Annotated in this window: 99 protein-coding genes, 3 pseudogenes and 1 riboswitch (2 of these 103 cut by a window edge); of the genes and pseudogenes, 57 read left to right on the forward strand and 45 right to left on the reverse strand. The window is 71.4% G+C overall.

Annotated features, from left to right (window positions below; translation table 11 throughout):
* The 3 genes from ACH4SP_RS18240 to ACH4SP_RS18250 form a co-directional block, all read right to left on the reverse strand.
* Positions 1–700, reverse strand: partial view of a carcinine hydrolase/isopenicillin-N N-acyltransferase family protein gene (locus ACH4SP_RS18240; RefSeq protein ID WP_398415962.1) — the 5' portion only. It extends 347 nt beyond the left edge of the window; the window shows 700 of its 1047 coding nt (coding positions 1–700); it begins with the start codon at positions 698–700; the stop codon falls past the left edge of the window.
* Between the two features lie 79 nt (positions 701–779).
* On the reverse strand, positions 780–1436 hold the full coding sequence (locus tag ACH4SP_RS18245; RefSeq protein WP_398415964.1) for an MBL fold metallo-hydrolase: 657 nt from the start codon (positions 1434–1436) through the stop codon (positions 780–782).
* Between the two features lie 22 nt (positions 1437–1458).
* A complete protein-coding gene (locus tag ACH4SP_RS18250; RefSeq protein ID WP_398415966.1) occupies positions 1459–2145 on the reverse strand; it encodes a maleylpyruvate isomerase family mycothiol-dependent enzyme in 687 nt (228 codons plus the stop codon).
* A 252-nt stretch (positions 2146–2397) separates the two neighbouring features.
* Between ACH4SP_RS18250 and uvrA the strand changes: the two genes are divergently transcribed.
* The 3 genes from uvrA to ACH4SP_RS18265 all read left to right on the forward strand — a co-directional run bounded on the left by uvrA (position 2398) and on the right by ACH4SP_RS18265 (position 7914).
* A complete protein-coding gene (gene uvrA / locus ACH4SP_RS18255) occupies positions 2398–5427 on the forward strand; it encodes an excinuclease ABC subunit UvrA (RefSeq protein WP_398415968.1) in 3030 nt (1009 codons plus the stop codon).
* Positions 5428–5676: 249 nt separating this feature from the next.
* Entirely contained in the window at positions 5677–7269 is a 1593-nt protein-coding gene (locus tag ACH4SP_RS18260) for an alpha/beta hydrolase (protein ID WP_398415971.1), read from the forward strand.
* A 213-nt stretch (positions 7270–7482) separates the two neighbouring features.
* Positions 7483–7914 carry a Rieske (2Fe-2S) protein gene (locus tag ACH4SP_RS18265; protein ID WP_398415973.1) on the forward strand — a complete coding sequence of 144 codons (432 nt, stop codon included), beginning with the start codon at positions 7483–7485 and terminating at the stop codon, positions 7912–7914.
* A gap of 93 nt (positions 7915–8007) precedes the next feature.
* On the opposite strand, the gene ACH4SP_RS18270 is transcribed toward ACH4SP_RS18265, so the two are convergent.
* Positions 8008–8964 (reverse strand): hypothetical protein, encoded by a 957-nt coding sequence (locus ACH4SP_RS18270; RefSeq protein WP_398415975.1) that lies wholly within the window; start codon positions 8962–8964, stop codon positions 8008–8010.
* Between the two features lie 234 nt (positions 8965–9198).
* Here ACH4SP_RS18270 and ACH4SP_RS18275 point away from each other — a divergent pair, with 234 nt between their 5' ends.
* The 16 genes from ACH4SP_RS18275 (at position 9199) to ACH4SP_RS18350 (ending at position 28582) form a co-directional block, all read left to right on the forward strand.
* Positions 9199–9852, forward strand: a complete 654-nt coding sequence (locus ACH4SP_RS18275) for a papain-like cysteine protease family protein (protein ID WP_398415978.1) — start codon at positions 9199–9201, stop codon at positions 9850–9852.
* Between the two features lie 19 nt (positions 9853–9871).
* Positions 9872–10705, forward strand: coding sequence for a hypothetical protein (locus tag ACH4SP_RS18280; protein ID WP_398415980.1), 834 nt, complete (start codon positions 9872–9874; stop codon positions 10703–10705).
* Between the two features lie 158 nt (positions 10706–10863).
* Complete coding sequence (gene uvrC, locus ACH4SP_RS18285) at positions 10864–12954, forward strand: excinuclease ABC subunit UvrC (protein ID WP_398415983.1); 2091 nt, start codon at positions 10864–10866, stop codon at positions 12952–12954.
* Positions 12917–13930 (forward strand): RNase adapter RapZ, encoded by a 1014-nt coding sequence (gene rapZ, locus ACH4SP_RS18290; protein ID WP_398415985.1) that lies wholly within the window; start codon positions 12917–12919, stop codon positions 13928–13930. The genes uvrC and rapZ overlap by 38 nt, the downstream gene beginning before the upstream one ends.
* Entirely contained in the window at positions 13927–14988 is a 1062-nt protein-coding gene (gene yvcK, locus ACH4SP_RS18295; protein ID WP_398415988.1) for a uridine diphosphate-N-acetylglucosamine-binding protein YvcK, read from the forward strand. Before rapZ ends, yvcK begins: the two co-directional genes overlap by 4 nt.
* Positions 14979–16046, forward strand: coding sequence for a DNA-binding protein WhiA (whiA, locus tag ACH4SP_RS18300; RefSeq protein ID WP_398415990.1), 1068 nt, complete (start codon positions 14979–14981; stop codon positions 16044–16046). The genes yvcK and whiA overlap by 10 nt, the downstream gene beginning before the upstream one ends.
* 176 nt (positions 16047–16222) lie before the next feature.
* Positions 16223–19174, forward strand: a complete 2952-nt coding sequence (locus ACH4SP_RS18305; RefSeq protein ID WP_398415991.1) for a M14 family zinc carboxypeptidase — start codon at positions 16223–16225, stop codon at positions 19172–19174.
* 256 nt (positions 19175–19430) lie between these two features.
* Positions 19431–20441: a type I glyceraldehyde-3-phosphate dehydrogenase gene (gene gap, locus ACH4SP_RS18310; RefSeq protein WP_398415993.1), complete on the forward strand. Its 1011-nt coding sequence runs from the start codon at positions 19431–19433 to the stop codon at positions 20439–20441.
* Positions 20442–20559: 118 nt separating this feature from the next.
* On the forward strand, positions 20560–21771 hold the full coding sequence (locus tag ACH4SP_RS18315) for a phosphoglycerate kinase (protein WP_398415995.1): 1212 nt from the start codon (positions 20560–20562) through the stop codon (positions 21769–21771).
* A 7-nt stretch (positions 21772–21778) separates the two neighbouring features.
* Complete coding sequence (tpiA, locus tag ACH4SP_RS18320) at positions 21779–22558, forward strand: triose-phosphate isomerase (protein WP_398415997.1); 780 nt, start codon at positions 21779–21781, stop codon at positions 22556–22558.
* Positions 22559–22664: 106 nt separating this feature from the next.
* Positions 22665–22901, forward strand: a complete 237-nt coding sequence (secG, locus tag ACH4SP_RS18325; RefSeq protein WP_398415999.1) for a preprotein translocase subunit SecG — start codon at positions 22665–22667, stop codon at positions 22899–22901.
* 172 nt (positions 22902–23073) lie between these two features.
* Complete coding sequence (locus ACH4SP_RS18330; RefSeq protein ID WP_073790820.1) at positions 23074–23409, forward strand: RNA polymerase-binding protein RbpA; 336 nt, start codon at positions 23074–23076, stop codon at positions 23407–23409.
* Between the two features lie 158 nt (positions 23410–23567).
* Positions 23568–24785, forward strand: coding sequence for an MFS transporter (locus ACH4SP_RS18335; protein ID WP_398416001.1), 1218 nt, complete (start codon positions 23568–23570; stop codon positions 24783–24785).
* A gap of 50 nt (positions 24786–24835) precedes the next feature.
* Positions 24836–26527: a glucose-6-phosphate isomerase gene (gene pgi, locus ACH4SP_RS18340; protein WP_398416003.1), complete on the forward strand. Its 1692-nt coding sequence runs from the start codon at positions 24836–24838 to the stop codon at positions 26525–26527.
* A 112-nt stretch (positions 26528–26639) separates the two neighbouring features.
* The gene (locus ACH4SP_RS18345; RefSeq protein WP_398416326.1) at positions 26640–27065 is read left to right on the forward strand and encodes a PH domain-containing protein; all 426 of its coding nucleotides are present in this window, start codon (positions 26640–26642) and stop codon (positions 27063–27065) included.
* Positions 27062–28582, forward strand: a complete 1521-nt coding sequence (locus ACH4SP_RS18350) for a PH domain-containing protein (protein WP_398416005.1) — start codon at positions 27062–27064, stop codon at positions 28580–28582. Before ACH4SP_RS18345 ends, ACH4SP_RS18350 begins: the two co-directional genes overlap by 4 nt.
* A gap of 459 nt (positions 28583–29041) precedes the next feature.
* Here the strand turns inward: ACH4SP_RS18350 and pgl are convergent, their stop codons facing one another.
* The 5 genes from pgl to tkt are packed head-to-tail and all read right to left on the reverse strand — an operon-like array spanning position 29042 to position 35649.
* On the reverse strand, positions 29042–29824 hold the full coding sequence (gene pgl, locus ACH4SP_RS18355) for a 6-phosphogluconolactonase (protein WP_398416007.1): 783 nt from the start codon (positions 29822–29824) through the stop codon (positions 29042–29044).
* The gene (gene opcA / locus ACH4SP_RS18360) at positions 29824–30879 is read right to left on the reverse strand and encodes a glucose-6-phosphate dehydrogenase assembly protein OpcA (protein WP_398416009.1); all 1056 of its coding nucleotides are present in this window, start codon (positions 30877–30879) and stop codon (positions 29824–29826) included. The genes pgl and opcA overlap by 1 nt, the downstream gene beginning before the upstream one ends.
* Positions 30876–32399, reverse strand: a complete 1524-nt coding sequence (gene zwf / locus ACH4SP_RS18365) for a glucose-6-phosphate dehydrogenase (protein ID WP_398416011.1) — start codon at positions 32397–32399, stop codon at positions 30876–30878. Before zwf ends, opcA begins: the two co-directional genes overlap by 4 nt.
* A gap of 4 nt (positions 32400–32403) precedes the next feature.
* Positions 32404–33522 carry a transaldolase gene (tal, locus tag ACH4SP_RS18370; protein WP_398416013.1) on the reverse strand — a complete coding sequence of 373 codons (1119 nt, stop codon included), beginning with the start codon at positions 33520–33522 and terminating at the stop codon, positions 32404–32406.
* Between the two features lie 39 nt (positions 33523–33561).
* Positions 33562–35649: a transketolase gene (gene tkt / locus ACH4SP_RS18375; protein ID WP_398416015.1), complete on the reverse strand. Its 2088-nt coding sequence runs from the start codon at positions 35647–35649 to the stop codon at positions 33562–33564.
* 358 nt (positions 35650–36007) lie between these two features.
* Between tkt and ACH4SP_RS18380 the strand changes: the two genes are divergently transcribed.
* The 3 genes from ACH4SP_RS18380 (at position 36008) to ACH4SP_RS18390 (ending at position 38593) form a co-directional block, all read left to right on the forward strand.
* Positions 36008–36964 (forward strand): heme o synthase, encoded by a 957-nt coding sequence (locus tag ACH4SP_RS18380; protein ID WP_398416017.1) that lies wholly within the window; start codon positions 36008–36010, stop codon positions 36962–36964.
* 92 nt (positions 36965–37056) lie between these two features.
* Positions 37057–37428: a hypothetical protein gene (locus ACH4SP_RS18385; protein WP_398416019.1), complete on the forward strand. Its 372-nt coding sequence runs from the start codon at positions 37057–37059 to the stop codon at positions 37426–37428.
* Between the two features lie 70 nt (positions 37429–37498).
* On the forward strand, positions 37499–38593 hold the full coding sequence (locus ACH4SP_RS18390) for an amidohydrolase (protein WP_398416021.1): 1095 nt from the start codon (positions 37499–37501) through the stop codon (positions 38591–38593).
* Here the strand turns inward: ACH4SP_RS18390 and ACH4SP_RS18395 are convergent.
* The 4 genes and pseudogenes from ACH4SP_RS18395 to ACH4SP_RS18410 form a co-directional block, all read right to left on the reverse strand.
* Positions 38573–39562 (reverse strand): heme A synthase, encoded by a 990-nt coding sequence (locus tag ACH4SP_RS18395; protein WP_398416023.1) that lies wholly within the window; start codon positions 39560–39562, stop codon positions 38573–38575. The two genes, ACH4SP_RS18390 and ACH4SP_RS18395, sit on opposite strands and share 21 nt — an antisense overlap.
* Before the next feature lie 99 nt (positions 39563–39661).
* On the reverse strand, positions 39662–40444 hold the full coding sequence (locus ACH4SP_RS18400) for an ABC transporter permease (protein ID WP_398416025.1): 783 nt from the start codon (positions 40442–40444) through the stop codon (positions 39662–39664).
* A complete protein-coding gene (locus ACH4SP_RS18405; RefSeq protein ID WP_398416027.1) occupies positions 40441–41367 on the reverse strand; it encodes an ABC transporter ATP-binding protein in 927 nt (308 codons plus the stop codon). Before ACH4SP_RS18405 ends, ACH4SP_RS18400 begins: the two co-directional genes overlap by 4 nt.
* A gap of 160 nt (positions 41368–41527) precedes the next feature.
* Positions 41528–42130: pseudogene (locus ACH4SP_RS18410) on the reverse strand (aminoglycoside N(3)-acetyltransferase).
* A 159-nt stretch (positions 42131–42289) separates the two neighbouring features.
* On the opposite strand from ACH4SP_RS18410, the gene ACH4SP_RS18415 reads away from it, so the two are divergent.
* The 8 genes from ACH4SP_RS18415 (at position 42290) to ACH4SP_RS18450 (ending at position 48834) form a co-directional block, all read left to right on the forward strand.
* Positions 42290–43015, forward strand: a complete 726-nt coding sequence (locus ACH4SP_RS18415; protein ID WP_398416029.1) for a helix-turn-helix transcriptional regulator — start codon at positions 42290–42292, stop codon at positions 43013–43015.
* A complete protein-coding gene (gene sufB / locus ACH4SP_RS18420; protein WP_266655241.1) occupies positions 43012–44436 on the forward strand; it encodes a Fe-S cluster assembly protein SufB in 1425 nt (474 codons plus the stop codon). The genes ACH4SP_RS18415 and sufB overlap by 4 nt, the downstream gene beginning before the upstream one ends.
* 63 nt (positions 44437–44499) lie before the next feature.
* The gene (gene sufD / locus ACH4SP_RS18425; RefSeq protein ID WP_398416032.1) at positions 44500–45678 is read left to right on the forward strand and encodes a Fe-S cluster assembly protein SufD; all 1179 of its coding nucleotides are present in this window, start codon (positions 44500–44502) and stop codon (positions 45676–45678) included.
* Positions 45678–45995, forward strand: coding sequence for a non-heme iron oxygenase ferredoxin subunit (locus ACH4SP_RS18430; protein ID WP_398416034.1), 318 nt, complete (start codon positions 45678–45680; stop codon positions 45993–45995). Before sufD ends, ACH4SP_RS18430 begins: the two co-directional genes overlap by 1 nt.
* 7 nt (positions 45996–46002) lie before the next feature.
* On the forward strand, positions 46003–46767 hold the full coding sequence (gene sufC, locus ACH4SP_RS18435; RefSeq protein WP_398416035.1) for a Fe-S cluster assembly ATPase SufC: 765 nt from the start codon (positions 46003–46005) through the stop codon (positions 46765–46767).
* Positions 46764–48020 carry a cysteine desulfurase gene (locus tag ACH4SP_RS18440; protein WP_398416038.1) on the forward strand — a complete coding sequence of 419 codons (1257 nt, stop codon included), beginning with the start codon at positions 46764–46766 and terminating at the stop codon, positions 48018–48020. Before sufC ends, ACH4SP_RS18440 begins: the two co-directional genes overlap by 4 nt.
* 14 nt (positions 48021–48034) lie before the next feature.
* A complete protein-coding gene (sufU, locus tag ACH4SP_RS18445; RefSeq protein ID WP_398416040.1) occupies positions 48035–48499 on the forward strand; it encodes a Fe-S cluster assembly sulfur transfer protein SufU in 465 nt (154 codons plus the stop codon).
* The gene (locus ACH4SP_RS18450; protein WP_398416042.1) at positions 48496–48834 is read left to right on the forward strand and encodes a metal-sulfur cluster assembly factor; all 339 of its coding nucleotides are present in this window, start codon (positions 48496–48498) and stop codon (positions 48832–48834) included. The genes sufU and ACH4SP_RS18450 overlap by 4 nt, the downstream gene beginning before the upstream one ends.
* A gap of 67 nt (positions 48835–48901) precedes the next feature.
* On the opposite strand, the gene ACH4SP_RS18455 is transcribed toward ACH4SP_RS18450, so the two are convergent.
* Entirely contained in the window at positions 48902–50023 is a 1122-nt protein-coding gene (locus tag ACH4SP_RS18455; RefSeq protein ID WP_398416043.1) for a hypothetical protein, read from the reverse strand.
* Between the two features lie 249 nt (positions 50024–50272).
* On the opposite strand from ACH4SP_RS18455, the gene ACH4SP_RS18460 reads away from it, so the two are divergent.
* The 4 genes from ACH4SP_RS18460 (at position 50273) to ACH4SP_RS18475 (ending at position 53460) form a co-directional block, all read left to right on the forward strand.
* Positions 50273–51604 (forward strand): DUF3616 domain-containing protein, encoded by a 1332-nt coding sequence (locus tag ACH4SP_RS18460; protein ID WP_398416045.1) that lies wholly within the window; start codon positions 50273–50275, stop codon positions 51602–51604.
* 105 nt (positions 51605–51709) lie between these two features.
* Entirely contained in the window at positions 51710–52030 is a 321-nt protein-coding gene (locus ACH4SP_RS18465; RefSeq protein ID WP_398416048.1) for a DMT family transporter, read from the forward strand.
* A gap of 82 nt (positions 52031–52112) precedes the next feature.
* Positions 52113–53117: a 2,3,4,5-tetrahydropyridine-2,6-dicarboxylate N-succinyltransferase gene (gene dapD / locus ACH4SP_RS18470; RefSeq protein WP_398416050.1), complete on the forward strand. Its 1005-nt coding sequence runs from the start codon at positions 52113–52115 to the stop codon at positions 53115–53117.
* A gap of 103 nt (positions 53118–53220) precedes the next feature.
* Positions 53221–53460: a hypothetical protein gene (locus ACH4SP_RS18475; protein WP_398416052.1), complete on the forward strand. Its 240-nt coding sequence runs from the start codon at positions 53221–53223 to the stop codon at positions 53458–53460.
* On the opposite strand, the gene dapA is transcribed toward ACH4SP_RS18475, so the two are convergent.
* Entirely contained in the window at positions 53451–54350 is a 900-nt protein-coding gene (dapA, locus tag ACH4SP_RS18480; protein WP_398416054.1) for a 4-hydroxy-tetrahydrodipicolinate synthase, read from the reverse strand. The two genes, ACH4SP_RS18475 and dapA, sit on opposite strands and share 10 nt — an antisense overlap.
* A 168-nt stretch (positions 54351–54518) precedes the next feature.
* Here dapA and ACH4SP_RS18485 point away from each other — a divergent pair, with 168 nt between their 5' ends.
* The gene (locus tag ACH4SP_RS18485) at positions 54519–55118 is read left to right on the forward strand and encodes a DUF4232 domain-containing protein (protein ID WP_398416328.1); all 600 of its coding nucleotides are present in this window, start codon (positions 54519–54521) and stop codon (positions 55116–55118) included.
* Between the two features lie 174 nt (positions 55119–55292).
* The gene (locus ACH4SP_RS18490) at positions 55293–56000 is read left to right on the forward strand and encodes an antibiotic biosynthesis monooxygenase (RefSeq protein ID WP_398416056.1); all 708 of its coding nucleotides are present in this window, start codon (positions 55293–55295) and stop codon (positions 55998–56000) included.
* 12 nt (positions 56001–56012) lie between these two features.
* On the opposite strand, the gene ACH4SP_RS18495 is transcribed toward ACH4SP_RS18490, so the two are convergent.
* Positions 56013–57878 (reverse strand): endonuclease/exonuclease/phosphatase family protein, encoded by a 1866-nt coding sequence (locus tag ACH4SP_RS18495; RefSeq protein WP_398416058.1) that lies wholly within the window; start codon positions 57876–57878, stop codon positions 56013–56015.
* 219 nt (positions 57879–58097) lie between these two features.
* Here ACH4SP_RS18495 and ACH4SP_RS18500 point away from each other — a divergent pair, with 219 nt between their 5' ends.
* The 3 genes from ACH4SP_RS18500 (at position 58098) to ACH4SP_RS18510 (ending at position 62425) form a co-directional block, all read left to right on the forward strand.
* Entirely contained in the window at positions 58098–59600 is a 1503-nt protein-coding gene (locus ACH4SP_RS18500; protein WP_398416060.1) for a hypothetical protein, read from the forward strand.
* Between the two features lie 798 nt (positions 59601–60398).
* Positions 60399–61307, forward strand: coding sequence for an SAM-dependent methyltransferase (locus tag ACH4SP_RS18505; protein ID WP_398416062.1), 909 nt, complete (start codon positions 60399–60401; stop codon positions 61305–61307).
* Complete coding sequence (locus ACH4SP_RS18510; RefSeq protein ID WP_398416065.1) at positions 61304–62425, forward strand: terpene synthase family protein; 1122 nt, start codon at positions 61304–61306, stop codon at positions 62423–62425. The genes ACH4SP_RS18505 and ACH4SP_RS18510 overlap by 4 nt, the downstream gene beginning before the upstream one ends.
* An 84-nt stretch (positions 62426–62509) precedes the next feature.
* On the opposite strand, the gene ACH4SP_RS18515 is transcribed toward ACH4SP_RS18510, so the two are convergent.
* The 6 genes and pseudogenes from ACH4SP_RS18515 to ACH4SP_RS18540 all read right to left on the reverse strand — a co-directional run bounded on the left by ACH4SP_RS18515 (position 62510) and on the right by ACH4SP_RS18540 (position 70584).
* The gene (locus tag ACH4SP_RS18515) at positions 62510–62962 is read right to left on the reverse strand and encodes a hypothetical protein (RefSeq protein WP_398416067.1); all 453 of its coding nucleotides are present in this window, start codon (positions 62960–62962) and stop codon (positions 62510–62512) included.
* A 31-nt stretch (positions 62963–62993) separates the two neighbouring features.
* Positions 62994–64154, reverse strand: a complete 1161-nt coding sequence (locus ACH4SP_RS18520; protein WP_398416069.1) for a hypothetical protein — start codon at positions 64152–64154, stop codon at positions 62994–62996.
* 81 nt (positions 64155–64235) lie between these two features.
* The gene (locus tag ACH4SP_RS18525; protein ID WP_398416070.1) at positions 64236–64475 is read right to left on the reverse strand and encodes a hypothetical protein; all 240 of its coding nucleotides are present in this window, start codon (positions 64473–64475) and stop codon (positions 64236–64238) included.
* 172 nt (positions 64476–64647) lie between these two features.
* Positions 64648–65497: pseudogene (locus tag ACH4SP_RS18530) on the reverse strand (SDR family NAD(P)-dependent oxidoreductase).
* A 124-nt stretch (positions 65498–65621) separates the two neighbouring features.
* Positions 65622–68111 carry a protein kinase gene (locus ACH4SP_RS18535; RefSeq protein WP_398416072.1) on the reverse strand — a complete coding sequence of 830 codons (2490 nt, stop codon included), beginning with the start codon at positions 68109–68111 and terminating at the stop codon, positions 65622–65624.
* An 88-nt stretch (positions 68112–68199) separates the two neighbouring features.
* Positions 68200–70584, reverse strand: coding sequence for a serine/threonine-protein kinase (locus ACH4SP_RS18540; RefSeq protein ID WP_398416074.1), 2385 nt, complete (start codon positions 70582–70584; stop codon positions 68200–68202).
* Between the two features lie 1084 nt (positions 70585–71668).
* Between ACH4SP_RS18540 and ACH4SP_RS18545 the strand changes: the two are divergent.
* The 3 genes and pseudogenes from ACH4SP_RS18545 to ACH4SP_RS18555 form a co-directional block, all read left to right on the forward strand.
* Positions 71669–71887 (forward strand): annotated as a pseudogene (locus tag ACH4SP_RS18545) (TROVE domain-containing protein); the annotation flags it as partial.
* Positions 71888–72215: 328 nt separating this feature from the next.
* On the forward strand, positions 72216–72584 hold the full coding sequence (locus ACH4SP_RS18550) for an HNH endonuclease (protein WP_398416075.1): 369 nt from the start codon (positions 72216–72218) through the stop codon (positions 72582–72584).
* 137 nt (positions 72585–72721) lie between these two features.
* The gene (locus ACH4SP_RS18555; protein WP_185025425.1) at positions 72722–72949 is read left to right on the forward strand and encodes a hypothetical protein; all 228 of its coding nucleotides are present in this window, start codon (positions 72722–72724) and stop codon (positions 72947–72949) included.
* 146 nt (positions 72950–73095) lie between these two features.
* On the opposite strand, the gene ACH4SP_RS18560 is transcribed toward ACH4SP_RS18555, so the two are convergent.
* The 3 genes from ACH4SP_RS18560 to ACH4SP_RS18570 form a co-directional block, all read right to left on the reverse strand.
* Positions 73096–73296, reverse strand: a complete 201-nt coding sequence (locus tag ACH4SP_RS18560) for a hypothetical protein (protein ID WP_398416077.1) — start codon at positions 73294–73296, stop codon at positions 73096–73098.
* A gap of 99 nt (positions 73297–73395) precedes the next feature.
* Positions 73396–74634: a TerD family protein gene (locus ACH4SP_RS18565; RefSeq protein WP_398416079.1), complete on the reverse strand. Its 1239-nt coding sequence runs from the start codon at positions 74632–74634 to the stop codon at positions 73396–73398.
* Positions 74635–74735: 101 nt separating this feature from the next.
* Entirely contained in the window at positions 74736–74954 is a 219-nt protein-coding gene (locus ACH4SP_RS18570) for a hypothetical protein (protein ID WP_398416081.1), read from the reverse strand.
* A 94-nt stretch (positions 74955–75048) separates the two neighbouring features.
* On the opposite strand from ACH4SP_RS18570, the gene ACH4SP_RS18575 reads away from it, so the two are divergent.
* Positions 75049–76110 (forward strand): AraC family transcriptional regulator, encoded by a 1062-nt coding sequence (locus ACH4SP_RS18575; RefSeq protein WP_398416082.1) that lies wholly within the window; start codon positions 75049–75051, stop codon positions 76108–76110.
* A gap of 168 nt (positions 76111–76278) precedes the next feature.
* On the opposite strand, the gene ACH4SP_RS18580 is transcribed toward ACH4SP_RS18575, so the two are convergent.
* Positions 76279–77091, reverse strand: coding sequence for an NAD-dependent epimerase/dehydratase family protein (locus ACH4SP_RS18580; protein ID WP_398416084.1), 813 nt, complete (start codon positions 77089–77091; stop codon positions 76279–76281).
* Between the two features lie 499 nt (positions 77092–77590).
* On the opposite strand from ACH4SP_RS18580, the gene ACH4SP_RS18585 reads away from it, so the two are divergent.
* The gene (locus ACH4SP_RS18585) at positions 77591–78211 is read left to right on the forward strand and encodes a TIGR03086 family metal-binding protein (protein WP_398416087.1); all 621 of its coding nucleotides are present in this window, start codon (positions 77591–77593) and stop codon (positions 78209–78211) included.
* Positions 78212–78299: 88 nt separating this feature from the next.
* Positions 78300–79640, forward strand: coding sequence for a S28 family serine protease (locus ACH4SP_RS18590; RefSeq protein ID WP_398416088.1), 1341 nt, complete (start codon positions 78300–78302; stop codon positions 79638–79640).
* Between the two features lie 112 nt (positions 79641–79752).
* On the opposite strand, the gene ACH4SP_RS18595 is transcribed toward ACH4SP_RS18590, so the two are convergent.
* The 4 genes from ACH4SP_RS18595 to ACH4SP_RS18610 form a co-directional block, all read right to left on the reverse strand.
* Entirely contained in the window at positions 79753–81210 is a 1458-nt protein-coding gene (locus ACH4SP_RS18595; RefSeq protein ID WP_398416090.1) for a peptidoglycan D,D-transpeptidase FtsI family protein, read from the reverse strand.
* Positions 81211–81292: 82 nt separating this feature from the next.
* Positions 81293–81967, reverse strand: coding sequence for a response regulator (locus ACH4SP_RS18600; RefSeq protein WP_398416092.1), 675 nt, complete (start codon positions 81965–81967; stop codon positions 81293–81295).
* The gene (locus ACH4SP_RS18605) at positions 81964–83304 is read right to left on the reverse strand and encodes a histidine kinase (RefSeq protein WP_398416093.1); all 1341 of its coding nucleotides are present in this window, start codon (positions 83302–83304) and stop codon (positions 81964–81966) included. Before ACH4SP_RS18605 ends, ACH4SP_RS18600 begins: the two co-directional genes overlap by 4 nt.
* Positions 83301–84284: a hypothetical protein gene (locus ACH4SP_RS18610; RefSeq protein ID WP_398416095.1), complete on the reverse strand. Its 984-nt coding sequence runs from the start codon at positions 84282–84284 to the stop codon at positions 83301–83303. Before ACH4SP_RS18610 ends, ACH4SP_RS18605 begins: the two co-directional genes overlap by 4 nt.
* 204 nt (positions 84285–84488) lie before the next feature.
* On the opposite strand from ACH4SP_RS18610, the gene ACH4SP_RS18615 reads away from it, so the two are divergent.
* Both ACH4SP_RS18615 and ACH4SP_RS18620 read left to right on the forward strand, forming a co-directional pair.
* On the forward strand, positions 84489–85199 hold the full coding sequence (locus ACH4SP_RS18615) for a DsbA family oxidoreductase (RefSeq protein ID WP_398416330.1): 711 nt from the start codon (positions 84489–84491) through the stop codon (positions 85197–85199).
* 55 nt (positions 85200–85254) lie between these two features.
* Complete coding sequence (locus ACH4SP_RS18620; protein WP_398416097.1) at positions 85255–86319, forward strand: aminotransferase class V-fold PLP-dependent enzyme; 1065 nt, start codon at positions 85255–85257, stop codon at positions 86317–86319.
* Positions 86320–86521: 202 nt separating this feature from the next.
* Here ACH4SP_RS18620 and ACH4SP_RS18625 read toward each other — a convergent pair whose 3' ends face one another.
* The gene (locus ACH4SP_RS18625) at positions 86522–87451 is read right to left on the reverse strand and encodes an SCO1860 family LAETG-anchored protein (RefSeq protein ID WP_398416099.1); all 930 of its coding nucleotides are present in this window, start codon (positions 87449–87451) and stop codon (positions 86522–86524) included.
* 288 nt (positions 87452–87739) lie between these two features.
* A complete protein-coding gene (locus ACH4SP_RS18630) occupies positions 87740–88837 on the reverse strand; it encodes an amidohydrolase family protein (protein WP_398416100.1) in 1098 nt (365 codons plus the stop codon).
* A 188-nt stretch (positions 88838–89025) separates the two neighbouring features.
* Here ACH4SP_RS18630 and ACH4SP_RS18635 point away from each other — a divergent pair, with 188 nt between their 5' ends.
* The 5 genes from ACH4SP_RS18635 (at position 89026) to thpD (ending at position 93875) form a co-directional block, all read left to right on the forward strand.
* On the forward strand, positions 89026–90132 hold the full coding sequence (locus ACH4SP_RS18635) for a pyridoxal-phosphate-dependent aminotransferase family protein (protein WP_398416102.1): 1107 nt from the start codon (positions 89026–89028) through the stop codon (positions 90130–90132).
* Positions 90133–90467: 335 nt separating this feature from the next.
* A complete protein-coding gene (gene ectA, locus ACH4SP_RS18640) occupies positions 90468–91019 on the forward strand; it encodes a diaminobutyrate acetyltransferase (protein WP_398416104.1) in 552 nt (183 codons plus the stop codon).
* A gap of 215 nt (positions 91020–91234) precedes the next feature.
* Positions 91235–92503: a diaminobutyrate--2-oxoglutarate transaminase gene (gene ectB / locus ACH4SP_RS18645; RefSeq protein ID WP_398416106.1), complete on the forward strand. Its 1269-nt coding sequence runs from the start codon at positions 91235–91237 to the stop codon at positions 92501–92503.
* A 49-nt stretch (positions 92504–92552) separates the two neighbouring features.
* Positions 92553–92951 (forward strand): ectoine synthase, encoded by a 399-nt coding sequence (locus ACH4SP_RS18650; RefSeq protein WP_362415251.1) that lies wholly within the window; start codon positions 92553–92555, stop codon positions 92949–92951.
* A 3-nt stretch (positions 92952–92954) separates the two neighbouring features.
* A complete protein-coding gene (gene thpD, locus ACH4SP_RS18655; protein ID WP_398416109.1) occupies positions 92955–93875 on the forward strand; it encodes an ectoine hydroxylase in 921 nt (306 codons plus the stop codon).
* 98 nt (positions 93876–93973) lie between these two features.
* Here thpD and ACH4SP_RS18660 read toward each other — a convergent pair whose 3' ends face one another.
* Positions 93974–95053, reverse strand: a complete 1080-nt coding sequence (locus tag ACH4SP_RS18660; protein ID WP_398416111.1) for an alkene reductase — start codon at positions 95051–95053, stop codon at positions 93974–93976.
* Positions 95054–95196: 143 nt separating this feature from the next.
* Here ACH4SP_RS18660 and ACH4SP_RS18665 point away from each other — a divergent pair, with 143 nt between their 5' ends.
* Positions 95197–95691: a MarR family winged helix-turn-helix transcriptional regulator gene (locus ACH4SP_RS18665; RefSeq protein WP_398416113.1), complete on the forward strand. Its 495-nt coding sequence runs from the start codon at positions 95197–95199 to the stop codon at positions 95689–95691.
* A gap of 305 nt (positions 95692–95996) precedes the next feature.
* Here ACH4SP_RS18665 and cobC read toward each other — a convergent pair whose 3' ends face one another.
* Together cobC and ACH4SP_RS18675 are read right to left on the reverse strand one after the other, a co-directional pair.
* On the reverse strand, positions 95997–97070 hold the full coding sequence (cobC, locus tag ACH4SP_RS18670; protein WP_398416115.1) for an Rv2231c family pyridoxal phosphate-dependent protein CobC: 1074 nt from the start codon (positions 97068–97070) through the stop codon (positions 95997–95999).
* 7 nt (positions 97071–97077) lie between these two features.
* On the reverse strand, positions 97078–97497 hold the full coding sequence (locus ACH4SP_RS18675) for a cobalamin biosynthesis protein (protein WP_398416117.1): 420 nt from the start codon (positions 97495–97497) through the stop codon (positions 97078–97080).
* 74 nt (positions 97498–97571) lie between these two features.
* Here ACH4SP_RS18675 and ACH4SP_RS18680 point away from each other — a divergent pair, with 74 nt between their 5' ends.
* On the forward strand, positions 97572–98315 hold the full coding sequence (locus tag ACH4SP_RS18680; RefSeq protein ID WP_398416120.1) for a ZIP family metal transporter: 744 nt from the start codon (positions 97572–97574) through the stop codon (positions 98313–98315).
* A gap of 38 nt (positions 98316–98353) precedes the next feature.
* On the opposite strand, the gene ACH4SP_RS18685 is transcribed toward ACH4SP_RS18680, so the two are convergent.
* The 8 genes from ACH4SP_RS18685 to ACH4SP_RS18720 all read right to left on the reverse strand — a co-directional run bounded on the left by ACH4SP_RS18685 (position 98354) and on the right by ACH4SP_RS18720 (position 107812).
* Entirely contained in the window at positions 98354–99733 is a 1380-nt protein-coding gene (locus ACH4SP_RS18685; RefSeq protein ID WP_398416122.1) for a cobyrinate a,c-diamide synthase, read from the reverse strand.
* Entirely contained in the window at positions 99727–100326 is a 600-nt protein-coding gene (cobO, locus tag ACH4SP_RS18690; protein WP_398416124.1) for a cob(I)yrinic acid a,c-diamide adenosyltransferase, read from the reverse strand. Before cobO ends, ACH4SP_RS18685 begins: the two co-directional genes overlap by 7 nt.
* Positions 100326–102413, reverse strand: coding sequence for a putative cobaltochelatase (locus ACH4SP_RS18695; RefSeq protein WP_398416126.1), 2088 nt, complete (start codon positions 102411–102413; stop codon positions 100326–100328). Before ACH4SP_RS18695 ends, cobO begins: the two co-directional genes overlap by 1 nt.
* Positions 102414–102505: 92 nt before the next feature.
* Positions 102506–104077, reverse strand: a complete 1572-nt coding sequence (locus tag ACH4SP_RS18700; RefSeq protein WP_398416128.1) for a cobyric acid synthase — start codon at positions 104075–104077, stop codon at positions 102506–102508.
* Complete coding sequence (locus ACH4SP_RS18705) at positions 104074–105066, reverse strand: cobalamin biosynthesis protein (protein ID WP_398416130.1); 993 nt, start codon at positions 105064–105066, stop codon at positions 104074–104076. Before ACH4SP_RS18705 ends, ACH4SP_RS18700 begins: the two co-directional genes overlap by 4 nt.
* A 36-nt stretch (positions 105067–105102) precedes the next feature.
* Positions 105103–105241, reverse strand: a riboswitch (cobalamin riboswitch).
* Between the two features lie 113 nt (positions 105242–105354).
* Complete coding sequence (locus ACH4SP_RS18710) at positions 105355–105576, reverse strand: hypothetical protein (RefSeq protein ID WP_398416132.1); 222 nt, start codon at positions 105574–105576, stop codon at positions 105355–105357.
* A gap of 13 nt (positions 105577–105589) precedes the next feature.
* Positions 105590–106876 (reverse strand): anion permease, encoded by a 1287-nt coding sequence (locus ACH4SP_RS18715; RefSeq protein ID WP_398416134.1) that lies wholly within the window; start codon positions 106874–106876, stop codon positions 105590–105592.
* Positions 106877–107032: 156 nt separating this feature from the next.
* Positions 107033–107812 (reverse strand): lysozyme, encoded by a 780-nt coding sequence (locus tag ACH4SP_RS18720; protein ID WP_398416137.1) that lies wholly within the window; start codon positions 107810–107812, stop codon positions 107033–107035.
* Between the two features lie 375 nt (positions 107813–108187).
* Between ACH4SP_RS18720 and ACH4SP_RS18725 the strand changes: the two genes are divergently transcribed.
* From ACH4SP_RS18725 to ACH4SP_RS18735, 3 genes are all read left to right on the forward strand, one after another.
* The gene (locus ACH4SP_RS18725; protein ID WP_398416332.1) at positions 108188–108862 is read left to right on the forward strand and encodes a class II aldolase/adducin family protein; all 675 of its coding nucleotides are present in this window, start codon (positions 108188–108190) and stop codon (positions 108860–108862) included.
* A gap of 79 nt (positions 108863–108941) precedes the next feature.
* Positions 108942–110084, forward strand: a complete 1143-nt coding sequence (locus ACH4SP_RS18730; RefSeq protein ID WP_398416139.1) for an alpha/beta hydrolase — start codon at positions 108942–108944, stop codon at positions 110082–110084.
* A gap of 193 nt (positions 110085–110277) precedes the next feature.
* Complete coding sequence (locus ACH4SP_RS18735; protein WP_398416141.1) at positions 110278–111681, forward strand: hypothetical protein; 1404 nt, start codon at positions 110278–110280, stop codon at positions 111679–111681.
* A gap of 136 nt (positions 111682–111817) precedes the next feature.
* Here the strand turns inward: ACH4SP_RS18735 and ACH4SP_RS18740 are convergent, their stop codons facing one another.
* Both ACH4SP_RS18740 and ACH4SP_RS18745 read right to left on the reverse strand, forming a co-directional pair.
* Positions 111818–112243, reverse strand: a complete 426-nt coding sequence (locus ACH4SP_RS18740; protein WP_398416143.1) for a VOC family protein — start codon at positions 112241–112243, stop codon at positions 111818–111820.
* A gap of 132 nt (positions 112244–112375) precedes the next feature.
* Positions 112376–113179, reverse strand: partial view of a neutral zinc metallopeptidase gene (locus ACH4SP_RS18745; RefSeq protein WP_398416145.1) — the 3' portion only. 87 nt of this gene lie beyond the right edge of the window; only the last 804 of its 891 coding nucleotides appear in the window; the start codon falls outside the window, past its right edge — the gene reads right to left on this strand; its stop codon occupies positions 112376–112378.

The raw sequence follows: 113179 nt of genomic DNA on the forward strand, positions 1-113179 counted from the left end.
AGTGCAGTGGGGGACTGTCGGTGAAGTCGATCTCGTACGTCTCGAAGAGCTTCAGGGCCTCGGTGACGGTGGCCGCCTTGTCGAGGGCGATCCGCTGGATGCGCGTACTGCCCACCTTCGTACGGGCCTTGGGCCCTTCGGCGCGGTCCACGGAGGCGAAGCCGACGGCCAGCCCTTTGCTGTTCATGCCGTCGAAGGGCAGCAACGGGGCCTGCAGCAGGCCGCGTCTGCCGCGCGCGGTGGTGAAGTCGGCGGCGGAGGTGAGCCCGAGGTAGGTGGTGTCGACGACGGACACCGAGGCGTAGCCGTCCGGCGGGTCGGTGAACAGCAGCAGCGCCGGGCCGTGCCGCCAGTCGAAGTTCCGCGCGAACCGCGGATCCGTCCGGTCGCCCGCCGCGAGGAACAGCGAGCAGCCGAAGCCCGCGTCGGGCGGCACCGGGGGCGGCGAGACCTCCCGCAGCCGGTCGTACGTGCCCTCGAACCGCAGCTGCCACAGCGGATGGTCGTCCACCTTGCGGAGCGACCTGAGCTTCGCGGCGTCCTGCGCGGACAGTGCGCCGGGCGTCCCGTCCGACGGCGGGCCGGCGGGCGGCCGTGTGCTGGGCGGCTGCGTGCAGCCGCCCAGCAGGAGGACCAGGGTGAGCAGGAGGACAAGCGCGAGGAGCGGTGCGGCGGTTGCGACGGCACGGGACGTCTTCACAGGTCGGCCCTCCCTGGTGTCCACCATGCTGCGGAAGACGGGCCACCGGGAGGGCCGTGCCGAAAGTCGTGCGGCGGTTCTACCAGCCGCGCCCGCGCCATTCGGCGAGGTGCGGGCGCTCGGCGCCGAGCGTGGTGTCGTCGCCGTGGCCCGGGTAGACCCACGACTCGTCCGGCAGCCCGCCGAAGATCTTCTGCTCGACGTCGTCGATCAGCGAGACGAACGCGGCCGCGTCGCCGAAGGTGTTGCCCACCCCGCCGGGGAAGAGGCAGTCGCCGGTGAAGACGTGCGGGTGGCCGTGCGGGTCGTCGTAGACGAGGACGATGCTGCCCGGGGTGTGCCCGACGATGTGCCGCGCGGTCAGCTCCACGCGTCCCACCCGCACGGTGTCGCCGTCCTCAAGAGGCACGTCCGTCGCGACGGGGATGCCCTCCGCGTCGTACCGCCCGGCGAAGGTGCGGGCACCGGTGGCCGCCACGACCTCTTCGAGGGCCTGCCAGTGGTCGCCGTGCCGGTGGGTGGTGACGACGGACGCGACGGAGTCGTCGCCGATCAGCGACAGCAGCGTGTGCGGCTCCGCCGCGGCGTCGATCAGCAGCTGCTCGCCGGTGTCCCGGCAGCGCAACAGATACGCGTTGTTGTTCATCGCCCCGACCGCGACCTTCGAGATCATCAGGTCCCTGAGCTCGTGCACATCCGCCGGTCCGCCGACCTTCACCGCTCCGCTGTACGTCATACCGCGCACCCTATAGCGGCCGCTACAGCGACGGGAGTACGGGGAGCGGGCCCCCGACGGCGGTCAGCGCGGCGCCGTCGCGGCGGCCCGCGAGCCACCCCAGGAGGTCGGCGGCCCCGCCCGTCACGGTCACGGCGGGGCCGTCGCCGCGCCCGGTGGTCCACTGCCGTCCGTCGGCGGCGGTGAGCGTCGTGGCGGCCACGCTCCCGTTCCCCGAGAAGCGGTCCGTGAGGAAGGCGATCTCGCGCCCGGTGAACTCGTCGGCGAGGTCCTCCAGCTCGTACCCGATCCCCAGGTCGACGTGGTGCAGCTCGATCTCGATCAGCCGCCGGAAGGGCACCCGCGATGCCGAGTCGGTCACGCCGTTGCGCAGCTCCACGGTGCGGTCCCAGTCGGCGCTCTCGTCGGTGGTCTGCCGGAAGCGATCGGCCGTCGCCCGCACGTCGGCCAGCTGTACGTCGAGGGGGCGCGGGGCGTCGCGGTCGATGTCGCCGTCGCGCGCCTCGGCGCTCTCGTACATGGGGCGGCCCGCGAGGACGTTCCGCAGGGCGTCGGCGTTGCGGGCCAGGTGGGCCAGTACGTGGCCGCGGCTCCAGCCGGGCAGCCGTGACGGTTCGGCGACGGAGGCGTTGTCCAGCTTGGCGGCGGAGGCGAGCAGCCGGTCGGTCGCGGCGTCCAGCAGGGCCAGATCGTGCACGTGATCACTCATGGGGCCGACGATATGCGGCGGCCTCCGGCTCCGACCACTCGTTCGGGTGAAGACGGCGGGCGAAGTCCGGGAATCGAATGTACGTGCTATAAGCTCGACGGGAACAACGGAGCCTCAGGCATCCTTGAAACAACGCAGGCATCCTCAGGACAACGCTGCACGGACCCCCCTAGGCTGAGATGCCGAATCCGGCCGGACCGCCGGGTCGGGGCCCCAGCACCCTGCTTCTTCTCCAGAAAGGTGCGAACCGGCGTGGCCGACCGTCTCATCGTTCGTGGCGCTCGCGAGCACAACCTCAAGAACGTCTCGCTCGACCTTCCCCGTGACTCCCTGATCGTCTTCACGGGGCTCTCCGGCTCGGGCAAGTCCTCCCTCGCGTTCGACACGATCTTCGCCGAGGGGCAGCGCCGGTACGTCGAGTCGCTCTCCTCGTACGCACGGCAGTTCCTCGGCCAGATGGACAAGCCGGACGTGGACTTCATCGAAGGCCTCTCGCCCGCCGTCTCCATCGACCAGAAGTCGACCTCGCGCAACCCGCGCTCGACGGTCGGCACCATCACGGAGGTCTACGACTACCTCCGCCTGCTCTTCGCCCGCATCGGCAAGCCGCACTGCCCCGAGTGCGGCCGGCCGATCTCCCGGCAGTCGCCGCAGGCCATCGTCGACAAGGTCCTGGAGCTGCCCGAGGGCAGCCGTTTCCAGGTGCTGTCGCCGCTGGTGCGCGAGCGCAAGGGAGAGTTCGTCGACCTGTTCGCCGAGCTCCAGACCAAGGGCTACAGCCGGGCCCGGGTCGACGGCGAGACGATCCAGCTGACCGAGCCGCCGACGCTCAAGAAGCAGGAGAAGCACACCATCGAGGTGGTCATCGACCGCCTCACCGTCAAGGAGAGCGCCAAGCGGCGGCTCACCGACTCCGTGGAGACCGCCCTCGGGCTCTCCGGCGGCATGGTCATCCTCGACTTCGTCGACCTCGACGCGGACGACCCGGACCGCGAGCGGATGTACTCCGAGCACCTCTACTGCACCTACGACGACCTGTCGTTCGAGGAGCTGGAGCCCCGCTCGTTCTCCTTCAACTCGCCCTTCGGCGCCTGCCCCGACTGCTCCGGCATCGGCACGCGCATGGAGGTCGACCCCGAGCTGATCGTCCCCGACCCGGACAAGTCCCTCGACGAGGGCGCCATCCACCCCTGGTCGCACGGCCACACCAAGGACTACTTCGCCCGCCTGGTCAACGCCCTGGCGAGCGAGCTCGGCTTCAGCACGGACATGGCCTGGGCGGGACTGCCGCAGCGCGCCAAGAAGGCACTGCTGTACGGCCACAAGACGCAGATCGAGGTCCGCTACCGCAACCGGTACGGCCGCGAGCGCGCCTACACCACCTCCTTCGAGGGCGCGGTGCCGTTCGTGAAGCGGCGGCACGCGGAGTCCGACAGCGACTCCAGCCGGGAGCGCTTCGAGGGCTACATGCGCGAGGTCCCCTGCCCCACCTGCGAGGGCACGCGTCTCAAGCCGCTCATCCTCGCGGTGACGGTGATGGGGAAGTCCATCGCCGAGGTCTCCTCGATGTCGATCAGCGAGTGCGCCGAGTTCCTCGTGCAGCTCACCCTGAACGACCGTGACAAGACGATCGCCGAGCGCGTCCTCAAAGAGGTCAACGAGCGGCTGCGCTTCCTCGTGGACGTCGGCCTCGACTACCTGTCGCTCAACCGCCCCGCGGGCTCCCTCTCCGGCGGCGAGGCCCAGCGCATCCGGCTCGCCACCCAGATCGGCTCCGGCCTGGTCGGCGTGCTGTACGTCCTGGACGAGCCGTCGATCGGCCTGCACCAGCGCGACAACCACCGCCTCATCGAGACGCTGGTGCGGCTGCGCGACATGGGCAACACCTTGATCGTCGTCGAGCACGACGAGGACACCATGAAGGTCGCCGACTGGATCGTCGACATCGGTCCCGGCGCGGGCGAGCACGGCGGCAAGGTGGTGCACAGCGGCTCCATGAAGGGCCTGCTGGCCAACAAGGAGTCGATCACCGGCCAGTACCTCTCGGGCAAGCGGGTCATCCCGACCCCGGACGTCCGCCGTCCCGTCGACCCGTCGCGGCACCTGACGGTGCACGGCGCCCGTGAGAACAACCTGCGGGACATCGACGTCACCTTCCCGCTGGGCGTCCTCACCGCCGTCACCGGAGTCTCCGGCTCCGGCAAGTCGACGCTGGTCAACGACATCCTCTACACCCACCTGGCACGCGAGCTGAACGGTGCGCGCAGCGTCCCGGGACGGCACACGCGGGTCGAGGGCGACGACCTCCTCGACAAGGTCGTGCATGTCGACCAGTCGCCCATCGGCCGTACGCCGCGCTCCAACCCGGCGACGTACACCGGAGTCTTCGACAAGATCCGCAAGCTGTTCGCGGAGACGACGGAGGCGAAGGTCCGGGGCTACCAGCAGGGCCGGTTCTCCTTCAACGTCAAGGGCGGCCGCTGCGAGAACTGCTCCGGCGACGGCACCATCAAGATCGAGATGAACTTCCTGCCGGACGTCTACGTCCCGTGCGAGGTGTGCCACGGCGCCCGCTACAACCGCGAGACGCTCGAAGTCCACTACAAGGGCAAGAACATCGCCGAGGTGCTCAACATGCCGATCGAGGAGGCCCTCGCCTTCTTCGAGCCGGTCACCTCCATCGCCCGCTACCTCCAGACCCTCAACGAGGTCGGCCTCGGGTACGTACGCCTGGGCCAGGCCGCGACGACGCTCTCCGGCGGTGAGGCGCAGCGCGTCAAGCTGGCCGCGGAGCTGCAGAAGCGGTCCTCCGGGCGGAGCGTCTACATCCTCGACGAGCCGACCACCGGTCTGCACTTCGAGGACATCAGCAAGCTCATCAAGATCCTGGACGGTCTGGTCGACAAGGGGAACTCGGTGATCGTCATCGAGCACAACCTCGACGTCATCAAGACCGCGGACTGGGTCGTCGACATGGGCCCCGAGGGCGGCAAGGGCGGCGGTCTGGTCGTCGCCGAGGGCACCCCGGAGCAGGTGGCGGGGATCCCCGCCAGCCACACCGGCAAGTTCCTGCGGGACATCCTCGACCCGAGCCGGATCAGCGACGCGACCCCGGCCGCGCCGAAGAAGAAGGCTCCGGCCCGGAAGACGGCGACCAAGACGGTGGCGGCCGCGAAGTCGGCAGCCGGGAAGACGGTCGCCAAGAAGACGGTCGCGAAGAAGGCCGTGGCGAAGAAGGCCGCCCCGGCCAAGAAGACCGCGACACGGGCCCGCAAGGCCTGAGACCGGTCGGTCGTACGAGAGCGGTACGCAGCCGCATCCGTACGCAGCGGGAGACGCGGCGGGAGACGCGGGCCGGACCCCTGGTGGGTTCCGGCCCGCACTGCGTTTGCCAGCCCGCGCCATGCCTCCCGGCCCGCACTGTCCGCTTCCCGCCCGCACTGCGTGTCCCGTTTCCGGCCCGCACTGCGTTTCCCGGCCGCCGCTCATAGGCTGACCCGGGGGGTCCGCCTCGTGAAAGGCACACCCGGGATGCACATACGCAGCGCTGCGACCGCCTTCGCCGGTACGGCGTTCCTGCTCGCAGGAACCGTGACCGCCACCGGCCCCGCGACCGCGGCCGACCCGGCACCCACCCCCGACCTCACCCGCTTCTACCAGCAGAAACTCTCCTGGGGCGACTGCAAGGGCGAGGAGCAGAAGAAGGGCGGCGACGCCCTCAAAGGCATGGAGTGCACCCGCCTCACCGTGCCCGTCGACTACGCGAACACCGCCCTCGGCACCCTCGATCTCGCGGTGGGCCGCTACCGCGCCACCGCCCCCGGCGACGACGGACTCGGCTCCCTCGTGTTCAACTTCGGCGGCCCCGGCGCGTCCGGACTGACCACCCTGGCCGAGGCCAAGGACTCGTACAAGAGCCTCGGCAAGCGCTACGACCTGGTCACCTTCGACCCGCGCGGCGTCGGCCGCAGCGCCCCCGTGAAGTGCGGCAAGGAGGCCGACGAGGAGCTGAAGGAGGGCGACGGCGCACCCCAGACGCCGCCCGACGGCTCCCTCGACCACGGTGAGCTGGTCAAGGGGCTCAAGGACATCGCGACGGCCTGCGCCAAGCACACCGGCAAGCTGCTGCCGTACGTCGGCACCATCAACGTCTCGCGCGACCTGGACGTGCTGCGCCAGGCGCTCGGCGACGAGAAGCTCGCCTACCTGGGCATCTCGTACGGGACCCGGCTCGGTGCGGTGTACGCGGCGCAGTTCCCGGACCGCTCCGGGCGGCTGGTGCTCGACGCCGTGGACACGCTCACCGAGGGCGCCCGCGCCTCCGCACTCGACCAGGCCCGCGGTTTCCAGAAGGCGTTCGACGCCTTCCTCGCGGCCTGCGCGAAGAACGGCGACAAGTGCCCGCTCGGCAGCACCGCCGCGGACGCCACGCGCACCGTGGACCGGGTGGTCGGCAGGCTCACCCGCACTCCCGCGAAGGAGGAGGACGGCACGGCCTTCGGCGTCGAGGACCTGCGCGGCGCGATGACCACCGCGCTGTACTCGGCCGAGGCGTGGCCCGCGCTCGCCGAGGGCATCGCGATGATCGACCAGGACGACGACCCCTCCCTGCTGGCCGACCTGAACCGGCTCATGGAGGACGACGGCAACGGCGACGAAGCCCTGATCGCCGTCAACTGCGCCGACGACCCGGACCGCACCCCCGTCTCCGACGACGAACTGGCGAAGATCGAGAAGGAGTTCACCGAGGCGTCCCCGGTCTTCGGCCGCGACATGGTCGGCAGCGCGCTCTCCTGCACCGGCTGGCCCGCCGGTACCGACTACATCCGCAAGCTGGAGAAGATCACAGGACCCGAGGTGCTGCTGATCGGCACCAAGGGCGACCCGGCCACCCCGTACCGGTGGACGGAGGAGACCGCGAAGCGGCTCGGCAGGGCCGTGGTGCTGCGGTACGACGGCGAGGGCCACGGCGGGTACTCCGCGTCCCCGTGCATCCGCGAGAAGACCGACGCGTACCTCCTCGACGGCACGCTCCCGGCCGCGGGCACGGCATGCCCGGCGGTGGATCCCGGCACTCCGGACCCGGACGGGACGGAGCTGCCGGAAACGGTGCCGGGGGTGTAGGGCACCCCCGTGCTGTGGCTGCGCGGAGCCGCACCCTCCGCCCCCGCACGCGCCCGCCCCCGACGGGCGGCGGCGGCCGGACTCCCCGAACCCCCGCCCGCTGCCCGGCCCGCTCACCCCCCACAGGTATCGTCGGACCCGCACCGCGCACCCGCCGCACCACGTGCAGCAGCGCGCCGCCGCACCGCCCGCACCGCACCCGTGGAGACCGCCATGTCCGGCAGCCCGTCCGCCGCCCGCCGTACCGTCCTCAAGGGCGCCGCACTCGCCGGGGCCGCCGGGCTCGGCGCCGCCGCCTGCTCCACCGAGTCCAAGCTCGGCCACGCCCAGAACCCGACCCCCACCGCACCGGTCGCCCTCGGCGACGCGGCGGCCGTGCCGGTCGGCGGGTCCAAGCTGTACCGCGAGCAGCGCCTCGTCGTGAGCTGCCCGGCCAAGGGGGAGTACAAGGCGTTCAGCGCCCAGTGCACCCACGCCGGCTGCGTACTGGACAAGGTCGAGGCGAACGAGGGCAACTGCCCCTGCCACGGCAGCCGCTTCGACACCACCACCGGCAAGGCCCTCAAGGGCCCGGCCACCGCGCCGCTGCCCGCCGTCCCGGTCAAGGTCGAGGGCGGCAAGCTGATCGCGGGCCCGAACGCCTGAGATACCCCCGCGGCGCCGGGGCGGGCCACTGGCGAGGCCCCGGGGCCGCTCCCGCTGTTCCCACTGTGCCGGGGGTACTCCCGCTGCGACGGGCTACTCCCAGTCCCAGTCCACCCCGAGGATCCCCGGCCGCACCCCCTGCTGCACGAAGTGCACCGTGCCGTGCCGCCCGCTCAGCGTCAGGTCCTGCCGCGCCGCCCTCGGCGCACCGGCCGTCGCCTGGGCGAAGCGGCGGCACCGCACCGGCAGCGCCGCCTCGTCGAAGTGCACCTGCAGTACGTACTGCCCGGCCGCGAAGCTGAATCCGCGCACGTACTCGCCGCTCGGCCCGCCGGTGCCGTCCTCGAAGCCGTACTCGAAGAAGTACGTGTCCCCGTCCCGCAGCCGTGCGTCGAAGAGCATCTCCGCGACCACGAGCCCGGTCTCCCGGTGCCACCGCACCCGCCCGGTACGGCAGTTCTCCCCGGCCCGCACCCTCACCCGGGACGGGTCGCAGCCCGGGTCGCCGTGGTGCACGGCCAGATAGCGGTCGACGCCGTCCCGGTGCGCCCGCACCACGTGCTGCGAGTCGCGCCCCACCAGCTCCCGGTCGGGCCCGATGCGCACCCGCTCGTGATGGCCGACGGTGTGCAGCCCGCCGTCGACCGGGGACTCCAGCTCGGACAGCAGCAGTTCCACCGAGCCCGACGCCTCCACCAGCGCCCGGTACGCACGCGCCGTCGGCCGCTCCGGCTCGTTCCCCGCGTCCACCAGCAGCAGCCGGATCAGTGACTCGGGGGGAAGCCTCAGCACGCCCTCCAACTCCCGTACGGCGCGCAGCGACTCGGCCCGCTGCGGGCGCCGCGCTCCCTGCTGCCAGTAACTCAGGCTGGTCACCCCGACCTTGACGCCCCGGTCCGCCAGATGGCGCTGCACCCGCTGGAGCGGCAGCCCGCGCACCGCGAGCGCGGCCCGCAGCGCCAGATGGAACGGTCCCGTCCGCAGCAACTGCGCCAGATCGGCGTGCACCGGCGAGAGGGCGTCGGCTTCCGGTGTCGGGTGCTGCCGCATCACGGCTCCTCCGGTGGCAGTGAACATTCACGGTGGCCGACCGCACCGGCGTGCCACCTTCGGCGAAGCGGGCTGGTGGGCGGGGACCGGGCCGTTCACATCCCGGCCACTCCGTTCACAGCACCGCGTCACCCCGCATTGAAGCGTGTTGACCTGCACTCGACAACACCCGATGCTCCACAGCAGCGTCCGGACGCGCTCCTCCAACTAACCCCCCGCCTCGGGAGGACCGCGATGCGCGATCGAATCACCACCCGTCCCCGCAGGAACCTCAGACGGCTCTCCCCGGCCGTCCTCACCGCGGCACTGCTGCTCGCCGTCCCCACGGCGACGGCCACCGCCGCACCCGCCCCCGACGACCCGTCGGCCAGGTCCCAGCAGGCCGCGGCCGCCCAGGCGCCGCTCCTCGCCGCCAAGCGCCTCAACATCACCATGCAGGCCCAGGAGAAGACCAACTGGTGCTGGGCCGCGGCCGGAAACACCATCGCCACCTGGTTCGGCAAGAACTACAGCCAGAACCAGTTCTGCAACGCCGCGTTCGGCCGCAACCAGAGCACCGTCTGCCCCAACAACCAGGCCACCCTCGGCAATGTCCAGGACGGCCTCGACTGGGCGGGCATCAACCCCGGCTCGTACGTGACCGGGTGGCTCCGCTACCCGACGGTCCAGGCCGAGATATCCGCCGACCGCCCGATCGAAACCCGCATCCAGTGGTCCAGCGGCGGCGGCCACATGCACGTCATCTACGGCTACGACACGGCCAACAGCTGGGTCTACTGGGGCGACCCGTGGAAGACCAACAGCCGCTACAACTGGGCCTCGCACGACTGGTACGTGAACAACAACGAGTTCTCCTGGACCCACTCGCTCTACAAGATCGGGGCGTGACGCGATGACCCTCCACGGCATGACCAGCCACGTCAGATCCGCAGCCGTCGCGGCCGCCGCCGTCACCCTCGTCCTCGGCCTCGCCGGCCAGGCGGGCGCCGACGAGAACCCCGTCGCCCCCGCCCAGAAGGCCGCCGCCCACAAGGCGGCGACGGCCCCCGCCACCCTCGACACCCTGTCCCGCTTCTTCGCCAGGGACGGTGCCGTCGCCCGCAGCGCGGCCGCCCCGCGGGTGCAGGAGGCGACGGTCCCCGTCCGCACGCTGTCCGCCGAGTTCGTCGCGGGCAAGAAGGACGCCCCGGTCTCCCGGCTCGACTTCCTGGCCGCCACCGCCCTCTCGTCGGACGGCCAGAAGGCGTCCCTGTGGATGGCACCGGCACCTCAAGAGGGCGCCGGGAAGACCGCCTGGAAGGTCGTCAACATCGCCACCGGCGACGACGAGACCCGCTACGCCGCGGACGGCGCCCGCAAGCTCCCCGGCGGCACCGTCTTCCGCGAACCCCAGACCGACGCCTGGTACGTCCACGACGACGCGCGGGTGCTGCCCCTCGACGACGACGCGACCCGCGCCGTCGGGGCCAAGGGAGCCACCCTCGCCGCGTACCAGAACCGCGTCCAGCGGGCGTACGGCGACAAGCTCCCCGGCAGCCCGTACGCCAAGCAGGGCAAGGCGGGCGGTTACGGCGCCCCCGCTGCCGACGCCCCTGCCGCCGCTCCCGCCGCCGTGTCCGTCGCCGCCACGGACGACAGCATGCCGGCGGCCCCGCTGGCCGCCGGAGGGGCGGCCGCGCTCCTCGCCGCCGCGGGCCTCACCGTCGTACGGCTGCGCCGCCGCCCGGAGACGCGCGGATAGCCGTCGCCGCGCGCACGTGACCGCGCGCACGCGACCACACCCCACGTCACCGCGCGCACGTCACGTCACCGCACGTCACCGCACCGCACGGTGCGCAGGTCGGGGTGCCCCACCCGGGGGCACCCCGACTGTCGGTGCCCGCAAGTAGGCTGTTCGACATGGCAGATCCCTCCAGCTACCGGCCCAGGCCGGGCCAGATCCCCGACTCGCCGGGGGTCTACAAGTTCCGCGACGAGCACCGCCGGGTGATCTACGTCGGGAAGGCGAAGAGCCTGCGCCCGCGCCTGTCCTCGTACTTCCAGGACCTGGCCAACCTCCACCCCCGGACGCGCACGATGGTCACCACCGCCGCGTCCGTCGAGTGGACGGTGGTGTCCACGGAGGTCGAGGCGCTCCAGCTGGAGTACTCCTGGATCAAGGAGTTCGACCCCCGTTTCAACGTCAAGTACCGCGACGACAAGAGCTATCCGTCCCTCGCGGTGACCATGAACGAGGAATTCCCCCGCGTCCAGGTGATGCGCGGCCCCAAGAAGAAGGGCGTGCGCTACTTCGGCCCGTACGGCCACGCCTGGGCGATCCGCGAGACCGTCGACCTGATGCTCCGCGTCTTTCCCGTACGCACCTGCTCCGCCGGGGTGTTCAAGCGCTCCGCCCAGATCGGCCGCCCCTGCCTGCTCGGCTACATCGGCAAGTGCGCCGCCCCCTGCGTCGGCCGCGTCACCCCCGAGGAGCACCGCGAACTGGCCGAGGACTTCTGCGACTTCATGGCCGGCCGCACCGGCACGTACCTCAAGCGCATCGAGCAGCAGATGATGATCGCCGCCGAGGACATGGAGTACGAGAAGGCCGCCCGCCTCCGCGACGACATAGAGGCCCTCAAGAGGGCCCTCGAAAAGAACGCGATCGTCTTCACCGACGCCACCGACGCCGACCTCATCGCCCTCGCCGAGGACGAGCTCGAAGCCGCCGTGCAGATCTTCCACGTCCGCGGCGGACGCGTGCGCGGCCAGCGCGGCTGGGTCACCGACAAGGTGGAGAACGTCGACACGGCAGGCCTGGTCGAGCACGCCCTCCAGCAGCTGTACGGCGAGGAGAAGGGCGACGCGGTCCCCAAGGAGGTCCTCGTCCCCGCGCTCCCCGACGACACCGCCGCCGTCAACCAGTGGCTGACCGACAAGCGCGGGGCGAACGTCTCGCTGCGCATCCCGCAGCGCGGCGACAAGAAGGACCTCATGGCGACGGTCCAGCGCAACGCACAGCAGGCCCTCGTCCTGCACAAGACCAAGCGCGCCTCCGACCTGACCACCCGCTCCCGTGCCCTGGAGGAGATCGCCGGGGCCCTCGGCCTGGACGGCGCACCGCTGCGCATCGAATGCTTCGACATCTCGCACCTCCAGGGCGACGATGTGGTGGCGTCCATGGTCGTCTTCGAGGACGGCCTCGCCCGCAAGAGCGAGTACCGGCGCTTCGAGATCAAGAGCTTCGAGGGCCAGGACGACGTCCGGTCCATGCACGAGGTGATCACCCGCCGCTTCAAGCGCTACCTGGCGGCCAAGGAGAAGACGGGGGATGGGGTCTCCCCTGATCGAGCGGAGCCGAGAGATTGGGGAAGGGTGGGGGGCGAGGTGCCTGAGACCGAGGCCGAGGCGGACGACGGCAGGCCCAAGCGCTTCGCCTACCCGCCCCAGCTCGTGGTGGTCGACGGCGGCCAGCCGCAGGTCGCCGCGGCCAAGCGGGCCCTCGACGAGCTCGACATCGACGACGTCGCCGTCTGCGGTCTCGCCAAGCGCCTCGAAGAGGTCTGGCTGCCCGACGACGACGATCCGGTGGTGCTGCCCCGCAGCAGCGAGGGCCTCTACCTCCTCCAGCGCGTACGTGACGAGGCCCACCGCTTCGCGATCACCTACCAGCGCAGCAAACGGGCCAAGCGGTTCCGCGCCGGGCCCCTCGACGAGGTCGCGGGCCTCGGCGAGACCCGCAAGCAGGCCCTGCTCAAACACTTCGGTTCGGTGAAGAAGCTCCGGTCCGCCACAATTGACCAGATCTGCGAGGTTCCGGGGATAGGCCGCAAGACGGCCGAGACCGTCGCCGCGGCCCTCGCTGCAGCGGCCCCGGCCGCACCCGCCGTGAACACGGCGACAGGAGAGATCATTGAGGACGACGAGGACACCGCACCCGCGGTGACCCCGTCGCAGAACGGGGGAACGACGCATGACCGAACAGAGCACCCAGCAGAGCCCAGAACCTGAGCAGGGCCACGACCAGGCCGCTGACCAGAATCTGGACACCACCCACGACCGAGAGCGAGACGGAGCACACGTGAGTACGGGCACCACGCGGGAGGCCCCCGAGGCGGCCGAGACGCCCATCCCCGAGCTGGTCATCATCTCCGGCATGTCCGGAGCGGGCCGCAGCACCGCCGCGAAGTGCCTGGAGGACCTCGGCTGGTTCGTCGTCGACAACCTGCCGCCCGCGCTGATCCCCACCATGGTGGAGCTCGGCGCCCGCTCCCAGGGCAACGTGGCGCGCATCGCCGTCGTCGTCGACGTCCGCGGCCGCCGCTTCTTCGACAACCTCCGCGAGTCCCTCGCCGACCTCGACGCCAAGGGCGTCACCCGGCGCGTCGTCTTCCTGGAGTCCTCCGACGACGCCCTGGTCCGCCGCTTCGAGTCGGTCCGCCGCCCGCACCCCCTCCAGGGCGACGGCCGCATCACCGACGGCATCGCGGCCGAGCGCGACCTGCTGCGCGAGCTGCGCGGCGACGCCGACCTGGTGATCGACACCTCCAGCCTCAACGTCCACGAGCTGCGCGCCAAGATGGACGCCCAGTTCGCCGGCGACGAGGAGCCGGAGCTGCGCGCCACCGTCATGTCGTTCGGCTACAAGTACGGCCTGCCGGTCGACGCGGACCTCGTCGTCGACTGCCGCTTCCTGCCCAACCCGCACTGGGTCCCGGAGCTGCGCCCCTTCACCGGTCTCAACGAGGAGGTGTCGGGCTACGTCTTCAACCAGCCGGGCGCCAAGGAGTTCCTCGACCGCTACACCGAGCTGCTCCAGCTGATCGCGGCCGGCTACCGCCGCGAGGGCAAGCGCTACGTCACCATCGCAGTGGGCTGTACCGGCGGCAAGCACCGCTCCGTCGCCGTGTCGGAGAAGCTGGCCGCCCGCCTGTCCACCGAGGGCGTCGAGACCGTCGTCGTACACCGGGACATGGGGCGCGAGTGACCAACCGCACCGTCCGGCTCCGCCGCCTGCGCCGGGTCGCCCCCGGGCTCGGCGGCGAGCCGGCCCCGCGCGCCGCACGCGGCGGCAGGCGCGGCGCCACGCCCAAGGTCGTCGCCCTCGGCGGCGGCATGGGCCTGTCCGCATCGCTCGCCGCACTGCGGCGCATCACCGGCGACCTCACCGCGGTCGTCACCGTCGCCGACGACGGAGGATCCAGCGGCCGGCTCCGGGAGGAGCTGGGCGTCCTGCCGCCCGGTGACCTGCGCAAGGCCCTCGCCGCCCTGTGCGGCGACGACGACTGGGGCCAGACCTGGTCCCGCGTCATCCAGCACCGCTTCCAGTCCAAGGGCGACCTGCACGAGCACGCGGTCGGCAATCTGCTGATCGTCGCCCTGTGGGAGCAGCTCGGCGACCACGTCCAGGCCCTGGACCTGGTCGGCAAGCTCCTCGGGGCGCACGGCAGGGTGCTGCCCATGTCGGCGGTCCCGCTGGAGCTCCAGGCGCTCGTACGCGGCCACGACCCGGCTCGCCCGGACGCCGTGGACACCGTCCGGGGGCAGGCGACGGTGGCGCTGACCCCCGGCGAGGTCCAGTCGGTGCACCTCGTACCGCACGATCCGCCCGCGGTTCCGGAGGCGGTGGCGGCGGTTCTTGACGCCGACTGGGTGGTTCTTGGACCCGGTTCCTGGTTCTCCTCGGTGATCCCCCACCTGCTGGTGCCGGAACTGCTCGATGCCCTGGTGGAGACCAAGGCGAGGCGGATCCTGTCCCTCAATCTGGCCCCCCAACCGGGCGAAACCGAGGGCTTTTCACCGCAACGTCATTTGGAGGTTTTGGCCCGACACGCCCCTAAACTCGCCCTCGACGTGGTGCTGGCCGACCAGGCCGCCGTGCCCGACCTTCCCTCACTCGCCGATGCCGCGAAACGGTTCGGTGCGACGGTCGAGCTGGCGCCGGTGGCCCGGCCCGACGGAGCCCCCAAGCACGACCCGGAGCTCCTGGCAGCCGCGTACGACCGTATTTTTCGGATGCATGGAAGGATCGGCCCATGGCGATGACGGCAGCGGTGAAGGACGAAATCTCCCGGCTCCCCGTCACCCGGACCTGCTGCAGAAAGGCAGAGGTCTCGGCGATCCTCCGGTTCGCGGGCGGGCTGCATCTGGTCAGCGGCCGCATCGTGATCGAGGCGGAGCTGGACACCAGCTATGCGGCACGCAGGCTCAAGAAGGACATCCTGGAGATCTTCGGGCACAGCTCGGAGCTCGTGGTGATGGCCCCCAGCGGTCTGCGCAGGGGCTCGCGCTATCTCGTACGGGTGGTGGCGGGCGGCGATCAGCTCGCACGCCAGACCGGGCTCGTGGACGGCCGCGGCCGCCCCATCCGGGGACTTCCCCCTCAGGTGGTCTCGGGGGCCACCTGCGACGCCGAGGCGGCCTGGCGCGGGGCCTTCCTCGCGCACGGCTCCCTCACCGAACCCGGCAGGTCCTCCTCGCTGGAGGTCACCTGCCCGGGCCCCGAGGCGGCGCTCGCCCTGGTCGGCGCGGCCCGCCGGCTCTCCATCGGCGCCAAGGCGCGCGAGGTGCGCGGCGTGGACCGGGTCGTCGTACGGGACGGCGACGCCATCGGCGCCCTGCTGACCCGGCTCGGCGCGCACGAGTCCGTACTGGCCTGGGAGGAGCGGCGGATGCGCCGCGAGGTCCGCGCCACCGCCAACCGGCTCGCCAACTTCGACGACGCCAACCTCCGCCGCAGCGCCCGCGCCGCCGTCGCCGCCGGCGCCCGGGTGCAGCGCGCGCTGGAGATCCTCGGCGAGGAGGTGCCCGAGCACCTCGCCGCGGCAGGACGGCTGCGCATGGAGCACAAGCAGGCGTCTCTTGAGGAGCTGGGCGCGCTCGCCGACCCGCCGCTCACCAAGGACGCGGTCGCGGGCCGTATCCGCCGCCTCCTCGCGATGGCGGACAAGCGGGCCCAGGACCTGGGCATTCCCGGTACGGAGTGCAATCTGACCGAGGACATGTCCGAGGAGATCGAAGAGGAGATGGCCAAGGGACTCGCCAACGGAATGGCGGGCGGCATCCCGGGCGGGATGGCGAGCGGTATGGCCGGAAGTCTCTGATCCGTACGCACCCCGTTCCTCGGAATTTCTGACTCCGAATCAACTCGCTGTCCCTGGTGCCCAGTTGGGTGCCAGGGGCAGCTTTTTGTGTGCCTGATGTGCTCTTGACGTGAGCATGAATGCTCACGATTCTGACGTCTGTTCACTCACGTGACAGACAACAGCAAGGGGGGCACATGAGACTCCGAGCGAGATCGATCCTCGCCGCTTCTTCACTGCTGATAGCCGGGGTCGCCGCGGTACCCGTGGCGCAGGCGCAGCCCGCCGGGAACGCCGCAGGGGGCGGCGACAGCATCTCGGTGTGGAACGCCAAGGTCACCCAGGCCCAGGTGCCGCTGCTGCTCAGGGCCGGCACCGACGCCCACGAACTGAGCGAGCGCGTCCCGGCCAGGGGCACCGCCACCGTCGAGCTGATCCTCACCGCGAAGCAGGCCGCCGAACTCCGCGGCCAGGGCGTCGACATCAGCGAGCACAAGGTCGCCGCCAAGGCGCGGGCCGCGGTCCCCGGCGACGGCGTGTTCCGTCCGTACAGCGGAAAGGGCGGTCTCCAGGAGGAGCTGCTGGCCACCGCGCAGAAGTACCCGGACCTCACCAAGCTCGTCAGCATCGGCAAGACCGTGCAGGGCAAGGACATCCTGGCGCTCAAGCTCACCAAGAACGCCAAGAGGACCGGTGACGGCGCCAAGCCCTCGACGCTCTACATGTCCAACCAGCACGCACGTGAGTGGATCACCCCGGAGACGACCCGGCGGCTGATGCACCACTACCTCGACAACTACGGCAAGAACAAACAGATCACCAGGCTGGTCGACAGCAGCGAGATCTGGTTCCTGCTCTCCGCCAACCCGGACGGTTACGACTACACGCACAGCAGCACAGCGGACAGCGTCCGGCTGTGGCGCAAGAACCTCCGCGACACCAACGGCAACGGCACCGTCGAGTCCGGCGACGGCATCGACCTCAACCGCAACTTCGCCTTCAAGTGGGGTTACGACAACGAGGGTTCGTCCCCCGACCCGGCCGACGAGACCTTCCGCGGCCCGGCCCCGAGCTCCGAGCCGGAGACCAAGGCGCTCGACGCGTTCCAGAAGCGCATCGGCTTCAAGTACGCCATCAACTACCACTCGGCGGCCGAGCTGATCCTCTACGGCGTCGGCTGGCAGGTCGCCACCCACACCCCCGACGACGTGGCGCTCAAGGCCCTCGCCGGCACCCCGGAGAACCCGGCGGTCCCCGGCTACCACCCGCAGGTCTCCTCGGAGCTGTACATCACCAACGGCGAGGCCGACGGTCACGCGGGCAACGTCAACGGCATCAAGATGTTCACGCCGGAGATGTCCACCTGCGAGACCGCCTCCAGGATCGACCCGAACGACCGCTGGAAGCCCGAGGACTGCGTCTCCGGCTTCAACTTCCCCGACGACGAGAAGCTGATCCAGCAGGAGTTCGCCAAGAACATCCCGTTCGCGCTCTCGATCGCGGAGACGAGCCTCACCCCCGACCGGCCGAAGTCCTCCGTCGGCATCGAGGCCCCGGACTTCACCCTGGACCCGTTCACCTCCTCGTACGCCCGTGACAAGGACCAGGAGGTCAACGTCACGGCCCGCAGGTCGGTGCGCGACAAGGAGCTCAAGTACCGCGTCAACGGCGGCAAGGTGCACGACCAGGCGCTGAAGGCCTGGGACGGCGGCGAGCGCTACGGCGACGAGGACAACACGTACTTCGACGACTACCGCGCCAAGGTCCAGGACGGGAAGCCGGGCGACAAGGTCGAGGTCTGGTTCACCGGCGTCACCAAGGCCGGAAGGCCCACCTCCAGCGAGCACTTCACCTACACGCTCGCCGAGCGCCCCAAGGCCGCGCACCTGGTGGTCGCTGAGGAGGGCGCACCCGCGACGCAGGTCCAGAAGTACGTGGACGCGCTGAAGGCCAACGGCCGCTCGGCCACCGTCTGGGACGTCGCCACCCAGGGCGCCCCGCACGCGCTCGGCGTGCTGGGCCACTTCGACTCGGTCGTGCACTACACCGGCGCCTCGGTGCCCGGCGGCCCGACCCAGCTCCAGCTCCGTGCGTACCTCAACGAGGGCGGCAAGCTGGTCGAGGCGGGCGAGAGGGCGGGCGGTGCGGCCAGGCTCGGCCCGGCCAACACCAACGACTTCAGCCAGTACTACCTCGGCGCGTACGGCCGCGTGGACTCTCCCGGCGCCACCGGTCTTGCCGGCGCCGGAGGCCTCTCCGGGATCACCACCCCGCTGACCGGCGCCCCGGGCAACCCGCTGGACACCCCGGGCTCCTACCAGGTCACGTCGGACGAGCTCCCGGCCGCGCAGTTCCCGCAGTTCACCAGCGCCCAGGCGGGCCGCTACACCGGCATCGCCAACCCGTACGCCCCGTACGAGGGCCAGGGCATGGCCTCCGCGAAGAGCAACAGCAACAACTACAAGCGCCTCACCCGCACCGTGGACCTCACCGGCGTGAGCGCGGCCGACAGGCCCGCGCTGCGCATGGCCCTCAACTGGGACACCGAGGGCGGCTACGACCACGCCCTCCTGGAGGCGCACACCACGGGCGCGGAGGACTGGACGACGCTGCCCGAGGCGGGCGGCCTGACCTCGAACGCGGTGCCCGCCGAGTGCTCGGCCGGCTTCTTCCTGCGGGCCCACCCGTTCCTGACGCACTACCTCACGCAGGGGGCGAGCGGCTGCACCGCGACCGGCTCCAGCGGCGCCTGGAACAGCTTCACCGGCAGCTCCAACGGCTGGAAGCAGGTCTCCTTCGACCTGAGCGCCTACGCGGGCAAGAAAGTCGACCTGTCCCTCGCCTACGTCACCGACCCGAGCAGCCTGGAGCGCGGTGTCTTCGCCGACAACGCACGGCTGAACATCGGCGGCACGGACCGGGAGACCGAGGGCTTCGAGACCTCCCTCGGCGTCTGGGCGGCCGCTCCGGCACCGGCCGGCAGCCCGGCGGTCGTCGAGCCGTGGGCCCGCACCGGAGAGCTGTTCCAGACGTACGCGGGCGTCACCACGCGTGACACCGCACTCCTCGGCTTCGGCCTGGAGCACGTACCGGACGCCAAGCAGCGCGCCGGACTCCTGGAGAAGGCACTGAAGAGCATCAAGGGCTGATTCCGGAGCATCGGGCCGATGTCAAGACCCCACTTCGACAATCACCGAGAGTAGTCAGGGCTTTGGTCCCGACGGCCGGTACTCCCCGCTTCACTACTGGGGAGTACGGGCCGTCGGGCCACGTCCGGCCCTGTCCGGGGCCCACTCGATGCGACTTCAAGGTCTACGGAGAGGTAGGGTCGGACTCGGTCGGGGACATCCCATTCAAGCTCGCCGTGGCGTCGAAACCTCGGCGTACCAACGAGGAGATCGGTTCGTGACGATCCGCGTAGGAATCAACGGCTTCGGCCGCATCGGGCGCAACTACTTCAGGGCGCTCCTGGAACAGGGTGCGGACATTGAGATTGTTGCTGTCAACGACCTGGGTGACACCGCGACCACCGCGCACCTTCTGAAGTACGACACCATCCTGGGCCGCCTCAAGGCCGAGGTGTCGCACACCGAGGACACCATCACCGTCGACGGTCACACCATCAAGGTGCTGTCCGAGCGCAACCCCGCCGACATCCCGTGGGGCACGCTGGGCGTCGACATCGTGATCGAGTCCACCGGCATCTTCACCAAGAAGGCCGACGCCGAGAAGCACATCGCCGGCGGCGCGAAGAAGGTCCTCATCTCGGCTCCGGCCAAGGACGAGGACATCACCATCGTGATGGGCGTCAACCAGGACAAGTACGACGCGGCCAACCACCACGTCATCTCCAACGCCTCCTGCACCACCAACTGCGTGGCGCCGATGGCCAAGGTCCTCGACGAGAACTTCGGCCTGGTCAAGGGCCTGATGACGACGGTCCACGCGTACACCAACGACCAGCGCATCCTGGACTTCCCGCACTCGGACCTGCGTCGTGCCCGCGCCGCCGCCGAGAACATCATTCCGACCACGACGGGTGCCGCCAAGGCCACCGCCCTGGTCCTCCCGCAGCTCAAGGGCAAGCTCGACGGCATCGCCATGCGCGTGCCGGTCCCGACCGGTTCGGCCACCGACCTGGTCGTCGAGCTCGGCCGCGAGGTCACCAAGGACGAGGTCAACGCCGCGTTCAAGAAGGCCGCCGACGACGGCGACCTGCACGGCTTCCTCACGTACACCGAGGACCCGATCGTCTCCTCCGACATCGTGGGCGACCCGTCGTCCTGCACCTTCGACTCCTCCCTGACGATGGTCCAGGAGGGCAAGACGGTGAAGATCCTCGGCTGGTACGACAACGAGTGGGGCTACTCGAACCGCCTGGTCGACCTGACCGTCTTCGTCGGCGGACAGCTCTGATCACGCTCTGACCAGCAGTACTGAGAGCATGAAGATGTGAGCTACAGGGCTCGGGCAGCGCAATGCGGCGCTGTGCGAGCCCTGTGGCCTGTCCAGCCCTCCTGAGGAGCCGTAACTCATGAAGACGATTGACGAACTCATCGCCGATGGCGTAGCGGGCAAGCGGGTCTTCGTCCGCGCCGATCTCAACGTGCCGCTCGACGGCACCAGGATTACCGACGACGGCCGCATCCGCGCCGTCCTGCCGACGGTCGCCAAGCTCGCTGCCGCGGGCGCGCGCGTGATCGTCGCCTCGCACCTGGGCCGCCCCAAGGGCGCCCCGGACCCGGCCTTCTCGCTCGGCCCGGCCGCCGCCCGGCTCGGCGAACTGCTCGGCGCGGACGTGGCGTTCGCGACCGACACGGTCGGCGAGTCCGCCCGCGCCGCCGTCGCCGCACTGGCCGACGGCCAGGTCGCGGTGATCGAGAACCTGCGCTTCAACGCCGGTGAGACCGCCAAGGACGACGCCGAGCGCGGCGCCTTCGCCGACGAACTCGCGTCACTGGCCGACCTGTACGTGGGCGACGGCTTCGGCGCCGTGCACCGCAAGCACGCCTCGGTCTTCGACCTCCCGGCCCGCCTGCCGCACGCCGCCGGCGACCTCATCGCCACCGAGGTCGGCGTCCTCAAGAAGCTCACCGAGGACGTTGCCCGCCCCTACGTCGTCGTCCTCGGCGGTGCCAAGGTCTCCGACAAGCTCGGCGTGATCGACCACCTCCTGGAGAAGGCCGACAAGATCCTGGTCGGCGGCGGCATGGCGTACACCTTCCTCAAGGCCCAGGGCCACGAGGTCGGCATCTCGCTGCTGCAGGAGGACCAGATCCCGACGGTGCTGGAGTACCTGTCGCGCGCCGAGAAGAAGGGCGTCGAGTTCGTCCTTCCCGTCGACGTCCTGGTCTCGGCCGAATTCCCCGACCTCAAGGGGAAGACCCCGGCCAACCCGACCACGGTCGCGGCCGACGCCATCCCGGCGGACCAGGAGGGCCTCGACATCGGCCCGAAGACCCGCGAGCTGTACGCGGCGAAGCTCGCCGACGCGGCCACCGTCTTCTGGAACGGCCCCATGGGCGTCTTCGAGCACCCCGACTACGAGGGCGGCACCAAGGCCGTCGCCCAGGGCCTGCTGGACTCCGACGCCTTCACGGTCGTCGGCGGTGGCGACTCGGCCGCCGCGGTCCGCATCCTGGGCTTCGACGAGAACAAGTTCGGCCACATCTCGACCGGCGGCGGCGCAAGCCTCGAATACCTGGAAGGCAAGACCCTTCCCGGCCTTGCCGCACTGGAGGACTGATCCAAGAATGAGCACCACCCGCACCCCGCTGATGGCGGGCAACTGGAAGATGAACCTCAACCACCTTGAGGCCATCACCCACGTACAGAAGCTCGCCTTCGCGCTGGCCGACAAGGACTTCGACGCGGTCGAGGTCGCGGTCCTGCCGCCCTTCACCGACCTGCGCTCGGTGCAGACCCTGGTCGACGGCGACAAGCTGAAGATCAAGTTCGGCGCCCAGGACATCTCGGCGCACGACTCCGGCGCGTACACCGGTGAGATCTCCGGCGCCATGCTCGCCAAGTTCAAGTGTGCGTACGTCGCGATCGGCCACTCCGAGCGCCGCCAGTACCACAACGAGACCGACGAGATCGTCAACGCCAAGGTGAAGGCCGCGTACAAGCACGGCCTGACCCCGATCATGTGCGTCGGCGAGGGCCTGGACATCCGCAAGGCCGGCAACCAGGTCGAGTACACCCTCGCCCAGGTCGACGGCGGCCTCAAGGACATCCCGGCCGAGCAGGCCGAGTCCATCGTCATCGCGTACGAGCCGGTGTGGGCCATCGGCACCGGCGAGGTCGCGACCCCCGAGGACGCGCAGGAAGTCTGCGGTGCGATCCGCGGCCGTCTCGCCGAGCTGTACTCGCAGGAACTGGCCGACAAGGTCCGCATCCAGTACGGCGGTTCGGTCAAGTCCGGCAACGTCGCCGCGATCATGGAGAAGCCGGACGTGGACGGCGCCCTGATCGGCGGCGCGGCGCTGGACGCCGACGAGTTCGTCAAGATCGTGCGCTTCCGCGACCAGTAGTACCGGCAGTGAGTAGGCCCTCGGGCCGATCCGTCGTACTCTGACGGGGCCGGTGGCCAGCCACCGGCCCCGTCGTTTGTCTAGATCCGAGGAAAGTGGTCCAGCCGTGGTTATGGGGTTCTCGATCGCCCTGATCGTATTCAGCCTGCTGCTGATGCTGCTGGTTCTGATGCACAAGGGGAAGGGCGGCGGTCTCTCCGACATGTTCGGCGGAGGCATGCAGTCGTCCGTCGGAGGTTCCTCGGTCGCCGAGCGCAACCTCGACCGGATCACGGTCGTCGTCGGTCTGATCTGGTTCGGGCTGATTGTGGCACTCGCGCTGCTGATGAAGCTCAAGGGCTGACTCGTACGACTGACGGTGCGACGCGCGGGACGCGGCCTATCATGGGCGGGCGTCCCGGCGTCGGGGTGTAACTCCCGTCACTGGACGCGCGTTGGGCCTTATCGAGAGTGGGCGCCCGCCGCGAAGCCGCTCGACGAAGCTTCGCAGCACCATCACGCAGGGAGTTACGACCGTGGCAAGTGGCAACGCGATCCGGGGAAGCCGGGTCGGAGCGGGGCCGATGGGTGAGGCCGAGCGCGGCGAGTCCGCGCCCCGCCTGCGCATCTCCTTCTGGTGCTCCAACGGGCACGAGACACAGCCGAGCTTCGCAAGCGACGCGCAGGTCCCGGACAACTGGGACTGCCCGCGCTGCGGATTCCCGGCCGGACAGGACCGGGACAACCCGCCGGCGCCGCCGCGCACCGAACCGTACAAGACGCATCTCGCGTACGTACGGGAGCGGCGCAGCGACGCGGACGGCGAGGCGATCCTCGCCGAGGCACTCGCGAAACTGCGCGGCGAGATCTAGGAACTGAGCGAGGGCCGGACACCGAACGGTGTCCGGCCCTCGTCGTTTCCGGCCGATCTTGCGTCCGGCCTTTGTTGTTTCCGCTGGTCAGCGTGATTGTCAGTGCCGTCCCTTACTGTTCTTGCACGATCCGAACAACGGTACGGGCGGGGGCAGTTGTGGCAGCGGTGCAAGCGGTGGAGGCGGAGGGGCAGGCGCCCGCCTGGCGCGGGGGATTCGGCCGACTGTGGTCGGCCGCCGTCGTCTCCCGGTTCGGCGACTCGCTGCGCGGGGCCGCGATGCCGCTGCTCGCCGCCTCGCTGACCGCGGACCCGATGCTGGTGTCCCTCGTGACCGCGTGCGGCTTCCTGCCCTGGCTGCTGTTCGGACTGCTCGGCGGTGCGGTCGCGGACCGGGTCGACCAGCGGCGGGCGATGTGGGCCGTCGACCTCCTGCGCGGGGTGCTGATGGCGGGCTTCGCGGTGGCCGTCGCGCTGGGGCACGCGTCGATCGCGCTGCTGATCGTGGTGGCCTTCGCCCTCACCACCCTCCAGACGCTCTTCGACAACGCGGCCACGGCCCTGCTGCCCTCGCTCGTCCCGGCCGGGACACTGGGCGCCGCCAACGCCCGGCTGATGGTCGGGCAGCAGATCGCGAGCACCTTCCTGGCCGCCCCACTGGTGCCGGTGCTGCTGATCTGGGGCCCCTCCGTGCCGTACGCGGCGGACGCCACGACCTACGTACTGGCGGCCGTACTGATCGCCTCGCTGCGGACCACGCTGCCGCAGCGGGAGCCCCGGGCGGCGGGCAGCACCCTGCGCGGGGAGATCGCGGAGGGGCTCAAGGCGCTCTGGTCGGACCGGCCGATGCGCGGCCTCTGCGTCGCGACCACCCTGTGCAACATCGGAGTGGGCGCCCTCATCGCCGTGCTGGTGCTGCACGTCACCGGCTGGCTGGACGCGGGCCAGGCCGGATACGCGGCGGTCCTCATGGCCTACGGGGTGGGCAGCGTGGTCGGCGGGCTGGGCGCGGGGCGGCTCGCCCGCAGGCTCGGGCGAATACGCAGCGTGTTCCTCGCCGGGGTCGTCGAGACCGGCTGCCTCGTCGCCCTGGGGACGGTGCGCGAGCTGTGGGCGGCGGTCGCGGCGATGGCGGTGTTCGGACTGATGGGCACCGTGTGGAACGCGAACCAGGTGACCCTGATGCAGGAGCGCAGCCCGGCCGCCATGCTGGGCAGGATCAGCGCGGCCTTCCGGACGCTCGCCATCGCGGGGACCCCGCTCGGGGCGCTGCTCGGCGGGCTGGTGGCGGCCGGCTGGGGGCTGAACACCCCCGCCCTGCTGGCGGCCGTCCTGTTCGGGCTGGCCGTGGCCTCACTCGCACCCCTGATCAATTAAGTTGGACCAGGCAGCGGGGGATGCATGCAGATACGAGTAGAAGAGGGCTGATGTCCGAGATGAACGCAATGGACTCGAAGAGCGGCTCGCAGGGCACGGGCGGCCGCACCAGGCTGAACCAGCTGCCCGAGTGGACCGCCCTGGGCAAGCACCGGGAGCAGCTGGGCGACACTCACCTGCGCGACCTGTTCGACGCCGATCCGGCGCGCGGCACCGGCTACACCCTCCAGGCCGGCGACCTGTACCTCGACTACTCCAAGCACCTGGTCACCGACGAGACGCTGGGGCTGCTGCGCGAGCTGGCCGCTGCCACCGGGGTCGCCGAGCTGCGCGACGCCATGTTCCGCGGCGAGAAGATCAACACCACCGAGGACCGGGCCGTCCTGCACACCGCGCTGCGCGCCCCGCGGGGAGCGGTGATCGAGGTCGACGGCGAGAACGTCGTCCCGGCCGTGCACGCCGTCCTCGACAAGATGGCCGCTTTCTCCGACAAGGTCCGCTCCGGCGAGTGGACCGGGCACACCGGCAGGCGCATCAAGACGGTCGTGAACATCGGCATCGGCGGCTCCGACCTCGGCCCCGCCATGGCGTACGAGGTGCTGCGCTCCTTCACCGCCCGGGAGCTGGACTTCCGCTTCGTCTCCAACGTGGACGGCGCGGACCTGCACGAGGCCGTCCGCGACCTGGACGCCGAGGAGACGCTGTTCATCGTCGCGTCGAAGACCTTCACGACGATCGAGACCATCACCAACGCCACCTCCGCCCGCAACTGGCTGCTGAGCAGGCTGGGCGGTGACGAGTCCGCCGTCGCCAAGCACTTCGTGGCCCTGTCGACCAACGCCGAGAAGGTCGCCGACTTCGGCATCGACACGGCCAACATGTTCGAGTTCTGGGACTGGGTCGGCGGCCGCTACTCGTTCGACTCGGCCATCGGCCTGTCCCTGATGATCGCCATCGGACCGGACCGCTTCCGCGAGATGCTCGACGGCTTCCACCAGGTCGACGAGCACTTCCGCACCGCGCCCGCCGAGGAGAACGTGCCGCTGCTGCTCGGTCTGCTGGGCGTCTGGTACGGGGCGTTCTTCGACGCGCAGGCGCACGCGGTCCTGCCGTACAGCCACTACCTGTCGAAGTTCACCGCGTACCTCCAGCAGCTCGACATGGAGTCCAACGGCAAGTCCGTGGACCGCGAGGGCAACCCGGTCGACTGGCAGACCGGAGCGGTCGTCTGGGGCACCCCGGGCACCAACGGACAGCACGCGTACTACCAGTTGCTGCACCAGGGCACCAAGGTCGTCCCGGCCGACTTCATCGGCTTCGCGCGTCCGGTCGCCGATCTGACGCCGGGTCTGGAGGCCCAGCACGACCTGCTGATGGCGAACTTCTTCGCCCAGACGCAGGCGCTGGCCTTCGGCAAGACTCCCGACGAGGTCCGTGCCGAGGGCGTGGCCGAGGAGCTGGTGCCGCACAAGACCTTCCGCGGCAACCACCCGACGACCACGATCCTCAGCGACGAGCTGACGCCGTCCGTGCTGGGGCAGCTGATCGCGCTGTACGAGCACAAGGTGTTCGTCCAGGGTGCGATCTGGAACATCGACTCCTTCGACCAGTGGGGGGTCGAACTCGGCAAGGTCCTCGCCAAGAAGATCGAGCCGGTGCTCACCAAGGGCGAGGGCGGCGGGCAGCTCGACGGTTCGACCGCCGCGCTGGTCGACAAGTACCGTACGCTGCGCGGGCGTTGAGCCCTCGCATGCTTACTGACAAGGGGTGAAGGTGACGGGGACAGGCACGGGGGCCGCAAGGCTCAGGCCGCCGAACAACGAGCTCGACCCGCGGTCCGTCCGCTGGTGGCAGATGCAGTGGCTGGCGCTGATCGTGCCGCCCGTCCTCGTCCTCGTACTCCTGGGAATCCTGATCGCCCCGGCCAGGTTCTGGCTGCTGCTGCCCGCGGCCGTCATCGCGGTGCCGGGGCTGCTCGTCTCGGTGTTCCTGCCGCTGTGGTGGTACCGGGTGCACCGGTGGGAGGTGACGGACAGCGCGGTCTACGTCCGTACCGGGTTCTTCTGGCAGGAGTGGCGGATCGCGCCGATGTCGCGGATCCAGACGGTGGACACCGTGCGCGGCCCGCTCCAGCAGCTCTTCGGGCTGGCCACGGTCGTCGTCACCACCGCCTCCTCCAAGGGGGCGGTCAAGATCGAGGGCCTGGACCACGAGGTGGCGGCCGAACTCGCCGAGCGGCTGACGGAGATCACCGGGGCCACGCCGGGGGACGCGACATGAGCGACGACAAGTCTGCTTATGACGACCCCGAGTGGCGTCGGCTCGACCGGCACGCGGTCCTCGTCGCCGCGCTGATCATGGGCGGCATCGCCTTCAGCGGCGGCGTGCCCACCGTCATCGGCCTCACCGTGCCCTTCGGGTTCTGGACCGCGCTCGGCTGGGTGCTGGGCGGGGCCGTGGTCTTCATCGGGGGAAGCGCGGGCGCGGAGTACATACGCTGGCGGCACACCCGGTACCGGATCGGGCCCGAGCGGGCCGAACTGCACACCGGGCTGCTGCTGGTGAAGCGGCGCTCGCTCGCCCGTGAGCGGATCCGCAACGTCGACCTGACCGCCCATCCGCTGCTGCGCGTCTTCGGCCTGGTCAAGGTGCGGATCGGGACGGGCGAGCACCACGGCGGCGCCGAGTCCACCCTCGTGCTGCAGCCGGTCACCCGGCAGGAGGCCGACCGGCTGCGCCGCGAACTCCTCGGCAGAGCTGCCGTCTCCGCCGAGGGGGAGCAGTCCGAGGGGCGGCTCGCGACCCTCGACCCCGGCTGGATCCGGTACGCGCCGGTGTCCGTCGCCGCCCCCGTGCTCGGCCTGGCGGCCGGCGGCGCGGTGATGCAGGGCAGCGAATGGTTCGGTATGCAGAGGGGCGTCATCGAGTGGGTCGGCGACCTGTTCAGCGGGGTCGCGGTGGCCTGGATGGTCATCACGCTCGCGTTGGCGCTGCTGGTCGCGGGCGTGGTCGGTGCGCTCGGACTGTTCGTCGAGATGTGGTGGGGCTACCGGCTCGACCGCGAGCCGGGCGGCACGCTGCGGGTCCAGCGCGGGCTGTTCACCTCACGGTCGATCTCCATCGAGGAGCGGCGGCTGCGGGGCGTCGAGGTCGTGGAACCGCTGGGCGTACGGCTGGCCGGGGCCGCTCGGGTGGACGCGGTGGCGACGGGCCTCGCGGAGGGCGACTCCGACAAGCACGCGGACCACAAGACGCTGATACCGGCCGTGCCGAAGGAGCTGGCGGACTCGGTGGCCGCACGGGTGCTGCGCGAGCCGGTCGCGCCGACTTCGGCGGCCCGGCTGGTGCCGCATCCCGTCGCGGCGCGGGGGCGGCGGCTGCGGTGGTCGGTCTCGGCGGTGCTGGGGGTGGTGTTGTTGTTGGTGGTGCTGGGGGTGCTGCTGACGGACGTACTGCTGTACGTCGCCGGGGGCCTGGCCGTGGTGCTGCTGCCGGTGGCGGTGCTGTTGGCGGTCGACGCGTATCGGGCGCTGGGGCACGGTCTGACCGGGGAGTACCTGGTGATGAGGTCCGGGACGGTGCGGCGGGCGACGGTGGCGCTGCGCAGGGACGGGGTGATCGGCTTCACCGTGAAGCAGTCGGTCTTCCAGCGGAGGGCGGGGCTGATCACGGTCATGGCCACGACCGCGGCCGGGGCCGGGGCGTACTCGGTCTACGACGCGGGGGAGTCGGAGGGGCTGACCTTCGCGGACGAGGCGGTGGAGGGGCTGCTGGGGCCGTTCCTGGAGCGGGGATAGGGGCCGGGGGTTTGACCCGTGCGCCCGGTCCTGGGCGCGCCTGCGGCGGGCTGGGGGCGTACCTGCGGGGCTGCACCGGTGCGGGTGGCGGGCCGCTTCGCGGATGTGGGCGATGTGCGGGCTGCTGGGCGCGGGGCGGTGGGTGGGCGTTGTGCGGGTGCGTCGTGGCTGGTCGCGCAGTTCCCCGCGCCCCTAAATGCCTGCCCCCGAGCCCCTGAGCCCCCGAACCCCCTTGGGCAGCGAGCCCGCCCTAGCCTCCTTGGGCAGCGGGGCCGCCCCCCGGGGGCAGTGGGGTCTCCCCTGCTCCTTAAGAGCTTGGGGAAGGGTGGGCAAGGGGGCGGCCCCCACCGCGGCACGCCCCCTCCGTGACTGCCCATCCCCCGACACCGCCCCACGCACCGCGGCCCGGTACGCCCCAAGCGAGGGGCGTACCGGGCCGCAGTACAGCATCTGCCGATGTCAGGCCGAAGCCGGCGGGTAAAGCGCCCGAGGCAGTTCGGACGCCGCCGCCGCGTCCAGCAGCCACAGCGTGCGGGCGCGTCCGTACGCGCCCGAGGCCGGGGCCTGGACCTCGCCCGGGCCCGAGAGGGCGATCGCCGCCGCCCTCGCCTTGTCCTCGCCCGCCGCCAGGAGCCACACCTCGCGTGCCGCCCGGATCGCCGGGAGGGTGAGCGAGATGCGGGTGGGCGGGGGCTTGGGGGCGCCGTGGACGCCCACCACCGTCCGCTGCGTCTCGCGCACCGCCGGGTGCTCCGGGAAGAGCGACGCGACGTGCGTGTCCGGGCCGACGCCCAGCATGAGGACGTCGAAGGTGGGCACCGGGCCGTGGTCCTCGGGACCGGCGGCCGCGGCGAGTTCCGCCGCGTACGCCGCCGCCGCCGAGTCCGCGTCGTCGAACTCCGCGTCGGACGCCGGCATCGCGTGCACCCTGGCCGGGTCCAGCGGGACCGAGTCCAGCAGAGCCTCCCTGGCCTGGGTGTAGTTGCGCTCCGGGTCGTCGGCGGGGACGTAGCGCTCGTCGCCCCACCACAGGTCCAGGCGCGACCAGTCGATCGCGTCCCGGGCCGGTGAGGCGGCGAGCGCCGCCAGCAGGCCGTTGCCGTTGCGGCCACCGGTGAGGACCACCGAGGCCGAACCGCGGGCCGCCTGTGCGTCGACCACCTTGGTGATCAGCCGGGCGGCCACGGCCTGCGCCATCAGCTCCTTGTCCCGGTGCACCACCAACTGCGGTGCGCTGCTCATCACTTGGCGGCCGCCTTCTTCGCAGTGGAGGCCGCCTTCTTGGCCGCGGGAGCGGGCTTCTTCTCCGCGTCGGCGGGGGCGTCCTTGCCCTCGCCCGTCGCGGAAGCCTCCGCCGCGGCCTTGTCCACGACCGCACCCAGCCGGTCCACGCCGAACCGCAGCGCGGAGGCGTAGGTGTCGTCGGGGTCGAGGCGGCGCAGTTCCTCCGCGATGAGCTCGGCGGTCTCGCGCCGCTTCAGCGCCACCGCTCGGTCCGGCTGGCCGCTCATGCACAGGGTGGCCAGCGAACCGTCGGCGCGGTCCAGGACGATCGGGCCGTCCTTGGTGTCCATCCGTACGGCCGTCAGACCGGGACCGGCGGAGAGGGTGCGCTTCACGGGGACGCCGAGGCGGTCCGCCAGCCACATGGCGAGCAGCTCGCAGCTCGGGTTGAACTCCTCGCCCTCCACCTCGACCGAGGTGACCTCGGTCGGGAGCTGGTCGAGCGCGGCGGCGAGCATCGAACGCCACGGGGTGATGCGGGCCCAGGACAGGTCCGTGTCGCCCGGCGTGTAGTTCTCGCTGCGCGCGGTCAGCTCGTGGATCGGCTGCTCGGCGGCGTACGTGTCGGTCACACGGCGCTGGCCGAGGGCGCCCAGGGGATCCTTCGCCGGGTCCACGGGACCGTTCACCGGCCACCAGACGACCGTGGGGGCGTCCGGGAGCAGGAGGGGGAGCACGACCGACTGGGCGTGGTTGATGACCTCGCCGTAGAGACGCAGGACAACCGTTTCACCGGTGCCCGCGTCGGCGCCGAGCCGTACCTCCGCGTCCAGGCGCGCCTTCGAGCGGTCGCGCGGCGAGCGCGAGAACCGCTTGACGACGACCAGGGTGCGGGAGGGGTGCTCGCGGGACGCCTCGTTCGCCGCCTTGAGGGCGTCGTAGGCGTTCTCCTCGTCCGTCACGATGACGAGGGTCAGCACCATGCCGACGGCCGGGGTCCCTATGGCCCGCCGTCCCTTCACGAGTGCCTTGTTGATCTTGCTGGACGTGGTGTCCGTCAGGTCGATCCTCATGGCCGGCGCCAGCTCCGTCCGTCTCGTGCGAGCATTTCGTTCGCCTCGTCGGGGCCCCAGGTACCGGACGGGTACTGCGCGGGCTTGCCGTGCGTGTCCCAGTACTCCTCGATGGGGTCGAGGATCCGCCAGGACTGCTCGACCTCCTCCAGACGCGGGAAGAGGTTGGCGTCGCCCAGCAGGACGTCCAGGATGAGGCGTTCGTACGCCTCCGGGCTCGACTCCGTGAAGGACTCGCCGTACGCGAAGTCCATCGAGACGTCCCGGATCTCCATCGAGGTGCCGGGCACCTTGGAGCCGAACCGCACCGTCACGCCCTCGTCCGGCTGCACGCGGATGACGATCGCGTTCTGGCCGAGCTCCTCGGTGGCGGTGTGGTCGAAGGGCGAGTGCGGGGCGCGCTGGAAGACGACCGCGATCTCCGTGACCCTGCGGCCCAGGCGCTTGCCCGTACGTAGGTAGAACGGGACGCCCGCCCAGCGGCGGTTGTCGATCTCCAGCTTGATCGCGGCGTAGGTGTCGGTCTTCGACTTGGGGTCGATGCCGTCCTCCTGGAGGTAGCCGACGGCCTTCTCGCCGCCCTGCCACCCCGCCGCGTACTGCCCGCGCACGGTGTCCCGGCCCAGATCCTTGGGGATCTTGACCGCGCCCAGCGCCTTGGACTTCTCCGCGACCAGCGCGTCCGCGTCGAAGGAGGCGGGCTCCTCCATCGCGGTCAGCGCGAGCAGCTGGAGGAGGTGGTTCTGGATGACGTCGCGGGCGGCACCGATGCCGTCGTAGTACCCGGCCCGGCCGCCGATGCCGATGTCCTCGGCCATGGTGATCTGCACGTGGTCCACGTACGACCGGTTCCAGATCGGCTCGAACATCTGGTTGGCGAAACGCAGCGCCAGGATGTTCTGAACCGTCTCCTTCCCCAGGTAGTGGTCGATGCGGAAGACCTCGTTCGGCGGGAAGACCTCGTGCACGATCCGGTTGAGCTCCTGCGCGGAGTCCAGGTCGTGCCCGAAGGGCTTCTCGATGACCGCGCGCCGCCAGGAGTTCTCCTGCTGGTCCGCCAGCCCGTGCTTCTTGAGCTGCTGGACGACCTTGGGGAAGAACTTCGGCGGTACGGAGAGGTAGAAGGCGAAGTTGCCGCCCGTGCCCTGCGCCTGGTCGAGCTCGTGGATCGTCGACTTCAGCGTCTCGAACGCCTCGTCGTCGTCGAAGTCGCCCTGGACGAAGCGCATGCCCTGGATCAGCTGCTGCCAGACCTCCTCGCGGAACTCCGTGCGCGCGTGCTCCTTGACGGCGTCGTGGACGACCTGTGCGAAGTCCTCGCTGGCCCAGTCGCGGCGGGCGAAGCCGATGAGCGAGAAGCCCGGCGGCAGCAGGCCGCGGTTGGCCAGGTCGTACACGGCAGGCATCAACTTTTTACGGGACAAATCGCCCGTGACGCCGAAAATGACCAGGCCCGACGGCCCCGCGATGCGCGGGAGCCGTCGATCCTGAGCGTCACGCAGCGGATTGCTGCTGGACAAGGTTTTAGCCCTCCGAAGGAGCGAGGCGCTTGAGCTCGGCCTCGGTCGACTTGAGCAGGTCGTTCCAGGCGTCCTCGAACTTGTCGACGCCTTCGGTCTCCAGGAGCTGTACGACGTCGTCGTACGCGATCCCGAGCTTCTCGACGGCGTCGAGGTCGGCGCGGGCCTGCTCGTACGTGCCCGCGATGGTGTTGCCCGTGATCTGCCCGTGGTCGGCCGTGGCCTCCAGGGTCGCCTCCGGCATGGTGTTCACCGTGCCGGGCGCCACCAGGTCGTCGACGTACAGCGTGTCCTTGTACGACGGGTCCTTGACACCGGTCGAGGCCCACAGCGGACGCTGCTTGTTGGCCTGCGCCTTGTCCAGGGCGGCCCAGCGGTCCGAGGAGAAGACCTCCTCGAACGCCTGGTACGCGAGACGGGCGTTGGCCAGCGCGGCCTTGCCCTTGAGGGCCTTGGCCTCGTCCGTGCCCAGTCCTTCGAGGCGCTTGTCGATCTCGGTGTCCACGCGGGACACGAAGAAGGAGGCCACCGAGTGGATCTTGGAGAGGTCCAGGCCGGCGGCCTTCGCCTTCTCCAGGCCCGCCAGGTACGCGTCCATGACCTCGCGGTAGCGCTCAAGCGAGAAGATCAGCGTGACGTTGACGCTGATGCCCTTGCCGATGACCTCGGTGATCGCCGGCAGACCGGCCTTCGTCGCCGGGATCTTGATGAGCGTGTTGGGGCGGTCCACCAGCCAGGCGAGCTGCTTGGCCTCGGCGATCGTGGCCGCCGTGTTGTGCGCCAGGCGCGGGTCGACCTCGATGGAGACCCGGCCGTCCTGGCCCTGCGTCGCGTCGAAGACCGGGCGCAGGATGTCGGCGGCGTCCCTCACGTCCGCCGTCGTGATCATGCGGATGGCTTCCTCGACGGTCACCTCGCGGGCCGCGAGGTCGCTCAGCTGGACCTCGTAACCGTCGCCGGAGGAGATCGCCTTCTGGAAGATCGAGGGGTTGGTGGTGACGCCCACGACGTGCTGCTGGTCGATCAGCTCGGCGAGGTTGCCGGACGTGATCCGCTTGCGCGACAGGTCGTCGAGCCAGATCGCCACGCCCTCGTCGGAGAGGCGCTTGAGTGCGTCTGTCATGAGTTCTGCATCTCCTACTGGTCTGTGTCTCTACGGGCGTCAGCGCTGGGCGGCGGCGAGGGATTCCCGGGCTGCGGCAGCGACGGCCGCGCCGGTGAAACCGAACTCCTTGAAGAGGACCTTGCCGTCGGCGGAGGCGCCGAAGTGCTCCAGCGAGACGATCCGGCCCGCGTCGCCGACGTACTTGTGCCAGGTCAGGCCGATACCGGCCTCGACGGCCACGCGTGCCTTGACGGACGGGGGAAGGACGCTGTCCCGGTAGGCCTGGTCCTGCTCCTCGAACCACTCGACGGACGGCATCGACACGACACGGGTCGGGATGCCGGCGGCCTGGAGCTCCTCGCGCGCCTCGACGGCGAGCTGGACCTCGGAACCGGTGCCGATCAGGACCACCTGGGCGTCGCCGCCCTCGGCCTCGAAGAGCACGTAGCCACCGCGCGCCGCGTCCTCGTTGCGCTCGTACGTCGGTACGCCCTGGCGGGTCAGCACCAGGCCGGTCGGGGCGCCCTTGCCGAAGACCTTCGTGTACCGCTTCAGGATCTCGCGCCAGGCGATCGCGGTCTCGTTGGCGTCGGCCGGGCGGACCACGTTCAGGCCCGGGATCGCGCGCAGCGAGGCCAGGTGCTCGACCGGCTGGTGGGTGGGGCCGTCCTCGCCGAGACCGACCGAGTCGTGCGTCCACACGTACGTCACCGGCAGGTGCATCAGCGCGGAGAGGCGTACGGAGTTGCGCATGTAGTCGGAGAACACCAGGAAGGTGCCGCCGTAGATACGGGTGTTGCCGTGCAGCGCGATGCCGTTCATCTCGGCGGCCATCGAGTGCTCGCGGATACCGAAGTGGACCGTGCGGCCGTACGGGTCCGCCTCCGGCAGCGGGTTGCCCTCGGGCAGGAACGACGACGACTTGTCGATCGTCGTGTTGTTCGAGCCGGCGAGGTCGGCGGAGCCGCCCCACAGCTCGGGGATCACCGCGCCGAGCGCCTGCAGGACCTTGCCGGACGCGGCGCGGGTGGCGATCCCCTTGCCGGTCTCGAAGGCCGGGAGCTTCTCCTCCCAGCCCGCGGGCAGCTCGGCCGCCGCAATGCGGTCGAACTCCGCCGCGCGCTCCGGGTTCGCGGTGCGCCAGGCGGCGAAGCCCTTCTCCCACTCGGCCTTCGCCTGCGCACCCCGGTCCAGCGCCTCGCGGGTGTGCGCGAGGACCTCGTCGGAGACCTCGAAGGACCGCTCCGGGTCGAAGCCGAGGACACGCTTGGTGGCCGCGACCTCCTCGTCGCCCAGCGCCGAGCCGTGCGAGGCCTCGGTGCCCTGCGCGTGCGGCGCGGGCCAGGCAATGATCGAGCGCATCGCGATGAAGGAGGGCCTGTCCGTGACGGCCTTCGCCTGCTGGATCGCGTCGTACAGCGCCTCGGGGTCGAGGTCGCCGTCCGGCTTCGGGGCGACGCGCTGGACGTGCCAGCCGTAGGACTCGTACCGCTGCATGGTGTCCTCGGAGACCGCCGTCTCCGTGTCACCCTCGATCGAGATGTGGTTGTCGTCCCACAGCAGGATCAGGTTGCCGAGCTTCTGGTGCCCGGCCATCGACGACGCCTCCGCGGAGATGCCCTCCTGCAGGCAGCCGTCACCGGCGATCGCGTAGATGAAGTGGTCGAACGGCGACTCACCCAGCGCCGCCTCCGGGTCGAACAGACCGCGCTCGTAGCGGGCGGCCATCGCCATCCCCACCGCGTTCGCGACGCCCTGGCCGAGCGGTCCTGTCGTGGTCTCGACACCGGTGGTGTGCCCGTACTCCGGGTGGCCCGGGGTCTTCGAGCCCCAGGTGCGGAACGCCTTCAGGTCGTCCAGCTCCAGGCCGAAACCGGCCAGGTACAGCTGGGTGTAGAGAGTGAGGGACGAATGGCCCGCGGAAAGGACGAAGCGGTCACGGCCCGTCCAGTCGGCGTCCGCCGGATCGTGCCGCATCACCTTCTGGAAAAGGGTGTACGCGGCCGGCGCCAGGCTCATCGCCGTACCAGGATGGCCGTTGCCGACCTTCTGTACGGCGTCCGCGGCCAGGACGCGGGCGGTGTCTACGGCCCGCTGGTCCAATTCGGTCCACTCAAGGTCTGTGGTGGTCGGCTTGGTGCTCACCCTGGGTCAGGGCTCCTCTCCACAATGTTTGGTCCCGGTGACTGTTCGCCGCACCGGGGCGCTGTCGAGCCTACCCCTGGAAGAACGCGCAAAATTTCGAGTCCACGCCGTGGAAAAGCGGCGCGTCAGTGACCAGAGTGCGCGCGCCGAACGGGGTTCGCCTCTCGACGAACGCATTTCCGTATACATCGGGACAGTACTCCCCGGGCGGCCGGACCCCGCGGCTGGTTCACGGACGGCTCAACACGACCCCACCCCGGCGAAGGGCGACGTATGGGCAACGTCTAGAGTGGCGTGGTACGCGCAAGTCTTTACCGGGCCTTCACGTCCGGAGCTTGCTGGGAATTCTCTGTCAGGGGTGTGCGTGACGGCCGTCGAGTCCCGACCCGCAGGGGTCGCGTCGACTCCCAGCCCGGGGGGCCATCGGCCGTTCGGAGCACGGGTCAAGGCGTTTGTTGCACTGACCAAGCCGAGGATCATCGAGCTTCTGCTGATCACCACCGTTCCGGTGATGTTCCTGGCGGAGCAGGGTGTCCCCGATCTGTGGCTGGTGCTGGCCACCTGCTTCGGCGGTTATCTCTCCGCCGGCGGTGCGAATGCGCTGAACATGTATATCGACCGCGACATCGACGCGCTGATGGACCGCACGTCGCAGCGTCCGCTGGTCACCGGAATGGTCAGCCCGCGCGAATGCCTCGTCTTCGGCATCTCGCTCGCGGTGATCTCCACGCTCTGGTTCGGACTGCTGATCAACTGGCTGTCCGCCGCGCTGTCGCTGGGAGCGCTGCTCTTCTACGTCGTCGTCTACACGATGATCCTGAAGCGCCGCACCGCGCAGAACATCGTCTGGGGCGGCATCGCCGGCTGCCTGCCGGTGCTCATCGGCTGGTCCTCGGTGACCAACTCGCTGTCCTGGGCCGCGCTGATCCTCTTCCTGGTCATCTTCTTCTGGACGCCGCCGCACTACTGGCCGCTGTCGATGAAGGTCAAGGACGACTACGCCCGGGTGGGCGTGCCGATGCTGCCGGTCGTCAAGGGCAACAAGGCGGTCGCCAAGCAGATCGTGCTCTACAGCTGGGTGATGGTCGGCGTCTCCCTGCTGCTCCAGCCGCTCGGCTACACGGGCTGGTTCTACACCGTGGTCGCGGCCGTCACCGGCGGCTGGTGGCTCTGGGAGGCGCACGGCCTGCAGGCCCGCGCCAAGGCGGAGGTCACGGGCGCGAAGCTGAAGGAGATGCGGCTGTTCCACTGGTCGATCACCTACGTCTCGCTGCTGTTCGTGGCGGTCGCCGTGGATCCCTTCCTGCGCTGGTAGCGGTACGTACGTCCCGGGCGGGCGGCACACGTGGTCAAGGCCACGTGTGCCGCCCGTCGCCAGTTTCGCTACTCGTCGGTAGCATCCTGCTCATGGCAGACACCAAGCAGGCAGAGCAGGCCGCGCAGGTCCCCAGCAAGCCGGCCGAGCGCAGGACCGCCAAGCTCGCCAAGCAGATCGGCGCCTTCGCCGGGAAGCACGGCGGCGCCGAGGGACAGCTCGCGTACATCGGGCAGCGGGGCACCCGCATCGTCCTGGTCGGCGACGACGGCGCCTGGGGCGACCTGGTGGCCCCGACGTACGACGTGGCGAAGGCCGCCACCGAGAAGGCCGGGATCACCGTCCACGAGGACTTCGACGGCGACTTCGCGGCCAAGGTCGAGACCGGGCCCTACGAGTGGAAGCGGATGGCCGGAATCCAGATCGGCGGCAGCGCCAACAAGAGCGCGAACGGGCCTTCCTAGTACCCAGCGGCGGGCTCACCCGTTAGGCCCTGTGGAAGCGTCACGTCCACAGGCCAAAGGGAGCCCCTCGATGATCACGACCCCGTCGTCCCTGGTGGACCAGTACTGCCACGGGGTGCTCCGCACCGAGCTGGGTCTCGGCACCTTCGAGGCCCACCTCGGGCGCACGCCCGCGCCGCCCGCCGCGGGCACCACCTTCTTCGACACCCAGACCGGCTTCGCGGTACGCCGCTGGTGTCCGCCGCTCCTCGGACTGGAGCCGCACTGCACGCCCGCCCGCTATCTGGCGAGGCGCCGCGAACTGGGCGTGCCGGAGGCGGGGCGGCGGCTGCTCAGGGGCACCGGGATCTCGACGTACCTGGTGGACACCGGGCTGCCCGGCGACCTGACCTGTCCCCAGGAGCTGGCGCTGGCGGGCGACGCCGAGGCGCGCGAGATCGTACGGCTGGAGCTGCTCGCCGAGCAGATCGCCGACACGTCGGGAACGGCGGAGGGGTTTCTCGCCAATCTGGGCGAGGCGATGCACGCGGCGACGAAGACCGCGGTGGCCTTCACTTCGGTGGCGGGGGTACGGCACGGACTCGCCCTCGCGCCCTACCCGCCGGGGCCCGGCGAAGTGCGCGGGGCGGCCGGGCGGTGGCTGGCGGGGCGCCGGGCGGGCGGCCGGCTGACCGATCCCGTACTGCTGCGGCACCTGCTGTGGAACGCGGTCAGCTGCGGGCTGCCGCTCCAGCTGCACGTGGCGGGGGACCCGGAGCGGCTCACGGAGTTCGCGGCGGCGAGCGCGGGGCTCGGCACGGATCTGGTGCTGCTGCACGGCTATCCGTACCACCGGCACGCGGCCCATCTCGCGGGCGTCTTCCCGCACGTCTACGCGGACCTGGGGCCCGCGCCCGCACACACGGGGGCGCGGGCGGCGGCCGTGCTCGCGGAGACCCTGGAGCTGGCGCCGTTCGGCAAGCTGCTGTTCTCCAGCGGCGCGCGCGGGCTGCCGGAACTGCACGTGGTGGGGGCCCAGGTGTTCCGCGAGGCCCTCGGCCGGGTGCTCGGCGGCTGGGTGGCCGAGGGCGCCTGGTCGAAGGCGGACGCGGAACGGGTCGCGGGCCTGATCGCGGCGGGCAACGCCCGCCGCGTCTACCGGCTGTCAGACGGCGCTGACGACTGAGTTGTCGGTCGAGCTGTCGGACTGCGGCGCGGGGACCTCGTCGGGGGTCTCCACGGGGCGCTCGCGCAGGCTCAGGGCGAGCCGGACCACCGCGATCCACATCAGCGAGGACAGCAGCATGTGCACGGCGACCAGGATCTCCGGGACCTGCGTGAAGAACTGGACGTAACCGACGGCGCCCTGGGCCACCAGCACGATCAGCAGGTCGCGCGAGCGCGCCCGGGTGTCGTCGGGGGCGTCCACCATGCGCAGTACGAACCACATCGCGATGGCCAGTGCGCAGACCGCCCACGCGGCGATCGCGTGGATGTGCGCCGCGTCGGTCCAGTCCCACGGCATGCGCGGTACGTCGCTGCTGTCGCCCGCGTGCTTGCCGGACCCGGTCACCGAGGTGCCGAGGACGAGCAGTACGCCCGTGGTCGCGACGATCGCCCAGGACAGCTTGCGGACCGGGCCCGGCACGCGCGGCTTCGGCGGGGTGTCGCCCTCGCGGGTGCGCTGCCAGACGACGACGGCGACGGCGAGCAGGACGTTGGCGGCGAGGAAGTGACCGGCGACGGTCCACGGGTTGAGGCCCGTCCGTACGGAGATGCCGCCGAGCACGGCGTTGCTCATCACCAGCCAGAACATGATCCAGGCGGTACGGGTGAGGCTGCGCCGCCACGGCTTCGTGGAGCGGGCCGCGATGATCGCCCAGCCGACGGCCGCCGACAGGACGTACGTCAGCATGCGGTTGCCGAACTCGACGTAACCGTGGAAGCCCTGCTCGGGCGTCACGATCAGGCTGTCGGCCGTGCACTTGGGCCAGGTGTCGCAGCCGAGACCGGAACCGGTCAGCCGGACCGCGCCGCCGGTGACGACGATGAGGACGCTCATCACGACGGCCGACATCGCGGCGCGCTGGAGCGTACGGGGCGTGGGCGTCCATCGCTTGGCGATGAGGGCGAGGGGGGTCAACACGGCAACCATCGTAGGCCGGTGCTTGTGCAGGATTTCACGAGGGGGTCCCGGCAGCCGTGTGACGTCACTCCCAGATCCCGTACGGGACCGCTACCCGCCGCTCCCCGCCTACTCCCAGCGGAAGAACTTCGCCGCAGCGCCGAGCCCGAGCACCGCCCACACCGCGAGGACCCCGAGGTTGCCCCACGGCATCGACGCCCCGTGCTGGAGCACGTCGCGCAGTCCGTCGGAGAGCGCCGAGATCGGCAGCAGGCCCAGTACCTCCCGCACCGCGTCCGGGAACTTGTCCAGCGGCACGATGACCCCGCCGCCGACCAGCAGCAGCAGGAACACCAGGTTCGCGGCGGCCAGCGTCGCCTCCGCCTTGAGGGTGCCCGCCATCAGCAGCCCGAGCCCGGAGAACGCCGCCGTACCGACCACCAGGAGCAGGAGCACGGAGACGGGGCCGCCCTGCGGCGACCAGCCGAGCCCGAACGCGATCGCGGTCAGCAGGACGACCTGGAGCACCTCGGTGACCAGCACCGACAGTGTCTTCGCGGTCATCAGCGCCCAGCGCGGCAGCGGCGACGTACCGAGCCTCTTGAGGACGCCGTACCGCCGCTCGAAGCCGGTCGCGATGGCCTGCCCGGTGAAGGCGGTCGACATGACGGCGAGCGCGAGCACGCCGGGAGCGAGGAAGTCCACGGACCTGCCTGCCCCATTCGGTGCAACAGGCACAGTGATGATGTCGACCGCGGAGAACAGCACCAGCAGCAGTGCCGGGATGATCACCGTCAGGAGGAGCTGCTCGCCGTTGCGCAGCAGCATCTTCGTTTCGAGCGCGGTCTGCGCCGCGATCATCCGGCCGAGCGGGGCAGCTCCCGGCATGGGGGTGTAAGGGGTGGTGCTCATGGACGCAGGTCCTTACCGGTCAGCTCAAGAAAGACGTCTTCGAGGGTGCGGCGCTCGACGGAGATGCCGTCCGGCATCACCCCGTGCTGGGCGCACCAGGAGGTGACGGTGGCCAGCAGCTGCGGGTCGATCTTCCCGCTGATGCGGTACGTCCCCGGGACCAGCTCCTCCGCGAGGGTGTCCGCCGGGAGCGCCTTGAGGAGGGCCGCCACGTCGAGGCCGGGGCGGCCGGTGAAGCGCAGGGTGTTCTCGGCGCCACCGCGGCACAGGTCGGCGGGGGAGCCCTGGGCGATGACCCGGCCCGCGTCCACGATGGCGACGTCGTCGGCGAGCTGCTCGGCCTCGTCCATGAAGTGGGTGGTGAGGATGACGCTCACACCGCAGGAGCGCAGTTCGCGTACGAGGTCCCAGGTGGAGCGGCGGGCGTGCGGGTCGAGCCCTGCGGTCGGCTCGTCAAGGAAGACCAGCTCCGGGCGGCCGACCACGGCCATCGCGAGCGCGAGCCTCTGCTGCTGGCCGCCGGAGAGCCGCCGGTAGGTCGTACGGCCGCAGCTGCCGAGCCCCAGCCGGTCGATGAGGGCGTCCACGTCCAGCGGGTGCGCGTGCAGCTTCGCCATGTGGCGGAGCATCTCGTCGGCGCGGGCGCCGGAGTAGACGCCGCCGGACTGGAGCATCACCCCGATCCGTGGCCGCAGCTTCGCCGCGTCGGCGATCGGGTCGAGGCCCAGGACGCGGACGGTGCCCGCGTCGGGCTTGCGGTAGCCCTCACAGGTCTCGACGGTGGTGGTCTTGCCGGCGCCGTTGGGGCCGAGGACTGCGGTGACGGTGCCGGTGGCGACCGTGAGATCGAGGCCGTCGACCGCGGTCTTGGATCCGTACCGCTTGACCAGGCCGGTGACCTGGACGACGGGCTCATGTGACATGGGGCGAGTCTAGGTCCCGGGGGGTGGGCGTTCGGCAGGGGGCGGTGCGCGGGTGCGGGCCGGTGGGTGGTTGCTGTTGCCTGCGGCGCCGTCCCCTACCCGCCCCTTCCCGAAGGCGCTGGCCGCGCGGCTGGTGGACCGTTGCTGTCCAAGATCGGGGCTACGCCCCGGACCCCTGCACGGACTGCGTCCGCGCGTCCTCAAACGCCGGACGGGCTGAATGGATCCCCTCCATTGCGTACGCCGGCGGGAACAACCGTGCCTCCTCCCCGCCCACCCTGCCCCGTACTACCCGGTGCTCCTTTTCGTACACCGCGACCAGTTCCTCAAAGCCCTCGTCAGAGCTGGAGTGCCAGCGGGCTGTGCTCGCCCAGGCGGCAGTTCAGGGCGTGCCCCTCCACGATCTCCGCCGCGCGCGGGCCGATCGCCGCGAAGGAGGTCTGCGGGTGGGCGCGGTGGCCGGGTCGTACGCGGGCATCGTGGCGCGGATTTCCGGCCACCACTCCTCGGGCACCGCGGGGTTTCCCCAGTCGGCCGGGTCCGAGTAGTCGCCCGAGTGCGACGGGACGGCCAGCGTCCCCTCCGTGCCGAGTGTGTCGAGCAGTGCCTCCACGACCGCGACCCGCCCTCCGCAGACCCAGCCCAGCGAGCTGAGCGAGGTGTGCACGAGGAGGGTTTCTCCGGTACGTACTCCCAGGTCACGCAGGTCGGCGGCGAGGGAGTCGCGGGTGCACAAAGGGGTGTGGGCGAGGGGCGTCGGCATGGTCGGGGAGTCTTGCACGGCCGTCTCCGGGGCGCCTCCGAATTCCCCCTCGGTGATCATTTCCGCAGGTCAGCTTAGGTTTGCCTAAGTGACGCAGTCCACCGATCCCGGTCAAGATCCGGGTTGTCAGGCTCAGAAGAATTACGCAACAATGGCGTTGTGAAATACGACGGCGAGGTCCCGCAGGAGGACGTCGCGACCGGTGAGCGGTCCACCCGCAACCGTGTCGCGCGCTCCATCCTGGACCACGGCCCGTCCACGGTCGCCGATCTGGCGAAGCGCCTCGGCCTCACGCAGGCCGCCGTGCGCCGCCACCTCGACGCGCTCGCCGCGGACGACGTGGTCGAGGCCAAGGAACAGCGCGTCTACGGCGCGCGTACGCGCGGAAGGCCCGCCAAGGTCTTCGCGCTCACCGACTGCGGCCGGGACGCCTTCGACCAGTCCTACGACCAGCTCGCGGCCGACGCCCTCACCTGGATCTCCCGGGCGGCCGGCGGCGGCGAGCAGGGCGAGGCGGCCGTCACGGCCTTCGCCCGCGCCCGGATCGCCGCACAGGCCGAGGCGTACCGCGCGGCGGTCGACGCCGCGCCCCCCGAGCAGCGCACCGAGGCTCTGGCGAGGGCCTTGAGCGTCGACGGGTACGCTGCTACGGCGCGTAGCGCACCGGTCGGAGAGCAGCTGTGCCAGCACCACTGCCCTGTCGCCCACGTCGCCGAACAGTTCCCACAGCTCTGCGAGGCGGAGACGGAAGTCTTCTCCGCACTGCTGGGGACCCATGTCCAGCGACTGGCCACCATCGCCCACGGCGACGGGGTCTGCACGACGTACATCCCCAAGACCGCACATTCAGCATCAGCAAGCACGGCCGGGAGGAACCCCGCATGACTCTCCCTATCGAGGAGACTGCCCACCCCGAACTTGAGGGCCTGGGTACGTACGAATTCGGCTGGGCCGACCCGGACGTGGCCGGCGCGGCAGCCAAGCGCGGCCTGTCCGAGGCCGTCGTCCGCGACATCTCGGCGAAGAAGAACGAGCCCGAGTGGATGCTGAAGCTGCGTCTCAAGGGTCTGAAGCTGTTCGGCAAGAAGCCCATGCCGAACTGGGGCTCGGACCTGTCGGGGATCGACTTCGACAACATCAAGTACTTCGTGCGCTCCACGGAGAAGCAGGCACAGTCCTGGGAGGACCTGCCCGCCGACATCAAGAACACGTACGACAAGCTCGGCATCCCGGAGGCGGAGAAGCAGCGCCTCGTCGCGGGCGTCGCGGCCCAGTACGAGTCCGAGGTCGTCTACCACCAGATCAACGAGGAGCTGGAGGCGCAGGGTGTCATCTTCATGGACACCGACACCGCGCTGAAGGAGCACCCGGAGCTCTTCCAGGAGTACTTCGGCACCGTCATCCCGGTCGGCGACAACAAGTTCGCGTCGCTCAACTCGGCCGTGTGGTCCGGCGGTTCGTTCATCTACGTGCCCAAGGGCGTCCACGTCGAGATCCCGCTCCAGGCCTACTTCCGTATCAACACGGAGAACATGGGTCAGTTCGAGCGGACGCTGATCATCGTGGACGAGGACGCGTACGTCCACTACGTCGAGGGCTGCACCGCGCCGATCTACTCCTCGGACTCGCTGCACTCCGCCGTGGTCGAGATCATCGTGAAGAAGGGCGGCCGCTGCCGCTACACGACGATCCAGAACTGGTCGAACAACGTCTACAACCTGGTCACCAAGCGCGCCGTGGCGTACGAGGGCGCGACCATGGAGTGGGTCGACGGCAACATCGGCTCCAAGGTCACGATGAAGTACCCGGCCGTCTACCTGATGGGCGAGCACGCCAAGGGCGAGACCCTGTCCATCGCCTTCGCGGGCGAGGGCCAGCACCAGGACGCCGGCGCGAAGATGGTGCACATGGCGCCGAACACGTCGTCCAACATCGTCTCGAAGTCCGTGGCGCGCGGCGGTGGCCGTACGTCCTACCGCGGTCTCATCGAGATCGGCGAGGGCGCTCCGGGCTCCAAGTCCAACGTGCTCTGTGACGCGCTGCTCGTCGACACGATCTCCCGCTCGGACACGTACCCCTACGTGGACGTCCGTGAGGACGACGTGTCGATGGGTCACGAGGCGACCGTCTCCAAGGTCTCCGAGGACCAGCTCTTCTACCTGATGAGCCGCGGCATGACCGAGTTCGAGGCGATGGCGATGATCGTCCGAGGCTTCGTCGAGCCGATCGCCAAGGAGCTCCCGATGGAGTACGCCCTGGAGCTCAACCGGCTGATCGAGCTGCAGATGGAGGGTTCGGTCGGCTGACCGGACTCCCTGTTAGCGGCAACCGACTTCTTCTTGATCCAGAGAGAGAGCGCTACGACAGCCATGGCTGAGGCTCAGAACATCCCGGCGGGTTCGACGACTGCCGGTTCCATCGCGGTGGCCGCCGAGTCCACCGTCGCCACGCGCATGAGCGCGCCGCCGTCCTTCGACGTGGCGGACTTCCCGGTGCCGCACGGCCGCGAGGAGGAGTGGCGGTTCACCCCGCTGGAGCGACTGCGCGGGCTGCACGACGGCACCGCCGAGGCCGGTGGCGTGCTGACCGTCCAGGTCGACGCCCCCGAGGGCGTCACCGTCGAGACGGTCGACCGCACGGACGCCCGACTGGGCAGGGCCGGTACCCCGGTGGACCGCGTCGCCGCCCAGGCGTACAGCTCCTTCGAGAAGGCCTCGGTCGTCTCGGTGGCCAAGGAGGCCGTGCTCACCGAGCCGATCCGCATCGCGGTGCACGGCGAGGGCGGCACCGCCTACGGCCACCAGGTCATCGAGCTCGGCGCGTTCGCCGAGGCCGTCGTGGTCATCGACCACACCGGTGACGGCGTCCTCGCCGCCAACGTCGACTACGTCCTCGGCGACGGCGCGAAGCTGACCGTCGTGTCCGTGCAGGACTGGGACGACAAGGCCGTCCACGTGGCGCAGCACAACGCGCTCGTCGGCCGCGACGCCTCCTTCAAGTCCGTCGTCGTCACCTTCGGCGGCGACCTGGTCCGCCTCCACCCGCGCGTCTCGTACGCCGGGACCGGCGGCGAGGCCGAGCTGTTCGGCCTGTACTTCACGGACAAGGGCCAGCACCAGGAGCACCGCCTCCTGGTCGACCACAACCGCCCGCACTGCAAGTCCAACGTGGCCTACAAGGGCGCGCTGCAGGGCCAGGACGCGCACGCGGTGTGGATCGGCGACGTGCTCATCCAGGCCGCAGCCGAGGGCACCGACTCGTACGAGATGAACCGCAACCTGGTGCTGACCGACGGCGCGCGCGTCGACTCGGTCCCCAACCTGGAGATCGAGACCGGCGAGATCGCCGGAGCGGGCCACGCCTCGGCGACCGGCCGCTTCGACGACGAGCAGCTCTTCTACCTCCAGTCGCGCGGCATCCCCGAGGACGAGGCCCGCCGCCTGGTCGTGCGCGGCTTCTTCGCCGAGCTGGTCCAGCAGATCGGCGTCGACGACGTCGAGGAGCGCCTGATCGCGAAGATCGATGCGGAGCTGGAGGCGTCCGTCTGATGGCGTTCGTGAAGGTGGCCGCGCTCAGCGAGCTGGAGGCCGACACCCCGAAGCGGGTGGAGATAGACGGCACGCCGGTGTCCCTCGTCCGTACCGAGGGCGAAGTCTTCGCGATCAACGACATCTGTTCGCACGCGAACGTCTCGCTGTCGGAGGGAGAGGTCGAGGACTGTGCCATCGAGTGCTGGCTGCACGGTTCCAGCTTCGACCTCCGCACCGGCAAGCCGTCCGGTCTTCCCGCGACGCGCCCCGTCCCCGTTTACCCCGTAAAGATCGAAGGGGACGATGTGCTCGTCTCCGTCACCCAGGAGTCCTGAGTACCCCATGGCAACGCTTGAAATCCGCGACCTGCACGTCTCCGTCGATGTCGAGAACGGCACCAAGGAGATCCTCAAGGGCGTCGACCTGACCGTGAAGCAGGGCGAGACCCACGCCATCATGGGCCCCAACGGCTCCGGCAAGTCCACCCTCGCGTACTCGATCGCGGGTCACCCCAAGTACACGATCACCAGCGGCACCGTCACCCTCGACGGCGAGGACGTCCTGGAGATGTCCGTCGACGAGCGCGCCCGCGCCGGCATGTTCCTGGCCATGCAGTACCCGGTCGAGGTCCCCGGCGTCTCGGTGTCCAACTTCCTGCGCACGTCGGCCACCGCCCTGCGCGGCGAGGCCCCCAAGCTGCGCACCTGGGTGAAGGAGGTCAAGTCCGCGATGGAGCAGCTCCAGATGGACCCGACCTTCGCCGAGCGCAACGTCAACGAGGGCTTCTCCGGTGGTGAGAAGAAGCGTCACGAGATCCTCCAGATGGAGCTCATGAAGCCGAAGATCGCCATCCTCGACGAGACCGACTCGGGTCTGGACGTCGACGCCCTGCGTCAGGTGTCCGACGGCGTCAACCGCGTCCGTGAGACCGGTGAGGTCGGCACCCTGCTGATCACGCATTACACGCGCATCCTGCGCTACATCAAGCCGGACTTCGTGCACGTCTTCTCGGCGGGCAAGATCGTCGAGTCCGGCGGCCCCGAGCTGGCCGACCAGCTTGAGGCCGAGGGCTACGAGAAGTACACGAAGGGTGGCGCAACCGCGTGACACAGCTGCCGGGCCTCCTCGACACGGACGCGATCCGCAAGGACTTCCCCCTGCTGGACCGCATCGTCCACGGGGACAAGAAGATCGTTTATCTGGACTCCGCGGCGACCTCGCAGAAGCCGCGCCAGGTGCTCGACGCGCTCAACGAGTACTACGAGCGGCACAACGCCAACGTGCACCGCGGTGTGTACACGGTCGCCGAGGAGGCCACGGCGCTGTACGAGGGCGCCCGCGACAAGGTCGCCGCCTTCATCAACGCGCCGAGCCGCGACGAGGTCATCTTCACGAAGAACGCCTCTGAGTCGCTCAACCTCGTTGCCAACATGCTGGGTTGGGCCGACGAGCCCTACCGGGTCGACCGCGACACCGAGATCGTCATCACGGAGATGGAGCACCACTCCAACATCGTGCCGTGGCAGCTGCTCTCGCAGCGCACGGGCGCGAAGCTGAAGTGGTTCGGCCTCACCGACGACGGCCGCCTCGACCTGTCCAACATCGACGAGATCATCACCGAGAAGACGAAGATCGTCTCCTTCACGCTGGTCTCCAACCTGCTGGGCACGATCAACCCGGTCGAGACGATCGTCCGCCGCGCGCAGCAGGTCGGCGCGATGGTCTGCATCGACGCCTCGCAGGCCGCGCCGCACATGGTGCTCGACGTACAGGCCCTGCAGGCCGACTTCGTGGCCTTCACCGGTCACAAGATGGTCGGCCCGACGGGCATCGGCGTGCTCTGGGGACGGCAGGAGCTCCTGGAGGACCTGCCGCCGTTCCTCGGTGGCGGCGAGATGATCGAGACCGTGTCGATGCACTCGTCGACGTACGCTCCGGCGCCGCACAAGTTCGAGGCGGGTACGCCCCCGATCGCCCAGGCCGTCGGCCTCGGCGCGGCCGTGGACTACCTCTCGGCGATCGGCATGGAGAACATCGCGCGCCACGAGCACGCGATCACCGAGTACGCGGTCAAGCGTCTGCTCGAAGTCCCCGACCTGCGGATCATCGGTCCTGCGACGGCCGAGGACCGCGGTGCGGCGCTCTCCTTCACGCTGGGCGACATCCACCCGCACGACGTGGGCCAGGTGCTCGACGAGGAAGGCATCGCCGTCCGGGTCGGACACCACTGCGCGCGTCCGGTCTGCCTGCGGTACGGAATTCCCGCGACCACGCGAGCGTCGTTCTATCTGTACTCCACGCCGGCCGAGGTCGACGCCCTGGTCGACGGCCTGGAGCACGTACGGAACTTCTTCGGGTAGGGCGGGAGCACACAGTGAAGCTTGATTCGATGTACCAGGAAGTCATCCTGGACCACTACAAGCACCCGCACGGGCGTGGCCTGCGCGACGGCGACGCCGAGGTGCACCATGTCAACCCCACCTGCGGCGACGAGATCACGCTGCGGGTGAAGTACGACGGCGAGCGCATCGAGGACGTGAGTTACGAGGGCCAGGGCTGTTCCATCAGCCAGGCCAGCGCCTCCGTGCTCAACGACCTCCTCGTCGGCAAGGAGCTCGCCGACGCGCGGAAGATCCAGGAGACGTTCCTGGAGCTGATGCAGTCGAAGGGCGCCGTGGTGCCGGACGACGCGATGGAGGACATCCTGGAGGACGCGGTCGCGTTCGCCGGGGTGTCGAAGTTCCCGGCCCGGGTGAAGTGCGCCCTGCTCAGCTGGATGGCATGGAAGGACGCGACCGCTCAGGCCCTGGGCGAGACCGCGAAGAAGGAGACGGCATGAGTGACAACGAGACCATGACCACCAAGCCGGCCTCCGAAGAAGAGGTCCGCGAAGCCCTGTACGACGTGGTCGACCCCGAGCTGGGCATCGACGTCGTCAACCTGGGCCTCATCTACGGCGTCCACGTCGACGATTCCAACATCGCGACCATCGACATGACGCTCACGTCCGCGGCCTGCCCGCTGACCGACGTCATCGAGGACCAGGCCAAGTCGGCCACCGAGGGCATCGTCAACGAGCTCAAGATCAACTGGGTCTGGATGCCGCCGTGGGGCCCGGACAAGATCACGGACGACGGCCGCGAGCAGCTGCGCGCGCTCGGCTTCAACGTCTGAGTTCCGCGTTCCGTACGTACGGCTGTGCCCCCGGTGCCTTTCGAGGCGCCGGGGGCACAGCCGTTCTCTAGTACTGCCGCTGCGGCGGTACGGGCGCGGCATCGGCCAGCGCGGGGGCCAGGTTCTCGCGGCGGATGCGCTGGTCCACGTAGAGCAGCCCCGTGGCGAGCTGGGGGAAGAAGGTCACCACGACCTGGGTGATGAAGCTGCCCAGCACGGTGATCAGCAGATACGTGCCCACGGACGTGAGGGCCTGGAGCGCGGCGGCCTCGTTGCTGCCGGTGTAGCCGATGCTGGGGATCATCGAGAACATCCCGAGGAAGCTGAACGGGATCTGGAGGAGCGAGCTCGCCACCATCGCCATCAGCATGACCAGCAGCGTGATGCCGAAGGTCCGCCACCAGGCGCCCCTGACCAGCCGGGCCGAGCGGCGCAGCGCCCGCATCGGACCCGCCGACTCGAAGACGGCGACGGCCGGGGCCAGGCTGAACAGCACCCACAGCCAGATCGCGAGCGGGACGAGCAGCAGACCGCCCACGAGCCCGACCCCGGCCAGCACGTTCGCCAGTTCGCCGCCCCGCCGCTCCACCAGCGAGATCATCAGGGCCACGTAGCCGGTCATCAGCAGGCCCATCACCAGGAGCCCGCCCAGCGAGGGCAGCAGCAGCGCACCGAGCACCGCGGGAAGCCTGCGGACGGCGCGGCTCCACACCGCGCCGAAGGTGGTCGGCCGGCCGAGCACCGCCTCCTGGAGGACGGCAGGGGAGGCCGCCTGGGTCAGCGCCGTGGCGAGCAGCAGGCAGAGCACGCAGACGATCCCCACCGCGCCGAAGGTCCAGGCCGCGGTGGTGAGCGGGTCCGCGAGGCGGCCCTCGTCGCTGGCGCGCAGGGCGCTCTCGATCTCCTGGAACTCGTCGGTGAGCCCGGAGATCGCGAGGGCCACGGCGCCGCAGGTGACCGCGAGCGCCGCACCGTACGCCAGCGCGGCGATGGAGACGAGCTGCTTCCAGTGGCGGCCGAACGCCGCGAAGGTGCCGTTCAGGATGTCGCTGATGCCGAGCGGGCGCAGCGGTATCACCCCGGGCTTCGGCGCCTCGGGAGGCGGTGCCCAGCCGCCGCCCCAGCCGGGGCCGGGGCCCGGCGGGCCGGGCGGGGGGCTTCCGTAGGGGCCGCCCGAGTAGTGCGTCACTGCGTGCTCCGTGGGTTCGTGTGTGCGGGAGGGGGACGGCGGCCCACCGTATCCGGGTTCGGGTGATCTGCGGAACGGCGGACGGGCGCGGGCCGACGGCCGGGGCCGGGGCGCTTGCGGGGAGGGCGGCCGGGGCTCTTCGGCCGGGGCCGGGAGCCGCCTCGGCACAGGAGCTGCGGGAGGCGTGTCGTTCATGGCCGGTCCGTCCTAGGTTGTGGGCCAACAGCCGTACCGCTGAAGGGCGTTGTCATGACACCTCCGTCCGCTGCCCCGGTCGTCTCCCTCTCCGCGGACCACCTCTCCGGCGCCGTCGGCGCCGTCGCCGACCCGACCGTCCGGGTCCTCGTCTCCCAGGCCGGGGCGGACCCCGCCGACCTGTCCGTGGTCGCGGTGGCCTCGTCCGACACCCGGATCGCGGGCGCGGGCGACGTCACCGTGCGCGGGCGCGGGGCCGAGCGGGAGGTGTCCGTACGGGCGCGGGGCCGGGGCCTCTGCGACCTGACGCTGCGGGTCACCGGGCTCGGCGCCGCCGCGGCCACGACCGTCCTGCACTACGCCGCCTCCGGCCCCGTCCAGCACGCCGCCGACACCCGCTACCTCACCGGGGCGAGCGACGCGTCGGCCGCCCTCGACGTGGGCGGCGGCCATCTCGTACTCGCCGACGACGAGTCCAACACGCTGCGGCTGTACGCGCGGGGAGCGTCCGGCGGGCCGCTGCGCAGCTGGGACTTCGGGGCGCGGCTCGGCGTGCGCAAGGAGATCGACATCGAGGGCGTGGCCCGGGCGGGGGACACCGACGCCGTCTACTGGCTGGGCTCGATGTCCCACAGCGCGGACGGGGAGCCCAGGCCGGACCGGTCGCTGCTCTTCCGCACGGAGGTACGGGGTGCGGGCGCCGCCGTCGAACTGGTGCCGGCCGGGTCGTACCGAGGGCTGCGCGCCGACCTGATCGCCTGGGACGAGTCGCGCGGCGGCGAGCTCGGGTTCGCGGCCGGGGCCGCCGAGGGGCGGGGGCCGAAGCGGATCGACGGATTCAACGCGGAGGGCTTCGAGTTCGCACCGGGCAGCACGAGCGTGGCGTACGTCGGGTTCCGGGCGCCGCTGGTGCCCGCGAAGACGGGCGGCGGGGCGCTGCTCGTACCGGTGCTGAACGTGGACGAGCTGATGACGGAGAGGACGGTGCGCGGTGAACAGGCGGGCGGCCGGGCCGAGTTCGGGGAGCCGGTGCTGCTGGACCTGGACGGGCTGAGCATTCGCGATCTGCGCCGGAACTCCTCCGACCAGTATCTGATCGTCGCCGGCTCCTGGGCCGACGACGACGGCTCCGAGCCGTACGCGCTCTACGCCTGGGACGGCCGGGCGGGGCACGGGGCGGCCCGGCTGATGGACCTGCCGGCCGGCGGCCCGGGTGGCTGGGAGTGCGTCGTGGACGTCCCCGACCTCGAAGTGCCGGGTGCGCGCGTGCAGTTGATCGCCGACTGCGGGTCCGCCGACTGGTACGGGACCGGGGTGGCGGCCAAGGACCTGCGGCAGCCGGAGTGGAAGAAGGCGCGGGCGGTGACGTTCACGGTGACCGAGTAGCCCGCCGGGTCTCCGCGGCGGCCTGACGCGCGGCCGGTGTCCGGGGCGGGCCGTGTGAGGGCCCCGTCGGTCTTCGTCGCGCGGGGGCGTGCGTACGCTCGGGGCATGCCCTACGTTCTGCTGGCCGCGGCGATCGCGGCGGAGGTGGCCGGGACCACGGCCATGAAGTACAGCGACGGCTTCAGCAGGCTGTGGCCGTCGCTCGCCACCGTCGTCGGTTACCTGGTCGCCTTCGGGCTGCTCGCCCGGACGCTGAAGTCGATGTCGGTGGGCACCGCCTATGCGATCTGGGCGGGGGTCGGCACGGCCGCCGTCGCCGTCATCGGGATGGCCTTCCTCGGCGAGTCGGCGAGCACGGTCAAGCTGGCGGGGGTCGCGCTGGTCATCGGGGGAGTGGTGCTGCTCAATCTCGGCGGGGCGCACTGATCAGGGCCGCGGAGGCCGTTCGTCCGCCCGCAGGGCGAGACCGGTTCGCCCGGGCGGGCCGCCGCCGGTTAGGTTTCCTGTCATGACCGATACGACTGCTTCTCGCACCACCGGCGCCGTCGCCGCCGGACTCGCCACCCTCGCCGCCGACGGCACCGTCCTCGACACCTGGTTCCCCGCCCCCGAGCTCGTCGCGCCAGAAAAAATTGACGCAGTGGGACCCGCCGGAACCGAGCGCCTCTCCGCCGAGCGCGCCGCCGAACTCATCGGGGCCAGTGCCCCCAAGGCCCTCGGCCCCGACGCCCGCCGCGGCGTCGAGGTCGTCGCCGTCCGTACGGTCATCGCCTCGCTCGACGACAAGCCGCTGGACGCCCACGACGCGTACCTCCGTCTGCACCTGCTCTCGCACCGCCTCGTCCAGCCGCACGGCCAGAACCTGGACGGTGTCTTCGGACTCCTCGCCAACGTCGCCTGGACCTCGCTCGGCCCGGTCGCCGTGGACTCGGTCGAAGAGGTGCGGCTCAACGCGCGCGCCGAGGGCCTGCACCTCCAGCTGACCTCGATCGACAAGTTCCCGCGCATGACGGACTACGTCGCGCCCAAGGGCGTCCGCATCGCCGACGCCGACCGGGTCCGCCTCGGCGCGCACCTCGCCGCCGGTACGACCGTCATGCACGAGGGCTTCGTCAACTTCAACGCCGGCACGCTCGGCACCTCCATGGTGGAGGGCCGCATCTCGGCCGGTGTCGTCGTCGGCGACGGCTCGGACATCGGCGGCGGCGCCTCGACCATGGGCACCCTGTCCGGCGGCGGCAACGTCCGCATCACCATCGGCGAGCGCTGCCTGGTCGGCGCCGAGGCCGGTGTCGGCATCGCGCTCGGCGACGAGTGCGTCGTCGAGGCGGGGCTCTACGTCACCGCGGGCACGCGCGTCACGATGCCCGACGGGCAGATCGTGAAGGCCCGCGAGCTGTCCGGCGCCTCGAACATCCTCTTCCGTCGCAACTCGGTGTCCGGCGCCGTCGAGGCCCGCCCGAACAACGCGGTGTGGGGCGGCCTCAACGACGTCCTGCACAGCCACAACTAGGCGCGGCGGCGGGGCGGGAGCGGCCGGCTGTTGCTCCGTGTGGCGCGGGGCCGAGCCGGTGGCGCTCCGTGACCTTTGAGTCGTACGAACGGTTGAACCGATCATGAATCAGCCGATCATGCGCACGGTCCTGACCGCCGCCGCTCTCGCCGCCGTCCTGCCCGTACTCGCCGCCGGCACCGCGTGCGCCGACGAGTTCCACGAGAACTCGCACAACGCACCGCGCGTCGCGCTCGTGAACACCGGGCAGATCGACGACCCCCTCGAAGACGTCCTGGAGCACACGGCGATCCTCGGCCGGACGCAGGTGGTGGAAGCCCCCGAAGCTCCCGGTCAGGACTGACGCACCAGCTCTCCGTACGCCGTCAGCAGCCCGTCGGCCACCTCCGTGGCGGCGGGCTGCAGCGGTTCCCTGACCGGTCCTGCGGGCAGCCCGAGCGCGCCGAGCAGCGCCTTCGTGGTGACCGTGCCGGGCAGCCCGGCCGCCATCATCAGCTCGACGAGCGGCAGGGTGCGCTGGTGGTGGCGGGTCGCCGCCGCGACGTCGCCCCGGTCGTACGCGTCGAGTGCGGCCCGCAGCGCCCGCGGGGCCGCGTTCGCGACCGTACTGACGAAACCGGCGCCGCCGACCGCACGCAGCGGCAGGTTGGTCTCCTCGCTGCCGGAGTAGTACGCGAGGCCGGTGCGGGAGATCACCTTGGCGCTGCCGAGCAGGTCGTTCGCGCAGTCCTTGACCGCGGTGATGCGCGGGTGCTCCGCGAGCCGCAGCATGGTGTCGGGCTCGATGCGGACGCCGGTGCGGCCCGGGATGTCGTACAGCATGACGGGGATGCCGACCGCGTCCGCGACCCGGCGGAAGTGCGCCTCGATCGCGGCCTGGGGCGGCCGGCTGTAGTACGGGGAGACCACCAACAGGCCGTCGGCGCCCGCGAGTTCGGCGGCCCTGGCCAGCTCCACGGTGTGCGCGGTGTTCGCACTGCCGACGCCGGTCAGGACCGGCACGCCGGGGCCGACCGCCTCCCGCACGGCCCGTACGAGCGCGGACTTCTCGGCGTCGGTGGTGGTCGGGGACTCCCCGGTGGTGCCGTTCAGGACGAGTCCTTCGCAGCCGGAGGAGACCAGGTGGTCGGCGAGCTTCTGCGCACCTGGCAGGTCGAGGGAGTCGCCGGTGGGCGAGAAGGGCGTGATCATCGCGCAGAGGGCGCGGCCGAACGGGGCGGCGGCAGAGGTCATGTGCGCAGTCTCGGTGCACGGTCCGTGCAGGTCCACTTAGAACTTCTCCGCTCGAAAGGGAAGCAGAAGTTAAGGGTGGTGGGTGGTCTGGCATGATCCACCGCAGGGGAGGCGCGGGAACGGTCCGCGCGGGGTGACTCGGGCGAGGGGCGCGGCGGCGTGAAGGCGATGCGTACGAAGGCCGCACTGTGGGGCGCGGTGGCCGGGGTGGTGCTGCTGACCGGTTGCGACGGGTTCATGGTGCCGGCGGGCGAGGGTGAGCAGCCGACGCCTGCGCCGACGGCGACGAGGGCGGCTCCCGGGCCGTCCGGCATCGAGGTCGAGCCCGGCCCGCGGCCGCAGGCGACCCCGGCCGGGCCGCCCTCCGCCGCGTACACCCCGCCCGTCTGTCCCTACGGCGTCAGGGCGGAGACCGGGCCGATCAACGCCGCCATGGGGGCGCGGGCCACCACGATCACGCTCACGAACTGCGGCTCGAAGCCGTACACGGCCCACGGGCACCCCTCGATCCAGATCCTGGACAAGGACAGGAAGCCGTTCGCGCTGACCGTTCGTCTCAGGCCGAGCAGCAGGCAGAGCATCACGCTCCAGCCGGGCGAGTCCACCACCGCTTCGCTCTCCTGGCGGATGAACAACGGAAGCGGAATGTTCCTCAAGATCGAGCCGAACCCGCGCCACGACAGTATGACCGTGCCGCTGGACAGCGCGGACGTCTCCGACGGGGACACGATCGAGCTGGGCATGTGGGGCGAGAGGCCGGAGTCCTGAGGGCCCCGGAGTCCTGAGGGCCCCGGAGTCCTGAGGGCCCCGGAGTCCTGAGAGACCCGGAGCCCTGAGGGACCCTGATTTCTGAGGGGCTGTTGACCTCAAGTGTGGTTGACGTTCCAGGATGGCTGCCGTAGCGCACCGGACCGCCGGAGTGCACGGAGCGAGGAGGACCTCATGCCGACCACCGTGGCCAACAGCCGCCCGGACCTGACCCGTTCGGACGTCGGAATCGTCAAGGTCAGCACCTGGGACGTCGGTTCGCCCGAGGGGCAGGCCGCGGCCGTCGCCGCCATCGGGAAGGCCTGGCTGTCCCGGGACTGGCCGGACGTGGGTCTCCTCTCCTACAGCGTGTATACCGGCGAGGACGGCCGGACCCTGCTGCACTACAGCCAGTGGCGGGACGAGGAGGCCCACCGGGCGTTCGCCGCCCGGGGCCGGGACGAGCGGAACACCGAGATCGACGCCGCCGTGCCGGGGGTGCGCAGGCTCGGCCTCCGCGCGTACGAGCTCTACCGCAGCCATGTCGCGGAGGGCGACGACCGGCTGCCGGGCTGCATCGCGCTGATCGAGGTGGACTTCGACGGGCCGGACCGGAAGCGGGCGAGGGAGTGGGTGGACACCGTGTTCGACGCGCTCGACGGTCCGCGGGGGGAGACCGACGGTGGGATCTCCGCCCACTTCCACGTGAGTGCCGACGGCGCCCGCGCCCTCAACTACGCCGAGTGGGTCGACGCCGCCTCGCACCTCGCCATGGTGAACGCCCCGGCGGCCGCGGGCGACGAGCTGCCCGCCGAGTGGCGGCGCGTCCACCGGTTCCCCGGTCTGGCGGGCAGCCTGGTGCGGCGCTTCACGCCCGCGCTGAGCCTCGGCGCGGGCGTGTAGCGCGGCGGCGTGCTACGGCCGGAAGCGGAGCACCTGCGGGTCGTGGTCGCTGTTCTGGTCGGCGAACTCGGCGTTGATGTGCACGCTGTCGTACGCGAAGTCCCGGATCGAGGGGCTGGTCAGGATCTGGTCCAGGACCTGGGTGTTGCCCTGGAAGACGTACGAGTAACGCTCCGGGCGGGGCAGGGACTTGACGGCCGCGGTCAGTGCCCCGTCCGCCGTCAGGGCCTTCGTCGTGGCCGAGAACTCGAAGTCGTTGATGTCGCCGAGGACCAGGACGTTCGCCCGCCGGTCGGCCTTCAGGGCGTCCTTCACGAAGGCGTTGACGGCCTGCGCCTGCTGGAGGCGGCGGGCCTCGGACGAGCGGACCGGCGGCTGGTGGTGCGAGGTCAGGGCCTCGTCGCCGCCCTTCGAGCCGAAGTGGTTGGCGATGACGATGACAGGCTCCCCGCGGAAGCGGAACTCGGCCGCGAGGGGCTTGCGGCTGTTCTCCCAGGCGGTGTTGGAGGGGGCGATGCGGCCGGGGGAGAGGGTGAGTGCCGCGTGGCCCTTCTCGCGCACGACACCCGTGGCGGTCGTCGCGTCGCCGCCCGCGCGGTGGGTGAAGGAGACCCGGGCCGGGTTGTAGAGGAAGACCTGGCGGATGTTGCCGCCGGGCTCGCCGCCGTCCTTGTTGTTCTCCGGGTCGATCGAGGTCCAGGAGTAGGCCGGGCCGCCCGCCGCGGCGATCGCGTCCGTGAACTTCTTCACGGTCTGGCCGGCTGCGACCGTGCCGTCGTTCTTCGCGCCGTTGTCGTCCTGGATCTCCTCCAGGGCGAGGACGTCCGGCGATGCGAGGTTGTCGACGACCGCCTTGGCGAGCGCGTCGAACTTCTCCTGCGGGTCGGTCGGGTCGAGGTTCTCCACGTTGTACGTGGCCACCGCCAGCTCGCCGCGGCCCTGCTTGCGGGTCTTCTCGCGCTGCAGGCCGCGGTCGGTGACCTTGCCGAGGGTGCGGGCGGTCAGCGTGTAGCCGCCGTACTGGTTGAAGTCGAGCGGTCCCTCGGCGCCGCCGGACAGCACGTCGCCGACGTTCGCCTTCGGGAACGGCTGCTGGGCGAGCGGGGCCAGCTGCTGGATCTGGATGCGGCCGGTGTTCTGCGAGGTGTACGAGCCGTAGACCGTGCCGCCGCGCCGGTTGTCGTTCTCGTGCGGCTTGACCGTCACCCACAGCTCGGCGTGCGCGTCGGTCGCGCCGACCACCCGGGAGGTGCCGACGCGGACGTTGGTGCCCTCCAGGGACTCGTAGTAGTCGAGGGCGTAGCGGCGGGGGTCGAGGGTGCGGCCGTTGATGCTGCCGCCGGCGGCCGGGTCGCCCGCCGGGGCGTAGCGGGAGGGCACCGTACGGGCGGAGACGACGACCGGGGCGGGTATCGCGTTGCCGGAGGAGAGGACCGTCACGGTCGGCTTGGAGAGCTGGGTGAGGGACTGGTTGCCGGAGTTCAGGCCGCCCGGGACGTACTCGGTGACCGCGCCGGAGACCTTCACGGCGTCGCCGACCGCCACCGTCGGGTTCGAGCTCGTGAAGACGAAGACGCCCTCGCTGGTGGCCGGGTTGCCGTCGCCCTTCGCGTCCTGGAACCAGAAGCCCTTCGAGCCGTACGTACGGACGCCGGTGACGACGCCCTCGACGTCCGCGACCTGCTTGCCCGCGAGCGGGGAGACGCGGGTGGTGCCCTGGATGTCGTGGATGCGGACCGGGCCGTCCGCGGCGCTGTCGGCCGCGGTGGCGGACGCGGCACCGGCGAGCAGCCCGGCCGCGAGGGCGGTGGTGAGGAGGGTGGCGACCGCGGTGTTTCTCGGCAGGCCGGTTTTCGGCAGGGAGCGGCGGGACGTCATCAGTGGACTCCGAGGGTGAGAGCTGCTGTGTAGACGAAAGAGTTCTACGCGCGTCAATCTCTTGCGTGCGTATGGGTGTTGTCAAGGTTCGGCGGGTGAGCGGCCGGTGCATGGAACCCGACGGGCGCATGAACCCCGTGGGGGCGGTGCAAATGCGTCTACGCTGGGGTCCGCTCAACCGATTTGCCCCCAGGCATGTGCCCCGAGGAGAACCCCCAGATGTCCGAAGACCGTCCCACCCTGCCGCCGGTGCGGCTGCACTCGGACGCGGAGCTGGCGCGGGACGCGCTGGCCGCGCCGTTGTTCGCCCGGGCCGTCAAGCTCGCCCGCTGGGCCTCGCCGACCACCCGGGTCGGCGCGGGCGGCGAGCTCGTCGAGGAGCAACTGCCCCTCGCCGCAGCCGAGTTGGGCCTCGGCCCGGCGGACGGGGCCGGGGATCCGGCGGACGCGGAGGACGCGGCGGCGTACGCGAGCGAGGCATGGCGCACCGCGGTCGACATCGGGCTGGTCGACGTGACGGACCCCGAGACGCCTTCCGACCCTGAGAGCGGCGAGGCGGAGGACGCCCACGGCACGGCCGCGCCCGGCGAGGCACTCGCCGTCCTGGCGGGCGGCAGCCCGCAGGACGTGCTCGGGCTGTGGCTGGAGGCGTTCGAGACGGCCTTCGCGGACGCGACCGCTCCGGTGCTCGACGACCTCGGCGCGCTCCTCGGCGAGGACGGCGAGATCGACTTCGGGGCGCTGGACTGGGACCCGCAGCAGGAGGCGGACTTCCTGGAGGGCGTGCTCGGCAACCTCTACCTGCTGAGCGTCGCCGACGGCGGCCCCGGTGACGGCACGGTGCCGCTGCCCGCGCTGGCCGCCTCGATGATCGTCCCCGACGACATGGGCGAGCCGACCGACGACGTGCTGGAGCAGGTGTCGGACGCGATGATGCGGCTCGACGACCAGTTCAGGGTGCTGGAGCCGGTCGGTCTGGTGGAGTACACGCCGGTGGACGAGGCGCTGATGGTGGAGGAGCCGGCGGGTTCGGCCGCGGCGGAACTCGACGAGGAGGACGTCTCCCGGTACGGGATGGTGCGGCTGACCCCGCTCGGGCTGTACGGCGTACGGGCCCGGATGCTGGAGGCCGGTGTCGACGCCCCGGCGGTCGGCGACCTCGCGGACAAGGGGGCGGACGTACTGCTCGACGGCATCGCGTACTTCCCCGAGCTGGCGGGCCGCGCGGAGACCGAGCAGTGGCTCGCCCGCCGCGAACCGGCGGACGCGGCAAGGGAGTTGCTCGCTGCCGCCCGGGGCGCGGACCCGGGCGCACCGCTGCGCCGGCTGCGCTGCCAGCAGGGGCTCTCGCTGGTCGGCGACACGGCGGAGCCGTCGGTGCGGGCGGTCCTGGAGGATCCGGAACTGGGCGGTCTCGCGCGGGTGTGGCTCGCCGAGCGGGGCACGGCCGAGGTGCCCGCGCCTCCGGAGGCGATGGTGTTCTGGCTGGCCGTCGACACCATCGCCGCGCAGCTGGACGCGGCGGGGGAGACGCCGGAGCTGGAAGAACTGGTGGTGGGCCTCGTCGGCCGGCACACCGGGTTCTTCGACTCGGCCTGGCGCGTCGAACACCCCGCCACGGCAGGGGTGTTGGAGGCCATGGGGCGGCTGCACCCGGAGAAGAAGGTGGCGAAGGAGGCCAAGAAGGCAGCCTTCAAGGCCCGGTCGCGCTCGGGAAGCTGAGCGGGGGCGCTCGCGCGAGGGGTCGGCGCGCGCCACGAGCGAAGCAGGCACACGCACGTCACCGGGTGGCCGCCGTGCGGATGCGGAGGTGGGCAGCTGCCTTGTGGCACGCGTGCGGCGGTGAACAGCCGCCTTGTGGCGTGCGTGCGGCGGTGAGTAGCCGTTGTGCGGTGCGCGTGCGGAGGTGGGCAGCCGCCTTGTGGCGCGTGCGGTGGTGAGTGGCCGTTTCATGGTGCGCGTGCAGCGGTGAGCGGCCGTTTCATGGTGCGCGTGCGGTGGTGAGTGGCTGCCTTGTGGTGCGCGTGCAGTGTTGGGCAGCCGCCCGCCTTGGCGTGTGTGCAGTGGTGGGCAACCGCCTTTTTTGGACACCGGGCTCCACCCTCGCGGGGGTGGGGCCCGGTGTCGTCCGGCCGGGGAGCAGGGAAAATGCCGGTGGCATGTGGCTCGCTCCGGGCTTTCGGCAGGTCGGAGCAACCCGCGCACAGGGGGCGCGCGTTGGCCGGTTCGCGCCCCCGAGGGATGGGTATCGGATGAGTGCCGCAGGGTGTGGCGTACTTCTTAGGGCTGTGCGCCGGCCGAGAGGCAGTCTCCGATGACGACGATGGCTCCGGCTCACAGCCCACCGCAGGTCAGATGACGGTCTCCTTGCCCAGTCAGGCCGTCCGGCTCTCCGGTCGGTCCGGGGCCCGGCGGGAATCGCCCTGCCCGTGCTCCTCGGCGCCCTGCTCTTCTCCTCGTACGCGCGGACCCGCGCGACCCGCGTACCTGTGTTGTCCACTGACCTTGAGAGGGACACCTATGACGACCACCACCACGGAACTCGCGGCTCCCTCCGGCTTCGACGCGAAACAGGTGCCGCTCTACTACTCGCGCAAGACGGCCGACATTCTGTACAAATACGGTCCTGGCCCCCGTACGCACTTCCACGTGGGCATGTTCGGCAGCGGGGAGCACCCCCAGACGACGGTGGCCCAGCGCGTGCTCAAGCAGCGCATCCGCGACTCGCAGGAGACCGTCCTGGCGCACGCGGCGAAGTTGTGGGGCGTCGTGGGGGCGCCGCCCCTGACCATGCTCGACATCGGGTGCGGTCTGGGCGGCGGCTCGCTGTACTGGGCGCAGGAGCACGGTGCGCGGGTCACCGCGCTGACGGTGACCGGTGAACACATACCGGTGATAAACGACTTCGTGCGTCAAGCAGGCGCACAGAATCAGGTGACCGCGGTCCAGGGCGATGTGCACGCCTTGGCGGAGGAAGGGATCTACGACGCGGCGGTCGCCATCGAGAGCTCCGGATACATGGACCGGGAGCGGATGTTCTCCGTGGTGGCCCGGGCGTTACGGCCCGGTGGCTGGTTCGGCCTCCAGGAGCACTTCCTGTGCAGGCCCGAGTGGGCGGGCTTCATCGACGGCTACTACAAGACCCGGCTCGGCGGTCTGACCGAGTACATCGCGGCGGCCCGCGCGGCGGGCTTCGAGCTGGAGGCCGACGAGGACATCACCGACCGGGTCGCGGAGTTCTGGGTGCAGTCGATGGCCTGGACGACCGCGGAGCTGGACGCGCTGGACCAGGGGCACGGCTCGCCGATCGGCCGCAGGCGGCTGGTCGAGTCCGCGCTCACGCACGGCAAGTTCTTCCGGGTGTGGCGCGACCACGCCCTGGAGACCCGGCTGCTGATCTTCCGGCTGGGCGAGGGGAAGCGCGGATGACCGGGACGGCGAGCGGCTTCCGCGCCCCGAGCTCCGCGCTGGGGGACCGGCTGCCGGACTTCTACTGCCCGGTCGAGGACGCCGGGGTGCACCCCGCCGCCGCGGACCTGGGCGTACGCGCGCTGGCCTGGGCCGACCGGTGGGGGCTCTACCCGGACGCCACCGAGCGGGCCTGGGCACGGGCCATCCACAACCCCGACTTCGTCGGCCGGATCATGCCGTACGGCGACGAGGAAACGCTCCTGCTCTTCATGGAGTGGAACTACTGGGCCTGGGCCGTGGACGACTGGCAGGACTCCGGCACCGCCGCCGGACGCACCGCGGTCGTCGTCGACCACGGCCAGCGGGTGCTCCGCGCCCTGGAGGCGCCCGGCTCCGCGATGCTGCCGCCCGGGGTGCTCTCCGCCGCGCTGGACGACCTGGTGGCCCGCACCCGGGCCCGGTTCACCCCCGCACAGCTGTGGCGGCTGTGCGCCGGGACCCGCGACTGGCTGTCCGGGGTGGCCTGGCAGACCGTGAACACCGAGCGCGGCCGGATGCCGACGCTCAACGACTTCGTGGCCGTACGGGTCTCGGTGAACGGCACCCGCTTCTCCCTCGCCTTCAGCGAGGTGGCCAACGGGACACGGCTGCCGCCCGACCTCCACTTCTCGCCCGCGGTACAGGCGCTGACCGAGGCCGCCGGGTTCATCGTGAGCAGCGACAACGACCTCTTCTCGTACGCCATGGACGACCACTTGGACCCGCCGGCCCAGAACCTGGTCAACGTCCTCGCCCACCAGGAGGGCTGCTCGGCGGTGGACGCGCTGCCCGTCGCGGTCGCGCTGCGGGACCGGGCGATGACGTACTTCGTGACACAGTGCGAGCGGCTCGCCGCCCGTGCGGAGGACCCCGAACTCCCGCGCCACCTGGACGCGTTGGGCCACTACGTGTCCGGCTGCATCCGCTGGATGAGCGCGGCCCCCCGCTACGCCAGTCCCCGCAACCGGCACCCGCTGCCGGTCGACGGCGCGGCGTACGACATCACCGTCACCGACCGCCCGGCCGCCGCCGGCGACCGCGTGCGGGTCCCGGAGGTGCCCGCACAGGACTGGTGGTGGGCGCAACTGGACGGCTGAGCGGGGGCGTCCGGCCGCGCGGACGTGCGTACGGGCCCGGGGCGTCGCCCCGGGCCCGTACGCGTGTTCAGCGGTGCGACGCGGTCATCCGTTGTACAGCGTCGTGTGGTTGAACGACGACGACGATCCGTCGAACCCGTACGTACCCCGGTAGGACGGCGGGTTCTGGTACTGGCCGACGATCGTGATCGTGTTCGCGCACGACCCCTGGCCCGCCCGCTTCGCGTCCAGCCGCAGCTGGTTGCCGATCGAGCCGCCCGTGATGTCCCACGGGGCCCCGCAGATCCCGGCCGTGATGCGCCCGCCGGTCACCACGAAGGGCGACGTGTTCGGGTTGAACCGGATCTCCATCTCGAACGTGGTCGCCCCGTTGTTGAGCTGGAGCTTCGCGGTCACCGCGACGGCTTCCGCGGACACGTCCTGCAGCGTGGCGAACGCCTCGTCGCGGGTCTTGACCTCCGCGCCCTGCGGGTTGAGGTAGCGGTGTTCGCGGCGCTGCTTCTCCTGGGACGACGACTTGCGTGACTGGGTGGTCATGGTGGACCTTCCTTCTGCCGGGGCAGGACCGTCAGGCCAGCTGTTCGGCGATCTCGACGCGCAGCAGTGCGCGGACGTGCTCGATGTGGTTGGCCACGGTGACGACCTGGGAGCCGGCGAAGAGCAGACCGACGGCGACGTTGTCCAGCGAGGTGACCAGCGAACCGGAGTCGCCGCCCGCCGAGATGTTCGTCGTGAGGATCTGGTCCTTGAAGCGGGCGGTCCCCGCCGTGCCGTAGTTCACGTCGATGGTCGCGTCGACGGCGATGACCCGGCCGAAGCTGATGTTGGTGGTCCGGCCGGTCTTCTTGACCCGGTCGCCGACCGCGATGTTGGTCCGCCGGCGCCAGGCCCGCGGTGCGCCGCTGAAGTACTGCTCGCGCGTCGCGTCCTGGAAGTCGACCGTGCCGAGCGCCGCGTCGACGATGTTGTTGTGCCGCTCCAGCGGGATCTGCGGGGCGAACTGGATGGTGATGAACCGGTCCAGCGTGGCGATCTTGTCCGCAGGGTCCTGGCCGCCGTCGAACTTGCCCGGCTGGAGGATGGCGCTGCCCGCAGGGGCCGCGTTCGAGTCCGCGAGCACGTGGTTGTTGCTCAGGATGTAGAACTTCGCCGGTGTGCCGATGCCCGCCGCGGGCGGGTCGGTGGTCGCGCCGGGCAGGAAGTCGTACACCACGCTGCCGAGCGTGCCGGCCGTCACCCGTACGTTGCCGACCGAGAAGCCGGAAGGACAGGGGCGCATCCGCCGCTTGAGCAGCTGCGGCTCGAACGCGCCGAGCCCGCTCAGCTCTTCCAGCGCAGGCTGCGACAGCGACCCCGACTGCTCGCTCACGCTGCCGTCGGAGCGGTACTGGTCCTGCTCCTGGCCGAACGCACCGCGCCGCTGCCCGCGCATCTGCCGCTGCGCCGACACGTGGCCGACCGCGACCACGTCGGTGGGGGTGCCGTCGTCCATCAGCCGCGGAACGACGTCCCGCTCGGGCAGCATCGACTCGGGAACCTTCTGGTTCACGAAGACGAGCAGCGCGGGTTCGCCGGTCGGCTCTCCGCCGACCCACTTCACGCCGTGGCCGAAGCCGACCACGTTCGTGAGCGGTGCCTGCGGGCGCAGGAAGTCGGACATCGCCTGCTGGCGGGAGCTGTCACTGACCTGCCCGCCGGTGGGTCCTCGCATCATCTCGGGCTGGCTCACGCCAGACCACCTCTTCCCCGGTACGTGTTGGGGTGCACGGAGGTACGCGGGTGCCGGGGGTCGGGGGCCCGGCGGCCTCTGTCAGAGGCCGCCGTCCTGGGACTCGACGTCGCCGATCGCCAGTACGCGAACACGCACGCCTTCGAGTTCCCCGGGCACCACGTCTTCGGAGCGGAGCAGGTCGCGGGGCACGGTGCGGGTCACGAAGACGACGATGACGTCCTCGCCCGAGTACTCGTCCCTGCCGGTGCCTACTCCGGTCACATTGGCCAGCTGGAGCAGCCGGCTCTCATGGAGGTCGCGAGCCTGTCTGGCATCCACATGGCTCGCCCCCTCGCGTTCGCTGTGCGGCAGTTCCGGCGGGGCTCCCCCGAACCGCGGCCGGTAGGGCAAGTTCTATTGCCGTCACCACCGGGGGTCAAGGCATTCTGCACGAAATCTTGGGAATCCAGGCGATCTGACCGAGTTGACCTTCTTCTGGGCGGGCAGGGGATCAAGTACGCAGGTACGAAGCCCCGTTGAGGTCCAGAACGGTCCCCGAAGCCCTTCCCCAAGCTCTCAACTTCGTTCGAGCAGGGGAGACCCCACTGCGGCGGGCGAGGCCAGCCACAGCACGGCTGCCGCGATCTCGTCCGCCGACGCCACCCGGCCGAACGGGCTCTGCGCCCGGATCGCCTCGCCCTCCGCCCCGGCCAGCCGGTGCGCGACGCTCCCCCAAGCTCTCAACTTCGTTCGAGCAGGGGGGACCCCCGCGTCTCGATGAACCCCGGTGCCACGGACGCCACCGCGATGCCGTGCGGGGCCAGGTGCACGGCGAGCGACTGGCCCAGCGCGTGCACGGCCGCCTTCGTCGCGCCGTACGCGGGGTGGTCGGGCTCGCCCCGGAACGCACCGCGCGAACCGACGTTGACGATCCGGCCGCCGCCGCCCTGCGCGATCATCCGACGGGCCGCGAGATGACTGAGATTGGCCGTGCCGAGGAGGTTGACGGAGACGTGCTTCTGCCAGGCGGCCGCCCAGTCGTCGTACGAGGTGGTGGCGAGCGGATGGGCGACGTTCGCAGCCGCGTTGTTCACGAGGACGTCCAGTCCGCCGAGCCCTTCGGCCGCGGCGTCCGCGACGGCCCGCGCCCCTTCGGGCGTGGACAGGTCGCCACCGGCGAGCACATGCCCCGTACCGGCGAGGGAGCGGTACGTCTCCTCGGCCTCCGAGCGCCGCGCGCCGAAGTGCACGGCGACCCGGTCGCCGTTGGCGGCGAAGGCCTGCGCGAGGGCGCGGCCGAGCCCCCGGGAGGCGCCGCTCACGAGGACACGGCGGTGGGTGGCGGGGAAGGGGGTCACGATTCTGGGTCCTTTCGGGCAGGGGATGCGTGGATCCGGCGCGGACCGGGCGGGGCGCGTGCGTGGGTGAGCGGTACGAGCAAGGACGATCATGCCCATGAGGTGTGCCGATGCCTACCGGCGCCCCTCAGGGAGAGCCGGGCGCCCGGTTCACCGCCTGCACCGTCCGCTTGTCCAGCCGTGCGTACCAGCCCGTCGCGTCCGCCGCCAGATCGGTGATCGTGCCGGTCGCGTGCCAGGTGCGGACGCGACGCCCGGAGGTGAGGCCGAGCGCCGTGCAGACGCTGCCCGCCGCCGCGTACAGCGTGCCGCCCGCGACGACCGGCGGATGCTGCCCGGCCCCGCCGCCCTCGACGCCGAGGCGCCAGCGCTGCTTGCCGTCGGCGAGGCCGAGCGCTTGTACGCCGGTCAGGTCCGGCCGGTGGAACGTGACGTTCCCGGCGACCGGCGGCGCGTGCCCTGTACCGCCCGGCAGCGGCCGCCAGCTCCCCTCCAGGCCTGTGGTCCCGGCCCGCCAGAGGACCCGCCCGTCGGCCGGGTCGAAGGCGGTCAACTGCCCCGCGGCGTGGGCCAGTCCGGTTCCGGCCGCGTGCGACAGGGCGCTCGTCCCCGCACCGGGCCTCAGCCCCAGCGAGCGGGCCGCGAGCCGCTCTCCCGTACGGACGTCGAGGACGAGCAGTACGCCGGACGAGGTGAGGAGGTGGAAGCGGCGGCCGTCCGTGCCGGTCGCGACGACGGGTTCCTCCAGCGGCTCGTACCGCCAGCGGGTGGCGCCGGTGGACACGTCGACACAGGTCACCGGAGTCAGCGCCGGATCGGGGGCGACCAGCAGCAACGAGCGGCCCGCGAGCGCGGGGAACAGCCACGGGGTGTTCTCCTTGCGCTGCCAGGAAGGGCCGCCGAGCTTGCTGTCGCTCCTGCTGTACGAGACCAGGTGCGGCCCGGACCCGGACCCGGTACTGGACCCGGACCCGGTACTGGCTCCGGACCCGGTACTGGCCCCGGCCACGGCCAGGAACCACTCGGGAGCGATCGGTACGAGGCCCTTGACCTCTCCGTCCACGGACTTCCCGTCGGCCAGGCGGACTCCCGGCACACCGGCGGCGGGGGCGATCAGGGTGTCGTCGACGACACCCCACCACCGGGGGGCGTCCGCGGTGGCCCCGACGGACCACCGCCGTGACCCGTCCGTGGTGCCGAGCGCGTGCACGGCGCCGCCGGTCCGGCCGAAGTCGCCCGATCCGTGGGCGAGGAGCAGTCCGCCGTGTCCGGCGGCCGGGAGGACGGCGTCGACCGTGCCGGTTCCGGTGGTACGGGACCAGCGGAGGTCGCCGGGAGCGGTCGTACCCTTCGTCAACTCCCAGTCGAGCGCCGGTGGTTCCTCGGGCCTCTGCGGTGGTGTCCGGGCTCCGGCCCAGATCAGGAGGCCGAGGACACCACCGCCCGCGACGGTCAGCAGGCCGCGCCGTGCGAGGTCCTGGCGGCGGGTGGAGCGGGAGGCCGCGGACAGGGCGGCTGCCCGGTCGACGGGCGGGGGCGTGCGCCGCCGCTGCCGGGCGGCGCGCTCGGCGGAGTCGCTCAGGGGCGGGGGAGGGGAGGACCAGGACTTTCGGGCGGGTGCGGGTGCGGGTGCGGGTGTGGGTGTGGGTACGGGTTCGGTGGTCGGCTCCGGGGCTCCTCGCGGTACGGGCGGGGGCGTGGCTACGGGCGGGGGTGGGGGCGGGGCCTGGGTCGACCCCCGGACCAGGTCTCCGACCGCTCCCTCCCGCCACCACAGCGGCGCCCCCGACTCCCGTAACGCACCCAGGACTTCGGGCACCGTCGGACGTGCGGACGGCTTCTTGGCCAGGCAGCCGGCGGCCAAGTCCCGTACCTCCCAGGGGAGTTCGTCCAGATCCGGCTCCTCGTGCACCGCGCGGTACAGCATGACCGCCACATTGCTCCGGCCGAACGGGTTCTCGCCGGTCGATGCGAACGCCAGCACCGCGCCCAGCGCGAACACGTCCGCCGCGGCGGTGATCTCCGCGCCCTCCTCGATCTGTTCCGGCGCGATGAAGCCCGGTGTGCCGATGATGTCGTCCGCCGCCGTCAGCGCCGGGAGGGCGGAGGCGGCGAAGGAGTGCGGCTGGTCCGTCAGCCGGGCGATGCCGAAGTCGATGACGCGCGGACCGTCCGCGGTGACCAGCACGTTCGACGGCTTGAGGTCGCGGTGCACGATGCCCGCCGCGTGGATGGCGGCCAGCGCTTCCGCCAGGGCCGCGCCCAGGGCGCGTACCGCCGCCACGGGCAGCGGACCGCACTCCGCGACCGTGCGGTGCAGCGTCACCCCGGGCAGGAACGCGGTCGCCAGCCACGGCACCGCCGCGTCCGGGTCGGCGTCCAGGACAGCCGCCGTGTACGCCCCGGTGACGGCACGGGCGGCCGCGGCCTCGCGCCGGAAGCGCTCCCGGTAGTGCGGTTCGGCCGCCAGGTGTGCGTGCACCGTCTTCACCGCGACGAGACGGCCCCCGGCGGTGCGTCCGACGTACACCTGGCCCATGCCGCCCGCGCCGAGCCGGCCGAGGAGGCGGACGGAGCCGAGGCGGCCGGGATCCTCGGGGAGGAGCGGGGCGTTCAAGCGCCGGGCCCGGTGGATCGACCGGATGGAACGGATCGACCGGATCGGCCGGGCCCACCGGGTCTCGCGGGTCTGTCCGACGGCCCGTTCACGACCCCGCCGGCCCGCGCAGCGTCAGCAGCGTGCGGTCCACGCACAGATGGACCCGGCCGCCGCCCGCCGCCGCCCGCACCTTGCTCATCCGGTCCACCGGCATCGCCCACACCAGTTCACCCGTCTCCGCCTTCAGCGCGTGCAGCCCCCAACCGTCGGAGTGCTGCGTCGATGTGGAGACCACCGAGGGGTCCGAGCCCGAGGCGTACACGAGGCCGTCCGCCACCAGCGGCGGGGCCTCGTCATCGTCGTCTATGCGCCGGACGTCCGCCCGCGCCCAGCGCTGGTGGCCGGTCGCCGCGTCCAGGGCGCGCAGATCGCCGTTGGTGCCGGTGTGCACCAGACCGGCCGTCGCGGCCGGAGTGACCGTCGCCTCGTCGCCCGCCGCCCGGGACCACCGCCGCTTCCCCGTCGCCAGGTCCACCGCCTCCACGGCGGACCGCCCCGGATAGTGCCGGATGCCCGACGAGCCCGGGTGCGCCTCCGGATGGACCGAGCCGCCCTCGATCTCCCGCTCCTGGGTGCCGTCCCGCTCCCGGAGTACGACCAGGGGGCCGTCGGCCGGTTCCCGCAGCGACACCGGACGCTCGGCGGTGGCGACGGCGAGCCTGCCGCCGTACTGGTGGACCGCCGGGACCCCCGTCACCGTCCCCGCCCGGTGCCAGAGCGGTTTGCCGTCCCGCGCCCCGAACCCGTACGCCCGCCAGCGGTTGCCCTTCGTCGCGCGCTGCTCCCACAGGGTGCTCGCCGTGGCGTACGTGACCAGGCAGACGACGGCGGGCGAGACGCTGAGCCGGGCGGACGGGCCCTCGGTGTTGCTGGCCGCAGGGTCGATGCTGCTCGGGCGGAACCGGTTCTGGACCGGGTCCCCGGTCGACCAGCGGCGCGTCCCGGTCGCCGCGTCCAGCGCGACGATCTCGGGCGCCTTCATCGGCAGCCGCAGCACGAACACCGTGTCCCCCTGCGGCCGTACGCTGCCCAGGTTCCCGCCCTCGGCCTCGTACCGCCACAGGACCTCGCCCGTCGCCGCGTTCAGCCGGGTCAGCGTCCGGTCGGTGCGGACGTACAGGGCGTCGCCGTGCAGCAGCAGTTCTCCGCCGTAGTTCAGGGTGGCGCCGAGGTCGCGGGACCAGACCGTACTGCCCTGGCGCCAACTCCGCCTCGGGGCATCTGACTTGGCGCGCGGCGGCGTCTTCAGGCTCTCGTCGAGCAGCAGCACGGCCGCCGTCGTCGAACCCGAGACCGCCGTCACCGCCGCCCCCGCCCAGGCCAGAAACCGACGGCGGCGGGGGGTGGGCTTCGGTGCCGGTGCGTCAGCCGCGTCCGTTGCGTTCGTACCGGCCCTGTCCGGATCCGCTACGTCCACGGGCGCGCGCGGTGCCCGGAACGCCTCCGGGATCTCGTCCTCCCACTCCGGCTCGGCGGCGATGAGTTCGGCCATCGCCTCCTCGTGCTCCCGTACCGCCCCGGTGATCGGCTCCTCCTCCCACCACGGCACGGCGCCCGCCCGCCCGGCGCACCAGTCGAGCACCTCGGCGACGGACGGCCGGTCCGCCGGAGCCATGGCGAGGCAGCGCCGCAGGAAGCCGAGCCACTCCTCGTCGGGCACCCCCAGCAGGTCGGGCGGCTCGTGCAGGGTGCGGTGCAGGACCTGCGGGGCGGTCCCCGAACCGTACGGATTGCGGCCCGTGCTCGACAGCGCGAGCAGCGACCCCAGCGCGAACACGTCGGCGGGCGGCCCCACTTCGTCGTCCCGGCCGGAGTCGCCCCGGTCCTTGCTGCTCCGGTTCTCGCCGCTCCGGTCCTCGCCGCCCCGGCCGCCCGTGAGCTGCTCCGGTGCGATGAAGCCGAGGGTGCCGACCAGTTCACCGGTATCGGTCAGCGGCTCGCCGCACGCGTCGGTGGCGTCCTTCGCGATGCCGAAGTCGAGGATCTTCGGCCCGTCGCGGGTGATGACGACATTGGCGGGCTTGAGGTCCCGGTGCACGAGACCCGCGGCATGCACCGCCGCGAGGGCCTCGGCGAGTGCGGCGCCGAGCGTGCCGAGGGCCGCCGAGTCCAGCGGGCCGAGCGTGCTGATCGCGTCCACCAGGGACGGACCGGCGCAGAACTCGCTTGCCAGCCAGGGGAGTTCGGCATCCGTGTCGGAGTCGAGGACGGCCGCCGTGAACACGTCGTCCACGGCCCTGGCCGCCGCCACCTCCCGGCGGAACCGCTCCCGGAACCGCGGATCCGCGGCCAGGTGCGGGTGCACGGTCTTGAGCGCGACCAGCCGCCCGGCGGGGCTGCGGGCGAGGTGCACCCGGCCCATTCCGCCCTCACCGAGCGGTGCGACGATGTGGTACTGCGCCGGCCCGGCTGCGGCTGCTGCGGCTGCCATTCCCTCGGCTCCCCTCCCGAATCGCCCGGACGGCGCCGGACGTTGTGTGCGACGCCATTCGAGGGGCGCGCGGTTGCGGTGCGCCGCGCGTTGTGACGCACCACATGATGCCCGGACACCGTCCGGACGGTGCCCGGACTGCGCTCGGACGATGTCCGGGGACGGTGCCCGGCGGAAAATACTTGGCGTGCGCGGGGGTGGGGCGACTTGGCAAGACGATGGGTGGTGTCGTGCCACTCGACTGTCGAACAGTGTTCCCCGATTCGGCTGAGTCCATCGCGGGCTCGGGTGAGCTCTGTTATGGAGTCGTCGGTATACGGGCCCGCTTGTGGCCCACGATCGGTGAGGTGTGTGAATGGTACGGATTATTCAAATGGGCTTCGGTAGAGCCTTGTTGGACCTACGATTCAGGTGTGCAGAAGTCATGTGAGCAATGCGGAATCGCTATTGGTAAGCGGAGCAAGCGGTTTTGCAGCAACAAGTGCAGCCTGCTGGGTACGGCTCAACAGCGAGCGGACTCCATTCGAAGGCCCAAGCGCACCTGCCCCAACTGTGGGGAACCCGTGAGGAGTCGGGGAGCTGAACACTGCAGCAGGCGGTGCGCGGATATCGCTCGACGCGTTGCAGTTCCGCCGTGCAAGTATTGCGGCGCATCAAACCGTGGCCCAAGATCGCGTGGACCGTATTGCTCGTGGGCCTGTTTCAATGAGGACCGCTACCACCGCACCGGAACTTTCGCGAAGTGGTTCGCCGCTTGGCAGCAGGGGGCGGAGAGCGGAACTCGGGAGGACGGCACGCCGGACTGGCGAGTGCGGCAAGCTCTGGTTCTGCTCCGTGGGCAACGTTGTGAAGAATGCGGGTGGGACAGGGTGAACCCGACGTCCGGGCGCGTACCGCTTCATGTGGACCACGTGGAGGGTGACCGGACCAAGAATCGGCCGGGTGACGTGAGATTGCTCTGTCCGAACTGTCATGCGCTTACTCCGAACTACCAGCATCTCAACAACCCGAAGGTTCAGCCGGTCCGGGTCAAACAGAGTCGGAGGTACCGAGAAGTCTGGCTGGAACCCAAGGCTGGATGACGCCCGACCCCGGCAAGCCGTGGCAGGGCGAGCTGTTCCAGTACGCGCTGGACCGCCGGCACCACCCGGACGCCGCGACGCCGCCCGCGTCGAACCGGACGCTCACCGCACACCGCGAACTGATGTCCCTGCGTTCGGCCGAGCGGCGCGCCGTCCTCCGCGAGGCGGACGCCGCCGAGCGGCTGGCCGCGGCGGGCATGACCTGGGAGTCCCTCGCGGGCTGACACCCAGCCGGGTGTCGCAGGCACTGGGAGCTCGCGAGCCGGATGGGTTCGGCGTCCAACAGGGCGATTTGGAACGTCTGTTCGTGGTGTAGATCGATGTGATTGTCGCTCGATCGTTCGTGTGCGGGTCCGGCACATCCGGAAGTACGTTCACGGCATGACGACGCGATCATGTTCCATCGAGGGATGTAGTAGAGCCCATAAGGCGCGGGGGTGGTGTGGGACTCACTATCGCCGGTGGAGCATCCACGGTGACCCGTGCGTGCTCAAGACCTCCGGTTGGCGGCCAGCTGACACGCCTTGTGGGATCCCCGATTGTGAGGGCGTGACCCTTGGTGGCGCGAAGGGGCTTTGCCGCTATCACTACGAACGAACCCGACGAGGCGAGTCCATGACAAGGCGGACGCCGAGCACGGGGCACATTCGTGACGGCTACCGCTTCCTGTACCTGGGGGCGGGGCGGGTTGCCGGGGAGCATCGGGTCGTGATGGAGCGGATGCTGGGGCGCCCCCTCCTGTCGCACGAGAATGTCCACCACAAGAACGGGATCCGGGACGACAATCGCCCGGAGAACCTGGAGCTGTGGACACGTGTGCAACCTTCCGGCAAGCGCGTAAGCGACCTCGTCACGTTTGCCCGTGAAGTGCTGGAATTGTACGGCGACGCGCCAGAGGAGGCCGTGCCACGAGCATAGCCTTGCGAACGCGCGGTCCGGACGGTCCGCAGACTGGCCCTGGCGGGGCTGACGGGACGGGTGCGAGGGGCCGGACCAGGGAGGCGGCAGGGAGACGGGCATGGCATCTGCCGTCCGGTGGGCGCATACTGAAGGTAATGACAAAGCCAGCCGGAGCCCGGCGACACCTGCCGTCCAGTCCCTTCAACGTCCCGGCCCCGGCCGCCCCGCCCATTGAGAACTATGAGGTGGGAGACCGGGTTTCGCATGATCAATTCGGACTCGGAAGAGTCGTGGGGGTCGAGGGAGACCTCGCCGTACTCATCGACTTCTCCGGGCGTCAGGGGCGGATTCTCAGCCCCTACTCCAAGTTGACCAAGCTCTGAGCCCCCGCGGCTCCGGGAAAAACGCCTCCGCCCCGTACTTCGATCATCACGATCGGGATACGGGGCGGAGGCGTTTTCGTAGGACTGTTCGCAGCTTTCGCGGGGCTTCGCACAGCTTTCGCAGCTTTCGCGCAGCCTTCGCAGGGCTATGAGACGGGCTCTGCAGCGTCGTCGCGCATCGCGGCCGCCCACTCGACGAGAAGCAGTTCGTACTCCTCCGAGGGCCAGGCCCCGTCCGTCGTCTGCGCGTCCACGAGGTTGCGTATCGCCGCGTTCGTCCGGTCGGCACCGGAGGCTTCGACCTCGGGGGCTTCGGGCCCGGAGGCGGACGGAGAGGTGGTGGACATGCCTTCCAGGCTACGTGCGGGCATCCGTGCTCAAACCCTTCTCGCACGTGGCATCGGTCACGCGTCCAGCCTCTCCGTCCCCCACTGTGTCCCGCGTCCCTACAGTGCCTGTGCGGCGGGCTTCACCATGCCGCGCACCGTGCGGGACTTGACGAAGTCGCCCATCCCTGTCATTTCCCATTCGCCGCTGAACTGCTTGATCAGCTTCGCCATCATCACGCCCGTCTGCGGCTCGGCGCCGGTCAGGTCGAAGCGGACCAGCTCCTCGCCCGTCGCCGCGTCCATCAGGCGGCAGTAGGCCTTGGCGACCTCGGTGAACTTCTGGCCGGTGAAGGAGTTCACCGTGAAGACCAGGCCCGTCGCCTCCGCCGGGATCCGGCCGAGGTCGACCACGATGACCTCGTCGTCGCCCGCGCCCTCGCCGGTGAGGTTGTCGCCGGAGTGCTTGATCGCGCCGTTCAGGATCGAGAGCTTGCCGAAGTAGCAGCTGTCGATGTGCTTGCGGTCCGGGCCGTACGCGATGACCGAGGCGTCCAGGTCGATGTCCTTGCCGCGGAACGCGGGCTCCCAGCCCAGGCCCATCTTGACCTGGGACAGCAGCGGCCTGCCGCCCTTGACCAGGGACACCGTCTGGTTCTTCTGGAGGCTGACGCGCCCCTTGTCCAGGTTGATCTTGCCGGTGGAGACGGGCGCAGGGGCGGGCGCGGCCGGGGGAGCGGCGGGCGAGGCCTGCGGGGCGGCCACCCGCGGGTCGTAGGACGGCGTCGGGGCGGACGGCGGCGCGGCGGGAGCGGCGGGCGGCTGCGGGGCCGCCGCGGGAGCGGGAGCGGCGGGTGCCGGGGCGGGCTCCTCGACCGAGACGCCGAAGTCGGTGGCGATGCCCGCCAGGCCGTTCGCATACCCCTGGCCGACCGCGCGGACCTTCCAGGCGCCGTTGCGGAGGTAGACCTCCACGACGACCAGGGCGGTCTCGGAGCCCAGCTGCGGCGGTGTGAAGGACGCGATCACGCTGTTGTCGTCGGCGCCGCGCACGGTGGCGGTGGGCTCGATGCCCTGGAAGGTCTGGCCCGCCGCGTCCGGGCTCGCGGTGACCACGACCCGCTCGATCCCGGCCGGGATCGCACCGGTGTCCACCACGATCGCGTCGGGGGCCGTGCCGCCGCCGGAGCGGTAGGTCACGCCAGGCCCGGCGGGCTGGTTGTAGAAGATGAAGTCGTCGTCGGAGCGCACCTTGCCGTCGGCGGTGAGCAGCAGGCCCGACACGTCGAGCCGCACCGGGGCGGCCACGTCCACGGCCACGCGGGCGGTGGGAAGCGGAATGTTCGAGCCAGGGGTCATTGCGGTCATGTCAGGGGTAACGACCGAGAAGGCTTTGCCGTTCCCTTACCTTGCGACGAATTCCCCGCACGGCTGTACGCGGGCCCGTGCATGGGGTCTGATCAGCGGTTTCGTGGATGGTTACGGGCCTGGCGCTCGTTGCCGAACTTGTAGGCGCCGGTCCACCTGGCCATCACCAGCTGCCCGTCGCCCGACTCCACCTCCGCCAGGAACTTCTCCGCCCGGCCGCCCCGCAGCGTCGTCGCGGCACGCTCGCGGTGGGTGATGAGGACGGTGCCGTCGGGGCGCCGCGCGTAACTGAATCCATGGGGTTTCGGCATGGCCGCATGGTGTCCCGGTCCTGGTCCCGCCCGCGAGTGAATTTTCTACGGAGAGCGGCCGGGGCGGCACGGACCGCGATCTACTCTGGCGGGCGTGGAGACCTTCGTGACGTCCGATCTCGACCAGGTGCGTCTGGCGATCGCCGGCCCGTTCTACGACACCTTCATCGACCCGCTCGGCAGGCCGCGCGCGTTCGAGGCCAGGATCGACAGCGCGCAGTTGGGCGACCTGACGGTCGGGGACCTCAGCATCGGCACCGACGTCCGGATGCGCGTCGGCGAACTGGGCTCGTACCACGTCAACGTGCCGCTGTCCGGCCGGTTCGTCTGGCACCAGCGGGGGCGGGCCGAGGCCGTCGCCACCGCGCGGCACGCCGCCGTGTTCGCCCCGGCGGGAGACACCGGAGTCGACCGTTGGACCGGCGACTGCCGACTACTCGCCGTGAAGATCGAACAGGCGGCCCTGCACGCCCAGTTGGAGCGGCTGCTCGGCCGGGAGCTGCCGGGCCGGGTCGACTTCGCCCCGCAGCTCGACATCTCCCGCGGTACGGGCCTGGGCTGGGCCCGGCTGCTGCGGTGGGCGGTGGGCGAAGCCCGCGAGGCCGGGGGCATGGTGACGCAGCCCCTGCTGGCCGCACCGCTCCAGGAGACCCTCCTCGGCGGGCTGCTGCTGGCCGCCGACCACCCCTACCGCGAGGAACTGGCCGCCCCCGCCGAGGCGTTGCGCCCCGCACCCGTCAAGCGGGTCCTGGACGCCGTCCACGCGCACCCCGAGCAGCCGCACACGGCGTCCTCGCTGGCCGCCGTCGCGGGCGTCGGAGTGCGACGGCTCCAGGAGGGCTTCAGGGAGCACGTCGGGATGTCGCCGACCGTCTACCTGCGGGGCGTACGGCTCGACCGGGTGAACGAGGAGCTCAAGCGCGGGGCGGAGGAGCGGCGGGGCGAGGGCGCGCCCACGGTCGGTGAGGTCGCCTACCGGTGGGGTTTCGCGCACCTGGGCAGGTTCGCGGCCGTCTACCGGGCGCGTTTCGGAGAGACGCCGTCGCAGACGCTCCGGGGAAGTGAACGACTCCGCCCGGGAGGTCAGTTCACCGCGCGATCCGGACAGCGGGCGCGCGATGCGGATCGGCGTGCGGAGCGAACCGTTCTAGGTTGATCTCGTCGCGGGCGTGCTCGCGGCATCCGGCTCCCCCGGTGAGTCCGTCGGCGATACTCACCGGCCGGACCCGGAGCGCAGGGAGCGGGAGGCTCCGCGACACCGGGCCCGGCCGGCTCCCCCCAACCGTTGACGGCCGGGCCCCTACCGCTCCCCCGGACCCCGGCATCAGTAGGGCCACTGCGGCGGGTCCGTGCAGAACGAGCCGCCCAGGAAGTCGTGTTCCGGGTCTCCGGGGAGGGGTTCGCCCTGTTCGGCGAGGAGCTTCTCGGCGTACTGCTCGGAGTCGTCCCGCGGTACGTACCCGAGGGTGCGCGCGGTGGAAAGGTCCCAGCACAGACGGGTGTTGGCGGACGAGCCGTACACCACGGTGTGTCCCACCCGCGGTGCGGTCAGCGCCGCGTCGAAGAGGCGGGCGGCGTCCCCCGGGCTCAGCCACAGCGACAGCATCCGCACCGTGGTCGGCTCCATGAAGCACGCGCCGATCCGCACGGACACCGTCTCCAGGCCGTCCCGGTCCCAGTACAGCTGCGCGAGGTCCTCGCCGAACGCCTTGGACAGACCGTAGAAGGTGTCCGGGCGGTGCGGGGTGTCCGCCGGCACCAACGGGCCGTTCCGGCCGGGCAGCGGGGTGAAGCCGACCGCGTGGTTGCTGGAGGCCTGCACGATCCGGCGCACCCCCTCCTCCCGCGCCGCCTCATAGAGGTTGTACGTCCCCTCGATGTTCGACCGGAGGATCTTCTCGAACGGGGCCTCCAGGGAGATGCCCGCCAGATGCACGATCGCGTCGACCCCCTCGACGGCCTCGCGCAGCGCGTGCTTGTCGCCGAGGTCGGCGGTCACCGCGGTCGGCTCGCCCTCGATGGGCGTCGCGTCGAAGAGCCGCAGCTCATATCCGTACGCGGGGAGCAGTCCCCGCATCAGGGTGCCGATGCCGCCGGCCGCGCCGGTGAGCAGGAGAGTGCGGGGAGCATCGGGCATGGGAGGAGTCTCCTCGGAGGTGTCCGCGGTGGAGCGCCGACGGGGCCGGCCAACCGTCGCGACGCTAGGGAGCGGGTCGTGCCGAGTCAAGTGGATGGCGTTGCACGGCGTTTCGCGGACAACGCCGGGGAATTTCGGTCGGCTTGCGGTGCGTTACGGGGTCCAGGCGGCCCGGTCGTGTGCGAACAGCACCCGCCGCGGGCCGCATTCGGCCAGCCGCGACAGCCACGGCCGGTCCCCGGTCCCCGGGGCCACTCGGGCCGCGGTTCCGCGTGGCTGCAGCCGGAGGCGAAGTCGTAGGCTTGCCCCGCCCGGCCTGGCTCGCCCGCGGGGCGTACGAAGTGCCCCGGATCGAGGCGTCGTATCGAGGTTCGGTCGCTCGTCCGGCCATGCTGGTGCGGGAGTTCACGCAGGTCAGCGCGAATTTTGGTGCCGAGCGATGAGTTTTCGACGCGCCCCGGGTCTCCCTTTCGACGCTGCCGCCAGGGAAAGGGACTTCATGACCAGCACCGCGACCGCTGCCCCCACCGCCGTCGTGTTCGACCTCGAACCGGCGGCCCGTCGGCTTGCCCGCCTCGTCGAAGGGGTCCCCGCTGCCCGGCTGGACGCGGCCACGCCCTGCGACGACTTCACGGTGCGGGACCTCCTGGCCCACCTCTGCGGGCTGACCGCCGCGTTCCGCGCCGCCGCGAAGAAGCAGCCGCACCCTGCAGCTGAGGCCGGGGCCGAAGCAGGTGCGGGGAGCCCGGCCCTTCCCGCCGACTGGCGCCATCGCCTCCCGCGGCAGCTCGCCGAGCTCGCCGACTCCTGGCACCGCCACGACGCCTGGGACGGCACCACCGCCGCGGGCGGCACGACCCTGCCCGCCGGGGTCGCCGCCCAGATCGCCCTCGACGAGCTCGTCCTGCACGGCTGGGACCTGGCCCGCGCCACCGGCCAGCCCTTCGACTGCGACAAGCCGAGCCTCCAGGTGGTGTACGCCCTGTTGGCCCCGGAGGCGGACAATCCGGCCCGCGCCCCGATGTTCGGCCCGGTCGTCGACGTACCGAACGGATCGCCCTTCCTGGACCGGGTGGTGGGCCTCGGCGGCCGCGACCCGAAGTGGTCCCTGGGGGCCTAGGGGCTGACGTCGGGCGGGCTGCCGTGCATAACATGCGGGGCTGCGACGCATACATCACTGCGTCACCGTCCGCCCGAGGGGAATCAGCGTGCGTACCAAGGTACTTCCCGCCCTGTTCTGTGCCGGAGTCATAGCCGCGACCAGCGTGCTCACCGGCAGCGCCGCCACCGCGGCGCCCACCACCGAGGCAGGTGCGGCGGCCCAGGCGGCCACCGTCCGCGAGAAGCTGGAGAAGATCCCCGGCCTGCGGATCGTCTCGGAGACCCAGAAGGAGGGGCGCCCCTTCTTCACCCTGATGCTGAGACAGCCCATCGACCACAACAAGCCGCGCCGCGGCACCTTCGAGCAGCAGTTCACCCTGTGGCACAAGGACGAGAGCGCCCCGACGGTCCACTACACCGGCGGCTACACCCTCTCCTCCGGCACCCGTGAGATCACCACGCTCCTCGGTGCCAACCAGGTCAGCGTCGAGCACCGCTTCTTCGACAAGTCCGTCCCCGCGGGGAAGACCGACTGGCGCAAGCTGACCATCCAGCAGGAGGCCGCCGACGAGCACCGCATCGTGCAGGCCATGAAGAGCATCTACAAGGCCAAGTGGCTGGGCACCGGCGCCAGCAAGGGCGGCATGACGCAGGTCTACCACGAGCGCTTCTACCCGGACGACCTGGACGCCGTCGTCGCCTACGTCGCCCCCAACGACGCCGACAACCGCGACGACCGCGTCTACGACGACTTCTTCAAGACCGTCGGCACCCCCGAGTGCCGCACCGCTCTCGACGCCGTGCAGCGCGAGATGCTGGTCCGCCGCAAGGCGCTCCTGCCGATGTTCGAGGCCACCGCCAAGGAGCAGAAGCTCACCTTCAAGCAGCTCGGCACCACCGACCGGGCCTACGAGTTCTCCGTCCTGGACCAGGTCTGGAACTTCTGGCAGTCCGGCTCGTACACCAACTGCCCGACGGTCCCCGACGCCAAGAAGGCCACCGACAAGGAGCTGTACGACTGGTCTCTCGGACACGGTCTGTCGCCCTACTCGGACGCCGACGCGGGTCCCGCGGGCAGCGGCCCGTACTACCGCCAGGCCGCCGCCCAGCTCGGCTGGGCCGACCTGAAGTTCAAGCACCTGCGCGACGTCCGCAACTACCCGGACATCTACCAGCCCAACTCCCTGCTCCCCGCCGACATGCGCACCTCGTACAGCGGCTGGGACGCCAAGGACGTCGACCGCTGGGTCAACAAGCAGGGCAAGCAGATGATGTTCGTGTACGGGCAGAACGACCCGTGGAGCGCCGAGCGCTACCGCCCCTCGAAGCACGACTCGCACCTCTACGTCGCGCCGAACTCCAACCACGGCGCCCTGATCTCCAAGCTCGTCCCCGCGGAGCGCGCCGAGGCCGAGGCGACCGTCAAGCGGTGGGCGGGCGTGAAGTAACCCGCTGGCGACGGGCGTTGAGCGCGGCGACGGCTGCCACGCTCAACGTGTCGTCGTCCGGCACGGAGCTTCGTCCGGCACGGCCCGCAGGCCGCCGTGCCGGACCGGCCGCTCATCCGCCCAGTGCGGCCTTCATCATCTTCTGGGCCACCGGCGCCGCCAAACCGTTTCCGCTGACCTCCGAGCGGGCCGCGCCCGAGTCCTCGATGAGGACCGCCACCGCGACCTCCTTGCCGGTCGACGCGTCCTTCGCGTACGACGTGAACCAGGCGTACGGCGTCTTGCTGTTGTTCAGGCCGTGCTGCGCGGTGCCCGTCTTTCCGCCGACCTCCGCGCCCGGGATCTTCGCGTTGGTGCCCGTGCCGTCCTCGACGACCGTGACCATCGCGCTGCGCAGCTGCTCGGCGGTGCGCTCCGAGACGACCCGGGTGGACTTCCCGTCCTCGTACTTCTCCAGGGCGTCGCCGCCCGGACTCAGCACCTCGGACACCATGTGCGGGGCCGCCAGCTCACCGCCGTTGGCGAGCGCCGCCGACACCATCGCCATCTGCAGCGGCGTCGCCGTCACGTCGAACTGGCCGATGCCGGTCAGCGCGGTCTGCGCCTTGTCCATGCCCTTGGGGTAGACGCTCTCGTACGCCCGTACCGGCACGTCCAGCTTGTCGTTGTTGAAGCCGAACTTCTCCGCCATCGCCTTCACCTTGTCCTGGCCGAGGTCCACGGCCAGCTTCGCGAAGACGTTGTTGCAGGAGTACTTGAGGGCCGCGCGGAGGTTGGCGTTCTCGCAGGGGGCGGACCTGTTCTCGTTGTGCAGGACGGTCCTGGTACCGGGGAGGGTGTACGGGTCGGGGCTGTCCGTCGCGGTGTCCACCGAGTCGTACAGGCCGTTCTCCAGCGCCGCGGCGGCCACGACCAGCTTGAACGTGGAGCCGGGCGGCAGCGGCTGGCGCAGCGCCCGGTTCGTCATCGCCTTGTCCTCGTCCTTCCCGGAGGAGAGCTTCCGCCACGCCTCGCCGTCGCTCTGCCCGGCGATCTTCGACGGGTCGTACGACGGAGTGCTGACCATGCCCAGGATCCGGCCGGTCTTCGGGTCGATCGCGACGGCCGCGCCCTTCTTGCTGCCGAGCGCCTCGTACCCGGCCTTCTGCACGGCCGGGTCGATCGTCGTCACCACGTTGCCCGGCCGGGTGTGCTTGCCCATGAGCAGGTCGGACGCGCTCTTCAGCCGGTCGTCGGTGCCGTCGAGGACATGGCTGTAGATGCCCTCCAGCTGGGTCGCGCCGTACACCTGCGAACTGAAGCCGGTGACGGCGGCGTAGAGCTCGCCCTCGGTGTAGGTGCGCTTGTACGCGAGGTCGCTGCCCTCCGTCCTGGTGGATCCGGTGACCGGCGAGCCGGCCACGATGATGTTCCCGAGCGGGTTCGCGTACTGCGCGATGATGTTCCGCCGGTTGTCCGTGTTCTCCGCGAGCGCCTTGCCGTTGTACGCCTGTACCCAGGTCACCCGCACCAGCAGCGCGAGGACGAGCAGCATGCAGAAGACGGCGGCGTGCCTGATCGTCTTGTTCATCCTGTGAGGGATGACGAGCGACGGACGGGCAGGAGTTCCGTTACGTACCTCTTCTCATGGTTTCCTCATGCGGCTGCCGGGGTCAGCGGGGCTGGATGAAGCCCGATTCGTACGCCACGATCACCGCCTGGGTACGGTCCCTGGCCCCGGTCTTCGCCAGCACCGCCGCCACGTGGCTCTTCGCCGTCGCCGCGCCGAAGCCCAGGGCGCCCGCGATCTCCGCGTTGGTCAGCCCCTTCGCCATCAGCCGCAGCACCGATGACTCCCGCTCGGTGAGCCTGGCCACCCACGGCGCCGTCGCCGTCTCCTTGCGGTGGCCGTACTCGGCGGCCAGCGCACGGACCGCCGCCGGGAACAGGAGGCTGTCGCTCCGGGCGACGAGCCGCACCGCCTGCACCAGGTCCTCGGCCGCCGCCCGCTTCAGCAGGAACCCGGCGGCGCCCGCGCGCAGCGCGTCGTACACGTAGGAGTCGTTCTCGAAGGTGGTGACGACGACGATCCGGGGCGGCTCGGCGAGGGTGGTGAGGATCTGCTCGGTGGCGCGGATGCCGTCGATCTCCGGCATCCGCACGTCCATGAGGACCACGTCGGGCCGCAGCGCGCGCACCACCGACACCGCCTCCGCGCCGGTCGTCGCCTCGCCGACGACCTCCAGGTCGGGCTCGGCGTCGAGGATGACGCGCAGGGCGGTGCGGACCATGCGCTCGTCGTCGGCGACGACGAGGCGGACGGGGGAGGGGGCGGGGGGAGTGCTCATCGGGCGCCTCCGCCCGTGTGCGTCCCGCCTGTGTCCGTCCTGTCCGGGTGCGTCGCGTCGGTGACCGTGCCGCCCGCGATCGGCAGGCGTGCCGTGAGCCGCCACAGCTTTCCGTCCCTCGGCCCGGCCTCCGTGCGCCCGCCGAGCAGGGTGGCGCGTTCGGCCACGCCGCGCAGGCCCCGGCCGCCCCCGGGGCGTACCACCGCGGGCCGGTCAGGCAGCGGGTTCTCCATCACGATCTCCAACTCCTCGCCGCGCAGGGCAATGCACAGGGAAACAGGTGCGCCGCCGCCGTGCCGCAGCGCGTTGCTCAGACCTTCCTGGACGATCCGGTACGCCTCCCGGGACACCGGCTCCGGCACCCTCGCCAGATCGCCGTCGCCGGTGCGTGCGACCTCGACGCCGCTGCGGGCGACGAGCTCGTCCAGGGCGTCGAGGGCGGGGCCCGCGAAGCCCTCCGGATCGTCCTCGCCGCGCCGCAGCACCCCCAGCACGGCGTCGAGTTCGCCGACCGTGCGCCGGGTGGTCTCCTCGATCGCCTCCAGCGCCTCCCGTACGAACTCCACGTCCGATGCCCGCCCGCTGCCGAGCACCTTGCGGGCGGCCCCCGCCTGAAGCGTCACCGCGCTCAGCGCGTGCCCCACCGAGTCGTGCAGCTCGCGGGCCAGCCGGTTGCGCACGGCGAGGTCGGCGGCCCGGCGCTCGGCCGCCGCCAGCCGGTCGGCGGGGGCGGGGCCGAGGAGCACGGGAGCCGCCCGGGCGAGCAGCGCGGAGGTCCCCGCGCTCACGGCGGCCAGCGCCAGCATGGCGAGGATTCCGGCGACCGGTGAGAGCGCCAGCACCCAGGGGTGGTCGAAGAACCGCGGCATGCCGAGCCGGGAGTCCCGCAGCCCGGACGCGAACGGAAGCGCCACCAGCACGCCCGCGAACGGGGTGAGCGCGAGCGAGGCCCCGCTGATGATCCCGCCGAGGGTGACGTGCAGGACGAACCATCCGGAGGTCCGCATCCGGGTCGCCCGCGTCCTGGCGGGCCCGTCCGCGAGCCGCTCCGCGGCCGGCAGGTCCGGCAGCAGCCCGAGCGCCCGGATCGCCCCCACCGACAGTGGTCTGGCCGGGGCGAGCAGCCCGAAGACGGCGGTCAGCGGCAGGGTCGCGGCGAAGGCGAGCAACTGGACCGACACGGATCCGATGGGGCTCTCGCTGCCGCTCAACGGCCCGACGAACACGGTCGTGAGCAGGTAGAACGGCATCAACAGGGCGCCACCCACGACCAGATGGAGCCAGCCGATCCGTGCCTTCCGGCCGAACAGCAGCGTCCGCAGGGCCCGTTGGTTCATGCGGCGAGCCGCCGCTGCCGCTGCACGAAGAAGGAAGTGCCGCCCGCGAGGGCGAGGAGACCGGTGATCACCTGGACAGCGTAGGTCAGCACGGTCAAGGTCGTGAGCCGGTCCGCGCCGGTGGCGACGGCTCCGGCGGTGACCAGCATCCACCCGCCCCAGCAGGCCAGCACGCCCACGCCCGTCCAGGTCAGCGCCAGCGGCACCCGCAGCGGGACCCGGCCGCCGAGCCCCAGCACGAGCATCAGCAGTCCGGCGAAGGCGGCCAGGGCGAAGGCCCCGTGCACGCCCGTGACCAGCCGGGCGTCGGAGCCGAGCGGCTCCGCGACGTCGACCGCGCGCCCGGCGACGGCTTCGAACAGATGCGGTACGGAGCAGAGCGCGGCCAGCAGGGCGGCCACCAGGCCGACGGCCCGCACCGTCCGCGACGGACGGGGGAGTTCGCCGACCGTGCCCCGCCACAGGTGCCCCCAGCGCTCCCGTGCGTACAGCACGAACAGTGCCCCCAGCGCCAGCCCCTGCACGATGAAGCCGCCGTACACCACCCCGAACACCCACGACTCCAGGAAGGGCTCGCCCTCCCCGGGTGCGACGCCGATCGAGCCGCCGGCCAGCAGTTGCAGCGGGAAGCCCACCATGATCGGGGCGAGCAGCCCGGACGCCGCCCACATCGGCAGCACCAGCAGCGGGGCGGCCACCCGGCGTCCCCAGCCCTGGGTGAGCAGCAGCGCCAGCACGATGACGCAGGCGTCCATCAGTACGGTCACGGAGTTGGCGACGACCATGACCCCCGGCTCGTCCAGCAGCGCGCTGCGGTCCGGGATGCCGAGCCGCCCGCCCGCGATCCAGCTGATCTTGAGGGCGAGGTACGGCAGGCACGCGGCGATCGCGACGGCGCGGAGGGTGCGGCGGGCGGGGGATGCGGCGGTGCGGGGCCGGGTGCGAGGGACGGCAGGAGGGGCGAGCGGTGTCGATGTCATGCCTCCACGCTCCCGTCCGGGCCGTTTCCGCACCTCCTGCCCGCTGACGATCCGCCTCCGCCGTGCGGGGGAGGGCCCCCGATGGCGGCGAGGAGTGGCCGGGAATGTGCGGAGGCCTGCTCCGGTTGACCTCATTGCTGTATTTGTTGACGCTTGTACTTGTGTGAGACCTGGAGACAAAGAATCATGACCACGCCCGCACCCCTGCGCGTAGAGATCTGGTCCGACATCGCGTGCCCCTGGTGCTATGTCGGCAAGGCCCGCTTCGAGAAGGGGCTTGAGGCCTTCGCGCACCGCGGCGACGTCGAGGTCGTGCACCGTTCCTTCGAGCTGGACCCGAACCTCGCCAAGGGCGACGTCGTCCCCGTCCTGGACATGCTGGCCCAGAAGTACGGGCGTACGCGCGAGCAGGCGCGGGCCATGGAGGCCACCGTCGCCTCCAACGCGCAGGCCGAAGGGCTCGGGTACCTGGTCGACGGCCGGGACAGCGGCTCCACCTTCGACATCCACCGCGTCCTGCACCTGGCGAAGGCGCGCGGTCTGCAGAGCGAGCTGCTCGACCTCGCCTACCGGGCGAACTTCGCCGAGGAGCAGTCCGTCTTCGACGACGAGGTGCTGGTCAAGCTGGCGGTGGCGGCCGGGCTCGACGAGATCGAGACGCGCGCGGTGCTCGCCGATCCGGAGGCGTACGCCGACGACGTGCGCGCCGACGAGCGCGAGGCGGCCGAGCTGGGCGCGAACAGTGTGCCGTTCTTCGTCTTCGACCGCCGCTACGGGGTCTCCGGCGGACAGCCCGCCGAGGTCTTCACACAGGCGCTGGAGCAGGCCTGGAAGGGGCGGGGACCGCTGATGACGCCGGCCGCGTCGCCGGGTGCCGAGGGCGGGAGCTGCGACGTGGACGGCAACTGCGCGTGATTTCGTAAAGACGGTCGGTGGACGGGGCGTTGGTGGTGGGGGCACAGTTTGGCGCATGACCACTTCCCTCCTCCGCAGCCTCGCCCCCGAGGAATTCACCCCCGAGGTCACGTACCTCAACACCTCGTCGTACGGCCTGACCCCGCGCCGTACGGTCGAGGCGATCACGGCACTCGTCCGGCAGAACGCCACCGGCGCCCACGCCCACCCCGGCTCCTTCGAGTCCTTCGAACTCGCGCGCGCCGCCTACGGGCGGCTGGTCGGGGTCGGGGCGGACCGGGTGGCGGTCGGCACCTCGGTCTCGGCGCACGTGGCGGTGGTCGCGGCGGCGCTCGCGGCCGGGAGTGAAGTCCTCGCCCCCGCGGGCGAGTTCGCGTCGCTCGTCACGCCCTTCTCGGTGCGGGGCGACCTGAAGGTGCGGTACGTACCCCTGGCGGACCTCGCCGCCGAGGTGCGCCCGGAGACGGCGCTGGTGGCCTGGTCGGCGGTGCAGTCATCGGACGGCCGGATCGCCGACCACGCGGCGGTACGTGCGGCTGCCGCCGCGCACGGTGCGCGGACGCTGCTGGACACGTCGCAGGCGGCGGGCTGGCTGCCGGTCTCGGCGGGGGAGTACGACTACACGGTGGCCGCGGCGTACAAGTACCTGATGTGCCCGCGCGGTACGTCGTTCCTGACGGTGTCGGACGAGGCGCAGGAGCGGACCCTGCCGGTGCAGGCGGGGTGGCTGGCGGCGGAGGACATGTGGGGGAGCACATACGGCCCGGTGACCGAATTCGCCTCATCGGCGCGGCGGTTCGACGCGTCGGCGCCGTTCCTCTGCTACGAGGGGGCGGTGGCGTCGCTCGGGCTGCTGGAGTCGCTCGGGGCCGACGCCGTCCACGCCCACAACGTCGCCCTGGCGGACCTGTTCCGGGACGGCCTCACGGCCCTGGGACACACGCCGGTGGCGGCACCGGGGTCGGCGGTGGTGGCCGTGCCGGGGCTCGGGGAACGGGCGGAGGAACTGGCTCGGGCGGGGGTCAGGGTGTCCGCCCGAGCGGGAAACCTGCGGGCTTCCTTCCACCTTTACAACGGGGCGGGGGACGTGGCGCGGGTGCTGAGCGTGCTGGCGGAGTAGGGGAACCGGGGTGGGCGGGTTGTACGTGCGGGTGCATCGTGGCTGGCCGCGCAGTTCCCCGCGCCCCTAAATGCCTGCCCCCTAGCCCCCTAAGCCCGCCCTAGCCTCCTTGGGCAGCGGGGCCGCCCCCCGGGGGCGGGACGGGTGGGCAAGGGGGCGGCCCCCACCGCGGCATGCCCCCCCCGCGACCGCCCCTCCCGCCTCAGCTGCGCCGCCCCCGCGCCCGCGCGACCGCCCCTACGCCCGCCGCCAGCAGCAGCACTCCGACACCCACCAGATACGGCGTGGCCGAACCGCCCCCCGTCTCCGCCAGGTTCGCCACCTCGGGCGCCGGAGCCGGAGCCGGAGCCGGCGCCGACGTCGGCGCCGGCGCCGGCTTCACCGCGCCCACCGTCTGCGGCTTCACCGTCCGGACGTCCGGCACCGTGCACCCCGTCTCGGCCAGCGTCACCACCCCCTGCACCTCCGCGACGTTCAGCTTCAGCGGGTTCACGGAGACCTTCAGTTCCAGCGCCGCCGCGGCCGCGGTCTCCGTCGAGGTGTGGGTCTTGGCGAGGGTGAGGGCGACCTCGCCCACCGCCGGGACCGTCACCCGGGTCACTCCGCCCGTGCTCAGCGTGACCCGCTTGCCCAGGACCGTCACCCGGCCCAGTACGTTCGCCGCCGCCTCCGGCCGCGCGCCCGCCACGCACACCGACTTCGACGTGACGTTCTCGACCTCGATGAGCGAGAGCAGCGGCAGCCCCGGCACGTGCACCTTCGCGCGGGCGAGTTCCGAGCGGCCCTCCGCCCGGTCGCCCTCCACCGTCGCCTTCGCGGTGGCGACGTCGGCGCGCAGCATCGAGACGGGGCGGCCCTTGTCGACGCCGTCCACCCGGACGGCGAGTGCCGTGCGCGCCGCGCTCGCCGGTGCCCGCACCTCGTTGAGCGTGGCCTTCACCGGCACGTTCAGCGTCTTGTTGAGCAAGGACACGTCGAGCCCGGTGCGCAGCACCGACGCGTTGGCGCTGCCCGGCTCCGACGAGGGGTGGTCGGTGGCGTGTGCCGGGCCGGTGACGAGCGCGACGGTCAGCAGCGCCGCCGACCCCACGGCGGTACGGCGTGCGGGCATGCGGAAGAGAGAGCTGTTCAAGGCGGTGGAACCCCCACAAGTGAACGGCGTCGCCGGACGGCACCGCCCACCACGGGGGACACCGTGGGCGAGGGCGGTCGGCGGTCGGCGACCGAGACACGGGAATCTTTACGCACTGAGGGTGAATGAACAGGCACCCGGCGTGAGTTCACCCCAAAGGGGGGTTTCCGCCCGTATGTTCGCATCTTCCGGCACGGGCGTTCGTCTCAGCCCCGTCCGCCCCGCCTTTCCGGGGGCGCGCCCATGAGGACGTACAACGAACGGAGCCGCCCCCGCGTCACCCGCACCTCAACTTCGGTCCATCACGCGCCCGTTCAGGACCACGTGCCGCGGCGCTCCCAGGACCCGTACGTCCGCCCGTGGATCCGCCTCGTAGACGACGAGGTCCGCCGGTGCGCCTTCGGTCAGGCCCGGCCGCCCCAGCCACTCCCGGGCGCCCCACGCGGTGGCGCCCAGCGCGTCCCGTACCGGAATGCCCGCCTTCACCAGCTCGGCCACCTCCTCTGCGACCAGGCCGTGCGCGAGCGAGCCCCCGGCGTCCGTACCGACGAAGATCGGGATTCCCGCGTCGTACGCCGCGCGCACCGTGTCGTACCGGCGGGCGTGCAGCTCCCGGATGTGGGCCGACCAGCGCGGGAACTTGGCCTCGCCGCCGTCCGCGAGGTGCGGGAACGTCGCGATGTTCACGAGGGTCGGGACGATGGCGACGCCGCGCTCCGCGAAGAGCGGAATGGTGTCCTCGGTGAGCCCCGTCGCGTGCTCGACGCAGTCGATGCCCGCCTCCACCAGGTCCCGCAGCGAGTCCTCGGCGAAGCAGTGGGCCGTGACGCGCGCACCCAGCCGGTGCGCCTCCGCGATCGCCGCCTCCACCTCTCCGCGCGGCCAGCAGGGGGTCAGGTCACCGGCCTCGCGGTCGATCCAGTCGCCGACGAGCTTGACCCAGCCGTCGCTCCGCCGCGCCTCGGCCGCCACGTACGCGACGAGGTCCCCCGGCTCGATCTCGTGCGCGTAGTTGCGGATGTAGCGGCGGGTGCGGGCGATGTGCCGGCCCGCCCGGATGATCTTGGGGAGGTCCTCGCGGTCGTCGATCCAGCGGGTGTCGGCCGCCGACCCGGCGTCCCGGATCAGCAGCGTGCCCGCGCCCCGGTCGGTGAGCGCCTGCTTCTCGCTCGTCTCCGCGTCCACGGCCCCGTGCTGGTCGAGCCCGACGTGACAGTGCGCGTCGACGAGCCCCGGCAGCACCCAGCCCTCGACCGTCACCGACTCCCGCGTTCCGGCGGGGCGTTCGTAGGTGATGCGGCCGTCCACCGCCCACAGCTCGTCCCGTACGTCGTCGGGCCCGACCAGCACCCGCCCCTTCACGTGCAGCACCTCGTGATCGCTCATCCCCGCACTGTACGAGGCGCCGCACGGGGTGGCCGGTGCACAGGCCACGTACCGGCCACGGACCGGCCGCGCGCCGCCCAGGTGCCGCCCACGTGCTGCTCGCGCGCCGCCCGCGCAGAGCTCGTGCACCGCCCGGCGGCTACGCTCGTCCGGGTAGGCCCGAACACTGATCCGAAGAGAGCACCGTCGTGACACATCCCCTGCTGGACCTGTCTCCCGTCACCGCCGTGGACTTCGCGCGCATCGAGCAGAAGGTCGCGGACCTGCTCTCCACCGAGCAGGACGTGGTGATCATGCAGGGCGAGGCGCTGCTGCCCCTGGAGGCGTGCATCCGGGCCGGTGCCCCGCGCGGATCGAGCGCGCTGAACATCGTCACCGGCCCCTACGGGCAGACCTTCGGCAACTGGCTGCGGGACTGCGGGGCGGACGTGGTGGACCTCGCGGTGCCGTTCCACACGGCCGTCACGGCCGACCAGGTGCGGGAAGCACTCGCCGCGCACCCGGAGATCGGTTTCGTGTCACTGGTGCACGCCGAGGCCGCGACGGGCAACACCAACCCGGTCGCCGAGATCGGCGAAGTGGTGCGTGCGCACGGCGCGTTGTTCTACCTGGACGCCGTCGCGTCGGTCGGCGCCGAGCCGGTCACCCCCGACGAGTGGGGCGTCGACATGTGCATCGTCGGTGCGCAGAAGGCGCTGGGCGGGCCTGCCGGAGTGTCGGCGGTGTCGGTGAGCGCGCGCGCCTGGGAGCGGTTCGCCGCCAACCCGGACGCGCCCCGCGCCTCGTACCTCTCGCTCCTCGACTGGAAGGCGCGGTGGATCGACGGCGGCCGCAAGGCGCTGATGTTCGCCCCCGCGCAGCTGGAGATGCTGTCGCTGGAGGCCTGTCTGGAGCGGATCGGGGCCGAGGGCCTCGACGCCGTCATGGGGCGGCACGCGGCGGCCGCCGCGGCGACGCGGGCGGGTGCGGTCGCGCTCGGCGGCGGGATCGAGCCGTTCGTGCACGAGGCGGCGGACGCGGCCCCCGTGGCGACGACCCTGCGCGTGACGGACGGCCTGGACGCGGGCGAGTTGGTCGCGAAGGCACTCGCCCTCGACCCCTCGGTGCCGCTGGTCGCGGGCGGCGGGGCGCTGGCCAAGGAAATGATCCGGGTCAACCACTACGGCACCGACGCCACGCGCGAGGTGGTGCTGGCCGCACTGGCAGCACTGGGCGGGGCGCTGGAGGCGCTCGGAAGGACCGTGGACCCCGCTTCTGCCCGGACCGCGGTCACGGAAACCTGGCCGGGCGAATAATTCGCAATTGAATTACGCGGGATTCCCTGGAGTTTCGCCGGGGTCCGCAAGAATTCACAGAAAACGGGAAGCTGCTTATTCAACGCAGCTTCCCGTTTTCTTATGCCCGCTTCTCCGGAGCCTAAACGCCAAGATTTCGTAGTCGGTTCGAGCCGGTTTCGGGCATGTGACCGACCCCACATGCAAAGAGATTTGCCCGGAAATTACCGGGCAAATCGGCTTGATTTGCGACCGGCTCGCGGCGCGCCCGCGCTCGCGCGATAACACGCGAAGTGCATTTGGCCAACCCTGCACCGCCATGCATTTTTCGAATTACCTCGGTAAATTTCACCGACATGACTGCCGCACAAGCAGACCCAGTAACCACGCAGCTTTTGGAAGGCACCGGCCCGGAGATCGACAGCCCACGAGTGGAGGACGGAGCCGCGATCTGGCGCATCGCCCGCGACTCCGAGGTCCTGGACCTGAACTCCTCGTACAGCTACCTCCTGTGGTGTCGCGACTTCGCGACGACCTCGGTGGTCGCCCGCGACCGGCCAGGCGGCGACCCGATCGCCTTCATCACCGGCTACGTCCGCCCGGAGCGCCCCGAGACGCTGGTCGTCTGGCAGGTCGCGGTGGACAGCGAGCACCGCGGCCGCGGTCTGGCCGCGACCCTGCTGGACGCGCTGACCACGAAGGTCGCCGCCAGCCACGGCATCAGCACCGTCGAGACGACGGTGACCCCGGACAACATCCCGTCCGACCGGTTGTTCACCTCGTACGCCGAGCGGCGCGGCGCGCCCCTGAACCGTGAAGTCCTCTTCGACGGAGGGCTGTTCCCGCAGGACTCGGGCGAGACGCACCTGCCCGAGGTGCTGTACCGGATCGGCCCCGTCGCGGCCTGAGGCCCGGACCGGCCCCGGCGCGGCGCACCGGCCGTGCCGACGAGGCGCACCGGCGGCGCGGCGAATCGGCCCCGTCGACGCGGCGGACCGGTCCTGCCGCCGGACCGCCCTCGTCGCCGTGCGGGACCGAACCGGCCCCTTCGGTCCCAAGTGGCGCCGCGCACCCCCGAGTTCTTCTTCGTACACCCGCCCTCTCCCCATCCCAGGAGACCGCAGTGACCATCACACCCCCCGCCCTCAGCGTCTTCGAAACCCTTGAGTCCGAGGTGCGCAGCTACTGCCGCAGCTGGCCCGCGGTGTTCGACCGCGCGCAGGGCTCCCGCATGTTCGACGAGGACGGCCACACCTACCTCGACTTCTTCGCGGGGGCGGGCTCCCTCAATTACGGGCACAACAACCCGGTCCTGAAACGCGCACTGATCGACTACATCGAGCGCGACGGCGTCACCCACGGCCTGGACATGGCGACGACCGCCAAGCGCGCGTTCCTGGAGACCTTCCAGAACGTGATCCTGCGGCCCCGGGACCTGCCGTACAAGGTGATGTTCCCCGGCCCGACGGGCACCAACGCCGTCGAGTCCGCGCTCAAGCTGGCCCGCAAGGTCAAGGGCCGCGAGTCGGTCGTCTCCTTCACCAACGCCTTCCACGGCATGTCGCTGGGCTCGCTCGCCGTCACCGGCAACGCCTTCAAGCGGGCCGGGGCCGGCATTCCCCTCGTGCACGGCACGCCGATGCCGTTCGACAACTACTTCGACGGCCAGGTCCCGGACTTCCTGTGGTTCGAGCGCCTGCTGGAGGACCAGGGCTCGGGTCTCAACAAGCCCGCCGCCGTGATCGTGGAGACCGTGCAGGGCGAGGGCGGCATCAACGTCGCCCGCGCCGAGTGGCTGCGCGCCCTCCAGGACCTGTGCCACCGCCAGGACATGCTCCTGATCGTCGACGACATCCAGATGGGCTGCGGCCGCACCGGCGAGTTCTTCTCCTTCGAGGAGGCGGGCATCACGCCGGACATCGTCACCCTCTCGAAGTCGATCAGCGGCTACGGCCTGCCCATGTCGCTCTGCCTGTTCAAGCCGGAGCTCGACGTGTGGGAGCCGGGCGAGCACAACGGCACCTTCCGCGGCAACAACCCCGCCTTCGTCACGGCCGCCGCCGCCCTCAACGCCTACTGGGCCGACGGCCAGATGGAGAAGCAGACCCGGGCCCGCGGCGAGCTGGTCGAGCGCGCACTGCTCGCCATCGCCGACGAGAACGCCGAGGCCGGCGTGAGCTTCCGCGGCCGCGGCCTGGTCTGGGGCATCGAGTTCACCGACAAGGACCGCGCCACCGCCGTCTGCCGCCGCGCCTTCGAACTCGGCATGCTCCTGGAGACCTCGGGACCGGAGAGCGAGGTCGTGAAGCTGCTCCCGGCGCTCACGATCTCCGCCGACGAGCTGGACGAGGGTCTGCGCACCCTGGCACGCGCGGTCCGCGAAACCGCCTGACGCCTCGTCACCCCACCCCTACCGTCGTAAGAGAAAGGCCCAAGTCACCGTGATTGTCCGCTCGTTCAAGGACATCGAAGGAACCGACCGCCATGTGAAGGCGAAGACCGGAACCTGGGAGAGCAAGCGCATCGTGCTCGCCAAGGAGAAGGTCGGCTTCTCCCTCCACGAGACGACTCTCTACGCGGGTACGGAGACCCAGATGTGGTACGCGAACCACATCGAGGCCGTGCTGTGCGTCGAGGGCGAGGCGGAACTCACCAACGACGAGACGGGCGAGACCCACTGGATCGAGCCCGGCACCATGTATCTGCTGGACGGCCACGAGCGCCACACCATGCGCCCGAAGACCGACTTCCGGTGCGTGTGCGTGTTCAACCCGCCCGTGACCGGACGGGAGGACCATGACGAGAACGGTGTGTACCCGCTGCTGACCGAGGAGGCCTGAGCCATGAGCACCCCTTCGACGGACGTGACCGACCCCGCAGGTTCCGCGACCGGTGATCTGTACCCCACGCGTGGCGCCACCGAGGTGACCACCCCGCGCCAGGACCCGGTCCTCTGGGTCCCGGACGCGGAGGGTCCGATCGCGGCCGGTGACCTCGCCGGCTTCGAGCGGGACGGTTTCCTCACCGTCGACCGGCTGATCGAGGACGACGAAGTGGCCCTCTACCGGGCCGAGTTGGACCGTCTGGTCGCCGACCCCGCGGTGCGGGCCGACGAGCGCTCGATCATCGAGCCGAAGTCGAGGGACGTACGGTCGGTCTTCGAGGTCCACAAGCTGAGCGCCGTCTTCGCCCAGCTCGTGCGCGACCCGCGGGTGGTGGGCAGAGCCCGTCAGATCCTCGGCTCGGACGTCTACGTCCACCAGTCCCGGATCAACGTCAAGCCCGGCTTCGGCGCCTCCGGCTTCTACTGGCACTCGGACTTCGAGACCTGGCACGCCGAGGACGGTCTGGCGAACATGCGGACCGTGTCGGTCTCGATCGCGCTCACCGAGAACCTGGACACCAACGGCGGGCTGATGATCATGCCCGGCTCGCACAAGCACTTCCTGGGCTGCTCGGGCGAGACGCCGAAGGACAACTACAAGAAGTCGCTCCAGATGCAGGACGCGGGCACCCCGTCGGACGAGGCGCTGACGAGGATGGCGGACGCGCACGGCATCAGGCTCTTCACCGGGCGGGCCGGTTCGGCGACCTGGTTCGACTGCAACTGCATGCACGGCTCCGGGGACAACATCACCCCGTACGCCCGCAGCAACGTCTTCATCGTGTTCAACAGCGTGGAGAATGAGGCGGTGGAGCCGTTCGCGGCCCCGGTGCGCAGGCCCGACTTCATCGGGGCGCGGGACTTCACGCCGGTGCGGTAGCTGTCGCGCTTCTCGTACGTTCACGGGTGGGGCGGGACCTCTTCACGAGGTTCCGCCCCACCCGCCTCCGTGGCTCCTGCTTGTTGAGCTGCTCGGCTCTACTTGTTGAGCGCCGGGTAGTCCGTGTAGCCCTTCTCGGTGCCGCCGAAGAAGGTGGCCCGGTCCGGGGTGTTGTACGGGCCCTCGGTCGCCAGCCGGGCGGGCAGGTCCGGGTTGGCCAGGAACAGCGCGCCGAACGCCAGCAGGTCGGCCGACCCGTCGGCCAGCAGACCGAGCGAACGGTGGTCGGTCGGGCCGTCGGTGACGGGGTTGAGGACGAAGGTGCCGGAGAACCCGGCCCGCAGCGCCTTGGTGAACTCCCGGTGCTCCGGGGCGATTTCGGTGGTGTGCAGATAGGCGAGACCGAGCGGCTCGATGGCGTCCACCAGGGCCGCGTACACCTCCTGGACGTCGCCGTCCTCGGTGATGTCGTTGAGCGGATTGCCGGGCGAGACGCGGATCGCGGTCCGGGAGCCGCCGATCTCGGCCACGACAGCCTTGACGGTCTCCACGGCGAACCTGATCCGGTTCTCGACGCTGTCGCCGCCCCACTCGTCGGTGCGGAGGTTGGCGTTGGAGGACAGGAACTGGTGGATCAAGTACCCGTTGGCGCCGTGCAGTTCGACGCCGTCGAAGCCCGCGTCGATCGCGTTGCGGGCGGCGCGGGCGTAGTCCCGTACGGTCTCGCGGACCTCGTCGCCGGTCAGCGCGCGGGGTTCGGTGAAGTCGACCAGCCCCTCGCCGGTGAAGAGCCGGCCGGCCGGGGTCACGGCGGACGGTCCGACCGGGGTCAGCCCGTCGGGCAGCAGGCTGGGGTGCCCGATCCGCCCGCTGTGCATGAGCTGCGCGAAGATCACGCCGCCGTCGGCGTGCACGGCGTCGGTGACCTTGCGCCACCCGGCGAGCTGTTCCTCGCTGTGCAGGCCGGGGGTGAACGGATAGCCCTGTCCGACGACGGACGGCTGGACGCCCTCGGTGATGATGAGCCCGGCGGAGGCGCGCTGGGCGTAGTACTCGGCCACGAGCTCGGTCGGCACGCCGCCCTGACCGGCCCGGCTGCGGGTCATCGGGGCCATCGCTATGCGGTTGGCGAGGGTGGTGCCGGCGAGGTCGTAGGGCTCGAAAGCGGTGCTGGTCATGGCGGATGCTCCCAGGGGGACGAGAAAGGTTGGTCGGCCAATCAATTCGATGGCCCCACTGTAACCCATTGCTTGGCCGACCAAGTTAAAATGGGCGTATCGCTTTTCTTCCGCAGTCGAAGCCGAGGCCGAGGAGCCACGCCATGAAGTCCGACCCCGCCTGTCCCGACGCACTGCCGGGCGCCCTCCCGGCAGCCGCCATCGGCGGCCCGGTCAGCCACTCGCTGTCGGTGGTGGCCCGGCTGCACAGGATCGCGGCGGGGCGGGTGCTGCGGTGCCTGGGGCTCTATCCGGGGCAGGAGTTCGTGATGATGCACCTGTGGGAGGCGGGGCCGGTGCGTCAGTCCGAGCTGATCAAGGCGGTCGGCCTGGACCCGTCGACGGTGACGAAGTCGCTCCAGCGGCTGGAGCAGGCGGGCCATGTACGCCGCTGCCCGGACCCGGCGGACCGCAGGGCGTCGCTGGTCGAGGCGACGGAACAGAGCTGCGGTCTGCGCGAGAAGGTGGTCGCCGCGTGGGCGGACCTGGAGGAGCGGACCCTGGCGGGGCTGGGGGAGGAAGAGCGGGGAGAGTTGCTGAGGCTGCTGGGGAAGGTGGAGGGGAACCTTTGCCCGGGGGCGGAGGGGGAGTGGGGGTAGCCGGTTGAGAGGGGCGGTGGCGAGCGCGTGCGGTCGGGAGGGCGGGGCTCCGCGTGGGGGGGGCCGCCCCCTTGCCCACCCGTCCCGCCCCCGGGGGGCGGCCCCGCTGCCCAAGAGGGCTAGGGGGTAGGGGGCAGGCATTTAGGGGCGCGGGGAACTGCGCGACCAGCCACGACGCACCCGCACGAAGACCGCCCTGCCGCCCTGCGCCAAGCAGCCCGCACGAAGCCCGCCCCGCCGCCCTGCGCCAAGCAGCCCGCACGAAGCTCACCCCGCCGCCCTGCGCCAAGCAGCCCGCACGAAGCTCACCCCGCCGCCCCGCGCCGAGCGCCCCGCCCCGCACAAGCGACCAGTTCTCGCAGGAATCCGTCCGTCGTCGCCACGCCCCGCACCGCGACCCGCACCCACTCCTCCCCGAGCCCCGGGAACGTGTCGCCCCGCCGCACCGCGAACCCCCGCTCGCGCAGCCGCGCCCGTACCCCCGCCGCGTCCGGCATCCGTACGAGCACGAAGGGGGCCCGCGCCCCCTCGACCACCCGCACGGACTCCAGCCCCGGCCCGCCCAGCCCGGCGACCAGATGCGCCCGGTCCGCAGCGATCCGCACCGCGGCCGACGAAGCCTCCGCCAGCGCTCGGGGCGACACGCACGCCTCCGCCGCCACCAGCGCCGGCGTGGACACCGGCCACAGCGGCTGGGCCCGCTCCAGCGCCGCGATCGTCTCCGGCTCGGCGGCGGTCACGTACCCCACCCGCAGCCCCGCGAGACCCCAGGTCTTCGTCAGGCTGCGCAGCACCACGAGCCCGGGTACGTCGCCCCGCCCCACCAGCGCCTCCGGCTCGCCCGGCACCGCGTCCATGAACGCCTCGTCCACCACCAACGTCCGCCCGGGGCGCGCCAGTCGCGCGACGAGCGCCGCCGGGTGCAGCACCGACGTCGGGTTCGTCGGATTGCCGATCACCACCAGGTCCGCGTCCTCCGGCACCGCCGCCGGGTCCAGCCGGAAGCCGTCCGCCTCCCGCAGCAGCACCCGCCCCACCTCGTGCCCCGCGTCCCGCAGCGCCGCCTCCGGCTCCGTGAACTGCGGGTGCACCACCACCGGCCGCCGGGCCCGCAGCGCCCGCGCGATCAGTACGAACGCCTCCGCCGCCCCCGCCGTCAGCAGCACCCGCTCCACCGGCAGCCCGTGCCGCGCCGCCACCGCCGCCCGTGCGGCCCGGCCGTCCGGGTACGCGGCGAGGGTGTCCAGGGATGCGGCGAGACGCTCCTTGAGCCACTTCGGCGGAGTGCCGGACCGTACGTTGACCGCGAGGTCGGTCAGCTCCGAGGCGTTCCGAACCTCGGCGTCGCCGTGATGGCGCAGGTCGTGCGTGCTGTACATGTCCGCCTCAACTGGAAGAGCGGTGCCGTGTCAGGGCCACCGCGCACGTCGCCATCGCCGGCCGCCCCGCAGGGGCCGACTTCCTTTTGGGTACGAGGAGTTCGGCCCCGCCGCCCCCGGCGACGAGTGCCGCGGCCTCCGCCACCGACGGCGTGCCGACCGCGCCGAGCGCCCGCCCCGAGGGGTTCGGCACCGTCACCGCTGCCAGACGCTCCGCCCCGTACGACAGGACCGGCGCCCCGAACCGCCGCGCGCACTCCACGATCGCCCGCTCGTCCGCCTTGACGTCGACGGTGGCGAGCGCGGCCACGGCAGTCAGCGGCAGCCGCGCCTCGGCGAGCACGCCCACCACGAGCTCGTACAGCTCCTCGACGGGCGCGTCCTCGCAGGCCCCCACCCCGACGGTCACCCGTTCGGCCCTGCTCATCGGACATCCTTGTCGGCGGTGAATCGGCCCAGTCCGAGGTGCGCGGTGGCCCGGGCATCGACTAGCAAGGGCACATGGCGGTCTTCGTCGCGCTCGGCGCGTTCCTGATGACGCTGTTCGGTGGCTGGGTCGCCCAGCGCGTCACCGACCGGCGCCACCTCGTACTGGGCCTGGCGGGCGGACTGATGCTCGGCGTCGTCGGCCTGGACCTGTTGCCGGAGGCCCTGGAGGCCGCCCGCAGCGAGGTCTTCGGCGTACCGGCGGCGCTGCTCCTGTTCGTCGGCGGCTTCCTCGTCGCGCACGTGGGGGAGCGGCTGCTCGCCGGGCGCCATGCCGGACACGGCGGTGAGGAGGAGGGACCCGCCGCCCATGGCCGCCGCCCGGAGGTGGGGCTGACCGCCGCCTCCGCCATGGTCGGCCACAGCCTGATGGACGGCATCGCCCTCGGCGCGGCCTTCCAGGTGAGCGGCAGCATGGGTCTCGCGGTCGCGCTCGCCGTCGTCGCCCACGACTTCGCCGACGGTTTCAACACGTACACACTGACCAGCCTGTACGGCAACGAGCGCCGCAAGGCCCTCGCGATGCTGTTCGCGGACGCGGCGGCGCCGGTGGTGGGAGCGGCGTCCACCCTCCTGTTCACCCTGCCGGCCGAACTCCTCGGCTGCTATCTGGGGTTCTTCGGCGGCGTACTCCTCTATCTGGCCGCAGCCGAGATCCTGCCCGAGGCCCACCACGACCACCCGGCCCGCTCGACCCTGCTGTGCACGGTGGCGGGCGCGGGCTTCATCTGGCTGGTGGTGGGCCTCGCCGCTGAGTGAGCCGAGTGAGCCGAGTGAGCCGAGTGAGGGCACGGTCATCACGGCCGGCCGCACCGCTCCACGAACCGGTACGCCATCTCCGGGGCCGCCGCCCAGTGCGTGTGCAGATAGCTGGCGTGCACACCGTCCTGTACGAAGCCCTCGACGCGGCGCTGCGGATGCGTGATGCCCCACGCGGGCGCGGCCCCCGCCCCCGGCTCGACGGCCGTCCGGTGGAACTCGTGCCCGCGCAGCCGCGTCCCGGCGGCGGCCAGCGCGCTGTCACCGACGGCCACGGCCTCCCGGTACCCGAGCGTCAGCTTCTCCGACATCCGCGCCTCGGCGTCCAGCACCCCGCACATGGGCTGCCCGTCGAGCGACCGCGCCAGATACAGCAGCCCGGCACACTCGGCGGCGGCGGGCGCCCCGGTGCGGGCGAGCTCGGCGACGGCCTTCCGCAGCGGCTCATTGGCCGACAGCTCGGGTGCGTACACCTCGGGGAACCCGCCCCCGATCACCAACCCCCGTGTTCCGTCGGGCAGTTGCTCATCGTGCAGCGGGTCGAACGGCACCACGGTGGCCCCGGCCGCGGCGAGCAATTCACTGTGCTCGGCATACGAGAACGTAAAAGCAGGTCCAGCCGCCACCGCGACCACCGGACTTCCGCCCCGTGGGGCGTCGCCCCAGCCCCCTTGGGCGGCCACCCCCGCGAGGGCAGGGCTCCACGCCCCCGCCTCGCGGCCGCTCCCCGCCGCACTCCTGGCCAACGCCAGTACCGCCTCCAGGTCCACGCCCGCGCGCACCTGCCCGGCCAGCGCCGCAACCGCCTCGACCGCCTCCGCCTGCCGCTCGGCCACCGGCACCAGCCCCAGGTGCCGCGAAGGCGTCCGCACCTGCCGAGCCCGCCGCAGCGCGCCAAGGACCGGAACCCCCGACCCGTCGAGGGCCTCCCGCAGCAGCTCCTCGTGCCGGTCCGACCCCACCTTGTTCAGAATCACGCCGCCGATCCGCACCTCCGGATCCCAGGAAGCGAAGCCGTGCACCAGCGCCGCCACCGACCGCGACTGCGAGGACCCGTCCACCACCAGCACCACCGGCGCCCGCAGCAACTTCGCGATCTGCGCCGTCGACGCCAACTCGCCCTGCCCCGCGGCCCCGTCGTACAGCCCCATCACGCCTTCGACGATCGCCAGATCGCACCCGGCGGCCCCGTGCTCGAACAACGGAGCCACCAGCTCGGGACCGCACATGTAGGCGTCCAGATTCCGCCCCGGCCGTCCCGTCGCCAGTGCGTGGTACCCGGGATCGATGTAGTCGGGGCCCACCTTGTGCGGCGAGACGGCAAGACCGCGCTCCGAGAAAGCAGCCATCAGCCCCGTCGCGACAGTGGTCTTCCCACTGCCCGACGACGGCGCGGCCACCACGATCCGTGCTACCACTCGATGCCCCGCTGCCCCTTCTGACCCGCGTCCATCGGGTGCTTCACCTTGGACATGTCGGTGACCAGGTCGGCCGCGTCGAGCAGCGCCTGCGGAGCGTTCCTGCCCGTGATCACCACGTGCTGCGTCCCCGGCCGGTCGCGCAGCACCCGCACGACCTCCTCGACGTCGATCCACCCCCAGTGCATCGGGTAGGCGAACTCATCCAGCACGTAGAACTTGTACGTCTCGGCCGCCAGGTCCCGCTTGACCTGCTCCCAGCCCTCCCGGGCCTTCTCCTCGTTGTCGACCTGAGCGTCGCGCTGAACCCACGACCAGCCCTCGCCCATCTTGTGCCAGGTGACGGTGCCGCCCTCGCCCGTGGCGCCGAGCGCCTTGAGCGCGTTCTCCTCGCCGACCTTCCACTTCGCCGACTTCACGAACTGGAACACCCCGATCGGCCAGCCCTGGTTCCAGGCCCGCAGCGCCATGCCGAAGGCCGCCGTCGACTTCCCCTTGCCGATGCCCGTGTGCACCATGAGCAGCGGCCGGTTGCGGCGCTGGCGGGTGGTGAGCCCGTCGTCCGGTACGGATTCCGGTTGTCCCTGCGGCATTACGCGGCCCTCCTTGATGCGCCCTGGGCGCCCTTTGCGCCTTGCGCGCCCTGTACGTCCTTGACCAGCCCGGCGATCGAATCCGCCCGCAGCTCGTCGAGCGTCACCGCCGTGCCGCCCAACTCCCTTGCCAGCTCGGCCGCGAGACCGAGGCGCACCATCCCCGACTCGCAGTCCACGACCACCGAGGCGATGCCCTCCGCCTCGTGCAGCCGCGCCGCCCGCCCGGCCAGCGCCACCGGCTCGGGGCCGCCGGTCGCCCGGCCGTCCGTCACCACGACCAGCAGCGGCCGGCGCGACGGATCCCGCAGCCGCTCCACCCGCAGTACGTCGTGGGCCTTCAGCAGCCCTGCCGCCAGCGGCGTACGGCCGCCCGTCGGCAGCAGCTCAAGCCGCGCCGCAGCGGCGTCCACCGACGACGTCGGCGGCAGCGCCACCTCCGCCTCCTTGCCCCGGAAGGTCACCAGACCCACCTTGTCCCGCCGCTGGTACGCGTCCAGCAGCAGTGACAGCACGGCACCCTTCACCGCGCCCATCCGCTGCCGCGCCGCCATCGACCCGGAAGCGTCCACCACGAAGAGCACCAGGTTCCCCTCGCGCCCCTCCCGCGTCGCCTGCCGCAGGTCGTCCCGCCGCACGACGAGGCCGCGCCCGGTGCGCCCGCGCGCGTGCTGGTGCGGGGCGGCGGCCTGCACGGTGGCCGCCAAGTGCAGCTTGGTGAGCGCCCCTTGGGGACGTACCGCTCCTGTCGTACGCCCGTGCTCGGTGCGCGCGCGGGAACGGCGGCCCGCCGCGCCCTCGCCGAGCCCCGGCACGCTCAGCATCTTCGTGCGGAACGGCTCGGCCGACTTGGCGGCGGGCTGTTCCGCACCGCCCTTCCCGGCGGGGGCGGGCTGCTGCTCGGGCTGCTCCTGGGGAGGCTCGGGCGTGTCGCCCCGCTGAGACTCGTCGCGCTGCGGTGCGTCGGGGCCTTCGCCGTCGTTCTGCGGCGGGATGCCACCACCGGGCCCGTCAGGACCGGGATCGGGATCGTCGTCCCCGTCTCCGCCCCCGCCGTCGCCCTCGCGGTCGTCCTGCGGGCTGTTCTGCTCCAGCGTCTCGTCGAGCTTGTCCTCGTCGAGGCCCGGCGCGTCGAACGGGTTGCGCCGCCGCCGGTGCGGCAGCGCCAGCAGCGCGGCCTGCCGCACGTCCTCCTCCTGCACGTCCTCGCGCCCGGCCCACGCGGCCAGCGCGGTCGCGGTGCGCGCCATCACGATGTCGGCCCGCATCCCGTCGACCTCGAAGGCCGCACAGGTCGCCGCGATCTGCCTGAGCGCGTCGTCGCCGAGGCGGACCTGGGGCAGCAGCGCACGCGCGGCCACGATCCGCTCCCGCAGATCGGCCTCCTCGCCCGCCCACTTGGCGACGAAGCCCGCCGGGTCGTCGTCGTACGCCAGCCGACGGCGCACCACCTCCACCCGCTGGTCGGTGTCCCGGGACGCGGCCACCTCCACGGTCAGCCCGAACCGGTCGAGCAACTGCGGCCGCAGCTCGCCCTCTTCGGGGTTCATCGTCCCGACCAGCAGGAACCGTGCGGCGTGCCGCACGGACACGCCCTCCCGCTCGACGTACGACGCGCCCATGGCGGCGGCGTCCAGCAGCAGGTCGACCAGGTGGTCGTGCAGCAGATTGACCTCGTCGACGTACAGAATCCCGCGGTGCGCGTCCGCCAGCAGGCCCGGCTCGAACGCCTTCACGCCGTCGGCCAGCGCCCGCTCGATGTCGAGCGCCCCCACGAGCCGGTCCTCGGACGCGCCGACCGGCAGCTCCACCATCCGCGCGTCCCGCGACACGCCGTCCGCCTCCTGGTGCGGCCCGTCGGGACACACCGGGTCCGGCGCCCCCGGATCGCACGAGAACCGGCACCCGTCGACCACCGGCACCTGCGGCATCAGCGCCGCCAGCGCGCGCACGGCGGTGGACTTGGCAGTGCCCTTCTCCCCCCGCACGAGCACACCGCCCACGGCGGGCGACACGGCGTTGAGCAGCAGCCCGAGCCGGAGGTCGTCCTGCCCGACGATCGCAGTAAAGGGGTAAGGCGTACTCATACGGTCTCCATCGTCGTTTCCGGCTCCACACCAATTCGCTTGAACGGTTCCGCGCGGGTCCTTCGTGGCTGGTCGCGCAGTTCCCCGCGCCCCTACGGGGCCCCTGGAGGCACGAACGGCAGGCCCACCGGCGCACCCGACTCGATGAGCCGCCACAACCCGTCCGTGTCCGCGTGCTCCTCGATCAAGTCCCCGAGCTTGTCGAGCTGTTCCTCCCGCAACGCCTCGAAGCTCGTGTCCGGCGCCGGCACGAAACGCCGCCCGGCCGCCGCCGCGACCTCCCGCAGGAAGGCGCGCCGGAAGGCGTCGCTCTCCAGCGACCCGTGCCAGTGGGTGCCCCAGACGGAACCCACCCGGCACCCGTCCAAGCCATGTCCATCGTCATCAGAGATGAACCCTTCCCCGCCCAGGACTTCGGCCACCCCGTGGTGGATCTCGTAACCCGCGACGGACTCGCCGAGCGCCTCGCCCACCGGCCGCGCCAAGGTCTTCTCCCGCGCGAACCGCACCCGCACCGGCAGCAGCCCCAGCCCGTCGACCAGTCCGGCCCGCGACTCGACCTCGTCCTCGATGCGCGTCCCCAGCATCTGGTACCCGCCGCAGATCCCCAGCACCGGCAGACCCTCGGCCGCCCGCCGCACCAGGGCCTCCGCGAGCCCCCGCTCCCTCAGCCATTCCAACGCCCGGACCGTGCCCCGGGTTCCCGGCACGACCACCAGGTCCGCGTCGGCCAGCTCCTCGGCGCGGTCCACGAAACGCACGACCACTCCCGGTTCGGCGGCCAGCGCGTCCACGTCCGTGAAGTTCGACATCAGCGGCACCGCGCACACCGCGACCCGCAGCACGTCCTCGCCGACCGGCGGCGCCACCACGGACTCGCGCACCGCACCGCGCATCGACACCCGCAGGCCGTCCTCCTCGTCGATGCCGAGCCCGTGCGCGAACGGCAGCACGCCGTACGTCTTGCGCCCGGTCAGGTCCTCCAGCATGTCGAGACCCGGCTCAAGCAGCGACACATCGCCCCGGAACTTGTTCACCAAGTACCCCGCGACCAGCCGCTGGTCCTCCCGCGCGAGCAGCGCCGTCGTACCGAAGAACGACGCGAAGACACCACCGCGGTCGATGTCCCCGACCACCACCACCGGGAAGTCGGCGGCCCGCGCGATCCCCATGTTCACGATGTCCGTACGGCGCAGATTGATCTCCGCGGGGCTTCCCGCGCCCTCGCAGATCACCGCGTCGTACTGGCCGCGCAGCTGGGCCAGGCACTCGGTCACCGTCCCGAGCAGCGCCTCCCGGTGGCCGCCCTGTACGCCCTTGCCGTACTCCTTGCCGCCCGCCGTGCCGAAGAAGCCCCGCGCGCTCATCTCGCCCACCGGCTTGCCGAGCAGCACCACCTGGCTGGACCTGTCACTGCCCGGCTTGAGCAGCACCGGGTTCATGAGCGCGGTCGGCTCGACCCGCGCCGCCTGCGCCTGCATCGCCTGGGCGCGCCCGATCTCCGCGCCCTCGCGCGTCACGAACGAGTTCAGCGACATGTTCTGCGCCTTGAACGGGGCGACCTTCACCCCCTGCCGCACCAGCCACCGGCAGATCCCCGCCGTGACCACGCTCTTGCCCGCGTCCGACGTGGTCCCCGCGACCAACAGCCCGCCGCCACTCATGAGTTACGCCCCTTCGCGTACGAGAACGCCAGCCGCCCCGCCGCACACACGGCCAGCGCCAGCACATTCACCCGGCGCGACAGCCGCACCGCACGCTCGATGTCCGGTACGGCCACGGGCCGCCCGGTGTCCCCGTTGAGCACCGCCCGGTGCTCCACCCGCCCCGCGTACGACAGCGTCCCGCCGAGCGTGACGCCCAGGGCGCCCGCGAACGAGGACTCCACCGGGCCCGCGTTGGGGCTCGGGTGCTTCGACGCATCCGTCCGCCAGGCCGCGAGAGCACCCCGCGAGTCGTCCCCGGCCAGCACCGCCAGTGCGGCCGTCAGCCGGGCACCCGGCCAGCCCGCGACGTCGTCGAGGCGGGCCGACGCCCACCCGTAGCGCCGGTAGCGCGCCGACTTGTGGCCGACCATCGCGTCCAGGGTGTTCACCGCGCGGAAGGCCACCAGCCCCGGCACGCCGCCGACCGCGCCCCAGACCAGCGCGCCCACGACCGCGTCCGAGGTGTTCTCGGCGACCGACTCCACGACCGCGCGCGCCATCTGCTGCCCGTCCAGGGCCTGCGGGTCCCGCCCGCACAGGTGCGGCAGCCGCTCGCGGGCGACGTCGAGGTCACCGGCGGCGAGCGCCCCGCCGACGGCACGGGCCTCGCGCCCCAGCGACGTACCGCCGACAACGGACCAGGTGGCGGCGGCGGTCAGGACGACGGAAGCGACGGGGGAGCGGCGTACGGCGCGCGCGGCGACGGCCGCCGCTCCGGCGGCTCCGCCGACACAGACCAGGGTGTGCAGTGCGCCCCAGCCGCGGTGGTCGCGCCACAGCGTCCGCTCCACCGCGCCGGCGGCACGTCCGAAGGCGGCGACGGGGTGGCCCCGCCGGGGATCGCCGAGCAGGAGGTCGCCGAGCAGTCCGGCGGCGGCGCCGTAGGCGAAGACGCGGGCGGAACTCGGACAGGGGGCGGCTGAACTGCGGGTTCCGCAGCCGGGCATGGCGATGTGTCCTTAACTCAGGGTCCGCGCCCTGGTTCGACGTGACGAGCGGCTGGGAGTTCCTGGCTTCCGTACGACCGGGTGGGTCGGTACGTGACAGTGGCGGGACCGCGCCGGATTCGCACCGGCTTCCTCTCCATGCCGCCGTATTGGCTCCGGCAGTCCACCACGCCCCGAGAACACCCGTCAACCTGGGCTTGACCTGCGGTGCTCCCCGGGCCCGAGGGGCGTACGCAGAACCGCCCCGCGCACGGGGCGCGGGGCGGCGGGGTGGGGCGAAGTGCGGGTTCAGACGACGATCAGGAAGATTCCGTACGCCACGGCCGCCGCGCACAGCGCGAAGCAGGCGTACGCGCCGGTGCGCGCCATGGTTGCGGAACCGCCCGAAGCGGCGGCGCTCTCCTGCTTGGAGAGGCCCACGATGCCGAGGGTGAACAGGCCCACCAGACCCACGGTGGCCACGAGGCTGACGCCGAAGACGGTGCCGAGAGCTGCCCAGTCGATGTTCATGTCGTGTGCGTCCTTAGACCGATGCGGCCGGGCGGGCCGCCTCGGTGGGGGTTCCGGCGGGGGAGTGGAGGGTGGCCTTGAGGTCGCCCGTCGTGGTGTGCGTGGCCTCGTGCGGGAACACACCGGCCGGGGGCGGGGTGACCGCCGCCATGGCGGTCGTGACGACGCCCGCGGGCTCGGCCGGGGCCGGCGCGTCCAGGTCGTCGGCGGTGACGTTGGTGTGGTCGACCGGCTTGCGGCGCGACAGGGCCCAGATCACGCCGGAGCCCGCGACCAGCAGGACCGCCACGACGGTGACGCCCCAGGCGCCCTGACCCGTCAGGTACTCCGCGGCGGCGGCGACCAGGCCGGCCGCCGGCAGCGTCAGACCCCAGGCGACGAACATCCGGGTCGCGGTCGACCAGCGGACGACGCCGCCCTTGCGGCCGAGTCCGGCGCCCATCACGGAGCCGGAGCAGACCTGGGTGGTGGAGAGGGAGAAGCCGAGGTGCGAGGAGGCCAGGATGACCGTCGCGGCGCCGGTCTGGGCGGCGAAGCCCTGCGGCGGACGGAGGTCGGTGAGGCCCTTGCCCATGGTGCGGATGATGCGCCAGCCGCCGAGGTAGGTACCGGCGGCGATGGCGACACCGGCCGAGACGATGACCCACAGGGGCGGGTTCGCGCCGGGGGCCAGCACGTTGCCGGTGACCAGGGCCAGGGTGATGACGCCCATGGTCTTCTGCGCGTCGTTGGTGCCGTGCGCGAGCGAGACGAGACCGGCGGAGGCGATCTGGCCCGCCCGGTAGCCCTTGGCGGTGGACTTCTCGTCGGTCTTGGACGCCAGCTTGAAGGTGAGCTTCGTGGCGAGGTAGGCGGCGATGCCGGCCACGATCGGCGCGGCGATCGCGGGCAGCAGCACCTTGGTGATGACGACGCTGCCGTTGACGCCCGAGGTGCCGACCGACATCAGTGTGGCGCCGATGAGGCCGCCGAAGAGTGCGTGGGAGGAACTGGACGGCAGGCCGATCAGCCAGGTCAACAGGTTCCAGAGGATCGCGCCGACGAGCGCCGCGAAGATCACTTCTGTGGTGATGCCGCTCTCGTTGATGAGCCCGCCGGAGATCGTCTTCGCGACCTCGACGGAGAGGAAAGCACCAACGAGGTTGAGCACGGCGGACATGGCCACCGCCGTCTTGGGCTTGAGTGCGCCGGTCGAGATGGTGGTGGCCATCGCGTTGGCTGTGTCGTGGAAACCGTTCGTGAAGTCGAACACGAGAGCGGTGACGATCACGATTCCGAGGAGGAGCGTGATGTGTTCCATTTACCCAGGCAATCGTTTGAGGTCAGTGGCTGTTGGAACGTAGGTAACCCGAGTGAACGGAAGGTGAACTGGGGAGGGCGTACCGGTGACCCGAAACACCGCGCCGCCGTTCCGCTTTCACCGGAACGGCGGCGCGGGCGGGCCCTCGCAAGGGCGTCAACGACGCGTGAAGGCACTCAATCGGCCGTGTGAGCCGTTGAAGAGATTCTGGTCACCCGGAAGTGCGCCCCGGCCGTTGTTGAACTGCCAGAAGGTCCAGTACGACCAGCCGGCCGGCAGCGCGCCGGGCGAGGAGTTGTAGCGCGCCAGCCACAGCGCGTGGTTCCCGCCGAAGGCCCGGCTCTTCCCGGTGCACTGGTTCCACCAGAGCGTGGTCGTGTAGATGACCGGACGGCGGCCGGTCCTGCGCCGCACCTCGTCGCTGAAGGACCTGATCCACGACACCATCTGGCCAGGCTTCAGCCCGTAGCACTTGTTCCTCTTGTTGGTCTTCTTGTACGGGTTGTTCTCCAGGTCGACGGCGGGCGGCAGGGTCCGGCCGTCGGCCCGCCAGCCCCCTCCGTTGCGTACGAAGTAGGCGGCCTGGGTCCTGCCTGACGACTGGTGCGGCAGCGCGAAGTGATAGGCGCCGCGCTTGATGCCCACCTGCCGCGAACCGTTGTACTGCTGGGCGAAGTAGGGATTGCGGTAGGTGTGGGACTCGGTGGCCTTGACGTAGACGAACGTCGCGCCCTTCTTCTTCGCCTTCCGCCAGTCCACGTTCTTCTGGTGGCCGGAGACGTCGTGCCCGCGCGGCTTGGCGGCCGCCTCCGCGGTCGGGCCGCCCAGCAGGACCGTGGTCCCCAGGGTCAGCGTGGCGGTGAGGCCGGCCGCGGCCGACAGGGACAGGGTGCGCCGACGGGCGCGCCGACGGGACGGTTTGTGATCACGGGCCATGGTTCCCCCCGGAATGGCTACGTGCATGACAAATCAGGGCAGAGGCTACTGGAAGATCCACAGAACCCGGTCGATCTCCGGCCAACCCGGGCCGAGAAGGGGCGAAGGGGGCCTGCGGGACTTACGGAGCCCCGGCCTCCGGGCTACAGTGCGCCGCGCCGGGCTGGCAGGATGCGGCACATGGCGACGGAACAGACGGAACCGGCGGACGCGACACCCTCGAAGGGCCGGGCGCCCTCGCAGGACCCGGGCGCGGCGCACGCACACGATCCGGCCGCGGCGCACGCGCACGATCCGGCCGCGACGGACCCGCAGGGCCCGGCCCCGGCGCCCTCGCAGGCCCCGGCCGACGCGGTCGGGCGGGCCTGGCGGGAACTGGTGCACACCGCCCGCAGGTCGGTGGCGGACGGGCTGGTCGTCGGCACGTCGGGGAACGTCTCGGTACGCGTGGGCGGCCTGATCCTGGTGACCCCGAGCGGCGTCCCGTACGACCGGCTCCGCCCCGGCGACGCGGTCGGCGTCGACCTCGAAGGCCACCAGGTGCTCGGCGACCTCGCCCCCACCAGCGAACTCCCGATGCACCTCACCGTCTACCGCACCAGCCGCGCGCGGGCGGTCGTGCACACCCACGCCGTGCACGCCACCGCCGTCTCCACCCTCGTCGACCGGCTGCCCCCGGTGCACTACATGGCCGCGTCCATGGGGGGCCAGATACGCACGGCGCCCTACGCGACGTACGGGACCGAGGAGTTGGCCGAGAACGTGCGGCGCGCGCTGCGCGATCGCACCGGCTGCCTCCTGCGGAACCACGGCACCCTCACCTACGGCGACTCCCTCGACCAGGCCTACGACCGCACGGCGCAGCTGGAGTGGATGTGCCGCCTGTGGCTCACCGCCTCCTCCGTCCCCGGCCACTCGCCGACCCTGCTGTCCGCCGCCCAGCTCGACGCCGCCGGGCGACAGCTGAGGGAGTACGGACAGCAGGGGCACGGGGGGCAGGGCCAGGGACAGCAAGGCCACGGGGAGCCGGGCCACGGGCAGCCGGGCTGAACCCCCGGTTCCCCTTGCCGTCGCCCCCGGCGGACCCCGCCCACTGGCAGTCCCGGCCCGCTGTACGGACACTGAAGCGGTGCACCCGGCTAAAGCGGCGGCAGCGGCCGTCACCACTCTGATAGGCATCGGCGCGGCAGCGGTCGCGGCCGCCCGGTACGCCGGCGACGCCGCGCTCAAGGCATCGCCCGGCCGGCCGTCGCCCGGCGACCCCCGGGTCACCGTGCACGCCACGGCGGCCGGACAGGTCACCTTGACCCGCGGTCTCGCCACCCTCCGGCCGGGTACGTACGGACTGGAGGGCGAGGGCCCGGCGGGCGAAGGGGTCCACGCCGTCGTCGGCCCCGTCCTGGACGCCGTGCCTCACGAGGCGCACACGGTAGTCCGCCGCCTGGAGCGGGTCACCCGCGGCTCCCTGGAACCCGGCGCGAAGGTACGGCTGACCCCGCAGGTCCACACCGGCGATCCGCGCAGCGCGCTCGGCCTCGACTTCGAGCACGTCGAGGTCATGGGCGAGCTCGGGGCGCTGCCCGCCTGGTTCGTGCCCGGCTCCCGCACCACCTGGGTGATCGCCGTGCACGGCCTGGGCACCACCCGTGAGCACCCCCTGAACGTCATGGGCCTCCTGCACCGCTACCGCCTCCCGGTACTCGACCTCGGCTACCGCGGCGACCCCGGCGCGCCCCGCTCCCCGGACGGCCTCGCGCACCTCGGCGACTCGGAGTGGCGCGACCTGGACGCCGCGATCCGGCACGCCGTGCGCCAGGGCGCCGAGCGGATCATCCTGTACGGCTGGTCCACCGGAGCCGCGATGGCCGTGCACGCCGCCACCTCCTCCGCGGTCCGCCACCTCGTCCGCGGACTCGTCCTCGACTCCCCGGTGCTCGACTGGGAGGCGACCGTCCGCGCACTGGCCGCCGCCCGGCGCACCCCGGCCGCACTGCTGCCGCTCGCCGTACGGGCCGCGCAGGGCAGCACGGGACCGCACGGCGACCGGCTCCGGGAGGCCGCCGACCCGAACGGGCTGCGCGTCCCCGCGCTGATCTTCCACGGGCCGGGCGACACGGTCGCCCCGTGGGGCCCCTCCCGCGCACTGGCCGCCGCCCGCCCGGACCTGGTGACCCTGCACACGGTGCCGGACGCCTCGCACGCGGCGATGTGGAACGCCGACCCGGCCGCCTACGAGGAAGCCCTCCGCCGCTTCCTCACCCCGCTGATGTAGCCCGCCGACGGGGCCCGCGCGGCCGCGTCCGCTGGGGTCCACGAGCCCCGTCCGACGGCGCCCGCGCGGCCCTTTCCGGTGGGGTCCACGAGCCCTGTCCGGTGGGCCCACGTAGCAGAAATCGAGGCCCGCCGGGGGCGGCGCGCGGCATTCCGTTTGGGCTTTCGGGCAGTCAGCGGAGACACTGCTGCACGTGACGTCCCGTACACCGCGCGACTCCAGGCTCCGACTTGTCCGCCCGCGACCCCTCGCCACAGCCCGACGGGCCGTGACGAACCGGCGTACCCGCCCGGCCCCGCGTCCCCCCGAGGGGACTCCCGCCCAGGCGGAACTGGCCCACTACGCCAGGGAGGTGCTCGCCGACGCCGCCCGCATCGCCCGCTGGGCCGACACCGAGCGAGCCCGCGGCGCCGCCCCCCGGCCCGGCCAGGCAGGCACGCTCTCCGACGCGTCCGCCGAACGGGCCGCCGAGGCACTGCGACTGACCGAGGCTCAGGTCCGCGCGGGCTGGGACCGCGCCCGCCTCGCCGGTCTCGTCGAGATCCACGGCGCCAACGCCCGCCCGGGCTGGCGGCTGCGCGCCTGGGACCGCGACGACGCCGCGGTGCTGCGCGGCTGGGTCGCCCTCTTCGACGCCTGGTCGATCGTCCACCCCGCGCCCGAGGGCATCGCCCCGGTCACCGTGGCGGAGGTCGTGGAGTCCGTCCCCCAGGTGCTCTCCCTCCTTCAGCTCTCGGCCGGCCCCGTCCTCGTACCGGCCCTGCTCGACCTGCTGGAACAGCGCGTCGCCGAACTGCACGAGGAGCGCTGCGAGGTGCCGCCCAACCTGCACGGCATCCCCGCGCAGTCCGTGCCGCACTCGCATGCCGCCCCCGTACCCCTCTCCTCCCTCCTCGACTGGGTCCTCGCGGGCCTCGCCTCCGTGGGTGCGCTGACCCTCGGCGAGGGCCAGGCCACCCTGACCCCCCTCGGCAGCTGGGCGGTCTGGGTCAAGCTGGAGCAGATCTGCGTCGCCGCGCAGAGCCCCGCCGGGAACATCGAGCAGTCCGCCGACGCCATGCTCAGCGGCTGCGCCCGCCTCACCCCCGGCCCGGCCCGTGCCGAGTACCGCGCCTGGCTGGCCGCCCGCACCGTCGGCACCGCCGTCCTCGAACTCCTCGAAGTGGCCCGCGGCGAGGACGCCCTGCTCCGCGGCCTCGCCTTCGAGGCGCTGCGCGTGGTCGGCGCCCCCGCCGAGGCCGAGGTGCGCGCGGCCGCCGACGAGCTCGCCCTGCGCCCGTACGCCCTGCTCTGGCTCGCCGAGCACGAGGGCACCGACCCCGAGGAGGCCCACGACCTGCTCACCCGCGAGGAGTCCACCTGGCTCTGGGTGGACACCGCAGCGGCCGTCGCCGACCACGGCGAGAGCGAGCTGCTGGTCCGCCACCTCGAATCGGCGGTCCAGGGCACGGTCGCCGCCCTGCTCGACGAGGTCCGTGCCGTGGGCCACCCGCGCACCGTGCAGGTCCTGGTCGCGCTCGCGGCCGCCCATCCCGACCCGGCCCTCGCGAAGGCCGTGCGCCGCGCGGCGTTCCAGGTGCACACCGGCGGGGCGTAGCGGACGGGGCGGGCAGCCGACCAGCCGACGGACGGGCAGCCGACGGGACGGCGGAGGCCCCGCGGCGGACCCGGTCACGGCCGGCGCCGGTCACGGCCGGCTCCGGGTCATGTGCGCCGGGGTCGCGCCCGGGGGCTCAGCTGTGGGCCCCCGGTACGTACGTCCCGAAGGACCAGACGTTCCCCTCGGCGTCCTTGGCCATGTAGTCGCGGGAGCCGTAGTCCTGGTCCGTGGGCGGCATCAGGATCTCCACCCCGAGCGCCGCCCCGTACTCCACGGCGTGCTTGTGGTGGGCGTCCGTGTCCGTCACGACGACGTAGACGCTCGTCGGGCCCGCGTCCGCCATCACCTTGTCGAACTGGCCGCCCCGGCCCTTGCTGCCCAGCATCACCGAGCCGTTGCCGTAGCTCAGCTCCGCGTGCTCGACGGTGTCGCCCTCGCCCTCGTACACCGCGTCCTTCGTGAAGCCGAAGGCCTCGGTCAGCATCACGACGGCGGCCTTCGCGTCCCGGTAGAGCAGGGTCGGGTACACGCTCGGTGCGCCGGTCGTTGCCTCTGTCATGTCACTCACCCCTCGATCCGAACGGGCCGCACTCTGTGACCCACGACACAGTCTTGCAGGGGGGTCTGACAATCGCCGCTGACCAGGGCGAATACCGCCAAGTGGGGCCCACCTGGCCCTCGGCCCTTCGGGTCAGCGGAAGGTGTTGCACTGCGCCATGTCGCCCGACTTGAAGCCGGTGTAGAACCACTGCTGGCGCTGCGCCGCCGACCCGTGCGTCCAGTTCTCCGGCGTCACCCGCCCCTGGAACTTCTCCTGGATCCGGTCGTCGCCCACCGCGGCCGCCGCGTCGAGCCCGTCCCGGATGTCCGCCTCGCTGAGCTGCGTGATCAGCGGCCTTCCGGTCTTCTCGTCCGGCGTACGGGTCGCGTGCCGCGCCCACACCCCGGCGTAGCAGTCGGCCTGGAGCTCCACGCGCACCGCGTTGCTGGTCGCGCCCTGCCGGCCGTCCTGCGAGCGGGCCAGGGTGCCCATCTTGTTCTGGATGTGGTGCCCGTACTCGTGCGCCACGACGTACGCCTGCGCGAAGGGCCCGCCGCTGGAGCCGAACTTCGTCCGCAGCTCGTTGAAGAACCCCAGATCCAGATAGACCTGCTTGTCGGCGGGGCAGTAGAAGGGGCCGACCGCCGAAGTGGCCGCACCGCACGCGGTGGAGACCCGGTCGGTGAAGAACACCGTCCGCGCGGGCCCGTACTGCGCGCCCCGCCGTGCGAACTCCTGCCGCCAGAAGTCCTGCACGCTGTTGACCACACCGAGGATCCGGCAGTCGTCCTTGGTGTTCGCGTCCCGCCCCGTCCTGCAACTCTGCTGCACCTGCGCCTGCGAGGAGGCGGACGTCGCGGGCTCCTGGTCGCCGGATGAGAGCCCCAGCTGTTCCGGGCCGACCCCGAACAACACCCCCATCACCAGTGCGATGAAGCCGACGATGCCTCCGCC

This window comes from Streptomyces sp. NPDC021093, assembly GCF_044333135.1.
Lineage (GTDB): Bacteria > Actinomycetota > Actinomycetes > Streptomycetales > Streptomycetaceae > Streptomyces.

What these genes read in the sequence shown, in the direction of transcription:
- ACH4SP_RS18245 (WP_398415964.1), bottom strand. Translation starts at nt 1,436, where the DNA reads ATGACGTACAGCGGAGCGGTGAAGGTCGGCGGACCGGCGGATGTGCAC.
- ACH4SP_RS18250 (WP_398415966.1), bottom strand. Translation starts at nt 2,145, where the DNA reads ATGAGTGATCACGTGCACGATCTGGCCCTGCTGGACGCCGCGACCGAC.
- ACH4SP_RS18260 (WP_398415971.1), top strand. Translation starts at nt 5,677, where the DNA reads ATGCACATACGCAGCGCTGCGACCGCCTTCGCCGGTACGGCGTTCCTG.
- ACH4SP_RS18265 (WP_398415973.1), top strand. Translation starts at nt 7,483, where the DNA reads ATGTCCGGCAGCCCGTCCGCCGCCCGCCGTACCGTCCTCAAGGGCGCC.
- ACH4SP_RS18270 (WP_398415975.1), bottom strand. Translation starts at nt 8,964, where the DNA reads ATGCGGCAGCACCCGACACCGGAAGCCGACGCCCTCTCGCCGGTGCAC.
- ACH4SP_RS18275 (WP_398415978.1), top strand. Translation starts at nt 9,199, where the DNA reads ATGCGCGATCGAATCACCACCCGTCCCCGCAGGAACCTCAGACGGCTC.
- ACH4SP_RS18280 (WP_398415980.1), top strand. Translation starts at nt 9,872, where the DNA reads ATGACCAGCCACGTCAGATCCGCAGCCGTCGCGGCCGCCGCCGTCACC.
- uvrC (WP_398415983.1), top strand. Translation starts at nt 10,864, where the DNA reads ATGGCAGATCCCTCCAGCTACCGGCCCAGGCCGGGCCAGATCCCCGAC.
- rapZ (WP_398415985.1), top strand. Translation starts at nt 12,917, where the DNA reads ATGACCGAACAGAGCACCCAGCAGAGCCCAGAACCTGAGCAGGGCCAC.
- whiA (WP_398415990.1), top strand. Translation starts at nt 14,979, where the DNA reads ATGGCGATGACGGCAGCGGTGAAGGACGAAATCTCCCGGCTCCCCGTC.
- ACH4SP_RS18305 (WP_398415991.1), top strand. Translation starts at nt 16,223, where the DNA reads ATGAGACTCCGAGCGAGATCGATCCTCGCCGCTTCTTCACTGCTGATA.
- ACH4SP_RS18315 (WP_398415995.1), top strand. Translation starts at nt 20,560, where the DNA reads ATGAAGACGATTGACGAACTCATCGCCGATGGCGTAGCGGGCAAGCGG.
- tpiA (WP_398415997.1), top strand. Translation starts at nt 21,779, where the DNA reads ATGAGCACCACCCGCACCCCGCTGATGGCGGGCAACTGGAAGATGAAC.
- pgi (WP_398416003.1), top strand. Translation starts at nt 24,836, where the DNA reads ATGTCCGAGATGAACGCAATGGACTCGAAGAGCGGCTCGCAGGGCACG.
- ACH4SP_RS18345 (WP_398416326.1), top strand. Translation starts at nt 26,640, where the DNA reads ATGCAGTGGCTGGCGCTGATCGTGCCGCCCGTCCTCGTCCTCGTACTC.
- ACH4SP_RS18350 (WP_398416005.1), top strand. Translation starts at nt 27,062, where the DNA reads ATGAGCGACGACAAGTCTGCTTATGACGACCCCGAGTGGCGTCGGCTC.
- pgl (WP_398416007.1), bottom strand. Translation starts at nt 29,824, where the DNA reads ATGAGCAGCGCACCGCAGTTGGTGGTGCACCGGGACAAGGAGCTGATG.
- opcA (WP_398416009.1), bottom strand. Translation starts at nt 30,879, where the DNA reads ATGAGGATCGACCTGACGGACACCACGTCCAGCAAGATCAACAAGGCA.
- tal (WP_398416013.1), bottom strand. Translation starts at nt 33,522, where the DNA reads ATGACAGACGCACTCAAGCGCCTCTCCGACGAGGGCGTGGCGATCTGG.
- ACH4SP_RS18385 (WP_398416019.1), top strand. Translation starts at nt 37,057, where the DNA reads ATGGCAGACACCAAGCAGGCAGAGCAGGCCGCGCAGGTCCCCAGCAAG.
- ACH4SP_RS18390 (WP_398416021.1), top strand. Translation starts at nt 37,499, where the DNA reads ATGATCACGACCCCGTCGTCCCTGGTGGACCAGTACTGCCACGGGGTG.
- ACH4SP_RS18395 (WP_398416023.1), bottom strand. Translation starts at nt 39,562, where the DNA reads ATGGTTGCCGTGTTGACCCCCCTCGCCCTCATCGCCAAGCGATGGACG.
- ACH4SP_RS18400 (WP_398416025.1), bottom strand. Translation starts at nt 40,444, where the DNA reads ATGAGCACCACCCCTTACACCCCCATGCCGGGAGCTGCCCCGCTCGGC.
- ACH4SP_RS18405 (WP_398416027.1), bottom strand. Translation starts at nt 41,367, where the DNA reads ATGTCACATGAGCCCGTCGTCCAGGTCACCGGCCTGGTCAAGCGGTAC.
- sufB (WP_266655241.1), top strand. Translation starts at nt 43,012, where the DNA reads ATGACTCTCCCTATCGAGGAGACTGCCCACCCCGAACTTGAGGGCCTG.
- sufD (WP_398416032.1), top strand. Translation starts at nt 44,500, where the DNA reads ATGGCTGAGGCTCAGAACATCCCGGCGGGTTCGACGACTGCCGGTTCC.
- ACH4SP_RS18430 (WP_398416034.1), top strand. Translation starts at nt 45,678, where the DNA reads ATGGCGTTCGTGAAGGTGGCCGCGCTCAGCGAGCTGGAGGCCGACACC.
- sufC (WP_398416035.1), top strand. Translation starts at nt 46,003, where the DNA reads ATGGCAACGCTTGAAATCCGCGACCTGCACGTCTCCGTCGATGTCGAG.
- ACH4SP_RS18450 (WP_398416042.1), top strand. Translation starts at nt 48,496, where the DNA reads ATGAGTGACAACGAGACCATGACCACCAAGCCGGCCTCCGAAGAAGAG.
- ACH4SP_RS18460 (WP_398416045.1), top strand. Translation starts at nt 50,273, where the DNA reads ATGACACCTCCGTCCGCTGCCCCGGTCGTCTCCCTCTCCGCGGACCAC.
- ACH4SP_RS18465 (WP_398416048.1), top strand. Translation starts at nt 51,710, where the DNA reads ATGCCCTACGTTCTGCTGGCCGCGGCGATCGCGGCGGAGGTGGCCGGG.
- dapD (WP_398416050.1), top strand. Translation starts at nt 52,113, where the DNA reads ATGACCGATACGACTGCTTCTCGCACCACCGGCGCCGTCGCCGCCGGA.
- ACH4SP_RS18475 (WP_398416052.1), top strand. Translation starts at nt 53,221, where the DNA reads ATGAATCAGCCGATCATGCGCACGGTCCTGACCGCCGCCGCTCTCGCC.
- dapA (WP_398416054.1), bottom strand. Translation starts at nt 54,350, where the DNA reads ATGACCTCTGCCGCCGCCCCGTTCGGCCGCGCCCTCTGCGCGATGATC.
- ACH4SP_RS18485 (WP_398416328.1), top strand. Translation starts at nt 54,519, where the DNA reads ATGCGTACGAAGGCCGCACTGTGGGGCGCGGTGGCCGGGGTGGTGCTG.
- ACH4SP_RS18490 (WP_398416056.1), top strand. Translation starts at nt 55,293, where the DNA reads ATGCCGACCACCGTGGCCAACAGCCGCCCGGACCTGACCCGTTCGGAC.
- ACH4SP_RS18495 (WP_398416058.1), bottom strand. Translation starts at nt 57,878, where the DNA reads ATGACGTCCCGCCGCTCCCTGCCGAAAACCGGCCTGCCGAGAAACACC.
- ACH4SP_RS18500 (WP_398416060.1), top strand. Translation starts at nt 58,098, where the DNA reads ATGTCCGAAGACCGTCCCACCCTGCCGCCGGTGCGGCTGCACTCGGAC.
- ACH4SP_RS18505 (WP_398416062.1), top strand. Translation starts at nt 60,399, where the DNA reads ATGACGACCACCACCACGGAACTCGCGGCTCCCTCCGGCTTCGACGCG.
- ACH4SP_RS18510 (WP_398416065.1), top strand. Translation starts at nt 61,304, where the DNA reads ATGACCGGGACGGCGAGCGGCTTCCGCGCCCCGAGCTCCGCGCTGGGG.
- ACH4SP_RS18515 (WP_398416067.1), bottom strand. Translation starts at nt 62,962, where the DNA reads ATGACCACCCAGTCACGCAAGTCGTCGTCCCAGGAGAAGCAGCGCCGC.
- ACH4SP_RS18540 (WP_398416074.1), bottom strand. Translation starts at nt 70,584, where the DNA reads ATGGCAGCCGCAGCAGCCGCAGCCGGGCCGGCGCAGTACCACATCGTC.
- ACH4SP_RS18555 (WP_185025425.1), top strand. Translation starts at nt 72,722, where the DNA reads ATGACAAAGCCAGCCGGAGCCCGGCGACACCTGCCGTCCAGTCCCTTC.
- ACH4SP_RS18560 (WP_398416077.1), bottom strand. Translation starts at nt 73,296, where the DNA reads ATGTCCACCACCTCTCCGTCCGCCTCCGGGCCCGAAGCCCCCGAGGTC.
- ACH4SP_RS18565 (WP_398416079.1), bottom strand. Translation starts at nt 74,634, where the DNA reads ATGACCCCTGGCTCGAACATTCCGCTTCCCACCGCCCGCGTGGCCGTG.
- ACH4SP_RS18570 (WP_398416081.1), bottom strand. Translation starts at nt 74,954, where the DNA reads ATGCCGAAACCCCATGGATTCAGTTACGCGCGGCGCCCCGACGGCACC.
- ACH4SP_RS18580 (WP_398416084.1), bottom strand. Translation starts at nt 77,091, where the DNA reads ATGCCCGATGCTCCCCGCACTCTCCTGCTCACCGGCGCGGCCGGCGGC.
- ACH4SP_RS18585 (WP_398416087.1), top strand. Translation starts at nt 77,591, where the DNA reads ATGACCAGCACCGCGACCGCTGCCCCCACCGCCGTCGTGTTCGACCTC.
- ACH4SP_RS18595 (WP_398416090.1), bottom strand. Translation starts at nt 81,210, where the DNA reads ATGAACAAGACGATCAGGCACGCCGCCGTCTTCTGCATGCTGCTCGTC.
- ACH4SP_RS18600 (WP_398416092.1), bottom strand. Translation starts at nt 81,967, where the DNA reads ATGAGCACTCCCCCCGCCCCCTCCCCCGTCCGCCTCGTCGTCGCCGAC.
- ACH4SP_RS18605 (WP_398416093.1), bottom strand. Translation starts at nt 83,304, where the DNA reads ATGAACCAACGGGCCCTGCGGACGCTGCTGTTCGGCCGGAAGGCACGG.
- ACH4SP_RS18610 (WP_398416095.1), bottom strand. Translation starts at nt 84,284, where the DNA reads ATGACATCGACACCGCTCGCCCCTCCTGCCGTCCCTCGCACCCGGCCC.
- ACH4SP_RS18620 (WP_398416097.1), top strand. Translation starts at nt 85,255, where the DNA reads ATGACCACTTCCCTCCTCCGCAGCCTCGCCCCCGAGGAATTCACCCCC.
- ACH4SP_RS18630 (WP_398416100.1), bottom strand. Translation starts at nt 88,837, where the DNA reads ATGAGCGATCACGAGGTGCTGCACGTGAAGGGGCGGGTGCTGGTCGGG.
- ectA (WP_398416104.1), top strand. Translation starts at nt 90,468, where the DNA reads ATGACTGCCGCACAAGCAGACCCAGTAACCACGCAGCTTTTGGAAGGC.
- thpD (WP_398416109.1), top strand. Translation starts at nt 92,955, where the DNA reads ATGAGCACCCCTTCGACGGACGTGACCGACCCCGCAGGTTCCGCGACC.
- ACH4SP_RS18660 (WP_398416111.1), bottom strand. Translation starts at nt 95,053, where the DNA reads ATGACCAGCACCGCTTTCGAGCCCTACGACCTCGCCGGCACCACCCTC.
- ACH4SP_RS18665 (WP_398416113.1), top strand. Translation starts at nt 95,197, where the DNA reads ATGAAGTCCGACCCCGCCTGTCCCGACGCACTGCCGGGCGCCCTCCCG.
- cobC (WP_398416115.1), bottom strand. Translation starts at nt 97,070, where the DNA reads ATGTACAGCACGCACGACCTGCGCCATCACGGCGACGCCGAGGTTCGG.
- ACH4SP_RS18675 (WP_398416117.1), bottom strand. Translation starts at nt 97,497, where the DNA reads ATGAGCAGGGCCGAACGGGTGACCGTCGGGGTGGGGGCCTGCGAGGAC.
- ACH4SP_RS18680 (WP_398416120.1), top strand. Translation starts at nt 97,572, where the DNA reads ATGGCGGTCTTCGTCGCGCTCGGCGCGTTCCTGATGACGCTGTTCGGT.
- cobO (WP_398416124.1), bottom strand. Translation starts at nt 100,326, where the DNA reads ATGCCGCAGGGACAACCGGAATCCGTACCGGACGACGGGCTCACCACC.
- ACH4SP_RS18695 (WP_398416126.1), bottom strand. Translation starts at nt 102,413, where the DNA reads ATGAGTACGCCTTACCCCTTTACTGCGATCGTCGGGCAGGACGACCTC.
- ACH4SP_RS18700 (WP_398416128.1), bottom strand. Translation starts at nt 104,077, where the DNA reads ATGAGTGGCGGCGGGCTGTTGGTCGCGGGGACCACGTCGGACGCGGGC.
- ACH4SP_RS18705 (WP_398416130.1), bottom strand. Translation starts at nt 105,066, where the DNA reads ATGCCCGGCTGCGGAACCCGCAGTTCAGCCGCCCCCTGTCCGAGTTCC.
- ACH4SP_RS18710 (WP_398416132.1), bottom strand. Translation starts at nt 105,576, where the DNA reads ATGAACATCGACTGGGCAGCTCTCGGCACCGTCTTCGGCGTCAGCCTC.
- ACH4SP_RS18715 (WP_398416134.1), bottom strand. Translation starts at nt 106,876, where the DNA reads ATGGAACACATCACGCTCCTCCTCGGAATCGTGATCGTCACCGCTCTC.
- ACH4SP_RS18720 (WP_398416137.1), bottom strand. Translation starts at nt 107,812, where the DNA reads ATGGCCCGTGATCACAAACCGTCCCGTCGGCGCGCCCGTCGGCGCACC.
- ACH4SP_RS18740 (WP_398416143.1), bottom strand. Translation starts at nt 112,243, where the DNA reads ATGACAGAGGCAACGACCGGCGCACCGAGCGTGTACCCGACCCTGCTC.